The organism is Microbacterium sp. PI-SA-G, assembly GCF_057215335.1.
The window spans coordinates 2,310,729-2,425,151 of the sequence record NZ_CM170103.1; the positions used below are offsets into that span (position 1 = coordinate 2,310,729).

The 114,423-nt window shown below is 68.0% G+C and carries 105 protein-coding genes, 3 tRNA genes and 1 pseudogene (2 of these 109 running past the window's edge); 54 read left to right on the top strand and 55 right to left on the bottom strand.

The window, feature by feature from the left end:
• The 6 genes from AC2D10_RS11300 to AC2D10_RS11325 all read right to left on the bottom strand — a co-directional run.
• Nucleotides 1–1,519 carry the 5' portion of a RecQ family ATP-dependent DNA helicase gene (locus AC2D10_RS11300; RefSeq protein ID WP_484707772.1) on the bottom strand. It extends 143 nt beyond the left edge of the window, so 1,519 of the gene's 1,662 nt are visible here — the first part of the coding sequence; the start codon lies at nt 1,517–1,519; its stop codon lies off the left edge, out of view.
• A 110-nt stretch (nt 1,520–1,629) separates the two neighbouring features.
• Nucleotides 1,630–2,619 (bottom strand): aldo/keto reductase, encoded by a 990-nt coding sequence (locus tag AC2D10_RS11305; RefSeq protein ID WP_484707773.1) that lies wholly within the window; start codon nt 2,617–2,619, stop codon nt 1,630–1,632.
• A 64-nt stretch (nt 2,620–2,683) separates the two neighbouring features.
• Nucleotides 2,684–3,469, bottom strand: a complete 786-nt coding sequence (locus tag AC2D10_RS11310) for an SDR family NAD(P)-dependent oxidoreductase (protein WP_484707775.1) — start codon at nt 3,467–3,469, stop codon at nt 2,684–2,686.
• 590 nt (nt 3,470–4,059) lie between these two features.
• Nucleotides 4,060–4,860 (bottom strand): siderophore-interacting protein, encoded by an 801-nt coding sequence (locus AC2D10_RS11315; protein WP_484707776.1) that lies wholly within the window; start codon nt 4,858–4,860, stop codon nt 4,060–4,062.
• Between the two features lie 52 nt (nt 4,861–4,912).
• The gene (locus AC2D10_RS11320; protein ID WP_484707777.1) at nt 4,913–5,644 is read right to left on the bottom strand and encodes an alpha/beta fold hydrolase; all 732 of its coding nucleotides are present in this window, start codon (nt 5,642–5,644) and stop codon (nt 4,913–4,915) included.
• Nucleotides 5,645–5,724: 80 nt separating this feature from the next.
• A tRNA-Leu gene (locus tag AC2D10_RS11325) sits at nt 5,725–5,807 on the bottom strand.
• A gap of 144 nt (nt 5,808–5,951) precedes the next feature.
• Here AC2D10_RS11325 and AC2D10_RS11330 point away from each other — a divergent pair.
• Genes AC2D10_RS11330 through pknB form a run of 7 tightly spaced genes read left to right on the top strand, consistent with a single transcriptional unit; the run spans nt 5,952 to nt 14,859 of the window.
• Nucleotides 5,952–6,668: an FHA domain-containing protein gene (locus AC2D10_RS11330; RefSeq protein WP_484707778.1), complete on the top strand. Its 717-nt coding sequence runs from the start codon at nt 5,952–5,954 to the stop codon at nt 6,666–6,668.
• Nucleotides 6,665–7,204, top strand: coding sequence for an FHA domain-containing protein FhaB/FipA (locus AC2D10_RS11335; protein WP_484707779.1), 540 nt, complete (start codon nt 6,665–6,667; stop codon nt 7,202–7,204). The genes AC2D10_RS11330 and AC2D10_RS11335 overlap by 4 nt, the downstream gene beginning before the upstream one ends.
• A gap of 7 nt (nt 7,205–7,211) precedes the next feature.
• Entirely contained in the window at nt 7,212–8,534 is a 1,323-nt protein-coding gene (locus AC2D10_RS11340) for a PP2C family protein-serine/threonine phosphatase (protein WP_484707781.1), read from the top strand.
• Entirely contained in the window at nt 8,531–9,916 is a 1,386-nt protein-coding gene (locus tag AC2D10_RS11345; RefSeq protein ID WP_484707782.1) for an FtsW/RodA/SpoVE family cell cycle protein, read from the top strand. The genes AC2D10_RS11340 and AC2D10_RS11345 overlap by 4 nt, the downstream gene beginning before the upstream one ends.
• Nucleotides 9,913–11,367: a peptidoglycan D,D-transpeptidase FtsI family protein gene (locus tag AC2D10_RS11350; RefSeq protein ID WP_484707783.1), complete on the top strand. Its 1,455-nt coding sequence runs from the start codon at nt 9,913–9,915 to the stop codon at nt 11,365–11,367. Before AC2D10_RS11345 ends, AC2D10_RS11350 begins: the two co-directional genes overlap by 4 nt.
• Nucleotides 11,364–13,124, top strand: a complete 1,761-nt coding sequence (locus tag AC2D10_RS11355; RefSeq protein ID WP_484707784.1) for a protein kinase domain-containing protein — start codon at nt 11,364–11,366, stop codon at nt 13,122–13,124. The genes AC2D10_RS11350 and AC2D10_RS11355 overlap by 4 nt, the downstream gene beginning before the upstream one ends.
• Nucleotides 13,125–13,167: 43 nt before the next feature.
• Entirely contained in the window at nt 13,168–14,859 is a 1,692-nt protein-coding gene (gene pknB, locus AC2D10_RS11360; RefSeq protein ID WP_484707785.1) for a Stk1 family PASTA domain-containing Ser/Thr kinase, read from the top strand.
• Nucleotides 14,860–14,891: 32 nt separating this feature from the next.
• On the opposite strand, the gene AC2D10_RS11365 is transcribed toward pknB, so the two are convergent.
• From AC2D10_RS11365 to AC2D10_RS11375, 3 genes are all read right to left on the bottom strand, one after another.
• Entirely contained in the window at nt 14,892–15,524 is a 633-nt protein-coding gene (locus AC2D10_RS11365) for an anthranilate synthase component II (RefSeq protein ID WP_484707786.1), read from the bottom strand.
• A complete protein-coding gene (locus tag AC2D10_RS11370; RefSeq protein ID WP_484707788.1) occupies nt 15,521–15,676 on the bottom strand; it encodes a hypothetical protein in 156 nt (51 codons plus the stop codon). Before AC2D10_RS11370 ends, AC2D10_RS11365 begins: the two co-directional genes overlap by 4 nt.
• Nucleotides 15,677–15,737: 61 nt before the next feature.
• A complete protein-coding gene (locus AC2D10_RS11375) occupies nt 15,738–16,532 on the bottom strand; it encodes a class E sortase (RefSeq protein ID WP_484707790.1) in 795 nt (264 codons plus the stop codon).
• Nucleotides 16,533–16,621: 89 nt separating this feature from the next.
• Between AC2D10_RS11375 and AC2D10_RS11380 the strand changes: the two genes are divergently transcribed.
• Nucleotides 16,622–16,861: a cell division protein CrgA gene (locus AC2D10_RS11380; protein WP_484707792.1), complete on the top strand. Its 240-nt coding sequence runs from the start codon at nt 16,622–16,624 to the stop codon at nt 16,859–16,861.
• 147 nt (nt 16,862–17,008) lie between these two features.
• Here the strand turns inward: AC2D10_RS11380 and AC2D10_RS11385 are convergent, their stop codons facing one another.
• Nucleotides 17,009–17,896, bottom strand: a complete 888-nt coding sequence (locus tag AC2D10_RS11385; RefSeq protein ID WP_484707793.1) for a rhomboid family intramembrane serine protease — start codon at nt 17,894–17,896, stop codon at nt 17,009–17,011.
• A 21-nt stretch (nt 17,897–17,917) separates the two neighbouring features.
• Nucleotides 17,918–18,475 carry a peptidylprolyl isomerase gene (locus AC2D10_RS11390; RefSeq protein ID WP_484707796.1) on the bottom strand — a complete coding sequence of 186 codons (558 nt, stop codon included), beginning with the start codon at nt 18,473–18,475 and terminating at the stop codon, nt 17,918–17,920.
• Between the two features lie 145 nt (nt 18,476–18,620).
• Between AC2D10_RS11390 and AC2D10_RS11395 the strand changes: the two genes are divergently transcribed.
• A complete protein-coding gene (locus AC2D10_RS11395; protein WP_484707798.1) occupies nt 18,621–19,124 on the top strand; it encodes a DNA helicase in 504 nt (167 codons plus the stop codon).
• Nucleotides 19,125–19,135: 11 nt separating this feature from the next.
• A complete protein-coding gene (locus AC2D10_RS11400; RefSeq protein WP_484711847.1) occupies nt 19,136–19,618 on the top strand; it encodes an aminoacyl-tRNA deacylase in 483 nt (160 codons plus the stop codon).
• A gap of 22 nt (nt 19,619–19,640) precedes the next feature.
• Here the strand turns inward: AC2D10_RS11400 and AC2D10_RS11405 are convergent, their stop codons facing one another.
• Nucleotides 19,641–20,063, bottom strand: coding sequence for an NUDIX hydrolase (locus AC2D10_RS11405; RefSeq protein ID WP_484707799.1), 423 nt, complete (start codon nt 20,061–20,063; stop codon nt 19,641–19,643).
• A gap of 231 nt (nt 20,064–20,294) precedes the next feature.
• Between AC2D10_RS11405 and AC2D10_RS11410 the strand changes: the two genes are divergently transcribed.
• Together AC2D10_RS11410 and AC2D10_RS11415 are read left to right on the top strand one after the other, a co-directional pair.
• A complete protein-coding gene (locus AC2D10_RS11410) occupies nt 20,295–20,744 on the top strand; it encodes a hypothetical protein (protein WP_484707801.1) in 450 nt (149 codons plus the stop codon).
• Nucleotides 20,745–20,811: 67 nt separating this feature from the next.
• Nucleotides 20,812–21,717 carry a lytic polysaccharide monooxygenase gene (locus AC2D10_RS11415; protein ID WP_484707802.1) on the top strand — a complete coding sequence of 302 codons (906 nt, stop codon included), beginning with the start codon at nt 20,812–20,814 and terminating at the stop codon, nt 21,715–21,717.
• Between the two features lie 193 nt (nt 21,718–21,910).
• On the opposite strand, the gene AC2D10_RS11420 is transcribed toward AC2D10_RS11415, so the two are convergent.
• On the bottom strand, nt 21,911–27,943 hold the full coding sequence (locus AC2D10_RS11420; RefSeq protein WP_484707803.1) for a GH92 family glycosyl hydrolase: 6,033 nt from the start codon (nt 27,941–27,943) through the stop codon (nt 21,911–21,913).
• A gap of 198 nt (nt 27,944–28,141) precedes the next feature.
• Here AC2D10_RS11420 and AC2D10_RS11425 point away from each other — a divergent pair, with 198 nt between their 5' ends.
• On the top strand, nt 28,142–29,152 hold the full coding sequence (locus AC2D10_RS11425; RefSeq protein WP_484707804.1) for a LacI family DNA-binding transcriptional regulator: 1,011 nt from the start codon (nt 28,142–28,144) through the stop codon (nt 29,150–29,152).
• Between the two features lie 18 nt (nt 29,153–29,170).
• On the opposite strand, the gene ilvD is transcribed toward AC2D10_RS11425, so the two are convergent.
• Nucleotides 29,171–31,075, bottom strand: a complete 1,905-nt coding sequence (gene ilvD, locus AC2D10_RS11430) for a dihydroxy-acid dehydratase (RefSeq protein WP_484707806.1) — start codon at nt 31,073–31,075, stop codon at nt 29,171–29,173.
• Between the two features lie 77 nt (nt 31,076–31,152).
• Here ilvD and AC2D10_RS11435 point away from each other — a divergent pair, with 77 nt between their 5' ends.
• On the top strand, nt 31,153–31,980 hold the full coding sequence (locus AC2D10_RS11435; protein ID WP_484707807.1) for a helix-turn-helix transcriptional regulator: 828 nt from the start codon (nt 31,153–31,155) through the stop codon (nt 31,978–31,980).
• A gap of 13 nt (nt 31,981–31,993) precedes the next feature.
• Here the strand turns inward: AC2D10_RS11435 and AC2D10_RS11440 are convergent, their stop codons facing one another.
• From AC2D10_RS11440 to AC2D10_RS11525, 18 genes and pseudogenes are all read right to left on the bottom strand, one after another.
• The gene (locus AC2D10_RS11440) at nt 31,994–32,398 is read right to left on the bottom strand and encodes a PIN domain-containing protein (RefSeq protein ID WP_484707809.1); all 405 of its coding nucleotides are present in this window, start codon (nt 32,396–32,398) and stop codon (nt 31,994–31,996) included.
• On the bottom strand, nt 32,395–32,589 hold the full coding sequence (locus tag AC2D10_RS11445) for a type II toxin-antitoxin system VapB family antitoxin (RefSeq protein WP_484707811.1): 195 nt from the start codon (nt 32,587–32,589) through the stop codon (nt 32,395–32,397). Before AC2D10_RS11445 ends, AC2D10_RS11440 begins: the two co-directional genes overlap by 4 nt.
• Before the next feature lie 90 nt (nt 32,590–32,679).
• Nucleotides 32,680–32,853 carry a CsbD family protein gene (locus tag AC2D10_RS11450; protein ID WP_484707812.1) on the bottom strand — a complete coding sequence of 58 codons (174 nt, stop codon included), beginning with the start codon at nt 32,851–32,853 and terminating at the stop codon, nt 32,680–32,682.
• Between the two features lie 96 nt (nt 32,854–32,949).
• Complete coding sequence (locus tag AC2D10_RS11455; protein ID WP_484707813.1) at nt 32,950–33,162, bottom strand: hypothetical protein; 213 nt, start codon at nt 33,160–33,162, stop codon at nt 32,950–32,952.
• A 33-nt stretch (nt 33,163–33,195) separates the two neighbouring features.
• On the bottom strand, nt 33,196–33,810 hold the full coding sequence (locus AC2D10_RS11460; protein WP_484707815.1) for a hypothetical protein: 615 nt from the start codon (nt 33,808–33,810) through the stop codon (nt 33,196–33,198).
• On the bottom strand, nt 33,807–34,391 hold the full coding sequence (locus tag AC2D10_RS11465; RefSeq protein WP_484707817.1) for a DUF6286 domain-containing protein: 585 nt from the start codon (nt 34,389–34,391) through the stop codon (nt 33,807–33,809). Before AC2D10_RS11465 ends, AC2D10_RS11460 begins: the two co-directional genes overlap by 4 nt.
• Complete coding sequence (locus tag AC2D10_RS11470; protein ID WP_484707818.1) at nt 34,388–34,783, bottom strand: hypothetical protein; 396 nt, start codon at nt 34,781–34,783, stop codon at nt 34,388–34,390. Before AC2D10_RS11470 ends, AC2D10_RS11465 begins: the two co-directional genes overlap by 4 nt.
• Nucleotides 34,783–34,971 (bottom strand): DUF2273 domain-containing protein, encoded by a 189-nt coding sequence (locus tag AC2D10_RS11475; RefSeq protein ID WP_484707820.1) that lies wholly within the window; start codon nt 34,969–34,971, stop codon nt 34,783–34,785. The genes AC2D10_RS11470 and AC2D10_RS11475 overlap by 1 nt, the downstream gene beginning before the upstream one ends.
• Complete coding sequence (locus AC2D10_RS11480; RefSeq protein ID WP_484707821.1) at nt 34,968–35,492, bottom strand: Asp23/Gls24 family envelope stress response protein; 525 nt, start codon at nt 35,490–35,492, stop codon at nt 34,968–34,970. Before AC2D10_RS11480 ends, AC2D10_RS11475 begins: the two co-directional genes overlap by 4 nt.
• A gap of 173 nt (nt 35,493–35,665) precedes the next feature.
• The gene (locus AC2D10_RS11485) at nt 35,666–36,706 is read right to left on the bottom strand and encodes an L-idonate 5-dehydrogenase (RefSeq protein WP_484707824.1); all 1,041 of its coding nucleotides are present in this window, start codon (nt 36,704–36,706) and stop codon (nt 35,666–35,668) included.
• Nucleotides 36,706–37,471 (bottom strand): annotated as a pseudogene (locus AC2D10_RS11490) (glucose 1-dehydrogenase). Before AC2D10_RS11490 ends, AC2D10_RS11485 begins: the two are co-directional and overlap by 1 nt.
• Nucleotides 37,472–37,486: 15 nt before the next feature.
• Nucleotides 37,487–38,536 carry a D-2-hydroxyacid dehydrogenase gene (locus AC2D10_RS11495; RefSeq protein WP_484707825.1) on the bottom strand — a complete coding sequence of 350 codons (1,050 nt, stop codon included), beginning with the start codon at nt 38,534–38,536 and terminating at the stop codon, nt 37,487–37,489.
• Nucleotides 38,533–39,756, bottom strand: coding sequence for an aspartate transaminase (locus AC2D10_RS11500; protein WP_484707826.1), 1,224 nt, complete (start codon nt 39,754–39,756; stop codon nt 38,533–38,535). The genes AC2D10_RS11495 and AC2D10_RS11500 overlap by 4 nt, the downstream gene beginning before the upstream one ends.
• A complete protein-coding gene (locus tag AC2D10_RS11505) occupies nt 39,753–40,439 on the bottom strand; it encodes a 4-carboxy-4-hydroxy-2-oxoadipate aldolase/oxaloacetate decarboxylase (protein WP_484707828.1) in 687 nt (228 codons plus the stop codon). Before AC2D10_RS11505 ends, AC2D10_RS11500 begins: the two co-directional genes overlap by 4 nt.
• 10 nt (nt 40,440–40,449) lie before the next feature.
• Nucleotides 40,450–41,211 carry an SDR family oxidoreductase gene (locus AC2D10_RS11510; protein ID WP_484707829.1) on the bottom strand — a complete coding sequence of 254 codons (762 nt, stop codon included), beginning with the start codon at nt 41,209–41,211 and terminating at the stop codon, nt 40,450–40,452.
• Complete coding sequence (locus AC2D10_RS11515; RefSeq protein WP_484707830.1) at nt 41,208–42,206, bottom strand: 5-oxoprolinase subunit C family protein; 999 nt, start codon at nt 42,204–42,206, stop codon at nt 41,208–41,210. The genes AC2D10_RS11510 and AC2D10_RS11515 overlap by 4 nt, the downstream gene beginning before the upstream one ends.
• Nucleotides 42,203–42,916 (bottom strand): 5-oxoprolinase subunit B family protein, encoded by a 714-nt coding sequence (locus AC2D10_RS11520; RefSeq protein ID WP_484707832.1) that lies wholly within the window; start codon nt 42,914–42,916, stop codon nt 42,203–42,205. Before AC2D10_RS11520 ends, AC2D10_RS11515 begins: the two co-directional genes overlap by 4 nt.
• 6 nt (nt 42,917–42,922) lie before the next feature.
• Nucleotides 42,923–43,693 carry a LamB/YcsF family protein gene (locus AC2D10_RS11525; protein WP_484707833.1) on the bottom strand — a complete coding sequence of 257 codons (771 nt, stop codon included), beginning with the start codon at nt 43,691–43,693 and terminating at the stop codon, nt 42,923–42,925.
• Nucleotides 43,694–43,947: 254 nt separating this feature from the next.
• On the opposite strand from AC2D10_RS11525, the gene AC2D10_RS11530 reads away from it, so the two are divergent.
• Nucleotides 43,948–44,958 carry a LacI family DNA-binding transcriptional regulator gene (locus tag AC2D10_RS11530; protein WP_484707835.1) on the top strand — a complete coding sequence of 337 codons (1,011 nt, stop codon included), beginning with the start codon at nt 43,948–43,950 and terminating at the stop codon, nt 44,956–44,958.
• Between the two features lie 65 nt (nt 44,959–45,023).
• On the opposite strand, the gene AC2D10_RS11535 is transcribed toward AC2D10_RS11530, so the two are convergent.
• From AC2D10_RS11535 to dnaA, 13 genes are all read right to left on the bottom strand, one after another.
• Nucleotides 45,024–46,376: an MFS transporter gene (locus AC2D10_RS11535; protein WP_484707837.1), complete on the bottom strand. Its 1,353-nt coding sequence runs from the start codon at nt 46,374–46,376 to the stop codon at nt 45,024–45,026.
• Nucleotides 46,377–46,716: 340 nt separating this feature from the next.
• Nucleotides 46,717–46,789, bottom strand: a tRNA-Ala gene (locus AC2D10_RS11540).
• A gap of 25 nt (nt 46,790–46,814) precedes the next feature.
• Nucleotides 46,815–46,888 (bottom strand) — tRNA-Ile (locus AC2D10_RS11545).
• Nucleotides 46,889–46,972: 84 nt separating this feature from the next.
• The gene (locus AC2D10_RS11550) at nt 46,973–47,920 is read right to left on the bottom strand and encodes a DUF4097 family beta strand repeat-containing protein (RefSeq protein WP_484707838.1); all 948 of its coding nucleotides are present in this window, start codon (nt 47,918–47,920) and stop codon (nt 46,973–46,975) included.
• Nucleotides 47,917–48,606 carry a LuxR C-terminal-related transcriptional regulator gene (locus AC2D10_RS11555; RefSeq protein WP_484707839.1) on the bottom strand — a complete coding sequence of 230 codons (690 nt, stop codon included), beginning with the start codon at nt 48,604–48,606 and terminating at the stop codon, nt 47,917–47,919. Before AC2D10_RS11555 ends, AC2D10_RS11550 begins: the two co-directional genes overlap by 4 nt.
• A complete protein-coding gene (locus tag AC2D10_RS11560; RefSeq protein ID WP_484707841.1) occupies nt 48,594–49,883 on the bottom strand; it encodes a sensor histidine kinase in 1,290 nt (429 codons plus the stop codon). The genes AC2D10_RS11555 and AC2D10_RS11560 overlap by 13 nt, the downstream gene beginning before the upstream one ends.
• 118 nt (nt 49,884–50,001) lie before the next feature.
• Complete coding sequence (locus AC2D10_RS11565) at nt 50,002–50,406, bottom strand: DUF3566 domain-containing protein (protein ID WP_484707842.1); 405 nt, start codon at nt 50,404–50,406, stop codon at nt 50,002–50,004.
• Nucleotides 50,403–52,967: a DNA gyrase subunit A gene (gene gyrA, locus AC2D10_RS11570; RefSeq protein ID WP_484707843.1), complete on the bottom strand. Its 2,565-nt coding sequence runs from the start codon at nt 52,965–52,967 to the stop codon at nt 50,403–50,405. The genes AC2D10_RS11565 and gyrA overlap by 4 nt, the downstream gene beginning before the upstream one ends.
• A gap of 43 nt (nt 52,968–53,010) precedes the next feature.
• Entirely contained in the window at nt 53,011–55,101 is a 2,091-nt protein-coding gene (gyrB, locus tag AC2D10_RS11575; protein ID WP_484707844.1) for a DNA topoisomerase (ATP-hydrolyzing) subunit B, read from the bottom strand.
• 118 nt (nt 55,102–55,219) lie between these two features.
• On the bottom strand, nt 55,220–55,732 hold the full coding sequence (locus tag AC2D10_RS11580; RefSeq protein ID WP_484707845.1) for a DciA family protein: 513 nt from the start codon (nt 55,730–55,732) through the stop codon (nt 55,220–55,222).
• Nucleotides 55,725–56,888, bottom strand: coding sequence for a DNA replication/repair protein RecF (recF, locus tag AC2D10_RS11585; protein ID WP_484707846.1), 1,164 nt, complete (start codon nt 56,886–56,888; stop codon nt 55,725–55,727). Before recF ends, AC2D10_RS11580 begins: the two co-directional genes overlap by 8 nt.
• Before the next feature lie 49 nt (nt 56,889–56,937).
• Nucleotides 56,938–58,080 (bottom strand): DNA polymerase III subunit beta, encoded by a 1,143-nt coding sequence (gene dnaN / locus AC2D10_RS11590; RefSeq protein ID WP_484711848.1) that lies wholly within the window; start codon nt 58,078–58,080, stop codon nt 56,938–56,940.
• Nucleotides 58,081–58,563: 483 nt separating this feature from the next.
• The gene (gene dnaA / locus AC2D10_RS11595; RefSeq protein ID WP_484707848.1) at nt 58,564–60,165 is read right to left on the bottom strand and encodes a chromosomal replication initiator protein DnaA; all 1,602 of its coding nucleotides are present in this window, start codon (nt 60,163–60,165) and stop codon (nt 58,564–58,566) included.
• A 128-nt stretch (nt 60,166–60,293) separates the two neighbouring features.
• On the opposite strand from dnaA, the gene rpmH reads away from it, so the two are divergent.
• The 11 genes from rpmH (at nt 60,294) to AC2D10_RS11650 (ending at nt 69,527) form a co-directional block, all read left to right on the top strand.
• Nucleotides 60,294–60,431 carry a 50S ribosomal protein L34 gene (gene rpmH, locus AC2D10_RS11600; protein WP_045278552.1) on the top strand — a complete coding sequence of 46 codons (138 nt, stop codon included), beginning with the start codon at nt 60,294–60,296 and terminating at the stop codon, nt 60,429–60,431.
• A gap of 6 nt (nt 60,432–60,437) precedes the next feature.
• Complete coding sequence (gene rnpA, locus AC2D10_RS11605) at nt 60,438–60,794, top strand: ribonuclease P protein component (protein WP_484707851.1); 357 nt, start codon at nt 60,438–60,440, stop codon at nt 60,792–60,794.
• A complete protein-coding gene (gene yidD / locus AC2D10_RS11610; protein ID WP_484707852.1) occupies nt 60,791–61,141 on the top strand; it encodes a membrane protein insertion efficiency factor YidD in 351 nt (116 codons plus the stop codon). The genes rnpA and yidD overlap by 4 nt, the downstream gene beginning before the upstream one ends.
• Nucleotides 61,142–61,144: 3 nt before the next feature.
• Complete coding sequence (yidC, locus tag AC2D10_RS11615) at nt 61,145–62,212, top strand: membrane protein insertase YidC (RefSeq protein ID WP_484707854.1); 1,068 nt, start codon at nt 61,145–61,147, stop codon at nt 62,210–62,212.
• Nucleotides 62,212–62,706 (top strand): Jag family protein, encoded by a 495-nt coding sequence (locus tag AC2D10_RS11620; RefSeq protein ID WP_484707855.1) that lies wholly within the window; start codon nt 62,212–62,214, stop codon nt 62,704–62,706. The genes yidC and AC2D10_RS11620 overlap by 1 nt, the downstream gene beginning before the upstream one ends.
• A gap of 49 nt (nt 62,707–62,755) precedes the next feature.
• Entirely contained in the window at nt 62,756–63,385 is a 630-nt protein-coding gene (gene rsmG / locus AC2D10_RS11625; RefSeq protein ID WP_484707857.1) for a 16S rRNA (guanine(527)-N(7))-methyltransferase RsmG, read from the top strand.
• Nucleotides 63,386–65,289: 1,904 nt separating this feature from the next.
• Nucleotides 65,290–66,165 (top strand): ParA family protein, encoded by an 876-nt coding sequence (locus tag AC2D10_RS11630; protein WP_484707858.1) that lies wholly within the window; start codon nt 65,290–65,292, stop codon nt 66,163–66,165.
• Nucleotides 66,165–67,142 carry a ParB/RepB/Spo0J family partition protein gene (locus tag AC2D10_RS11635; protein ID WP_484707860.1) on the top strand — a complete coding sequence of 326 codons (978 nt, stop codon included), beginning with the start codon at nt 66,165–66,167 and terminating at the stop codon, nt 67,140–67,142. The genes AC2D10_RS11630 and AC2D10_RS11635 overlap by 1 nt, the downstream gene beginning before the upstream one ends.
• 57 nt (nt 67,143–67,199) lie before the next feature.
• Entirely contained in the window at nt 67,200–68,648 is a 1,449-nt protein-coding gene (locus AC2D10_RS11640; protein WP_484707861.1) for a sugar porter family MFS transporter, read from the top strand.
• Between the two features lie 9 nt (nt 68,649–68,657).
• Nucleotides 68,658–68,993: a tryptophan synthase subunit alpha gene (locus AC2D10_RS11645; RefSeq protein ID WP_484707862.1), complete on the top strand. Its 336-nt coding sequence runs from the start codon at nt 68,658–68,660 to the stop codon at nt 68,991–68,993.
• 6 nt (nt 68,994–68,999) lie between these two features.
• A complete protein-coding gene (locus AC2D10_RS11650; RefSeq protein ID WP_484707863.1) occupies nt 69,000–69,527 on the top strand; it encodes a GrpB family protein in 528 nt (175 codons plus the stop codon).
• A 58-nt stretch (nt 69,528–69,585) separates the two neighbouring features.
• Here AC2D10_RS11650 and trxA read toward each other — a convergent pair whose 3' ends face one another.
• From trxA to AC2D10_RS11670, 4 genes are all read right to left on the bottom strand, one after another.
• Nucleotides 69,586–69,909, bottom strand: a complete 324-nt coding sequence (gene trxA, locus AC2D10_RS11655) for a thioredoxin (RefSeq protein ID WP_484707864.1) — start codon at nt 69,907–69,909, stop codon at nt 69,586–69,588.
• Nucleotides 69,910–69,975: 66 nt separating this feature from the next.
• Complete coding sequence (gene trxB, locus AC2D10_RS11660) at nt 69,976–70,950, bottom strand: thioredoxin-disulfide reductase (protein ID WP_484707866.1); 975 nt, start codon at nt 70,948–70,950, stop codon at nt 69,976–69,978.
• A gap of 106 nt (nt 70,951–71,056) precedes the next feature.
• A complete protein-coding gene (gene murJ, locus AC2D10_RS11665; RefSeq protein WP_484707867.1) occupies nt 71,057–72,673 on the bottom strand; it encodes a murein biosynthesis integral membrane protein MurJ in 1,617 nt (538 codons plus the stop codon).
• A complete protein-coding gene (locus AC2D10_RS11670; protein ID WP_484707869.1) occupies nt 72,666–74,846 on the bottom strand; it encodes a DUF6049 family protein in 2,181 nt (726 codons plus the stop codon). The genes murJ and AC2D10_RS11670 overlap by 8 nt, the downstream gene beginning before the upstream one ends.
• Before the next feature lie 97 nt (nt 74,847–74,943).
• On the opposite strand from AC2D10_RS11670, the gene AC2D10_RS11675 reads away from it, so the two are divergent.
• From AC2D10_RS11675 to AC2D10_RS11710, 8 genes are all read left to right on the top strand, one after another.
• Entirely contained in the window at nt 74,944–76,449 is a 1,506-nt protein-coding gene (locus AC2D10_RS11675; RefSeq protein WP_484707870.1) for a DUF7059 domain-containing protein, read from the top strand.
• Nucleotides 76,450–76,669: 220 nt separating this feature from the next.
• Nucleotides 76,670–78,277, top strand: a complete 1,608-nt coding sequence (locus AC2D10_RS11680; RefSeq protein ID WP_484707871.1) for a peptide ABC transporter substrate-binding protein — start codon at nt 76,670–76,672, stop codon at nt 78,275–78,277.
• Nucleotides 78,278–78,302: 25 nt separating this feature from the next.
• Nucleotides 78,303–79,709, top strand: a complete 1,407-nt coding sequence (locus AC2D10_RS11685) for a M14 family zinc carboxypeptidase (protein WP_484707873.1) — start codon at nt 78,303–78,305, stop codon at nt 79,707–79,709.
• On the top strand, nt 79,694–80,626 hold the full coding sequence (locus AC2D10_RS11690) for an ABC transporter permease (RefSeq protein ID WP_484707874.1): 933 nt from the start codon (nt 79,694–79,696) through the stop codon (nt 80,624–80,626). The genes AC2D10_RS11685 and AC2D10_RS11690 overlap by 16 nt, the downstream gene beginning before the upstream one ends.
• A complete protein-coding gene (locus tag AC2D10_RS11695; protein WP_484707877.1) occupies nt 80,619–81,545 on the top strand; it encodes an ABC transporter permease in 927 nt (308 codons plus the stop codon). Before AC2D10_RS11690 ends, AC2D10_RS11695 begins: the two co-directional genes overlap by 8 nt.
• A gap of 40 nt (nt 81,546–81,585) precedes the next feature.
• The gene (locus tag AC2D10_RS11700; RefSeq protein ID WP_484707879.1) at nt 81,586–82,098 is read left to right on the top strand and encodes a GbsR/MarR family transcriptional regulator; all 513 of its coding nucleotides are present in this window, start codon (nt 81,586–81,588) and stop codon (nt 82,096–82,098) included.
• Between the two features lie 41 nt (nt 82,099–82,139).
• Nucleotides 82,140–83,777 carry a dipeptide ABC transporter ATP-binding protein gene (locus tag AC2D10_RS11705; RefSeq protein ID WP_484707880.1) on the top strand — a complete coding sequence of 546 codons (1,638 nt, stop codon included), beginning with the start codon at nt 82,140–82,142 and terminating at the stop codon, nt 83,775–83,777.
• 145 nt (nt 83,778–83,922) lie between these two features.
• Nucleotides 83,923–84,978 carry an LLM class flavin-dependent oxidoreductase gene (locus AC2D10_RS11710; RefSeq protein WP_484707881.1) on the top strand — a complete coding sequence of 352 codons (1,056 nt, stop codon included), beginning with the start codon at nt 83,923–83,925 and terminating at the stop codon, nt 84,976–84,978.
• Between the two features lie 38 nt (nt 84,979–85,016).
• On the opposite strand, the gene AC2D10_RS11715 is transcribed toward AC2D10_RS11710, so the two are convergent.
• On the bottom strand, nt 85,017–86,777 hold the full coding sequence (locus AC2D10_RS11715; RefSeq protein WP_484707883.1) for an alkaline phosphatase family protein: 1,761 nt from the start codon (nt 86,775–86,777) through the stop codon (nt 85,017–85,019).
• A 67-nt stretch (nt 86,778–86,844) separates the two neighbouring features.
• Between AC2D10_RS11715 and AC2D10_RS11720 the strand changes: the two genes are divergently transcribed.
• The 4 genes from AC2D10_RS11720 (at nt 86,845) to AC2D10_RS11735 (ending at nt 91,868) form a co-directional block, all read left to right on the top strand.
• On the top strand, nt 86,845–88,272 hold the full coding sequence (locus AC2D10_RS11720; protein ID WP_484707885.1) for a CCA tRNA nucleotidyltransferase: 1,428 nt from the start codon (nt 86,845–86,847) through the stop codon (nt 88,270–88,272).
• Between the two features lie 122 nt (nt 88,273–88,394).
• A complete protein-coding gene (locus tag AC2D10_RS11725; protein WP_484707886.1) occupies nt 88,395–89,717 on the top strand; it encodes a GAF domain-containing protein in 1,323 nt (440 codons plus the stop codon).
• A gap of 132 nt (nt 89,718–89,849) precedes the next feature.
• Nucleotides 89,850–91,400: an acetaldehyde dehydrogenase ExaC gene (gene exaC / locus AC2D10_RS11730; protein ID WP_484707887.1), complete on the top strand. Its 1,551-nt coding sequence runs from the start codon at nt 89,850–89,852 to the stop codon at nt 91,398–91,400.
• Between the two features lie 63 nt (nt 91,401–91,463).
• Complete coding sequence (locus AC2D10_RS11735) at nt 91,464–91,868, top strand: DUF779 domain-containing protein (protein WP_484707889.1); 405 nt, start codon at nt 91,464–91,466, stop codon at nt 91,866–91,868.
• 207 nt (nt 91,869–92,075) lie between these two features.
• On the opposite strand, the gene AC2D10_RS11740 is transcribed toward AC2D10_RS11735, so the two are convergent.
• Together AC2D10_RS11740 and AC2D10_RS11745 are read right to left on the bottom strand one after the other, a co-directional pair.
• Nucleotides 92,076–93,188, bottom strand: a complete 1,113-nt coding sequence (locus AC2D10_RS11740) for a hypothetical protein (protein WP_484707890.1) — start codon at nt 93,186–93,188, stop codon at nt 92,076–92,078.
• Nucleotides 93,185–94,156 carry a hypothetical protein gene (locus AC2D10_RS11745; protein ID WP_484707892.1) on the bottom strand — a complete coding sequence of 324 codons (972 nt, stop codon included), beginning with the start codon at nt 94,154–94,156 and terminating at the stop codon, nt 93,185–93,187. Before AC2D10_RS11745 ends, AC2D10_RS11740 begins: the two co-directional genes overlap by 4 nt.
• Before the next feature lie 71 nt (nt 94,157–94,227).
• Here AC2D10_RS11745 and AC2D10_RS11750 point away from each other — a divergent pair, with 71 nt between their 5' ends.
• Nucleotides 94,228–94,830 (top strand): GNAT family N-acetyltransferase, encoded by a 603-nt coding sequence (locus AC2D10_RS11750; protein ID WP_484707893.1) that lies wholly within the window; start codon nt 94,228–94,230, stop codon nt 94,828–94,830.
• 22 nt (nt 94,831–94,852) lie between these two features.
• Nucleotides 94,853–95,212 (top strand): avidin-fold protein, encoded by a 360-nt coding sequence (locus AC2D10_RS11755; protein WP_484707894.1) that lies wholly within the window; start codon nt 94,853–94,855, stop codon nt 95,210–95,212.
• A gap of 52 nt (nt 95,213–95,264) precedes the next feature.
• On the opposite strand, the gene AC2D10_RS11760 is transcribed toward AC2D10_RS11755, so the two are convergent.
• Nucleotides 95,265–99,047, bottom strand: a complete 3,783-nt coding sequence (locus AC2D10_RS11760) for a hypothetical protein (protein ID WP_484707896.1) — start codon at nt 99,045–99,047, stop codon at nt 95,265–95,267.
• 140 nt (nt 99,048–99,187) lie between these two features.
• The gene (locus AC2D10_RS11765) at nt 99,188–99,829 is read right to left on the bottom strand and encodes an Lrp/AsnC family transcriptional regulator (protein ID WP_484707898.1); all 642 of its coding nucleotides are present in this window, start codon (nt 99,827–99,829) and stop codon (nt 99,188–99,190) included.
• A gap of 100 nt (nt 99,830–99,929) precedes the next feature.
• On the opposite strand from AC2D10_RS11765, the gene AC2D10_RS11770 reads away from it, so the two are divergent.
• The 11 genes from AC2D10_RS11770 (at nt 99,930) to dnaB (ending at nt 110,379) form a co-directional block, all read left to right on the top strand.
• Nucleotides 99,930–101,516, top strand: coding sequence for an ABC transporter substrate-binding protein (locus tag AC2D10_RS11770; protein WP_484707900.1), 1,587 nt, complete (start codon nt 99,930–99,932; stop codon nt 101,514–101,516).
• A gap of 14 nt (nt 101,517–101,530) precedes the next feature.
• Entirely contained in the window at nt 101,531–102,592 is a 1,062-nt protein-coding gene (locus tag AC2D10_RS11775; RefSeq protein WP_484707902.1) for an ABC transporter permease, read from the top strand.
• The gene (locus AC2D10_RS11780) at nt 102,589–103,497 is read left to right on the top strand and encodes an ABC transporter permease (protein WP_484707904.1); all 909 of its coding nucleotides are present in this window, start codon (nt 102,589–102,591) and stop codon (nt 103,495–103,497) included. The genes AC2D10_RS11775 and AC2D10_RS11780 overlap by 4 nt, the downstream gene beginning before the upstream one ends.
• Entirely contained in the window at nt 103,494–104,333 is an 840-nt protein-coding gene (locus AC2D10_RS11785) for an ABC transporter ATP-binding protein (protein ID WP_484707906.1), read from the top strand. Before AC2D10_RS11780 ends, AC2D10_RS11785 begins: the two co-directional genes overlap by 4 nt.
• Nucleotides 104,326–105,165 carry an ABC transporter ATP-binding protein gene (locus tag AC2D10_RS11790; RefSeq protein ID WP_484707908.1) on the top strand — a complete coding sequence of 280 codons (840 nt, stop codon included), beginning with the start codon at nt 104,326–104,328 and terminating at the stop codon, nt 105,163–105,165. Before AC2D10_RS11785 ends, AC2D10_RS11790 begins: the two co-directional genes overlap by 8 nt.
• Before the next feature lie 100 nt (nt 105,166–105,265).
• Entirely contained in the window at nt 105,266–106,567 is a 1,302-nt protein-coding gene (locus AC2D10_RS11795; protein ID WP_484707910.1) for an MFS transporter, read from the top strand.
• 125 nt (nt 106,568–106,692) lie between these two features.
• Nucleotides 106,693–107,061 carry a 30S ribosomal protein S6 gene (gene rpsF, locus AC2D10_RS11800; protein WP_484707912.1) on the top strand — a complete coding sequence of 123 codons (369 nt, stop codon included), beginning with the start codon at nt 106,693–106,695 and terminating at the stop codon, nt 107,059–107,061.
• A gap of 5 nt (nt 107,062–107,066) precedes the next feature.
• A complete protein-coding gene (locus AC2D10_RS11805) occupies nt 107,067–107,591 on the top strand; it encodes a single-stranded DNA-binding protein (RefSeq protein WP_484707914.1) in 525 nt (174 codons plus the stop codon).
• A 62-nt stretch (nt 107,592–107,653) separates the two neighbouring features.
• On the top strand, nt 107,654–107,908 hold the full coding sequence (gene rpsR / locus AC2D10_RS11810) for a 30S ribosomal protein S18 (RefSeq protein WP_028501151.1): 255 nt from the start codon (nt 107,654–107,656) through the stop codon (nt 107,906–107,908).
• A gap of 11 nt (nt 107,909–107,919) precedes the next feature.
• The gene (gene rplI, locus AC2D10_RS11815; RefSeq protein ID WP_484707917.1) at nt 107,920–108,372 is read left to right on the top strand and encodes a 50S ribosomal protein L9; all 453 of its coding nucleotides are present in this window, start codon (nt 107,920–107,922) and stop codon (nt 108,370–108,372) included.
• A 633-nt stretch (nt 108,373–109,005) separates the two neighbouring features.
• The gene (dnaB, locus tag AC2D10_RS11820) at nt 109,006–110,379 is read left to right on the top strand and encodes a replicative DNA helicase (protein WP_484707920.1); all 1,374 of its coding nucleotides are present in this window, start codon (nt 109,006–109,008) and stop codon (nt 110,377–110,379) included.
• Between the two features lie 48 nt (nt 110,380–110,427).
• Here dnaB and AC2D10_RS11825 read toward each other — a convergent pair whose 3' ends face one another.
• Entirely contained in the window at nt 110,428–111,549 is a 1,122-nt protein-coding gene (locus tag AC2D10_RS11825) for an ROK family protein (protein ID WP_484707921.1), read from the bottom strand.
• 133 nt (nt 111,550–111,682) lie between these two features.
• Here AC2D10_RS11825 and AC2D10_RS11830 point away from each other — a divergent pair, with 133 nt between their 5' ends.
• The 3 genes in view from AC2D10_RS11830 to AC2D10_RS11840 are tightly spaced (each overlapping or abutting the next) and all read left to right on the top strand, a layout consistent with a single transcriptional unit that may run on beyond the window.
• A complete protein-coding gene (locus tag AC2D10_RS11830) occupies nt 111,683–112,993 on the top strand; it encodes an ABC transporter substrate-binding protein (protein ID WP_484707923.1) in 1,311 nt (436 codons plus the stop codon).
• A complete protein-coding gene (locus AC2D10_RS11835) occupies nt 112,980–113,945 on the top strand; it encodes a carbohydrate ABC transporter permease (protein WP_484707924.1) in 966 nt (321 codons plus the stop codon). Before AC2D10_RS11830 ends, AC2D10_RS11835 begins: the two co-directional genes overlap by 14 nt.
• Nucleotides 113,942–114,423, top strand: partial view of a carbohydrate ABC transporter permease gene (locus AC2D10_RS11840; RefSeq protein ID WP_484707925.1) — the 5' portion only. 337 nt of this gene lie beyond the right edge of the window; 482 of the gene's 819 nt are visible here — the first part of the coding sequence; its start codon is at nt 113,942–113,944; its stop codon lies off the right edge, out of view. Before AC2D10_RS11835 ends, AC2D10_RS11840 begins: the two co-directional genes overlap by 4 nt.

Consider the following 114,423-nt stretch of genomic DNA (forward strand, 5'->3'; position numbering starts at 1 on the left):
CGGGGCGCAGGTCGTCCGAACCCCCGTCAACCCCTCGCGACGCGACCTCTCGCGGCTCACCCTCCCGTCCGTCCGCGGCGAGCGCATCGCACCGATCGCACGCGCCACAGGCATCCGGCGCCTCCACACCGAAGTAGTCCAGCAGCGCGATGCGGCGGCACCGCACGGCTTCGGCGTACGCCCGCATGACCGCGATGCGCGATTCACGGATGCGGCGCTGCGCATCGTCTTCGGCCCGCACGGCGTCCACGACGTCGTCGCGGGTGCGACCGGCCACCGCGGCGAAGCCCTTCGCGGTCGACGTGGCCGCCCCCACGGCGACGAGCGCTCCGAGCACGCGGGAGGCCACGCGCACCGAAACGCCGCCGACCTCTGCGACCGCCGTCGCGCGCACCCGGCCCTCGGCATGGGTCAGCGCCGTCCACACCGCCGTGACGGCAGCGGGCTTGGCGCGCCCCCCGGCGAAGAACGAGCGCACCGAGAAGTCTTCCGGGCGGTAGTGCAGCACGGCCCGCGCCGGCTCACCGTCACGCGCCGCGCGCCCGATCTCCTGCGCGTACGCGTCGAGCGACTCGGTGACGTCGGCATGCGTGACGAGTCGCACGTCGGGCTTGTCGATCCCCATTCCGAACGCCGAGGTCGCGACCACGACATCGAGTCGCCCCGCCGACCAGTCCTCGTGCACCGCATCGCGCGCTTTCGCGCTCATGCCCCCGTGATACGCGGCCGCGCGGCGCCCGCGCTCAGAAAGTTCCGCTGCGTACTCCTCGGTCTCGCGCCGCGTGGCGACGTACAGCAGCGCCGCTCCCAGTTCGGCGGCCACCTCGTCGATCACGGCCCGGCGCTTCGTCGCGTCGTCTTCGTATCGGCGCACGGCGAGGTGGATCTCGGGGCGGTCCATCCCGCGCACTTCCAGGTGCGGGTCGCGCATGCCCAGGCGTTCGATGATGTCTGTCCGCACCGGCGACGACGCGGTGGCGGTGAGAGCGAGGATCGGCGGATGCCCCAGGGGCCCCACCGCGTCGCCGATCCGCGCGTAGTCGGGGCGGAAGTCGTGGCCCCACGCCGACACGCAGTGCGCTTCGTCGACGACCAGCAGCCGCACGTCGGCCGCGACGAGCCGACGCAGCACCTCGTCACGGGCGAGCTGCTCAGGCGCGAGGAAGACGTACACGGGCTCGCCGCTCTCGATCGCGGCCCAGGCCTCGCGCTCGGCTCGCGCCGACGAGCGGGAGTTCAGCGCGACCGCCGCCGGGGCGTCGGGGGCGGCGTCGATCGAGGCGACCTGGTCGCGCTGCAGCGCCAGCAGGGGCGAGATGACGAGGGTCACCCCCCCGAGTTCGAGCCCGGCGATCTGGTAGACGGCCGACTTGCCGGCGCCCGTCGGAAAGACCACGAGCGTGTCACGGCCGCGGACGACCGAGGTGATCGCCTCGGCCTGCCCCGGCAGCAACGTGTCCCATCCGAACGCCTCGCGAGCGGTGCGTCTGGCGTCGGCGAGGGTCGGGGTCGTGGTCACGCGGCAGCATCCTTCGAGTCGGGGGTGGAGCGTCCACTCAAGCCGAGCGCCCGGCCCAACGCGAGGACCTTGACCTCTCGGGGGTGCCGCGATAGGCGACGCCGTGTCGCTCAGAAGCCCTCCGGCTCCCGCGGGGTGTACGCACTCTCGAGCTGCGCGAGCTCGGCCGACTCCAGCCGGATGCCGGTCGACGCCACCGCATCGTCGATGTGCTCGGCCCGCGTGGCACCCACGATCGGCGCCGTCACCGCCGACTGCTGCGCGACCCAGGCGAGGGCGATCTGAGCCCGCGAGACCCCGCGTTCTGCGGCGACCCGAGCCACCGCGTCGACGATCGCGCGATTCGACTCCTCCTCTCGGCGATACAGCGTGGCGCCGAACTCGTCCGTCGCGGTCCGTGCCGTCGTCTCATCCCAGTCGCGTGTGAGTCTCCCGCGCGCCAGGGGCGACCACGGCAGCACGCCGACGCCCGCATCGAGGCAGAGCGGATGCATCTCGCGCTCCTCCTCCCGCTGCAGCAGGTTGTACTGATCCTGCATCGACACGAACGGGGTCCAGCCGTTCTGCGCAGCGACGTGCTGCGCCTTGGCGAACTGCCACGCCCACATCGACGACGCACCGATGTATCGCGCCTTGCCCGCGCGCACCACGTCGTGGAGGGCTTCCATCGTCTCCTCGATCGGGGTCTCGGGGTCCCAGCGGTGCGTCTGGTAGAGGTCCACGTGGTCGGTGCCGAGTCGGCGCAGGCTCGCGTCGATGCCCGAGAGGATGTGCGCGCGGCTGAGGCCCGCCTGGTTCGCGCCCGGTCCCATGCGTCCGTGCACCTTCGTGGCGATCACCACCTGGTCGCGCTGGGCGAAGTCGCCGAGCGCACGACCGACGAACTCCTCACTCGTGCCGTCGGAGTAGACGTCTGCCGTGTCGAAGGTCGTGATGCCCGCCTCGAGCGCCCGGCGGATGAGCGGTCGACTGGTCTCCTCGTCGAGCGACCAGCGATGCGTGCCGCGATCCGGCGCGCCGAAGCTCATGCATCCGAGGACGATCGGCGAGATCCGCAACCCCGTCTTTCCCAACCGCACACTGTCTGTCGCCTCGAGCATCGTCGATCCCCCTCGCTGATCCTTGTGCGTCCAGCCTGGCACGCGGGTCCGACATCCGGTCCGATCACAGCACAGTCGTCAGCACCCCACCGTCGGCCCGCAGTGCGGCACCGTTCGTCGCCGACGACAGCGGGCTCGCCAGATACGTCACGAGACTCGCGATCTCGCGCGGCTCGATGAACCGCTGCAGCAGAGAGGTGTCGCGCACGAGTTGCGACTTCAGCGCCTCGACGGGGACCGACTGGAGCGCCGCGATCTGCTCGACGGCCGCCGCGACACCGTCGGAGTAGGTGGGTCCGCCCAGCACGGTGTTCACCGTGACTCCCGTGCCGCGCGTGAGTTTGGCGAGGCCGTTGGCCACGGCGAGCGCGGCCGCTTTCGTCGCGCCGTAGTGGATCATGTTCGTCGGCACATCCACCGCCGACTCCGTCCCGATCACGATGATGCGCCCCCAACCGCGAGCGAGCATGCCGGGCAGCACTCCCCGCGCCAACCGCACCGTGCTCATCGTGTTCAGGGCGAAGTAGCGCGACCATTCGTCGTCGTCGATGTCGTCGAAGTCCGCGACATCGAAGACGCCGGCGTTGCTCACCACCACGTCCACCTCGCCGAGCTCGTCCAGCAGAGCGTTCACCTGCGACCCCTCGGCCAGGTCCGCGGCGATTCCCGTGACATCCGCTCCGGGTACTTCGGCTCGCAGCCGCGCCACGGCCTCGTCCAGCCGTTCCGCCGCACGACCGTTGAGGACGACGGCCGCCCCCTCCGCCGCACACGACGCCGCCACCGCGTACCCGATGCCCTGCGTCGACCCAGTGATGAAGACTCTTCTGCCTGCGAGATCGAGATCCATCGTCCGCCCACCTTCCGCCGTTGATTACTTGCTTGAGAAAGTAACCGTACGGGATAATCACTTTCCTGAGCAAGTCAGCCCTAGGCTGGAGCCATGACGGAACAGGACCCGCTGACCACGGACGAACTCGACACCTGGTCGGCCCTCGCCACCCTCCTGGAGTGGCTGCCCGCCGCGCTCGACGCCCAGTTGCAGCGCGACTCCGGCCTCAGCCACTTCGAGTACGGCATCCTGTTCGCCCTCGCCGAGGCCGACGAACGCACGCTGCGCATGAGCGAACTGGCCGGCTACGCCAACAGCACGCTCTCGCGCCTCTCGCGCCGTCGCTCGGCTCGAGGCCAAGGGCTGGGTGCGCAGGGCGCCCGATCCGCGCGACGGGCGCATCACCCTGGCCACGCTGACAGATGAAGGAACGGATGCTGCACGCGCCGCCGCACCCGGCCATACCGCCCTGGTGCGCCGACTCGTCTTCGATGCGCTCACGCCCGCGCAGGCGACGCAGCTGCGCACAATGAGCAGGCGCATCACCGGCGCGATCCGCGACGAGAAGGGGTGGATGCCCTCGGTGTGACCCGACGGCATCCGTTCGACTACTCGATCTGGCCGATCGGCTCCCGCTTCTCCGCCTGGAACTGATCCTCGGCCCGGCCGCGCGCCCAGTAGGCCGAGATTGACAGCGACTCGCGCGGCACCCCGTGCTGCTTCAGCAGCGCACGCACCTGCTTGATCGTGCCGCGTTCCCCATGCGCGAAGACGTGCGGGTCACCGTCGGCCCACGCAAGGTCGCCGAGCGCGGCCAGGAGCTCGTCGTCGGTCCGCATCCACCTCACGATCACGCCCGCGGGCGCCTCGGGCAGGATGCGGTCGGCGTCGTGGGCGACCGTGAGCAGCACATGCCCCTGCATCGATGCGTCCATCGCCTCGAGCGCCGACGAGATCGCGGGCAGGGCGGTGTGGTCTCCGATGAGCAGATGCCACGCCGCCTCCGGATCCGGCCGATAACCACCGCCGGCACCGCTGACGACGATCGTGTCACCGGGCTGCGCGACCCGCGCCCATGGTCCTGCGACGCCCTCGTCGCCGTGCACGACGAAGTCGATCACCAGGCGACGCTCCGCGGGGTCGGCCGCGCGGATCGTGTACGTGCGCGGCGTCGGCAGCTTCTCCGGGCTGTCCACGCGCAGCGCCGCAAGGTCGTACGGAGGAGTGAGTCCGTGGCGCGGATCCGCGAACAGGATCTTCACGTACTTGTCGGTGTAGACGTTGTCGTTGAACGCGTCGTAGCCGTCTCCGCCCGCCGTGATGCGGATCAGGTCGGGGCTGATCTGCTGCACCTGCTGCACGGTGAGGACCGCCTGGGAGGGGCCTTTACGAGGCTGTTCTGACGTCATCTCCCCAGTCTGCCCGGCCTCGCGGGGCGCGAGGCCCGATCAGGTCAGCGATCTACAGCACGTCCTCGATCAGCGCGAACGTCCGATCCGGGTCCTCCAGGTGCATGTCGTGCCGCATGCCGTCGAGGTGACGGATGCTCCACCCCTCCCGCTCGAGCTCAGCGGCCATGGCATCGGGCAGCACGGCAGGCGAGTCGTCGGAGAGCACGATGGTCGAGGGAACGGCCGGAGGCGCGATGGCGACCGGGTGGAAGGCGACCTCGCGGAACACGCCCGTCGCCATCTTCGCGTCGAACTGCTTCTGACTCTGCTTCATGGCCGCGCGGATGTCGGCGCTGAGAGCCTCACGCGCCGCGGCGCCCTTCCGCGCCTGCAGAAGCCCCATGACGCCGAGCGTGAGCGGCGGCACCGCCCAGAACGCCTTGCCCGCGAGGCCGGTCGTCGGCAGCGTGAGGCCGAATCCGGGGTCGAGGTAGATCGCGTGGTCCGGCTGCAGCCGCGCCACCGCACGCACGAGCACCGCCCCGCCGAGGGAGTGACCGACCACGCTGTGCAGCCCCTGCGGCAGGGCCTCGGCGACGTCATCCGCGAGGTCGGCCAGTGCATAGGAGGTCGCTCGGTCGCTGTCACCGTGTCCGCGCAGATCGACCGTCGTCACCGTGTAACGGCCCGTCGCCAGCATCCGTTCGATCAGGGGATGCCACGTCGACTCGGCGGCACCGAGTCCGTGGATCAGTCCCACGTGCAGTTCGCCGGTGCCGGTCGTCGTCGAGTGCAGTCGCATGCCGCCATTCTCCTCCGCGGCGCGGGCGCCGGGCACACGAAGAAGGCCCGGTCCACCGGACCGGGCCTTTCAACTCGCTGTGCGCGAGGGGGGACTTGAACCCCCACGTCCATAAGGACACTGGCACCTGAAGCCAGCGCGTCTACCATTCCGCCACTCGCGCGAGCGTCTCGTTCCGAAGAACTCAACTTTTCGAGGATATCACTAGATTTCGGCCTCGTTGCACACCCGAAACCGGGGGTCGGCGGCGTTCCCCCAGGTCACCTGGCTACGATGGGCCTACCGGTCGGCATGCCAGAGGAGCCCAGTGGGACTACTTGACAGCTTTGAGAAGGGTCTCGAGCGCGCTGTGAACAGCGCCTTCGCGAAGACCTTCCGCAGCGGCATCCAGCCTGTGGAGATCGCTTCGGCACTGCGGCGTGAAGCCGATACGAAGGCTGCCGTCGTGAGCCGTGATCGCATCATCACGCCCAACAGCTACGTGGTGCGTCTGAGCACCGACGACGCCGAGCGCATGCGCGGTCTCGGCAACGCGCTGACCGATGAGCTGCACACTCTTCTCACCAAGCACGCGAAGGCCCAGGGCTACAGCTTCTCGGGCGCGCTGTCGATCTCGCTTGAGGCCGACGAGAAGGTCAGCACCGGCACCGTGCAGGTGAGCTCGGGCACGGTCGAGAGCCGCGTCAGCTGGCAGGCCGTGGTCGACGTCGACGGTCGCCGCCACACGATCACCAAGGCACGCACGGTGATCGGTCGGGGAACGGATGCCGACATCACCATCGCGGATGCCGGTTCGAGCCGCAAGCACGCCGAGATCCTGTGGGACGGCGAGCGCGCCATGATGCGCGACATGGGGTCGACCAACGGCACCAAGGTCGACGGCCAGAAGCTCCGCGAGGCCGCACTGCCCACCGACACCACCATCACGATCGGTCGCACCGACCTCGTGTTCCGGATCGTCCCTGTCGCCGCACCGTCGCGGCCCTCGGACGACTCCACCCGCGCGTTCGGAACGATGCCGTGAGTGAACTCGTCCTTCTGCTGCTGCGGATCGGCTTCCTGCTGATCCTGTGGTTCTTCGTGTTCGGCGTGGTCTACTCGCTGCGCGCCGACCTGTTCGGCGTGAAGGTGCGCAAGCTCCCGGTCGAGGCCGCGGCATCCGTCGGCAACGGCAACACCGCCGCCCCAGCCCCGGCGACTCCCGCCGCCAAGCCCGCCGTGAAGCCGGCATCCGCCAAGGCGTCGACCGGCCCCGCGACCGTCGCGACCGCCAAGCGCCTCGTGATCACTTCGGGGCCCAAGGCCGGACTCGAACTGCCCCTCAGCGCGGATTCCCTCACGATCGGCCGCTCCAGCGAGTCCGCCCTCGTGATCCGCGATGACTACACGTCGAGCCACCACGCACGCCTGATGCTGCGCGGCGACGCGTGGGCGATCCAGGATCTCGACTCCACCAACGGCACGTTCGTGGCCGGCCAGCGCGTCACCGGTCCGCCCGTCTCCCTCGCTCTCGGCACGCCCATCAAGGTGGGCGCCACGACGTTCGAGCTGCGAGCCTGACGCCCGCATGGTCTTCGAAGGCTCGAGCGCCGCGATCTCCCACACCGGGAAGATCCGCTCCAACAACCAGGACTCCGGTTACTCCGGGGCGAACCTGTTCGCCGTCGCCGACGGCATGGGCGGCCACGCCGGTGGAGACGTCGCATCGACCATCGCGATCGAGCGTCTCGAGCCGCTGGACCAGGGCTACGCCACCACCGACGACGCGCAGGCCTCGCTGCAGGCCGCGGTCACGACGGCTGCCGGCGACCTGATCCGCGCCGCCAGGGAGCGCCCCGAGCTCGCGGGCCTGGGCACCACCGTCAGCGCGATCATCATGGTCGACGACTACGCCGTGATCGGCCACATCGGCGACTCGCGCATCTACCTGTACCGCGACGAGGCGCTGACGCAGATCACCGCCGACCACACGTTCGTGCAGCGACTGGTCGACTCGGGTCGCATCACTCCCGAAGAGGCGCGCTACCACCCGCGTCGTTCGGTGCTGATGCGCGTGCTGAGCGACATGGACTCCGATCCCGAGCTCGACATGTTCGTGATGCCGACGCAGCCGGGTGACCGCTGGCTGCTCTGCTCCGACGGACTCTCGGGCGTGGTCGACGAGACCCGCATGCTCAAGGTGATGCGCCTGGGCATGGCTCCGGGCCGAACGGCCGACAACCTCCTCAAGCAGGCCCTCGACGGCGGAGCCCCCGACAACGTCACGATCGTGCTCGTCGACGTGGGCGGGCATCACCCGCTCTCCTCGGGCACCGCGACGATCGTCGGCGCGGCGGCCACGCCGTCCGGCATCCTCGTTCCTTCTGCTCGCCCGCAGCGCTCGAACTGGCTGCACCCGGTGCGCCAGGCCGCGAACGAGCCCAGCCACTTCGAGCCCGCCGCCGAGTACCTCGAAGAGCTCATCGAAGAAGACCGCCGGCGCGCCAAGCGCCGCCGCCTCGGCTGGATCGCCAGCACGCTCGTCGTGCTCGCCGTGCTCGCGTTCGCCGCGTTCGCCGCCTACAGCTGGACGCAGACGCGCTACTTCATCGGCGCCGATGAAGACAGCGTGGTGATCTTCCAGGGCGTGCAGCAGAACATCGGCCCGATCACCCTGTCGACCGCGGTGGAGGACACCGACATCCTGCTGGCGAACCTTCCCGAGTACCAGCGCTCGTCGGTCGAGCGCACGATCTCGGCCCGGTCGCTGTCGGATGCGATGGCCATCGTCGACCGCTTGCGCGCGGGCGCCGACGCCAACGCGCTGCCCACTCCCCTGCCGACACCGATGCCGACGCCCGCACCGACCGAGCCGGTTCCCGTCGAGACCCCGAACGGCGGTGAAGGATGAGTACCGACGTCTCGGTCGACACCAGCGTCATCAAGGCGCTCAGGCGCATCCGCACCCCGCAGAAGCAGCGCAACCGCGAGTTCTGGCTGCTGCTGTTCGCCCTGGCGATCTGCGGCGCATCGCTGACACTGGTGCAGCTCGGCGCCCTCGGTTTGATCGATCCGGTGGTCCTCGCGATCGGCGGAGGGCTCGCAGTGTTGGCCTTCGCGCTGCACATCGTGCTGCGCATCGTCGCCTCCGACGCCGACCCGTTCGTGCTGCCGATCGCCACACTGCTCACCGGCCTGGGCATCGCGATGATCTACCGCATCGACATCGCCAAGGGCTTCACCGGGTGGGGCGCGTACTCCACCAAACAGCTCGCCTGGACGGGCATCTCGCTGGCCGGCGCCATCGCGGTCGTGATCCTGCTGCGCAACTACCGCGTGCTGTTCCGGTACACCTACATCTTCGGACTCGTCGGCATCGTGCTGCTGCTGCTGCCGTTCGTGCCGGGCCTGCGCATCGACGACGCCAACGCGGCGGTGTGGGTCTCGCTCGGCGGGGTCTTCGCGTTCCAGCCCGGCGAGCTCGCCAAGATCAGCCTCGCGATCTTCTTCGCCGGCTACCTGGTGCGCACGCGCGAGAGCCTGACCTCGGTCGGCACCCGGTTCCTCGGCATGACCTGGCCCCGTATGCGCGAGCTCGGTCCGGTGCTGGTCGTCTGGGTGATCTCACTCGGCATCATCGTGCTGCAGCGCGACCTCGGCACCGGAACCCTCATCTTCGGCATGTTCGTCGCGATGCTCTACGTCGCCACGGGCAAGACCAGCTGGGTCGTGATCGGTCTGACCCTGGTGGTGGCCGGTGTCGCCGTGGCGACGCAGATCCTCAGCTACGTGCGCGGTCGCTTCATCAACTGGCTGTTCCTCTTCGACCCCGAGCAGGTCGACCCCGACGGTGCCGGATATCAGCCGATGCAGGGGCTGTTCGGCCTCGCGCACGGTGGCCTGGTCGGCACCGGATGGGGCCAGGGGCGCCCTGACGTCACCCCCCTCGCCCACAGCGACTACATCATCACCAGCCTGGGTGAGGAGATCGGCCTGATCGGGCTGTTCGCGATCCTCTGCCTGTACATGGTGTTCGTCAGCCGCGGCGTGCGCATCGGCCTCGCCGGGCAGGACGACTTCGGCAAGCTGCTCGCGACGGGCCTGTCGTTCACGATCGCCCTGCAGGTGTTCATCATGGTCGGCGGCGTGACGCGGCTCATCCCGCTCACCGGCCTGACCACGCCGTTCCTCGCCGCGGGCGGATCGTCCCTGGTCGCCAACTGGCTGATCGTGGCGCTGCTGCTGCGCATCTCCGACGGCGTCCGCCGCCAGCCGAGGGTGGTGATCGGATGACCCGTGAACTACGCCGCCTGAGCATCGTGATCCTGTTCATGTTCATCGCGCTCTTCGCTGCCACGAGCTGGATCCAGGTCGTGGAGTCCGACGCGCTCGCGCAGAACAGCAACAACACCCGCACGCGCCTCGACAGCTACGAGATCCAGCGCGGTTCGATGATCGTCGACGGCGTGACGATCGCGACCTCCGTGCCCAGCGACGACCGCTACCAGTTCCAGCGTCAGTACACGGATGCCGCGATGTGGGCGCCGGTCACCGGCTACTACAACCCCGTCCTCGACTCGCGCACCGGCCTCGAGCAGGCCATGAACGCCGACCTCTCGGGCACCGGCTCCAACGCCTTCCTGGCCGAGATCGAGCGCATCATCTCGGGCCAGCCGCAGAGCGGCTTCAGCATCGAGCTGTCGCTGAACACCGCGGCGCAGCGCGCGGCCTACGAGGCGCTCGACGGCCTCGAGGGCGCGGTCGTCGCGATCGAGCCGAAGACCGGACGCATCCTGGCGATGGCCTCCACACCCGGGTTCGACACGAATCTGCTGGCGACGCACGATGCGGATGCCGCGAACGCGACCTACGACCAGCTGGTCGCCGACCCGGCGAAGCCGCTGTCGAACCGCGCGATCGCCGGCGACCTCAACCCACCCGGGTCGACGTTTAAGGTGCTCGTCGCCGCCGCCGCGTTCGCGAGCGGCGAGTTCACGCCGGACTCCGCTCTGCCGAATCCCGTGGCCTACACGCTGCCCGGGTCCTCGAACCGCGTATCGAACGCGTGGGGCGGCACGTGCGGCGAGGGCGAGACGGTCACGATCGCCGAAGCGATCCGCCTCAGCTGCAACATCCCGATGGCCGAGCTCGCCGTCGAGCTGGGTGACGACGCGATCCGCGAGATGGCCGAGAAGTTCGGCTTCAACCAGAGCTTCTCCACTCCGCTGGAGTCCACGCCCTCGAGCTACCCGCGGGCGCTCGATGACGCGCAGACCGCGCTCAGCGGTTTCGGTCAGGGGCAGGTCACCGCGACACCGCTGCAGATCGCCATGGTCGCGGCGGGGATCGCGAACGACGGAGCGGTGATGAACCCGCACATGGTCGACACGGTGATCGGCGAGGACCTGTCGGTGATCCGTTCGTTCGAGAACAGCGAGTTCAGCCGGGCAATGGAGCCCGACGTGGCCGACGAGGTGACCGCGGCCATGGTCGCGAGCGTCTCAACGGGTGCGGCACAGGGTGCAAGAATAGACGGGGTCGACGTGGCCGGGAAAACCGGTACCGCTGAGAACGGCAACAGGCCGCATACATTGTGGTTCACCGGTTTCGCACCGGCGAACGACCCCACGGTTGCAGTAGCAGTCGTCGTCGAAGACGGCGGCGGTCAGGGACAATCAGGATCCGGCGACACCATCGCCGCTCCGATTGCGAAGAAGGTCATTGAGGCGGTGCTAGGCAGATGAGGCCGACGCAGGGTGTGTCGTTCGGTGGTCGCTACGAGCTGCTGTCGCGTATTGCGATCGGCGGCATGGGCGAGGTGTGGGAGGCGACGGATCACGTCATCGGACGAACCGTCGCGATCAAGATCCTCAAGGACGAATACATGGGGGACCCCGGGTTCCTCGAGCGATTCCGTGCGGAGGCGCGCCATGCGGCGCTGGTCAACCACGAGGGCATCGCCAGTGTCTTCGACTACGGCGAGGAGAACGGCAGCGCCTACCTCGTCATGGAACTCGTTCCCGGCGAGGCCCTGTCGACCGTGCTCGAGCGCGACGGCGCGCTGAGCGCCGACAAGACGCTCGACATCGTCGCCCAGACGGCATCCGCTCTGCAGGCCGCGCACGCCGCCGGCCTGGTGCACCGTGACATCAAGCCGGGAAACCTGCTGATCACGCCCGACGGACGCGTCAAGATCACCGACTTCGGCATCGCACGCATCGCCGACCAGGTGCCGCTGACCGCGACCGGACAGGTCATGGGCACCGTGCAGTACCTCTCGCCGGAGCAGGCGTCGGGCCACCCGGCCTCGCCCGCGACCGACACCTACTCGCTCGGCATCGTGGCGTACGAGTCGCTGGCCGGCCGCCGTCCGTTCACGGGCGAGTCGCAGGTCGCGATCGCGATGGCGCAGATCAACGAGCAGCCCCCGCCGCTGCCGCCGACTGTGCCGATCCCGGTGCAGAACCTCGTCATGGCGATGATCGCCAAGAAGCCGTCCGATCGGCCGTCGTCCTCGGCGACCGTCGCCCGTGCGGCCCAGGCCCTGCGTCGCGGCGACCTCAACTCCGCCGCCATCGCGGTGCCGGCCATCGCCACCGGTGGAATCGGCTCCGACGACGACGCGACGCGTCTGCTCACGTCGAGCAACACGCAGGGCGCCACCCGCATCCTGCCGACCACCGCGCAGCTGCCGACCGATGCCGACGCGGCAGGCGACGGCGCTGCGGCACAGAAGACCAAGAAGAAGCGCAGCCCCTGGACGTGGCCCCTGATCGCGCTGATCGCGCTGCTGGTGATCGTCCTGGCCGGAGCCGTGTTCGCGCTGCTGAACCCGGGCGACGACCAGACGGCCCCGCCGCCGACTTCCAGCGCGCCGGTCGAGACCACGCCGGTCGAGACGCCCACTCCCACGCCGGAGCCCGAGCCCGAGAAGATCGACATCGACGGACTCGGACTCGTCGGCCTCACGTGCGACGCCGCTCTGCAGTCCGCGCGTGACGCGGGGCTCGAGCCCGCCTGCGTCACCGGAACGACCACGGCGCCGTCGGCCGACCTCGTCGGAGCCGTCGAGCGCGTCGAGCCCCGCGGCTCGGCCGATCCCGGCGACGAGATCACCCTGTACCTCTACGCCGACCAGGTTGCCGTCGGCAAGCCGCAGAACCCGCCGACGTTCTCCGGAACGTTCACCGAGGGCGCCACGGCGACCCTCAACTGGACGGCGTTCTCGTGTCCCTCGGGCACCGGCAACCTCAGTGCGTACGAGGTCACGATCACCAACGCGACCTTCCCGAACGGGCAGACGGTGTCGAACTTCGACCCGAACACCCGCACGAGCCCGATCAAGGTCGACGCCGGCAAGGTCGGTCAGGTCGTCACCGCGACCTACCGCGCGTTCTGCGGCGACCGCCCGTCGGAGATGTCGAACCAGGGCCAGTCGGGTGCGATCACGGCTGATCCGAAGACCGACCCCGAGGACGGCGGCGAAGACACCCAAGGGTAGCCTTGTTCCATCGCAGTTGTCAGTCGTTCCAGGGGGGTAGTACGTGTCCGAAGAGCCGCGCATTCTCGCGGGTAGGTACCGCGTCGGCGAACTCATCGGGCACGGCGGCATGGCCAAGGTCTACCGCGGCCAGGACCTGACGCTGGGCCGCGAGGTCGCGATCAAGATCCTCGATCCCGAGCTCGCCCGCGACACCGCGTTCCGCACGCGTTTCCGCCTCGAAGCGCAGGCCGCGTCGCGCATGTCGCACCCGTCGATCGTGCGCGTCTATGACGCCGGAGACCCGTCCACGCCCGACAACCCCTCGGACGACCCGCCCTACATCGTGATGGAGCTCATCAGCGGGCGGCTGCTGAAAGACATCATCTCGGCCGGTCCGGTTCCGCTCGACGAGGCCGTGCGCTACGTCGACGGCATCCTCGAAGCACTCGACTACTCGCACCGCGCGGGCGTCGTGCACCGCGACATCAAGCCCGGCAACGTCATGGTCACCGAGAAGGGCCAGGTCAAGGTCATGGACTTCGGCATCGCGCGCGCGGTGTCCGACTCGTCGTCGACCGTGGCCGAGACGACCCAGATCATCGGCACGGCCGCCTACTTCTCGCCCGAGCAGGCCAAGGGCGAGCCCGTCGACTCGCGCGCCGACCTGTACTCCACCGGCGTCGTGCTCTACGAGCTGCTCACGGGACGCCAGCCGTTCCGCGGCGAATCGCCCGTGGCCGTGGCCTATCAGCACGTCAGCGAGACGCCGCTGCCGCCGACCGAGGTCAACGAAGACGCCCCGGGCGCGCTCGACCCGATCGTGCTGCGCGCCCTCGCCAAGGACCCGTACCAGCGGTATCCGGATGCGGCGTCCTTCCGCGCGGCACTCGACACGGCCGTCACGGGCAGCGCGCCGAGTCGCAAGCAGCTGGGCGCACTCACGAGCGAGCTCTACGGACCGAGCCCGCGTCAGGCGCAGGAGACCGCCCGGTCCCTGCGTCAGCTCAGCAGCGACAACACGATGACGCGCACGCAGTCGGGGCCTCCCGTCGCGTGGGTCTGGGCCGGAGTGGCCCTGCTCGCGGTGCTGCTGGTCTCGGTGACGTTCTGGGTCGTGACGATCAGCATGCGTCCGCCCGAGGTTCCCGTCACCTCGCGTATCGTGCCCGACCTCGTGAACGTGTCGTCGGAGCGCGCGCAGAACGATCTCGCCGAACTCGACCTCACGGCGAACCTGGTGATCGAGTCGAGTACGTCGATCACGAAGGGCAACGTCATCCGCACCGACCCCGAGCCGGGTGTGGTGCTGAACGAGGGCGAGGCCGTCACGGTCTACGTCTCGTCGGGCGTCGAGACGGTGGTGGTTCCCGCCCTGGAGGGCATGTCGCTGGCCGATGCCCGAAGAGCGCTCACGGCGGCCGGTCTCGAGCTGGGCACCGTGATGCAACGCAACGACAACGGCCTGCAGGCCGACACCGTGATCTCGGCGAGCGAAGAGGCCGAGGCCGAGGTGGCCCCCAAGACCGTCGTCAACCTGGTCGTCGCCAGTGGCAAGGTGACGCTGACGGACGTCGTCGGATGGACCGTCGAGGCCGCCACCGAGAACCTCACCGAGCTGGGTCTCGTGGCCACGCCCGTCGAATCCGCCGACTGCCCGGCCACGACCCCGCCGACGGTCTCGTCGATGTCGGTCGCGCCGGGCGACGTGCCCGTCGGGGCGACGGTCGAACTGCGGTACTGCACCGGCGGCTGACGAGTCAGCAGCCAGGCAGTCCAGCCATGGGGTCAGACCGACAGCGGATGCAGGTCAGCTGATCGCGCGACCGCCGCGGTGTCGCCGACCGAGTCGAGCCAGTTCGCGAGCAGGCGATAGCCGCCCTCGGTGAGCACGCTCTCGGGATGGAACTGCACCCCGACGATCGGCAGGCTCCGATGCGCGATGCCCATCACCGTGCCGCTCGACGTGCGGCCTGTCACGACCAGCTCCGACGGCAGGTCGCTCTCGGCCAGCGCCAGCGAGTGGTACCGGCCGACGGAGACCGGGGACGGCAGCCCCGCGAAGAGCCCTCGACCGTCGTGCGTCACGGCCGACACCATCCCGTGCATCAGCTCCGGGGCCTCGGTCACCTCCGCGCCGAAGGCCGCGCCGATCACCTGATGCCCCAGGCACACGCCGAGCGTCGGCATCCCTCCCTCCGCCGCGAGGCGCACCGCGTCGAGCGAGACGCCCGCATCGGCCGGGGCTCCCGGTCCGGGCGAGAGCAGCAGCGCGTCGAAGGTCGGCAGCATCGCGGCGAGGGCGTCGGCATCGACCGCATCCGACTCGATCAGGGTGACGACGGCGCCGAGTTCTTCGAGATACCCGACCAGCGTGTGCACGAAGCTGTCGTGGTTGTCGACCACGAGCACGCGGGTCATTCGAGATCAACCTCGCCGGGTGTGATCAGCGGGCTCACCCAGGGGAAGACGTAGAAGAACAGGCCGTACAGCACGGCGGTCACCAGGACGAGCACGAGGAACAACCGCACCCACCAGGGTCCGGGCAGCAGGCGCCAGAGTGCGGCGTACATCAGCGTTCTCCCTCTTCGCGGATCACAAGCAAGTCACTGTCCACACGCATGGCGTCCGCCCCTACACCGAGGGCGCGGCCGGCGGCGGCGGCGGTTCGGTCAGTGCCTTCGGGGGTCCCTCGGCGCGCGGCTGGAAGCTCTCGAAGACGCCGTAGGCCACGATGCGCTCGGCGAGCGAGTACAGCGGCGAGCAGGCGGTGAGCGTGATGTAGCTTTCGCCCGTCTCGACGCCGGGCAGCTGCGGCACGTCGGCCAGCACCTCGGTCTGCGAGGGCTTGACGTACTCGAGCGTGCGGAACCGGTAGGTGAACCACCCGTCGGGCGTCTCGACCACGATCGCGTCGTTCAGCTGCAGCTTGTCGAGCTGGTTGAACGGCTTGCCCCAGGTCGTGCGGTGTCCGGCCATCGAGAAGTTGCCGGGCTCGCCGGGCATCTTCGAGTTCGTGTAGACGCCGATGCCCAGGTCGTCGAGTGTGCGCGCGCGGGTCGTGCCGCCGTAGATGCCGAAGTTGTAGTCGGCGCCGAAGCGCGGGATGCGCATCTGGCCGAGGTTCTCGGTGTCGGCGGGCACTTTCGGGACGACCGGCGCGTAGATGACCTCGCCGTCGTTCGTGGCGACCACCGGTGGCAGCTCGGGAGGCGGGGCCTGCGCCCACTGCTCCGAGACCGCCGCACCCTCTTCGTTCTTCTGCGCGGCGATGATGATGTCGCCGATCCACATCTGCCAGGCCACGAACAGGAGCACGAGGACGCCGACGGTGAGCAGCAGTTCGCCGAGCACGCTCGCGAACGTCGCACGGGTGCGAGGCCGAGCACGGTGCGAGCGTCGCTCCCCCGGGGCGACGGATGCAGTCATGGCGCGATCCTACCGCGCGGTGCTGGACACAGGCCTTCTGCCGGCATCCGGCATCGAGTTCGGAAGGGTGTCGTGGGTAGACTGTCGGCATGGCCCGAGAACCCAAGAGCGAAGACCCTGCCGTCCAGCGCGCAGAAGGCGAAGCCGCACCCAACGCGGTGTGGTTCAAGCCTGTGATGATCGGCTTCATGCTGCTGGGGCTGATCTGGATCCTGGTGTTCTACATCTCGGGAAGCACCATCCCGATCCCCGGCCTCGGCAACTGGAACCTGGCGATCGGTCTCGGCATCGCCCTCATCGGGTTCCTGATGACCACGCGCTGGCGCTGACGCTCGCCCCCGACATTCGAAAGGCCCCTCGCATCGCGAGGGGCCTTTCTGCGTTCGTCCAAAAGTTATCCACAGTTCTCTCCACAGCCTGGGGAGAATTACACCGGTGTTATTCACAGGGGGGATAACCCTGTTAACAACCCTCGATCAGGACAAAATGATCAGCGGTGGCACGAAGGCGACGATGACGATCAACAGGACGACCGTCAGAGCGAGCAGGACGATCTGCCAGATCCGCTGCTCCGGGCGCTTCGTGCGGGTGAGGATCAGCGCGACGAGCGCACCGACGATCGCTCCGCCCAGGTGCGCCTGCCAGGCGATGCCGCCGACGAACAAGCCGAAGGCGAAGTTCACCCCGAGGATCACCAGCAGCCCGGTGACGTTGGCGCCGATGTGGCGGCCGATGATCAGCAGCGACGCCATGAGGCCGAAGATGGCGCCCGAGGCGCCCACCGTCGCGGTCGTCGGATCGAGCACGGCGACCATCACCGAGCCGCCGAGACCGCTGATGAGGTACAGCGCGAGGAAGCGCGCGCGGCCGAGAAGCGGCTCGAGGCTCTGCCCCAGCATCCACAGGGCGAGCATGTTCAGCGCGAGATGGATGAACCCGCCGTGCACGAACACGGCCGTGAGCAGACGCCACGGCTCGAACGGGTACAGCGACAGGCTCGGGTAGAGATACGGCGCCGCGAAGAGCAGCGCCTGCGTGATCTGGTCACCGATGCCGGGGATCAGCTGCAGCAGACCGATGAACGATGTGATCGCGAGCAGCGCATACGTGACGACCGGCTTGCCGCTGCGTGAGGCGACGAGGGTCGAACCGCTCCCCCAACGCCGCGCGGCGCGCTTCTGCGCGGGCGTGCGGTTCTGGCGATCCGCCTTCATGCACTCCGGGCAGATCACGCCGACGGCGGCCGGCGTCTGGCATTCACCGCAGATGGTGCGCCCGCAGCGCTGACAGAGAGCGAAGCTCTGCCGATCCGGATGCCGGTAACAGAAGTTGTCGCGGTTGCTCGCGAACTCAGGCGTCGTCATCCGGATCGGCGAAGACGGGTGTCAGGCCGCGACGATGTCGATCGAGTGCAGCACGACCGGCTCGACCGGACGGTCGCCCGCACCGGTCTTGACGGCGCCCAGCGCGTCGACGACAGCGCGCGACGCGTCGTCGGCGACCTCGCCGAAGATCGTGTGCTTGCCCTGCAGCCACGGGGTCGGGTCGGTCGTGATGAAGAACTGCGAGCCGTTGGTGCCCTCGGCCTTGCCGGTGATGGCGTTGCGACGCAGGCCGGCGTTGGCCATCGCGAGGATGTACGGCGCGTTGAAGTTGAGCTCCGGGTGGATCTCGTCGTCGAAGTTGTAGCCGGGGCCGCCGACGCCCTGTCCGAGCGGGTCGCCGCCCTGGATCATGAAGTTCGGGATGATGCGGTGGAACACGACGTCCGTGTAAAGGGGACCCTCGCCGGGCTTGCCCGTGGCGGGATCGGTCCACTCCTGGGTGCCGTCGGCGAGGCCGACGAAGTTCTTGACCGTCTTCGGGGCGTGGTCGCCGAAGAGGTTGATGACGATGTCACCGTGGTTGGTGTGCATGGTAGCGACGTGAGAAGCGTGAGGCATGGATCCATTCTCGCAGAGCCTGCGTGTGTGCGCCCTGCATCTCATGCATCTGGCAGGAGAAGTCAAGGGGTCAGCGATTCCCGCCCGTCATCCAGCCTCGTCTGGCAAGATGGGGAACCCGTACTCCAATCGACAGGAGAGCATCGTGAGCCTCAGCCGTAAGCGGAAGAAGCAACTGCGTCGTCTTCAGAAGGACGCGAACCAGCTCTGGGAGGCCCAGCAGGTGCTGGTCGGCAATGCCGCAGACGTCGCCCGAGAGGCCGGACGCCAGCTCGGCAGCTATGGCCGCGAGCAGGTCGTGCCCGTTGTTCAGCACGCCTATGACCACCGTGTCGCCCCGGTCGTCGACCGCGGCGTCAAGCTCGGCAAGCACGTCGTGGATGACAAGGTCGTCCCGATCGTCGGCGGAGTCGTCGGCACCGCGCTGACCGCGTGGGACGTCGCGAACACCAAGCGTCACCAGATCGCCTCCAAGGCGCGCAAGGCGGTCGCCCCGCCCAAGAAGACGGGCCCCGGCCTCGGCTCCATCGTCGCCATCGTGCTCGGTGCTGCCGCTGCTGTCGGCGTGCTCTACGCCGCATGGCAGACGCTGCGCGCCGACGACGAGCTCTGGGTCGCGGACGACCCGCTCAACGCACCCGACGCGTGAGCGTCGACCCCATCGATGACCCGCATGCGCGGGTGAAGACTGCCGCCGCGGAACGTAACCTCTCGATCGAGATCAGAGAGCGTCCCGAGGCCGGCAGTCTTTTCGATGCGGCGAAGCTGCTGGGCATCGACCCGTCGAGCATCGTGAAGACGCTCGTGGTGAAGCGGGCAGACGACACCTACCTGTTCGCGTTGGTGCCCGGGGGTCGCTCGATCTCCTGGCCCAAACTGCGGGCGGTCGTCGGCGTGAACAAGCTGCGGCTGCCCGAAGCAGAGCTCGCCCTCGCGGCGACCGGATACGAACGCGGCACCATCGTGCCGATCGGCAGCACCACGGACTGGCCGGTCTACGCCGACGAGACGATCGTCGGGCAGCGGATCGCCTTGGGCGCCGGAGCGCACGGGTACAGCCTGTTCGTCGATGCCGACGATCTCATCGCGGCGTACGGGGCGACTGTGGCGGACATCTCCGTGCCGGAGCAGGCGCGAGACTGACCCGCGTCCCCTGCACCGACGGTCAGAGCAGTCCGGCCATCCGCAGCGAGATGTCGACGAGCTTGACGCGCTGGAGGCCGGCGACGGAAGGCAGCGTGAACCACTCCGCCATATCGGTCGACCCGTCGGTCTCGAACTGCAGCTTCCCCCCGGTCACGGTGGCGCGGTAGACGATGCGCAGCGTGTGCAGGGGCTCCGCCGCCTTCTGCACGCGTCGGGTCGCCGGGATCACCCGCGAGTGGATGCCGAGGAGCTCGCCGACCTTGACCGTGTATCCGGTCTCTTCCCGGAGCTCGCGGCGCACAGCATCCTCCGGGGACTCCCCCGGCTCGAGCCCGCCGCCGGGCATCGTCCACGCCACGCGACGGCCCTCGGTCCAGCGCGCGAGCAGCAGCCGGTCGTCGTCATCGGTGACGACCGCGTATGCCGCGACACGCAGGTCCATGCACCACACACTATCCGCCTGGTGGCGCGGATCTGGCCGCATGTCGGCGGTGTGGGCGGGCGGGGTTTTGCTGCTCGCGGCAGGGGACGCGAACGGCCGCATCAGCGCGCGGGATGCGGCCATATGTGACACCTGCCGCGCGGGTGGCGGCGGTCGATCACGAATCGAGAAGCACCGCGCGGCCTCGGCTCCGTACGCTGGCCACAGAGCACACGATCGAGAGGAGCCGTCATGGCCGAGGACACCAAGAACTTCACCGCCGAGGAGCGCGAGGCCATGCAGGCCGCGGCGAAAGAGGCGAAGGCCAAGCGCTCACGGGCGAAGAAGACCCCCGAGGAGCAGCGCGCGGCAGGCGAGGCCGACCTCAAGGAAGCGATCGCCAAGCTGCCGGACGAGGGCGACCGCGCACTGGCCACCAGCCTGCACGAGCTGGTCATGGAGGTCGCCCCCGAGCTCATGCCGCGCACCTACTACGGGATGCCCGGATGGGGAAAGGACGGCAAAGTGCTCTGCTTCTTCCAGCCCGCGAGCAAGTTCAAGGTCCGCTACGGCACGTTCGGGTTCGAGCCGATCGCAAACCTTGACGAGGGCACGATGTGGCCGACGTCGTACGCCGTGCTGGAGCTCACGGCCGCGAACCGCAAGACCCTGACCGAACGGATTCGGCTCGCAACCAGCTGAAAGCGGAGGATGCTGTATATCGGGTCGCTCGACGCGGGAGGATGACCCGGCCGCTATCTCTGGGGGCATGACAACTCTCCCCAGAATCGGATTCGCGTCTTTCGCGGTGGCCAGCATCGCCGCCGTCGGCCTCCTGGCCGCCCCCGCACCCTCCGCCTCGGCACACGGCTTCGTCGGCGGGTCGGCGTCGTCTCTCATCTCGCGCGCGGCGTGGGCCGCCAACACCGATCGCGGGGCCGTGCAGTTCGAGCCACAGAGTCTCGAGGCGCCGAAGGGATTCCCCGCCACCGGTCCCGGCGACGGGAAGCTGGCATCGGCCGGTGGACTCTTCGGCGGCACGCTCGACGAGCAGTCGTCGACCCGGTGGGCGAAGAATCCCGTGCAGCACGGGCCCGTGCAGGTGGCCTGGTCGCTCACGGCGGCGCATCGCACCGCGAAGTGGAGCTACTACATCACCACGCAGGGATGGGATCAGAACGACGGCCTCGACCGCGCGGACTTCGAACCGCTGGCGAGCTTCGACGCCGGCGGGGGAGTTCCGCTGAAGTCGACCGTGCACACGCTGAACATCCCGGCGGATCACACCGGGTATCACGTGATCTACGCCGTGTGGGATGTCGCCGACACCGCGAATGCGTTCTACAACACGATCGACATCGACATCCAGGGGTCCGGGGGCGTGGCTCCGGTGGCTCCCGTCACGCCAGTCAGCCCGGTGGCTCCGGTCACGGCTCCGACGCCGACCCCGACCCCGACCCCGACGCCAACGCCAACGCCGACGACGTCGACCACCCCCGCTGCGGGCATCACCGCTTGGTCGCCGACCGCGAGCTACAGCCGCGGTGACCAGGTGCAGCACGACGGAGTGACCTATCGCGCGGTGCAGGCCCACCGGGGCTGGGGCGATCCGACGTGGATCACCGCCCGCTCACTGTGGGAGCCCGTCGCCGCCGAACCTGCGCACAGGCACTGACCGCGCAGCATCCACCCTCGCGTTTCGGAGGAGATCTGCCCTGCGGAGGACGGATGCCGCGAATCGGCCCTCCGCAGTGTGAATCTCCTCCGCACCGCGCACGCCGCCGCCGCCGGCACACACACCCCGAACCGACGCGAACCGCCCTCCCCGCGTGAACGGAGAGGGCGGTTCGTGTGCGGATGACCCGGGGTCAGGACTCCACGCGGCGTCGGCGGACGACCAGCACTCCACCGGCGGCGAGCAGCAGGAGCAGCAGCGCGATCAGCGCGACGGGCACGGCGGCACCGGTTCCTGCGAGGCCGTCACCCCCGCCTCCGCCGTTCGCGGCCGTCACCGTCAGCGCCGCCTCGGCACTGAGACCGGAGTCGGTGCCATCGGCGATCACCGTGTGCGCGCCGACCGAAGCCGAGGTCGGCACGGTGACCGTGGTGCGGAACCCGCCTGAGCCGTCGGCCGTGATCTCGCCCAGGCGGATCGGGTCGGAGTGCAGCGTGATCGTGACGACCTCGCCCGCACCGAATCCGCGCCCGGTGACCTCCAGCGAGCCACCCTGCACCACGGTGCCGGCATCGAGAACCAACTCAGCCTCGAGCACCGGGGTTCCGCGGACGTCGAGGGTGAGCGGCGCCGACTCCGAGGCGGTGAACTCCGCCGCATCCGCCGGCACGAACCGTGCGACGAAGGTGTGCGCGCCCGACGTGGCGATCAGCACCTCGGCGGTCGCGGTCCCGGCGGTGACCGTGGCCGATCCGACCACCGTCTCGCCCTCGACGAACTCGACCTTGCCCGCCGCATCTGCCGGCTTCACCGTGGCGGTGAGGGCGACGGTCTCGCCGGCCACCGGGTCTTCGGTGCCCGCGCTGATCGTGACCGAGGTGCTCTGCGGCGCCGTGGTCTCGGCGGTCACCCGGAGTGACGCCCGTGCCTCGACGTTCGAGACGTCGCCGAGCGCCACCACGGGGTGATCGCCGTCGACCGCATCGTTCGGCACGACGATGTCGCCCCGGATCGCGCCGCCCGCATCGGACGTCACGGTCACCGGCTCCTCATCGTCGATGCGGATCGAGACCTTCTCTTTCGGAGCGAACCCGGTGCCGGTGATCTCGACCGTGTCGCCCGGTCGTGCCTCGGCAGGAGCCACGATCGTCGGCTCGTACTCGGGCATGGGGTTTTCGACCGCGATCTGCAGTGCGGCATCGGCCGACTGCACACCGTCGTCTGCCGTGACCGTCACCGTGAAGGTGCCGGCCGTGGCGTACGTGTGACCCGCCGTGACCCGACCGTCGGTGACGTCGACGGAGGAGACGGGCGAGCCGTCACCCCAGTTGATGACCGCGGTGGCATCGCCGGCGCCGCCAGTGACCGTCGCGAGCGTGGCCTCGAAGGCCTCACCCGTGATCTGTCCGTCGACGGTGCCCGCCTCGACGCTCAGCGGCGTCGTGGCCGAGCGGTCGCCGTCCGAGGCGATCGCGAACAGGTGCACGCGTCCGTCGCCGAGCGATCCCTGCTCGGTCGGCATGGTCAGCGACTCGACGATCTTCGCCGCGCCGCTCTCGTCGACGTCGAGGGTGATCGGGGCCGTGGAGTAGATCGCGGTGTTCTTCGCTCCGCCGCTCTCGGCGCCCGTGCCGGAGAGCCGGCCCTCCGAGATCGTCAGCACCGTGTTGCCCTTGTAGGGGTTGCCGGATGCCCCGACCCAGTCGCCCAGGCTGATCGTCACCGTCTGCGTGCTGCCGTCGGTGAAGTGCAGCACGGCCTCCGAGTCGCGGTTGCTCTCGGTCGCTGTGCCGATGAACGCCAGCTGCGTCGCGCCGTCTCCGAGCGAGAAGCGCACGGTCTGACCTTCCCCGGTGATGTTGTCGGGCGCACCCGGTGCCACCGCCGGCAGATCGTACGTGAGCTCCGAACCCGGGATCGTGAGGGTCTCGCCCTGCACGAATCCGTCGGCGGCGAGCTTGTCGCGGTAGTAGCCGTGGCCCTGCGAGTCGCAGTTCGCCGCGGTCACTCCGAGGTCGCCGATGCAGACGTTGTTGAACGCGCCCACCAGCGTCTCGTCGCGGAAGACCGTGACCGTGGCCGTGGTCTGCGCCACCGCGCCACTCGAGTCGCGCGCCGTGACGACCGCGGAGTAGGTGCCCGGAGCCGTGAAGGTGTGCGGAGCGCTCACCTGCCATCCGCCCAGGTCGTCCTTCGCGAGCACGACGTCGGTCTGTTCGGTGCCGTCGCCGTAGTCGACCGTGACGGTGTAGCCCGCGGCATCCGTCTCGGTCCCGACGATGGTGGCGAGCTGACCGGTGAACTCGGTGTCGACCTGCACGCGCTGCGCCGGTCCTGCCGAGATCGAGAGTCCCGCAGCCGTCGATGCCGAGGCGAACAGCTCGACCTCTGACAGCGACAGCGTCTCGCTGGCCGACGTCAGCGTGAGCTTGACGCTCGTGTAGCCGTCGCTGCTCGCCGAGGTGAACGGCCGCGTCTGGGAATCCCAGGCGAAGGTCTCGCCGTCGCGGCTGTCGATCTCGGTCCACGTGGCGCCGTCGATCGATCCCTCCAGGGTCCAGCTCGACGGGGCATCCGCCTTCGCCGCACTGGTCAGTGTGTACTGGCCGATCGAGACGGGTCCGGACTGCGAGGTCCACACCAGCTCGGCCGTCTTGCCCGGGAACGAGACCGTCGAGTTCATGTTGTCGTCGACCAGCGAGCCGACGGGGGTGCCGTCGGTCGCCGCGAGCGCGCCGCGGCCGGGCTTCGTGGCATCCACCAGCGTGGTGGGCACCTCGAGCTGCTCACCGAGATCCTTTGCGCCCCAGGTCGAGGGGGTGTCGCTCATCGTGAAGTCGAGCGTTCCGCCCTCGCGCACGAGGTCGCCGGCGAAGGTGGTCTCGGTGATGGCTTCGCCGTTGATGCTGACGCCGGCGACGTAGTCCTTGCCCGCCGAAGCGCCGGGCGCGTTGATGACCAGGTCGCGGTCACCGATCGAGAGCGTCGCGCTGTCGAACAGCGGCGTGCCGATCGTGTAGTCGCCTGACCCGACCTCGAGCGGGTAGAAGCCCAGAGCCGAGAACAGGTACCAGGCCGAGAACTCGCCGTTGTCCTCATCGCCCGGGTAGCCCTGGCCGATGTCGGAGCCCACGAACAGCCGGTCCTGGATGTCTCGGATCAATTCCTGCGCACCCGAGGGGTCACCGGCCTCGGCGAGCACGTATGGGATGTGGTGCGCGATCTGGTTCGACATCCCGAGCATCCCGAGCCGCACGTCGCGTGCCTCACGGGCCTCGTGGATGCCGGAGTAGTCGGCCTTCTCGCGCACGGTGAGGAACTCGTGCATCTCGTCGATGAGTCCCTGACGCCCGCCGTAGAGCGCGGCCAGTCCGTCGACGTCGTGCGGGGCGTGGAACGCGAACGTCCAGGCCGATGCCTCGGTGAAGGCGCCGCCCCAGGCCTTGCGGTCGAACTCAGCGCCCGAAGTCCAGGTGCCGTCGGCGTTGCGCGAGGTGAACGTGCCCGCCTCGGGGTTGTACATCTCGACGTAGTGCTCGGCACGTGCCTCGAAGTAGGTCGCCTCCTCCTGCAGCTGCGCGACCCGCTCGGCCGGGACGTTCGGGTCCTCGGCCAGCGCCTTCGCCATCTCGGCGATGCCGAAGTCGTTGATGTAGCCCTCGAGACCCCACGACGCGCTCTCGTGCGTCGTCGCCTCGGTGTACCCGAGGAAGATCGACTGCCCGAGACCCTTGCGGCCGACGGCGTTGGATGCCGGGAGCACGGTGGCGTTCTTGACCGCCGCGTCGTAGGCCTCCAGTGCCGTCTCGGTGCTGAGCGAGCCGGCAAGGTACGCCTCGGCGAACGCCACGTCGGAGCTCGTGCCGGTCATCAGGTCGGCATAGCCGGGCGAGGACCAGCGGGCGATCCACCCGCCGTCGCGGTACTGCTGCACGAATCCGTCGACGAGCTCCTCGGTCACCTCGGGGTAGAGCAGGGAGTACAGCGGCCAGGCCGTGCGATAGGTGTCCCAGAACCCGTTGTTGACGTAGATCTTGCCGTCGACGATCGCCGCGTTGGTCTGCGTGTCGCTCGCGGCTCCGCTGGTCGCCGACACGGGGCTGGCGTACTTGTACTCGGGGTCGGCCTCGGTGCCCGTGTTCTCGAACTGCGAGTTCGGGTACAGGTTCAGGCGGTACAGGCTCGAGTACAGCGTGGTGAGCTGCGTGTCGGTCGCGCCCTTCACGTCGTGCACGACGCTGAGGCGGTCGTTCCACGCGTCGCGGACGGCGGCATGGGCCTCGTCGAACGAGACGCCGTCGAGTTCGAAACCGTGGTTCGCCTTGGCCTGGTCCTGCGAGATGAACGACGACGACAGGCGCAGCTCGACCGTGCGGTCGGTGCTGGTGTCGAAAGCCGCGTAGCGCGCGGAGTCGTTGCGGTCGCCCTCGGTCGTGGCGCCGGCCGTGGTCGGCTGACGGTCGAAGGTGCCGTGCACGAACATGCGCGTGCGGCCCGGCCAGCCGGACCCACCGTCGACCCAGCCCGAGACGGTGTCGCCCGAGATGGTGAGCTTGGAGTCGTCGACGAGCTGGTCGATCAGCACGGAGCTGTCGTCGCCTGTGAACTCGAAGCGGTATATCGCGCCGTGATCGGTCGCCGTCACCTCGGTGTTGATGCCGTTGTCGAACTCCACCGCGTAGATGTCGGGACGCGCGGTCTCGTTCTCGTGGTGGAACGTGAGCCGGCGGTCGTTCAGCGACGACGTCGGGTTCGCGTTCGCGGCGGGGAGCACCGCGATCTGGTTGCGGTCCCCCATCCAGATGCTGGGCTGGTGCGAGAAGCCGATGCCGTTCAGCGCCGGGAGGTTCTGCGCTGTGTTCGCCCGCTGGTACTGGTAGATCGTGCCGACGTTGTCGGCGTTGGTCATCGGGGTGATGAAGTTGAAGCCGTTCGGCCACGCGGTCGCCGGCAGGTTGTTACCGCGCGAGAAGCCGCCGGTCGAGTTGGTGCCGCGACGGGTGTCGACGTACGACACGAGTCCGTCAGAGGTGTCGAGCTGCTCGGCGGTGCCGATCTCGACGTCGTCGAGCCATCCGCCGAATGCGGTCTGGCCGGTGGGCACCTCGACGCCCTTCACCTCAGAGCCGGGGTGGTCGTAGGCGAGTCGGATGTCGCTGACAGTGCGCCCGGCGAACGCGCCGAGGTCGACCGTGACCTTGTTCCACTGGTTGGGCCACAGCACGTTGGCCTGACCCTGCTGGCGGGCGTTCGCGCCGTAGCCGTAGGAGTCGACGGCCCCACTGGTCGACAGCGCCGTGCCGTCGTCGAAGGTCAGATCGACGGCCACGAAGGTCGCCGCGTACGTCTGCTCGCCGTCGAGCTCGGGGAACACGAGATACGACAGCTCGCTGTCCTCCGCGACCGCGATGTCGACGCCGTCGTACAGCACGCTCGTCGACGAGGCGGGCCCGGCGTCGAGGTGACGACCGTTGTACTGCAGCGCCTGGGTGCCTGTGAAGCCGACGCCCGTCTTGGCGGTGTCGGAGCTCGTCGGCCCGTTGCCGATCTTCAGCAGGAGGTCAGCCGGCTCCGGTGTGGCGCCGTCGACCGCAATCGGCTCCCAGCCGGCGAGCTGCACGATGTTCGCCGTCGGAGTCTTCGTCGCCAGAACGTCGAGTCGGTAGTACAGGTGGGGCTCGCTGGGCGTCTCGAGCTCGAACGTGCGGGTCTCGCCGCGGCCCGAGAACTGCTCGCCGGAGCGCTCGTCGATCGTGATCCAGTCCGTGCCGTTGTCGGACGCCTGCACGCGGAAGTCAGCAGGGTCGCGTTCGGAGGCGTCGTTCGCCGAGGTCAGGGTGTACCGCACCATGGGCTGCGCCTCATCGAGCTGGTACTGCACCCACGCGGCGTTGGTGAAGGCGAGCCACTTCGACGACGCGTTGCCGTCGGCCACGGAGGCGGCGACCTCATTCGGGGAGTTCTCGGCGGATGCGGTGACCGCCGTCACGTCGCCGAGGATGCTGCCCGGGGTGAAGCGGCTGCCGGTCACGTTGACGGCCTCTCCCGTGCCGGTGAGCACGGGAGCTGCGTCGGCGGACTCGAACGACGACGCGAAGGTCCCCGCTGCCGGGGCGGCCGTGGCCGAGATCGGCGTCAGCATCGCCAGGCCCACGGTCGCGGCGACGCCGGCGGCGACCCAGGATCGGCGGGCGGATCGAACGGTGGTGGGGCTGGGGACCCTCATGCTTGCTCCTTGAACTCCACTGCAGTGTGTCGTCGGTCTGCGTGATTCTTAGGGCATCGCGCAGATTTATGACATCGCTGTCATATGCTGAGGACGCTATCACAGCGAACCGCGGAGACGGAAGAGTCACCGCTGCATCGCGGCGAGCGCGAGCCGACATAATGAGCTATCCGATCCGGATGGCGATCAGGGGAACGCATGAATCGACCAGAGGACTCCGCGATGCCGCGGCCCACTCTCGCGCAGGTGGCCGCACGCGCCGGCGTGAGCCTCAAGACCGCCTCCCGCGCGCTCGGCGGCGAGTCGTACGTGAGTGAGAAGACGCTCGCGAGCGTGCTCGCCGCGGCCGCCGCTCTCGACTATCAGCGCAACGCCGCCGCGAGCCTGCTGGCCAGCGGTCGCCTGGCCGACTCGATCGGACTGATCACCGGAGACTTCACCAACCCGTTCTACTCGGCGCTCGCGCAGGCGATCGAGGACGAGATCCGCACACGCGGCATGCACCTCTCGGTCGCGAACTCCCGCGAGTCCGCCGAACAGGAGCAGCGCGTGGCGCGTGACCTCGCCGATCGTCAGACCACCGCCGTGATCACGGTGTCGGCGATGACCGATCATGCCGACTACGCGCAGCTGCAGGCCCGCGGCATCCCGGTGATCTTCGTCGACCGTCCGCCCGAGCATCTCGCGGCCGACTCCGTGGTGTTCGACAACCGCGAGGGTGGCCGCCTGGCCGCGCGGCACCTGATCGACGCGGGGCACCAGCGCATCGCCTTCATCGGCGACTACGCGTGGCTGCCCACGTATCGGCAGCGCCTGGCCGGCATGGGCGACGTGCTCGACGACGCCGACGTGCGCTGGCGCGACCTGCTGCGCACCGACGCGCACGATGTGGCGTCGTCGCGGGCCTGCACCCGCGAACTGTTGGCGCTCGACGATCCGCCCACCGCGGTCGTGGCCGGGAACAACCGCATCCTGCTGGGTGTCATGGAGGAGATCGCCGACGCCGGCACTCCCCCGCCCGCGGTGATCGGCTTCGACGAGGCCGAGTGGGCGCAGGTGCTGGGCGTGAGCGTCGTCGCTGGCGACGTCGAAGCACTCGGACGCCAGGCCGCCCGGCTCGCGGTGGCGCGGCTCGGAGACCGCACCCGTGCCTACGAGAGCGTCGTCATCCCGATGCAGCTGATCGCACGGCGGTCGACCGCGCGCTGAGCCGGTCTACCGACCGGCTCAGACGAGCGCCGCCGCCTGACGGTGCTCCTGCTCGCGCAGCGCGTGCTCCACGGCCTCGACGTCACGCACCGCGCCCCGGTCGGCCGACGTGGCCATGGCGGCGTACGCGCGGAGCGCGAGAGAGACCTGTCGCTCCCGGTTCTTCGGGCGGTAGCCGCCCGCCTCGAGCAGGCGCGCACGACGTTCGGCGAGCACCGACTCATCGACCCGCAGCGTCATGCCGCGCGAGGGGATGTCGATGTCGATGATGTCACCGTCTTCGACCAGGGCGATCACGCCGCCGCCCGCCGCCTCCGGCGACACGTGCCCGATCGACAGTCCCGACGTGCCGCCCGAGAAGCGACCGTCGGTGATCAGCGCGCACACCTTGCCGAGCCCGCGTCCTTTGAGGAACGACGTCGGGTGCAGCATCTCCTGCATGCCGGGGCCGCCCTTGGGGCCTTCGTACCGGATCACGACCACGTCGCCCGGCTGCACCTTCTTGCCGAGGATCTTCGCGACCGCCTCCTCCTGCGATTCGCAGACCACGGCGGGACCGGAAAACACCAGGATCGACGGGTCGACGCCGGCCGTCTTCACGACCGCTCCGTCGACGGCGAGGTTGCCGCGCAACACGGCGAGGCCGCCGTCGACCGAGTAGGCGTGCTCGACCGAGCGGATGCATCCGCCCTCGGAATCGGTGTCGAGAGCCGCCCAGCGCTCGGACTGCGAGAACGCGCTCGACGAGCGCACGCCGCCGGGCGCCGCGTACCAGAGCTCGTGTGCTGCGTCAGATGCCCGGCCGCCGCGGATGTCCCAGTCGTCGAGCCAGTCGGCGAAGGATGCGGAGTGAATCGTCGAGACGTTCTCGTCGAGCAGGTTCGCACGCCGCAGCTCGCCCAGCACCGCCGGGATGCCGCCCGCGCGATGCACGTCCTCCATGTAGTACATGCGGCCGGACGCCGGGTTCGGCGCGATCTTCGCGAGACACGGCACGCGGCGCGACACCGCGTCGATCTCATCGAGACCGAACTCGATGCCGGCCTCGTGCGCCGCCGCCAGCAGGTGCAGGATCGTGTTCGTCGAGCCACCCATGGCGATGTCGAGAGCCATCGCGTTCTCGAAGGCCGCGAAGCTCGCCACCGCGCGCGGCAGCACCGACGCGTCGTCCTCGTCGTAGAAGCGGCGGGTGATGTCGACCGCCACCTCACCCGCCCGCTCATACAGGGCCCGGCGGGCGGTGTGCGTGGCGAGCACCGAGCCGTTGCCCGGAAGCGCGAGACCGAGCGCCTCGACCAGGCAGTTCATGGAGTTCGCGGTGAACATGCCCGAGCACGACCCGCACGTGGGGCACGCGTTCTCCTCGATGCGCTTCATGTCGGCGTCCGAGACCGTGTCGTTCGCGGCTTCGGAGATCGCGTCGACCAGATCGAGCGTGCGCACGGTGCCGTCGACGAGGGTCGCGCGCCCAGCTTCCATCGGCCCGCCCGAGACGAAGACGGTCGGGATGTTCAGCCGGAGCGCGGCCATGAGCATTCCCGGGGTGATCTTGTCGCAGTTCGAGATGCAGACGAGGGCGTCGGCCTGGTGCGCGTTGGCCATGTATTCGACCGAGTCGGCGATCAGATCGCGCGAGGGCAGCGAATACAGCATCCCGCCGTGGCCCATCGCGATGCCGTCGTCGACGGCGATGGTGTTGAACTCGCGCGGGATGCCGCCGGCCGCCGAGATCGCGTCTGACACGATGCGTCCGACCGGTTGCAGGTGCGTGTGGCCGGGCACGAACTCGGTGAAGCTGTTGGCGACCGCGATGATCGGCTTGCCGAAGTCGGCGGCGTTCACCCCGGCGGCGCGCAGCAGTGCGCGGGCTCCGGCGGCGTTGCGGCCATGAGTGACGGTACGTGAGCGAAGAGGGGTGGGCATCGTCCCACTCTGACGGCGGCGAGCGCGGGGCGGAAGACGGCGCTGATACTAGTACTGAGAGCACTAGGTTTGTTCCTATGGCGAGCGACGACGAACAGCGCAAGGAGCTCGGTGCGTTCTTACGAGCGCGGCGCGAGCATCTCGACCGTGCGGCGTTCGGTCTGCCGCCGGCGGGCCGTGGTCGCACCGTCGGGCTGCGCCGTGAGGAGATCTCGTACCTCTCGGGCGTCAGCGTCACCTGGTACACCTGGCTGGAGCAGGGGCGAGACATCAATCCGTCGCGGCAAGTGCTCGATGCCGTGGCCACCGCCCTGCATCTGACACTGGCCGAGCACGACTATCTGCTCACGCTCGCGGGGTTCGCGCCCTCGCGCCCCGGTTCCGTCGCGGCGGTGGAAACCGCACCTGCGCACGTGCAGCGCTTCCTTGACGCGCTCGAGGAGCACCCGGCCTACGCGCTGGCCCCGGACTGGGGCGTGACGGGATGGAACTCCGCGTACGAGGCGCTGTATCCGAACGTGGCGCAGACCCCGCCCGAGCAGCGCAACCTGCTGTGGCTGATCTTCACCGACGCGTCGGTGCGCACGCTGCTCGACGACTGGGATGTGACGAGCCGCCGCTTCCTCGCCGAGTTCCGCGCCGAGGTCGGTCCGCGACTGGGTGATCCGCGGTATCGGGACCTGGTCGAGCGACTGATCGCCGCGAGCCCGGACTTCCGTGAGAGGTGGGAGAGCCACGACATCCGCGGTTTCGAGTCGCGCGAGCGAGTGTTCCAGCATCCGGAGCTCGGCCGTCTGGTGTTCGAGCACCATCAGCTGCGCCCGTCGGACCAGCCCGACATCCAGCTCGTCGTGTACACGCCCGACGCGCAGACCCGGTCCCGGTTCGCTCAGCGCGACCGCTGAGCGCGCCGAGGGCTCAGGCGGCGATGAACTCCTGACGCACGGCTCCCTGCGTGGCCGACGCGATGTCGGCGAAGTCGGGGTCGCAGTTGAGGATGACCGCGTCGTTCTCGACCGCGTAGGCCGCGATCAGGCAGTCGAGGGCCGAGGCCGTCCGGGGCAGGTCGCTCACCCACAGGGCCTGCTGAATGTCGAGGGCCTGCGCGAGAGCGGGCCGCTGCCACGCGGGAAGCAGGTCGTCCATGTCATCCCGCAGCGCCCGATACTCCTCGGGCGTCCGCGCGGAACGGCAGTACTCGATGACCTGCGGCGGACAGGTGATCAGCAGATCGTGTATCGAGATCTCGCGGAGCCGCCGCGCGATCGCGGCGCTGCTGCCGGCCTGCCGCCAGACGCTGTTGTCGACCAGGTACGTGGTCATGCGACGGACTCCGTCGTCTTATGGGTCTGCGGCCGACGGGAGATGATCCGCTCGACCGTCGCGGGCTGGCGGCGAACGGCGACCAGAGTGCGCAGGGCCAGGTCGACGGTCGCCCGGTTCGAGGTCGTGCCAGCGGCCTCCTTGGCCCTGCGGAGCTCGTCCGGGTCGATGTCGATGGATGTGACGGTCATGAGGTTCTCTCCTCTCGGTGCACGAGGACGTGGCGACGCGAAGACGGGCGGGTGGAGACGCGGATCGCGTCGTCCACCCACCCGAGAGGATTACTTCTTGAAAGCGTCCTTGACGTTCTCGCCGGCCTTCTTGACGTCGGCCTTGCTCTGGTCAGCCTTGCCTTCGGCGGCGAGCTTGTCGTTGTCGGTCGCGTTGCCGATCGCTTCCTTCGCCTTGCCGGCGATGTCCTGAGCGGCGTTCTTGATCTTGTCGTCGAGTCCCATGATGGGCTCCTTTCGTTGCGGTGGGGGTGACGGCGGGGGTTCCCGCCGCCTTATCGTCGTGTGCGTTCGCGACCGACGATAAGTGGGTGTCGCTGGTCAGCGACGAGCCTTGTCGATCGCCTTCTTGGCCGCCTTCGCGGCCTTCTCGGCGTTCTTGTGTCGTTCCTTCTTGGCCTTGGGGTCGTTCCACATCCGCACCAGTTGGTGCCGCACGGACTCGCCCTTGTTGATCTGCACTCGGCCCGCGTTGCTGCCCACGATGTAGGCGACGAAGGCGATGGCTCCGATGACGAGGATCTTGTTGCGCATGATGCTTCTTTCCGGCTCAGTGTGCGGTCGAGGTCAGGACAGGCGTCGCTGGTCGTGTGCCAGGCGAGCACGCAGACCGGTGTGGATCGAGATGTAGGTCTCGGAGTCGCGGCCCGTGAGGGTGGCGAGGTTCGCGAGCAGCAGGTCGACATGGTCGATGAGCACGCGCGGGTCGGTGTTCTGACGCGGCGTGATCGACACGTGCAGCACCGGCGTGCGGCGGATGTCGTTCGCTGTGACGCTCGTCGACAGGATCTCGTCGCGTCCGGAGAGGGAGTTCTTCAGCGCATCCGACACGAACGACTCCGTGACGGTGACGCGACCGATCGGGTTCTGTGCGCCCGAGGAGCGCAGGACCGTCTTCGAGCGGTGGCCCGCGACGCTGGCGAGCGCGAGGATCAGCAGGATGATGACGATCACGATGGCAGCGACTGCGCCGACACCGATCCAGGTGGCCTGGCTGCCCGCGATCTGAGTCGACCCGAAGGCCTGGTCGAACCAGGACTCCGAGTTCGCCCCGGCCTCCTTCCAGATCTGAGTGGCCGTGGGCCAGCTCGTGATGGCGACACCGACAGCACCGAGTGCGAGGAAGATGATCCCGATGACCAGCAGCAGGGTGCGGTTCAGTGCACGATTCGTGTTGTTCACAGCTCGTCGTCCTTCTCTGTCGGGCGTTCGACGCGCACGCGGGTGCGCACGCTGCGGGTCAGCCGGTAGGTTCCGAGCTCCGCGTCGACGACCGACTGCACACTGCTCTTGTCGAGCGGGATGCCGGCGCCGGGCCGCACGGTGACGTCGACGCTGCGGTGACCCACACCCACGGTGATGTTCTCCCGAGCGATGCCGGTCTCATCCGACAGGTGCTGGGCGAGTGCGCTGGCGATCACGCCGTTGTCGACGACGACGGCCCGGTCACCCGCTTCGAGGGTGTGCTTCGACAGTCGACCGGGGGTGACCGCGAGCACGATGAACACGAGTCCGATCAGCGCGAGCACGATGCTCCCTGCGATCACGAGGCCAGCGGGCTGCGCGGTCGGGAGTCCGACGAGCCAGCCCCATCCGGCCACGGGGCCGGCGAGTAGCGCCGGCTGTGCCGCGAGGTACAGCACGACCTCCAGGCCGATGTAGGCCAGGGCGAGGATGAGGAGGATCACGGCGACGAACACCGCGACGGTGCGGGGTGAGTGCGTCTCGCGACGTACGACGCGACGCAGAACGGGAGTACTCATCGCACTCGTCTCCTTTCCGGGGTGGTGGCACCGGTGATGGTGAGGGTGATCCGGGTGACGTCCCGGCCGAGGATTCCGCTGAGACGCGTCTGCAGCTGCTGCTGCAGCTGACTCGCGCGCTCCAGCACCGGAACGGTCTGGGCGATGGCCGCGGAGTCATCGAGGTTCGGGACGGGGATGGGGGTGGCGATCCGGACGGCGATGCCACCCGGGTGCTCGGTGACATCGACCTTCACGACACCGCGGGGCACGCCGATCACGGTGGCGGACGTCTGCTCGGTGACCGTGCGGTACACGCGCTCTCTCACGTCGATGCGACCGGGGACGGTGGCCCCACTGGTGGCGACCCGCGAGGGGCCGCCACCGGCGGCGAGGTGCTGGTCGGCGCGCATCAGGAGGTTCGCCGCCCGGTGAAGGCGTCAGCGAGCCCGCGGACGTCGAGCTTGCCCGACACGACACGACCGATGAGTGCACCGATCCCTGCGAACAGAGCCATGAGGAGAAATCCCCAGAAACCGAACAGCAGCGCCGCGAGAGCGAGGAGGGCGCCGATCAGGGCGCCGGTGATGGTCGGGCTCATGAGACGCGAGCCTCGTCCTGGTCATCGTTCTCCGCGCCGGGGACGTGCACGTCGTTGACCTCGACGTTGACCTCGACGACCTCGAGGCCGACCAGACGGCTGATGGCACCCGCGACGGCGGCGCGCACGTTGCCGGCGACCTCCTGGATGGGGGCCGGGTACTCGACCACGATGGTCAGGTCGGCCGCGGCCTGGGTCTCGCCGACCTCGACCTTGACACCCTGTGCCAGGTCGGTGGCGTTGATCACGTCGCGGATGGCACCGAAGGCACGAGCGCCGCCGCCACCGAGGGCGTAGACACCGGGGACCTCACGGGCGGCGATACCGGCGACCTTGGCGACCACACCGTCGGCGATCACGGTCTTGCCCGCGGCGTGCTCATCAGCGGGAACGCGCGATGCCGAGAACGACGAGGAGCGGTCGACGCGCGAGCCGGTGCCGGCTGCCTGGGGCTGCTTCGGCGTGGCCTGCGCGAGCTCGGATGCGGCGGGGGTGGCGGTGTTCTGGTCCTGGTTGGCCATGACGTGTCCTATCTCAACTGGTGGGCCAGCCGAGCCCCTCAGGGGTTCGAGCCGGGAGCGTGTGTCGCGCTCATGAGTAAGACGTGCGTCGGCACGGATTCGTCACAAAATCGTTGGAGTCTTCCTTTCCCGCGTGATGACAGACGCGAGCAGCGGTCGCGGCGCCGTCACGCTCAGCGAGCACGCCCGAACTGCAGGAGGACCTTGCTGGAGAGCGTCGGATCGGCCGCCAGGGCGAATGCCGTCGCCGCCGATCGCCACGGCTTGACGTGGCTCACCACGGGCGCCACGGTGAGGGTCTTCTGCGCGAGCGCCTCGATGACCTCGTCGATCTCGTGGTTGAACCGGAAGGACCCGAGCAGGTCGAGCTCCTTCGCGATCGCGAGGGCGACCTGCACCGGCTGCGGACCGCTGGGCAGCAGACCGACCATCCCGACCACGCCGCCGCGGGCCGCCGCCCGGATCGCGGTGTCGAGACCGCGATGGCTGCCCGACGACTCGACCACGACATCCGCGTCGATCGCCGCCACATCGCTCTCGTCCGGCTGTTTCAGCGTCAGGTCGGCTCCCAGCTCCTTGGCGACCTCGAGGGGGCGGTCGTGCAGGTCGATCGCTGTGATGTGTCGAGCGCCACGCGCCTTCAGCACCGCGATGGTGAGCAGACCGATCGGACCGCATCCGACGACGAGAGCCGACAGATCGGTGACATCACCCACCCGGTTCACGGCATGCCAGGCCACGCTGGCGGGCTCGATGAGGGCGGCCTCCCGCAGATCGACCGCGTCGGGGAGGACACGGAGCATGCGCGTCGGCAGCGCGACACGGTGCGCGAACGCTCCGTCGCGATGCGGAAAGCGTGCGGCCGACCCGAGGTAGCCGCCCCCGGAGATGTTCGGCCGCGCGGCGGGGTGTCGGATGTACTCTTTCGCCGGAGTCGCGGGATGCACGGCGACGTGCGTCCCCTCCCCGGGCCCGCTGCCGTCGGCTGCGACACGACGGATCACGCCGACGACCTCGTGCCCGAGCACCATCGGCGCACGGAGCACCGACTCGCCGGCCGCGCCGTGCTGCCAGTAGTGCAGGTCAGAGCCGCAGATCCCGCCGTAGATGACGTCGATGACGGCCTCTTCGGGGGCGGGCACCGGCTCCGGGATCTCGTCGATACGGAGATCGTCAGCGCCATGGATCACGATGGCGCGCAGTGACGACGACATCACATCACCGCCGTCATCCCGCCGTCGACGAAGACGACCTGTCCGGTGACGAAACGCGAGGCCTTCGAAGCCAGCCAGACCACGGCACCGCCGATGTCCTCCGGCTCACCCCACCGGCCGATCGGCGTGCGCCCGAGCACCCAGGCGTTGAACGCGGGATCCTCGACGAGCGCCTGGGTGAGCTCGGTCCGGATGTAACCGGGGGCCACACCGTTCACGCACGCCGCTTCCGGCCCACTCAGCTGTCATGGCCTTGGTCAGGTTGCGCAGACCCCCCTTCGCTGCCGTGTAGGCCCCGATCGTCGGCCGCGCCAGATCGGTCTGCACGGAGCAGATGTTGACGATCGCGCCTCTCCCCCGCTCGACCATCGCTCGCGCCGCGGTTCGCCCCACGAGGAATGCGCTGGTGAGGTCGGTGCGGATCACGCGCTCCCAGTTCTCCAGACTCACGTCGAGAAGTGGCTCGCGGTGCTGGAGGCCCGCGTTGTTCACCAGGATGTCGAGCGGGCCGTCGGCCTCGATCCGCTGGATGCCGTCGATCACCGCATGCTCGTCGGTGATGTCGAACGCGGCCGTCGAGACGGCATCCGCGCCGAAGTCCTGCGCGAGCGATGCGGCCGTCGCGCGCACCACGGCGGTGTCGCGTCCGTGCACGACGACGTGTGCGCCCGCGGCGAGCAGCGACCCGGCAATCGCGCGACCGATGCCGCGACTGGAGCCGGTCACCAGGGCGCGCGTTCCCGTGAGGTCGAAGGGGTTGGACATGTGTCTCCGATCGGATCAGTAGAACTCGACGGTGTCGACGACGTTCTGCAGAGGAAGCCCGTCGAGGAACCGGGTGGCGTTGTCGGCGAACAGCTCCGCGATGCGGCGATCCTCGCGGGCGTCGAGCGCCGCCGTGTGCGGGCTGACGAGGACTCGGGGATGCGACCAGAGCGGGCTGTCGGCAGGGAGCGGCTCGACCTCGAAGACGTCGAGCGCGGCAAAGCCGACCACGCCGGCCTCCAGCGCGTCGAGCAGTGCGGACTCGTCGACGACGGTGCCGCGGCCGACGTTGACGAGGGTGGCCCCCGGGCGCAGCGCGGCGAAGAACCGCGATCCGACGAAGTGATGCGTCGCATCGGTTCCCGGCAGCGTGCTCACGACAGCCGAGACCTCGGGGAGCACGCTCGCGATGTCGTCCGGGTGCACCGTGCGCGAGACACCGGGGACGGATGCTCCGCTGCGCGAGGTGCCGATGACCGTGGCACCGAGCGCCGCCAGCTTCGCCGCCACGCGCTGCCCGATGCCGCCGAGTCCGAGGACGAGTACCGTCTGCTCGGACACCTGCGACATCAGCCACCGACCGCTCCATTCCCGGTCGCGCCTCTGCTGCGCCAGCCGGGGCAGATGCTTCGCCCCGGCGAACACACCGAACACCGCGAACTCGGCCAGCGCGTCGCCGTGCACCCCCGCTGAGGTCGTGAACACGACGCGGGCGAGAGCGTCCGCAGAGAGCCCGGCGGCTCGCACCTGACCGCCGCCGCCGGCCGCCATCGTGTGCACCCACCGCAGCGACGGGTTCGCGCGCACTGTGCGGGCGAGCGCCGCCGGGTCAACGTCGGGAATGCCGTACAGCGCGTCAGCCGAGTCGACCATCTCCTCATATGCGGTCTGCTGTGCCGGAGTCCGGCGGAACGACGGGTCACCCGAGAAGTCGGCGGGGTGCCGCATCGGCGGCAGCAGCGACGGATCGACGATCAGGTCGATGCGCGGCTCCCGCGCGGTCAGGAGATCGCGCAGGTCGGCGGCGAGCGGCGCGGCGACGGCGACCCGGAGACGCGCGCTCATCGAAGCTCACCCACGGCCACCGCGATGGCCCGGATCGCGCGATCGATGGTGTCGATGTGGGTCGCGAACGAGATCCGGAAAAACGGCGAACGGCCGTACGCGGAGCCTTGGATGACGGCGACGCCCGCGTGATCCAGCAGGTACAGCGTCACATCCTGATCATCTGCGAGCACCGGCCCGTCGCCCGTGCGCCGGCCGATCAGTCCGGAGCAGTCCACGGACAGGTAGAACGCTCCGTCGGGCACCAGCGGTGTCAGCCCCGCGATCGCGTCGAGACCTGCGACGGCGGCGTCGCGACGCGCGCGGTACACGGGCACGGTCTCGGCGATGAAGTCCTGCGGACCCGAGAGCGCGGCGGCCGCCGCGGCCTGGCTGATCGACGACGGGCACGAGGAGGTCTGCGACTGCAGTGTGTTGATCGCGCTGACGAGTGCGGGATCGCCGGCCGCGTAGCCGAGTCGCCATCCGGTCATCGCGTACGACTTCGAGACGCCCGACACGACGAGCACGCGGTGGCGCAGGTCCGGGGCGACGGCGGCGAGGCTCGGTGCCGGGGCGCCGGTGAACGTGATCTCGCTGTAGATCTCGTCGGACAGCACCGAGACGGCGGGATGCCGGCGCAGCACCCCGGCGAGCGCGGCGAGCTCCTCCTCGGTGTAGATCACGCCGCTGGGGTTGCCGGGACTGTTGAGGATCAGCCACGTGGTGCGCTCGGTGATGGCGGCTTCCAGCTCGGCGGCGGTGAGCTTGTACCCGGCATCCGCCGAGGTCTCGACGACCACGGGGGTGCCATCGTTGGCCCGCACCATGTCGGGGTACGACACCCAGTACGGAGCCGGGATGAGAACCTCGTCACCCGCATCGACGGTCGCCATCAACGCGAGGAAGATCACCTGCTTTCCGCCGCCGCCGACCGTGACCTCGGCATCTGCGTACTCGATCCCGTGCGTGCGCCGCAGCGCGCCGCGGATCGCCTCCCGCAGACGCGGGGTGCCGTTGACGGGCGTGTACTTCGTCTCCCCCGCCTGGATCGCGTCGATCGCGGCCTGCTTGATGTGCTCCGGGGTGTCGAAGTCCGGCTCACCGACGGTGAGGTCGAGGATGCTCCGGCCCTGGGCCTTGAGCTCTCGCACGCGTGCCGCGGCGGCCGTGCTGGGTGAGGGGTTGATGCGTCCGAGACGCGCTGCAGGCCGGAATGACGACGCAGCGGGGTCGCTCACGAGGACTCCTCGATGTCGGTGGTGAGGCCCTTCGCCTTCAGCACCTCGGTGAGGTTGCACAGCTCGATGGTCGTGCCGCCGGCCCAGTACTTCGTGATGAGGTCTGCTTCGTGGGCGTCGCGCGCCGCCGACAGCTCGGCTGCCTCGCGCACCTCTTCGCGGCGGACGACGACCACGCCGTCCGCGTCGCCCTTGACCACGTCGCCGGGGCGGATCAGCTCGCCGCCGAAGACGACGGGCTGGTTGAGCGCACCGAGGGTCTCCTTCACCGTGCCCTTGATCGAGACGCTGCCCGAGAACACCGGCAGCCCGAGCGCACGCAGCTCCTGCGTGTCGCGAACCCCGGCGTCCGTCACGAGTGCCGCGATCCCCTTCGCCTTGCAGGCGTTGCCGAGAACGTCGCCGAACATGCCCGCCTCGGCGAACTCGCCCGCCGACACGATCAGCACATCGCCGGGCTGGGCGTAGTGGATGGCGACCTGGAGCATCAGGTTGTCGCGCGGCGCGCACACGACGGTGAAAGCGGACCCGACGAACGAGGTGTCGCGGTCGATCGGCGTGATGTTCGACGCCAGCGCTCCCCGGCGACCCTGCGCCTCATGGATGGTCGCGGCTGTGAACTCGCCGAGGCGGGCGATGTCAGACGCGTCGGCACGCTCGATGCGGGTGGTGACATGAACCATGGTGTTGTCCTTACTCTGCGTCCTGCTGGCGGCGGTCGAAGGTGAGACCCCCGGGAACCTGGAAGGTGGGCATCAGCTCGATGAGACCGATGTTGACGTGCGAAGGGGCGTCGACCGCGAACTCGATCGCCGAGACGACGTCATCGACGGTGAGCGACTCGAAGCCTTCGTAATAGGTGGCCCAGGCCTCGGCGTCGGTCTCCGGCGTGCCCCCGAGATTGCGCGAGAAGATTTCGGTCTCGATGCGCCCCGGACTGAGTTCCGTGACGCGCACGCGCTTGCCGAGCGCATCGTTGCGGAGCTGCCGCGACAGCTGGTGCACCGCGGCCTTGGTCGCGTGGTACGCCGTGTGCCCGAAGAAGTTGTAGTGACCGGCGATGGACGAGATGTTCAGCACGTGCCCGCGGTCTCGCTCCACCATGCCCGGATAGAGCAGGCGCAGGATCTGCATGACCGCGGTCAGGTTCACCTCGATCAGGTCGTCGAGGTCCTCGGCGGAGGAATCGAGGATGTTGCCCGCCCGACTGACCCCGGCACTGTTCAACACGATGTCGGCTTCGATGCCCGTGAGTTGGCGGGTTAGCGCCTCGGTGTCGCGCACGTCGAGCGCGTGCGGGATGGCACCCTTCTCGGCGAGGGCGGCGAGACGCGTCTCGTCTCGCGCGATCGCGTGGACCGTGATGCCCTTCGCGAGGAACAGGTCGATCGCTCCGCGGCCGACGCCGCTCGTCGCGCCGGTGACGACGGCGACTCGGTAGTCGGAGAATGTCATAGCAGGGTCCTTCCGGTGGTTGAGGTGGCAAGAGCGTTCAAAGCCGTGAAGACGGATCGGACGCGACGACGGAGGTTCTCGAGGTCGACGAGCTCGGCGCGGGCACGAGCCGCGGCCTCGGGTGCCGACACCCGTCGGAAACGGAGTCGCTGCCCTGGGCGGATCTGGGCGAGCACGTCGAGCGATCCCGAGGTCACGACGGCGAGCACGGGGTAGCCGGCGGTGACGCCGCGGCCCCGGTGCAGGACCAGCAGTTCGTCTCCCGGCGGGACTTCGACGGCGCCCACAGGCACCCCCCGTGAGAGGACCTCGCCCGTCGACCGCCGTTCGGGCAGCGGTCCGCTCATGCGCAGCCCGATGTGGTTGCTCGTGGGCGTGACGAGGTAGGGCTGCTCGAACAGGCGGCCGGCGGTGTCCGCGAAGTCGTCGAGGTCAGGACCGTCGGTCACGTCCACGACGAATCCGGCAGCAAGCTGTGGCACGTCGAGACTGTAGAGCTCGGCTGAGAACGTGTCGTTGAAGATCGGCGGCGTCGATCGACGCAGCGCGATCGTGGATCCGCTGATGAACCGGCCGCCGAATCCCAGCACGGAGTCCGGCGCGCAGCTGCCGAGCAGGAGGGGCACATCGAAGGATCCGCGTACAGCGAGGTAGGCGCGCAGCCCGCCCTGGATCTGCCGCAGGGCGATCGTCTGTCCTGCGCGCACCGACACAGGCTGATTCGACGGCCTTCCGACACCGCCGATGGTGAGGTGCCCGTCGGCCCCGGTGACCGCGATGAGGATGTCGATGTCGGGGGTGAACTCGGCGTCGAGGGCCGTGATCTCCAGGAGCGGCGCTTCTTCGGGGTTGTCGACGAGGATGTTGGCGATGCGTGCGGACCGCTGGTCGAGCGCGCCGTTGACCGGCACACCGTAGCGCGGACCACGACGGCGTCCGAGGTCGGTCACCTGGGTCGATCCCGCTTCGAGGACCGTGAGCGATCCGGCGTTCATCGCGCCACCATCCGCGTGCCGAGCAGTCCCTCATAGGTGTCGCGGGCGATCGGGACGAAGCGGATGAGATCCCCCGGCTCGTAAGGCACGAAGGGTTCGGCGTCGAGATCGAGCACGCTGAGCGGGGTGCGCCCGATCAAGGGCCACCCGCCCGGCGCCGCCGCGGGCGTGATGGTCGCCTGCCGTCCCGCGACCGAGACGACACCCTGCGGCACGTGGGCGCGTGGACTCGCCAGGCGCGGGACGGGATGCGGGAACGGCGGTCCGTCGAGCATCGGGGACCCGCCGGGCGCGCCGAGGCAGCGCACGACGTAGGTCGGCTCGTGGTGGAGGCGCACGATGCGCTCCACACTGAGACCCTGTGCGTCGGCGACCATTCGCAGGTCGAGCTCGTCCTCGAGGTCGTACATCACGGGCACGTCGAAGGTGCGCGGCGTCTCGGTGAGCGGGCGCTCGTGGTCGATTCCCTCGACGACGTGGGTCAGATACTCGCCGAGTCGGTCGAGCGACACCGCCGCCGGATCGATCTCGATCAGTGCGGCGTCGTAGGTGGGGATCACACATTCGACGCCGGGAACGTGCGCGGCATCGACGAATCGAGCGAGGTGATGGACGAGCCTCCAGCCTGCCTCGCGATCAGGCAACGTGCTGACGACGCGCAGCGCGGAGTTCCCGCTGGGCGAGATCACGACAGATGCAGGTGCCATCATGCTCACTCACTCCAGCCAGTCCGCGAGGGGGGCGATCCGGACCCCGGCCGCTTCGAGGCCCTCACGGATCCGACGGGCGAGGTCGACGGCTCCGGCGGTGTCGCCGTGCACGAGCACCGTGTCGCAGGCGACGGGGATCAGCACGCCATTGCGGCTCTCGATGACGCCGTCGACGACCATCCGCACGGTGCGACGGCGGATCTCATCGCCGTCGTGGATGACCGCGCCCGGCTCGGTGCGCCGCACGAGAGAGCCGTCGTCCTCGTAGGCCCGGTCGGCGATGCCGACGATGCCGACGCGGAGTCCGACTGCCCGGGCGGCGTCGGCCAGCATGCCGTCCTGCGCGAGCACGATCAGCTCGGGGTTCACGCGGTGGGCGGCGGTGGCGACGGCATCCGCGTAATCCTCGCGGACCGCGACCAGATTGCCGAGGCGACCGTGCGGGGCGATGTGGCCGACCTCCGCGCTGTGGAAAGTGGCGATGGCCTGGAGTGCGCCCAGCTGGTACAGCACGTCCGTACGCACCTCGTCGGCGGTCAGCCCCATGTCGCGTCGTCCGAACCCCTTCAGGTCAGGAAACGAGGGGTGCGCGCCGATGCCGACGCCGCGCTGCACGCAGGCACGCACGGTGTCGTCCATGATCTGCGAATCGCCGGCGTGAAAGCCGCAGGCGATGTTCGCCGACGTGAGGGTGTCGAGCAGGGCCGCGTCGTCACCCATGCGCCAGGGGCCGAAGCCCTCACCGAGGTCTGCGACCAGGTCGATCGTGCGCGTCATCGTCCGCTCCTCTCCTCGTCGGTTCCGCCGTCCGGATCAGGCTAGGTCGACTGGCATGGACCAGTGCATTGTCGTGCCGTTTATGTGCCATGTACCGACCAATAGCCGCGAAATTGCAGTGCCTGACACCTTCTCCCGGCACAATGCATGCCAGATTCTCGCCGGTCCACGAGGCTTTCGAGCTACGATCGGCGCAGAAGCCCAGGTATCACCCGAGCAGCCCTGACGAGGTCCGTCGAAGAAGGAGCACACCCATGGTCGTTCCCGCACGACGCGTGCAGCGTCGCGTCACTCTCACAGAGATCGCCGAGGCCTGCGGGGTCGCGCCGTCGACCGTCTCGCGCGCGCTGTCGAACCCGAACCGGGTCAGCGCCGAGATGTACGAGCGGATCACGAGCAAGGCCCAGGAGATGGGCTATACCTCGGCACTGCTGCCCGCCGCGCAGAATCGAGTCGCCCGCGGCACGATCGCCCTCGTGCTCCCGAATCTCACCAACCCCTTCAACCTCGATGTGATCCGCGGCGCGCAGGCACAGATCCGTGCGGCGAGCTACCTGCACCTGCTCGTCAGCACCGAGGAATCGCTTCCGATGGAAGAGCAGTGGCTGCGCGAGATGGCCCGTACCGTCGACGGCATCGTCGTGTCGTCCCCCCGCGTCGACGATGAGACCCTGAGATCCGTCGGCCAGATCGCACCGACCGTGATGATCAACCGTGAAGCGCCCGGGCTGTCCGGCATCGTGATCGACACCCCCGCGGGGCTCGGGCAGGCGGTGCACTATCTCAACTCGCTCGGGCACACACGCATCGCCTACGTGCGCGGGCCGCACGGGTCGTGGACCGATCGCACACGCTTCGACGCGATCACGGCGGCGGCGGACGAGCGTGAGGTCGACCTCGTCGCGGTCGGACGCTACCAGCCCACTCTCGCCAACGGCGCGGCGGCCGCCGATGCGGTCGTGCTGACGCGCGCGACCGCGTGCATCTTCTTCAACGATGTCCTGGCCATCGGTGCGTTGGACCGGTTCCGTCAGCTGGGCGTCACGATCCCGAGTGATCTGAGCGTGGTCGGCTGCGATGACATCTTCGGCTCATCGTTCTGCCATCCCCCACTGACGACGGTCACGTCACCCGGCGAGAGCGCCGGCCGTGCGGCCGTCGACATGCTCATCGGACGGTTCTCGACCCGTGATCGCTCCGACCGCATCGACCACATCTCGGCGCACCTGACGGTGCGCTCCTCCACCGGACCCCTCACGCGCTGACCCTCGTCGACACGGCGAAGGCCCCGGGAGCGCGACACGCTCTCGGGGCCCTCGTGTGTTGAGACCTACGGGATGAGGATCGAGGCTGTGACCGCGTCCTTCTCCTTCTGCGTCTGCTGCACGTCGTCGATCTCGTCGAGCGTGTAACGCCGGGTCTCCTTCGAAGACAGCGCACACACGACTGCGATCACCATGAGGCCGAGGGCGAGCAGCGACGGACCGAACCAGTTCTTGAGGTCCTCGCCCGCCAGCGCCGTCGACGCCACCGGACCGATCGCGCCGGCGATCGCGAAGCCGATCTGCGTACCCATCGCGAGTCCCGACACCCGGATGCGGTTGGGGAACATCTCGGCGAAGAAGGCGGGCCACGCGGCGTTGGCCGTCGAGTAGAACAGGCCGTTGCAGAGGATGCCCAGGGTGAAGATCAGTGCCCAGTCGCCCTGGGTGATCGCCCACAGGTAGGGGCCGGTCGTGACTCCGGCGCCGACGGCGCCGATGATGAACACGGTGCGGCGTCCGATCAGGTCCGCCACATACCCCGCGACCGGGGTGTACAACAGGGCGAGCAGGCTGGCCAGCACCGGAACCCAGAGCATCATCGACCGATCCAGCTCGTACCCCGTGGTGGCGAACGCGATCGAGAATGTCGCGAACAGGTAGCTGACTCCGGCGATCATGGCGCAGCCGGCGACCCGGATGATCGTGAGCCAGTGGAATCGCGTGGCCTGCTTGATCGGTGCGAGCTGCACCTTGATCGCCTGGGTCTCGAGGAAGGCGGGCGGCTCTTCAAGCTTGCGGCGGATGACGTAGGCAACGACCACCACGATGGCGGAGAGCCAGAACGGGATGCGCCAGGCCCAGCCGAGCAGCTGCTCCTGCGGAAGCGCGGCGAACGGGATGAAGACCGCGGTCGCGAGTAGACCGCCAGATGCGGATCCGCTGGTCGTGAAGCTCGTGGCGAAGGCCCGGCGGTGGTCCGGTGCGTGCTCGAGGCTCATGGTGATCGCGCTCGCCTGCTCCCCCGACACCGACAGTCCCTGAAGGATGCGGATGAGGACCAGGAGCACCGGTGCGGCGATGCCGATCTGCTCGTACGTCGGGAGGCAGCCGATGAGGAACGTGCAGATGCCGATGCCGAACAGTGTGAGCATCATCACGAACTTGCGTCCGAAGCGGTCGCCGATCGGTCCGAGGATCATGGCGCCGATCGGGCGCACGACGTAGCCGACGGCGAAGGTCGCGAGGCTGAGCAGAACGCGGATGCCCTCCGGCAGCTCCGGAGGGAAGAAGAGCTGGTTGAAGACCAGAGCGGATGCCGTGCCGTAGACCGCGAAGTCGTAGTACTCGAGGGTCGTGCCGACCCAGGACGCGAGCGCGGCCTTGACCGGCGTCTTCTTGGGTGTCGAAGTTGTCGTCATTTCGTCTCCACTGGCAGATTCCCAGCACATCGACGTTCGGGGATCTCGTCGATGACCGCGAGGCGGTCGTGCTGGTCAGTTCTCATGGGCGGCGGAGTCGCTCGCTTGCATCGAACTGTAGGAATCTGCTGACGATCACAGCAAGCGTTGTGCCAGAGATTTGCCGTGAAGGCCAGACGTCGCGCCGTACTTCCGGGGGTTTCACCCGTGGCCCACCCGTTGCGTGCCACGGTCCGTGCCAACATTTTTGCCAAGCATCATCGAAGACACAGGGGTATCAGCCCAAAGAAGAAGGCCCGCGGCAGAGCCGGGGCCTTCGTCATACTGTCTCAACACAGTGTGGAGCCTAGGAGATTCGAACTCCTGACATCCTGCTTGCAAAGCAGGCGCTCTACCAACTGAGCTAAGGCCCCGTGAGGGATTTTCTTGAGTTAAGGGTGGGGCTACCAGGATTTGAACCTGGGACCTCTTCATTATCAGTGAAGCGCTCTAACCACCTGAGCTATAGCCCCGTCAACCTCCGAAACTTTACCGGAAGATCACGGATTTACCCAATCGGGGGCGGGTGCCCGGGCGGGTCCCGCCCCCGATGAGGATCACCGGCCGGGGCGGATGGTCACACTGCCCGCGGCGAGCGACACGTCGATCGTGCGACTCGACCCCGCGGACTGGTCGATCTTCGCGTCGAGGGATCCCGCACTGATGTCCTGCGTGATCCTGTACGACTCGTCCGGAACGGTGAGGTCGACCGACCCGGCGCTCACGTCGATCCGCGTCTGCTCGGGCGCCGTCCCCGTGAACTCCACGGCCAGATCGCCCGCCGAGACACCGAGTCCGACCTCGTTCACGCCGTCCAGCACGACGTCGGCGCGACCCGCGCTCATGTCGACGTCGAGACCGGCGGCTGACCCCTCGACATCCAGGGCTCCGGCACTCACGTCGATGTCGAGCCTGCCGAAGTCGCCGATCACATCCAGGCTGCCGGCGTCGAGGGTGAGCTTCGCGTCGAGCGCCTCGTCCTGCAGCTCCTGAGGAAGCGTCAGCACCGCCGACTCCTCGTCGTCGAACCCTCCGCCGAACCACCAGCCGAAGATCGACTCCGGGCTGCGAACGACAAGTTCGGCTCCCTCACGCTCAAGCCTCCACTCCGGACCGCGTCCGTTGGTGACCGCCAGTCGGGCCTCGTCGACGTCGCCGAACTCGATGCGCATGTTGCCCGCGTCGACGTCGAGGTCGATGCTGTCGATGCCGTCGACGTCGACGCTCTGCACCGAGTCGCCGCGCTCGCTGGAGTTCAGGATCGTCCCGGCGGCCGCAGCCGCGGCCGCACCCCCGGAGCCGAGCAGCGCGATGCCGCCGACAATGGCCGTGATGATCGTGATCGCCTTCGCACCCGAGGAGCGACGCACGTCTCCGGTCGGATGGGCCTGCGGGGTAGCGGGCGGCGGCGTCGTCGGCTGGTGAGGACTGCCGGCACCGGCGGCGGGCGGCGGCGGAGTGAGCGGAGAGTGTCCGCCCGCGAAGTCGTTCTGCTCGGTGGTCATCGTGCCGTTCCTGTCTGTCCGGTGGAGGGCGCGGTGCCTCCGGTGTTCTCGATGTGGGCCAGGGCGGCGAGGACGCGACGGTTGCCCGACTCCCCCTGCTCGAAGCCCAGCTTCTGGAAGATCGCGGTGATGTGCTTCTCGACGCTGGCCTCCGAGAGGAAGAGCAGCGCGGCGATCGCCTGATTCGACTTCCCCTCGGCGATCAGTGCGAGCACCGTGCGTTCGCGCTCGGTGAGGCGCAGCATCCGATCATCACGATTGCGACGGGTCAGCAGCTGCGCGACCACCTCCGGGTCGAGCACCGTGGCGCCCTCCGAGATGCGCTGCACTGAGGCGAGGAACTCCGATACATCGGCGACCCGGTCCTTCAGCAGGTAGCCGAGCGGTCCGCCCGGGGCGGCGATGAGGTCTGAGGCGTAGCGCTCCTCGACGTACTGCGAGAGCACGAGGATGGCGAGCGACGGATGCAGCGACCGCAGCTGCAGGGCGGCGCGGATCCCCTCATCCGTGAAGGTCGGCGGAAGCCGCACATCGAGGATGCAGAGCTCAGGGTCCCCATCGGTGACGGCCTCGGTGAGTCCGTTCGTGTCGGGGAGCGCCGCGACCACGGTGTGTCCGGCATCCTCGAGCAGGCGCACGAGTCCTTCGCGCAGCAGGACCGAGTCCTCGCAGATCAGGATGCGCATGGCACGTTCACCTCCAGGCTGGTCGGTCCGCCCTGCGGGCTGTCGAGGCGGAAGGTGCCGCCGGCGGCGAGGATGCGGTTGGCGATGCCGTCGAGGCCGCCACCGGGCTGCACCTGTGCGCCGCCCATGCCGTTGTCCTCGACGCGGGCCCACAGGGTGTTGCCCTCGCGCAGTCGTACGCTGACCCTGGCCTCGCTGGCACGGGAGTGCTTGGCGGCGTTGGTGAGCGATTCGGCGATGGAGAAGTACACGGCGGCTTCCGCCTCCCTCCCCGGCCTCACGCTCCCTGAGCCCGACGAAGGGTCCATCCGCACATCGAGGTGCACGGGGATGTGCGAGCGCCCGGCGAGAGCCGACAGCGCAGCGTCGAGCCCCCGGTCGTCGAGCACAGAAGCATGAATTCCGCGGGCGAGCTGCCGCAGCTCCGTGATGGCGGCCTTGGTGGAGGTGTGTGCTTCGGCGATGAGTTCCTTCGCGGCATCGGGATCGTTGTCGATCTTCTGCTGCGCCAGGCCCAGCGTCATGCCGACCGAGACGAGTCGCGGCTGCACGCCGTCGTGCAGGTCGCGTTCGATGCGGGTGCGCTCCACGTCGGCGGCTCGCACGGCCCCTTCGCGCTGCGCACTGGTGGTGCGCACGCGTTCGGTGAGCTCGGCCTCACGGCTGCGGATCACGATCGCGAGCGACAGCACCCGGTGCAGCAGGGCCAGGCCGACCATGCCGGCGAGCGACGCCGCGATCCCGAGGATGCCGATGACCGGAGCCCACGCGACCGGGATGCCACCGCCGCCGAACGGCCCGATGACGGCATCCGAACCGGTGAGAGGCGCGAACGAGATGATGACCGACCACACCAGCGCCCAGGCGAGGCGCAGCACGATGAATCCGAGCACCGCGACGATGGCGAAGTTCGCCAGAGCCCGCCACATGCGTCCGTCGATCGCCTGGCGTCCGAGCGAGCGCAGCCAGCCGACGAAGCCGGGGCGGTCACGCGGCCGCCAGCGCAGCGGAGCGATCGGTGCACGGTAAAGAGCGCCCACCCGCGCGACCTCGAACCAGCCGACACCGAACAGCGCGTAGACGAACGCGACGAGCAGGATCACACCGATACCGGCGACGAGAAGGAGCCCGAGTCCGGTGCTCAGCATCCCGGTGAGAGCGGTGAAGATGATGCCGCCGATGACCCCGATGCCGGCGAGGTGCAGGATCGTGAGGACGATGCGCAGGGGCGGCTTCTCGGCGGTCGCCGGTGGAGGCGTGGCGGTCTGAGTGGTCATGCTTCCAAGGTACGGCGGCGCCTGTCGCCCCGACACCGAGGAACCCCGACACTCGTCTTCGGGTCCCTACCTCTGAGCAGTGCGGGGTCTCAGCGAGACCCCGCAGCCACAGAACAAGCTAGTTCGACATGAAGCCGACGAGCAGGCCGCCCGTCACCTTCACCGCGAGGTTGTAGATGCCGGCGATCACGGCGCCGAGCACCGTGAACACGATCAGGTTGAGGATCGCGACGACCGCCGCGAACGCCATGACCTGCGGCAGACCCACGAGCTCCGACAGAGCGATCGATCCGTCGGAGAAGCTCCGCACGAACTCATCGGCCGTCGTCATGATCCCGGTCGCCTCGAGCACGAGGTAGATCAGGAAGAACGAGACCATCGTGACCACCGCGAGCGCGACGGCCCCGAGGAACGAGAGCTTCACAGCCGACCAGAAGTCGACGTACACCAGGCGCAGGCGAACCTGCTTGCCCCCGGTCTTGCGTGTGGACTTCTTCGCCAGCTTGTCCGCTACTGTGCTCATTCGTCTGCTTCCTCAGAGATCTCGGTCGGCTCGAAGACGGCCGCTGCGGGCTCCGACTCCCCCTCGCCCGATTCATCGTCCTCGGTGAGGCCCCGCTCACCGTTGCGGGCGATGGCGAGGATGCGGTCGGCTTCTGTCGTCCGTGCGAACACCACTCCCATGGTGTCGCGACCCTTGGCGGGCACCTCGGCCACGGCAGAGCGTACCACCTTGCCGCTGGACAGAACCACAAGGACCTCGTCGTCATCCGAGACGATCAGACCGCCCGCGAGAGTGCCCCGATCGTCGTGGAGTTTGGCGACCTTGATGCCGTATCCGCCGCGTCCCTGCACGCGATACTCCTCGACCGCGGTGCGCTTGGCGTAGCCGCCGTCGGTGACGACGAACACGAATCGACCGAGCGCGGCGACCGATGCCGAGAGCAGTGCGTCGCCCTCGCGGAACTTCATGCCCTTCACTCCGGCGGTCGGACGCCCCATCGGACGCAGGGCCTCATCGGTCGCGCTGAAACGCACCGACATGCCGCGGCGGCTGATCAGCAGGATGTCATCCGTGGCGTCGACGAGCAGCGCGCTGACCAGTTCGTCCTCGTCGTTCAGACGGATCGCGATGACGCCGCCCTGACGGTTGGTGTCGTACTGCTCGAGACGCGTCTTCTTGACCAGGCCGTCGCGCGTGGCGAGCACCAGGTAGTCGGCGACCTTGTAGTCGCGGATGTCGAGGACCTGCGCGATGTTCTCGTCGGGCTGCAGCGCGAGCAGGTTCGCCACGTGCGTGCCCTTCGCGTCGCGACCGGCCTCAGGCACCTCGTAGGTCTTCGCGCGGTAGACGCGTCCCTTGTCGGTGAAGAACAGCAGCCAGTGGTGCGTCGTCGTCACGAAGAAGTGCTCGACGATGTCATCCGCCCGCAGCTGCGCGCCCTTGATGCCCTTGCCGCCGCGGTGCTGCGAGCGGTAGTTGTCGCTGCGTGTGCGCTTGATGTAGCCCTCGCGCGTGACGGTGACGACCATCTCCTCTTCGGCGATGAGGTCTTCCATCGAGACGTCGCCGTCGAAGCCGTGCAGGATGTGCGTGCGACGCTCGTCGCCAAAGCGGTCGACGATCGCGGTGAGCTCCTCGCGGATGATCCCGCGCTGCAGCATCTCGTCGGCGAGGATCGCCTTGAACTGGGTGATCTGCGCCTCGAGCTCGGTGGCCTCGTCGAGGATCTTCTGTCGTTCCAGGGCCGCGATCCGGCGCAGCTGCATCGCGAGGATCGCCTCGGCCTGCTCCTCGTCGATGTCGAGCAGACGCTGCAGACCCTCGTTCGCCTCCTGCGTGGTCTGCGACCGGCGGATGAGTGCGATGACCTCGTCGAGCGCGTCGAGCGCCTTCAGATATCCGCGCAGGATATGCATGCGCCTCTCGGCCTTGGCCAGACGGAACGTCGTGCGACGCACGATCACTTCGATCTGATGCGTGATCCAGTGCGTGATGAAGCCGTCGATCGCGAGCGTGCGCGGCACGCCGTCGACGATCGCGAGCATGTTCGCGCCGAAGTTCTCCTGCAGCTGCGTGTGCTTGTACAGGTTGTTCAGCACGACCTTGGCGACCGCGTCGCGCTTGAGCACTACGACGAGACGCTGACCCGTGCGGTCCGAGGACTCGTCACGGATGTCGGCGATGCCGCTGATCTTGCCATCGCGGACGAGGTCGCCGATCTTCACGGCGACGTTGTCGGGGTTGACCTGGTACGGCAGCTCGGTGATCACGAGGCACGTGCGGCCCTGGATCTCCTCGACGTTGACGACGGCGCGCATCGTGATCGATCCGCGACCGGTGCGGTATGCCTCGTGGATGCCCTTGGTGCCGAGGATCTGCGCGCCGGTCGGGAAGTCCGGGCCGGGAACGCGCTGGATCAGCCCGTCGAGCAGCTCTTCGCGCGTGACCTCGGGGTGATCGAGCGCCCAGAGTGCTGCGTCTGAGATCTCGCGCAGGTTGTGCGGAGGGATGTTGGTGGCCATGCCGACCGCGATGCCGACCGAGCCGTTGACGAGCAGGTTCGGGAAGCGGGCCGGGAGGACCGTCGGCTCCTGGGTCTGACCGTCGTAGTTGTCCTGGAAGTCAACGGTGTCTTCTTCGATGTCGCGCACCATCTCGAGCGCGAGCGGGGCCATCTTCGTCTCGGTGTAACGCGGGGCCGCGGCGCCCATGTTGCCGGGCGAGCCGAAGTTGCCCTGCCCGAGCGCGAGCGGATAGCGCAGAGCCCACGGCTGCACGAGACGCACCAGGGCGTCGTAGATCGCGGTGTCGCCGTGGGGGTGGTACTGCCCCATGACCTCGCCGACCACACGGGCGCACTTCGAGAACGACTTGTCGGGGCGGAACCCGCCGTCGTACATGCCGTAGATCACGCGGCGGTGCACCGGCTTGAGTCCATCGCGCACGTCGGGCAGGGCGCGACCCACGATCACGGCCATGGCGTAGTCGAGGTAGCTGCGCTGCATCTCGGACTGCAGGTCGACCTGGTCGATCTTGCCGTGGTCGTGCGCCGGGGGCTCGGGGCGTTCTTCGTCAGTCATGTGTCAATCTCTCTGGGTCGCGACCTGGTCTGAGCGGGGAGGCTCAGATGTCGAGGAAGCGGACGTCCTTGGCGTTGCGCTGGATGAAGCTGCGGCGGGATTCGACGTCCTCGCCCATCAGCACACTGAAGATCTCGTCGGCGGCCGCGGCGTCCTCGATGGTCACCTGGCGGAGCGTCCGCGTGGAGTGGTCCATCGTGGTCTCCCACAGCTCCTTGGCGTTCATCTCGCCGAGACCCTTGTAGCGCTGGATGCCGGCGTCCTTCGGGATGCGCTTGCCGTTGTCGAGGCCGAACTTCAGCAGGGCGTCGCGCTCGGCGTCGCTGAACACGTACTCGTGGGCGGAGTTCGACCACTTGAGGCGGTAGAGCGGCGGCATCGCGAGGTACACGAAGCCGGCTTCGATGAGTCCACGCATGTAGCGGAACAGCAACGTCAGCAGCAGCGTGGTGATGTGCTGGCCGTCGACGTCGGCATCGGCCATCAGCACGATCTTGTGATAGCGGGCCTTCTCGATGTCGAAGTCCTCGCCGATGCCCGTGCCGAAGGCCTGGATCATCGCCTGGACCTCGCGGTTGCCGAGCGCCTTGTCGAGGCGCGCGCGCTCGACGTTCAGGATCTTGCCGCGGAGCGCGAGGATCGCCTGCGTGTGCGGGTCACGGCCCTGCACGGCCGAGCCGCCGGCCGAGTCACCCTCCACGAGGAAGATCTCGCTGATCGAGGGGTCCTTGCTGGTGCAGTCCTTGAGCTTGTCGGGCATTGCCGCAGACTCGAACACGCTCTTGCGACGTGCGGTCTCGCGCGCCTTGCGGGCGGCGAGACGGGCGGTCGCGGCGTCGAGCGCCTTGCGGATGATGTTCTTCGCCTGCGCCGGGTTGCGGTCGAACCAATCGCCGAGCTGATCGCCGACCACCTTCTGCACGAACGCCTTCGCCTCGGTGTTGCCGAGCTTGGTCTTCGTCTGACCCTCGAACTGGGGCTCGCCCAGCTTGATGGAGATCACGGCGGTCAGTCCCTCGCGCACGTCGTCGCCGGAGAGGTTGTCGTCCTTCTCCTTGAGGATGCCGTTGGCGCGAGCGTACTTGTTCACCAGTGTGGTGAGCGCGGCGCGGAAGCCCTCTTCGTGGGTGCCGCCCTCGTGCGTGTTGATGGTGTTCGCGTAGGTGAACACGTTCTCGGTGTACGAGGTCGTCCACTGCATCGCGACCTCGAGCGAGATCTTGCGCGCGGTGTCCTCGGACTCGAACGCGATGATCTCGTCGTTCACGACCTCGGCGTGACGCACCTTGTTCAGGTACTCGACGTAGTCGACCAGACCGCGCTCGTAGAAGAAGACGTCGCCGGGCTGCTTCGTCTTCGCCAGGCCCTCCTCCTCGACCTCGTAGGCCGATGCCGCGCGCTCGTCGAGCAGCTCGATGCGGAGTCCCTTGTTCAGGAACGCCATCTGCTGGAAGCGGGTGCGCAGGGTGTCGTAGTCGAAGTCGATCGTCTCGGTGAAGATCGAGGAGTCCGGCCAGAACGTGATGCTGGTTCCAGTCTCGTCGGTCTCCTCCCCCTTGATGAGCTTCTGCTGCGGAAGGCCACCATCGGCGAAGCTGTGCCGCCAGACGAAGCCCTTCTGCTTGACCTCGACGTCGAAGCGGGTCGACAGCGCGTTCACGACCGAGGAGCCCACGCCGTGCAGACCGCCCGAGACCGCGTACGCGCCGCCGCCGAACTTTCCGCCGGCGTGCAGGATCGTGAGCACGACCTCGACGGTCGACTTCGACGGGTCGGAGGAGTGCGGGTCGACGGGGATGCCGCGGCCGTTGTCGATGACGCGCACGCCGCCGTCTTCCAGCAGCGTGACGAAGATGGTGTCGGCGTAGCCGGCGAGCGCCTCATCGACGGAGTTGTCGACGATCTCGTAGACCAGGTGGTGCAGACCCCGGGGACCCGTGGATCCGATGTACATGCCGGGGCGCTTGCGCACCGCTTCCAGTCCTTCGAGGATCTGGATGGAGTCGGCACCGTACTCGCCGGGCTGCTTGATCTTGGGGGAGATCGACGTGGACCGGGTCTCCGACTCGGCTTCCGGGTTGGGGGTTCCCCCGTTGGTCGATTCCGTCTCGTCAGCAGGGGATTCAGGCGTCATCAGAGGGCATTCTCCACATCGATATCACGAACTCCCATTCTAGCGGGATTCGGAAGCAAAATCCCGCTGAACGGCCGTGTGTGGCCCTCTGAGCCTCTCGAACCCCCCAGATGGTGCCCTACCCGTAGGTATCGCGCGGACCCCGCCCTGGGACGACTCTGGGGCCCCATTTCCACGAGGGAACGTCCGGCCCGATGAAGCGCAGGTTCTCGACGCCCGCATCCGGATACCGCCGGCCGATCTCCGTGATGATGGTCGCGCGCATGTACTGGAGGTTCTTCGCCCAGGCCGTGGAGTCGCACTTCACCGTCAGCAGACCGCGCTCCAGCGACACCGGCTCGGAGTGCTTGGCGGTGTCGGCGCCGGCGAGATCGGCCCACTGTCGCACGAGGTCCTCGCGAGCGAGCGGCGCCGACCAGCCGGCGTCACGCGTCAGCTTGTCGAGCACCGCGCCGAGAGCACCAGGATCGCGTCCCGGTGTGAACGGGGCGTTGTCGTCGTCGGCGACGATGCGTCGCTTGCGCTTCCACGACGTGGAACTCGGCTTGAGTCCGCGCAGCCGCAGGTAGGTCGCCACTGTCTCGGGAACATCGGATGCCGCGGGCGCGGCGTTCACCGCAGGATCAGTCATTCGACACCTCCGCCCGCTCGTCGCTGATCGTGCCCGCCGTGATCCGCACGACATGGGCGTGCAGCACTGCGGGGATATCCTCCTCCACGGCCGCCGTCACCACCACCTGCTCATAGCCTGCGGTCAGGTCAGCGAGACGCCGGCGTCGATCGGAGTCGAGCTCGGCGAACACGTCGTCGAGGATCAGCACCGGATCCCCCGCGGGTGACTCGCTGCGCAGCAGCTCGGCCGAGGCCAGACGCAGCGCGAGTGCCATCGACCAGGACTCTCCGTGCGAGGCATAGCCCTTGACGGGCAGAGCGCGCACCCGCAGGATCAGGTCGTCGCGGTGGGGTCCCGTGAGCGTGAGGCCGCGCTCGAGCTCGTTCGGACGCTTCGCCAGGAGCGCGGCGCGGAACATCTCGGCGATGTCGCCGGAGGTCTCGTCCGCTGCCTCCACCCCGTCCTCGGGATCGGCGCCGCGCACCGACAGCGCCCAGTCGAGCTGAGGTCGATGGTCTTCACCGGCGATCGCGGCATACGCCTCGGCGACCGGGGTCTGCAGATCGGTCGCGAGCCGTTGGCGGGCGATGATGATCTCGGATCCGAGCGAGACGAGCTTGTCATCCCACACGTCGAGCGTGCTGAGCCCCTCGCCCTTGACCCCCCGCGCGCGCGCCGACTTGAGCAGAGCGTTGCGCTGCTTGAGCACGCGGTCGTAGTCGGCGAGGACCGATGCCAGCCGGGGTGTCCGCTGGATGAGCAGCTGATCCATGAACCGACGTCGCGCCGACGGGTCGCCCCGCACGATCTGCAGGTCTTCGGGGGCGAAGAGCACGACGTGCGCGTAGCGCGGCAGTTCGTTCGGCTTCGACGGCGACCCGTTGATGCGGGCCTTGTTCGATCCCTGCTTGTTGAGCTGCACCTCGATCAGCACACGGCGCTCCCCGTGTGCCAGGCGGGCGCGGATGATGGCGAACTCCTGCCCGTCACGCACCATGGGCGCGTCCGACGAAACCCGATGGGAGCCCAACGTGGCGAGGAAGACGACGGCCTCGGCCAGATTCGTCTTGCCCTGACCGTTACGACCCACGAGCACGTTCGGACCACGGTGGAGGGCGAGGTCGGCGGTCGCGTAATTGCGAAAATCCACCAGACTCAAGTGCTCCACGATCACCTGGTCAGCCTACCTTCGGGGTCGGACACTGCGTTCCGACCCGGAGCGATCAGCGCAGCAGCAGGTTCGGCTGCAGGAGGTACTTGAACGAGTCGAGGCCGGCCTGGTCGACCGAGGTCTGGCTCGTGATCAGTACCGGGCTGAGCTTGTTGGCGTTGTCGCTCGAGGTGAACGTCACACGGACGAACTGGCTCTTGACCGCACCGAGTGCCTCGATCAGGTACTGGGGGTTCAGGCCGAGAGTGACATCCTCGCCACCGTTGAGGATCGCGTCGACCGACTCGGATGCGCGTGCGTGCTCGCTGCCCGAGGCATCCATCGTGACGCTGTCGTTCGTGAACGTGAACCGCAGCGGGGCGGCACGATCGAGCACCAGGGCCACACGACGGACCGCTTCGACCAGGTCGGCGGTGTTGACGACCGCGTAGTGGTCGGTCTGCTCGGGGAACAGTCGACGAACCGGCGGGAAGTTGCCCTTGATCAGCAGCGACGTGACCGTCTTGTTGCCCGAGGTGAAGGCGATGATCTCGCGGTCGCCGGCTCCCGAGAACGCGATCTGGATCTGCCCGGCGTGCCCGAAGGTCTTGCCGACCTCGAGGAGCGTGCGTGCCGGGACGAGAGCGGACTGCTCGACAGCCTCGCCGTCCCACGGCACGTCGCGCAGCGAAACGCGGTAACGGTCGGTGGCCACGAGGCTCAGGCTCTGCCCCGAGACCGCGAGCTGCACGCCCGTGAGCACCGGAGTCACGTCATCGCGTGATGCGGCGAAGCCGACCTGCGAGATCGCGGTGCCGAAGTCGTCGGCCGGAACCACACCAGACGACCCGGAGACCTCGGGGATCGACGGGTATTCCTCGACCGGCATGGCCGCGAGGGTGAAGCGCGCCGAGCCACAGGTGACCGTGATTCCGCCGTCGTCTTCGACAGCGATCTCGATCGGAGCGTTGGGCAGGCGGTTGGCGATGTCGGAGAGCAGACGGCCGTGGACGAGGATCGTGCCCGGGGTCTCTACCGTCGCCTCGATCGTCGTGCGAGCGGAAGCCTCGTAGTCGAATGCCGAAAGCGTGAGGCCTGAGGCGTCTGCCTCGATCAGTACTCCGGCGAGGATCGGCTGGGGGTTCCGCTGCGGCAGAAGCTTGACGACGAACGAGACTGCCTCGCTGAAGACATCGCGGTTGACCTGAAACCTCACGGGTGCTCCCTTGTCGTCGTTCTGCGACGTGTTCGTCGTCTGTCCCTGTGCAGGGCTTCCCATGCTAGCCCCACAGTCCTGCCGTTCCCTACGCCTCGAACATTTGAGATTCGGATCGGCTCCCCGGCACTGTGAGGTGATCGGATCGCGCTTCTTCAGGGTTAACTCCTAACGGTGTTAACCGCTGTGGAATCTGTGGATAAGTCGGTGGATAGTAGTCGCCAGTAAGGAACTACACGGCTGTCACTTGTGGAATCCCTGAGGAATACGCGGGTGGAGGGGGATCCGGTCGACTCGGTCTCCCCCGGAGTTATCCACAGGTTTCCGAGTTTCCCCCACATCCGTCCCGATCGGCGGGTGCTTCATCCACAAGTTATCCACATGTGCATAGAGGCATCTATCCGGCGTCCGTCTGCGCGTGTCGGAGACGAGAAAGGGGCACTGCACCCGTTCGGATGTCGTGCCCCCATCGTGTGCGCTGCGTCAGCGTCGTCCGAGCTGCGTGGTGATCTCGGTGACCTGGTTGTAGATGGAGCGGCGCTCCTTCATCAGTTCGCTGATCTTCTTGTACGCGTACATCACCGTGGTGTGGTCGCGGTTGCCGAACAGCTGACCGATCTTCGGCAGCGACAGGCTCGTGCGCTCACGGCACAGGTACATCGCGATCTGCCGCGACGTGGCGATCTGCTGTGACCTGCTCGAGCCGTAGAGGTCGTCGACCGTGAGCTTGAAGTACGCCGCGGTGGCGGTGATGATGTCGGTCGGCGAGATGATGTTGTCCTCTGCCGTGTCGACGATGTCGCGCAGCACCGTCTGCGCGAGCGAGATGTCGAGGGCGGAGCGGTTCAGGCTCGCGAACGCCGACACGCGGATCAGGGCGCCCTCGAGCTCACGGATGTTCGAGGAGACCACGGTGGCGATGTACTCGAGCACCTCGTCGGGGATGTGCATCGCCTCGCTCTGCGCCTTCTTACGCAGGATCGCGATACGCGTCTCGAGGTCAGGAGCCTGCACGTCGGTGATGAGGCCCCATTCGAAGCGGCTCCGCATGCGATCCTCGAAGCCGGTCAGATGCTTGGGGGCCACGTCGCTGGTGATCACCACCTGCTTGTTGTGATCGTGCAGCGTGTTGAAGGTGTGGAAGAACGCCTCCTGCGTCTCGGCGCGACCCTGCAGGAACTGGATGTCGTCGATGAGGAGGATGTCGACCTCGCGGTAGCGCGCCTGGAACGCGGCACCGCGGTTGTTCGCGATCGAGTTGATGAAGTCGTTCGTGAATTCCTCGCTCGAGACGTACCGCACCTTCACACCCGGATAGAGGGACTGCGCGTAGTCACCGATGGCGTGGAGGAGGTGGGTCTTGCCGAGCCCGGAATCGCCGTAGATGAAGAGAGGGTTGTAGGCCTTGGCCGGAGCCTCGGCCACGGCGACCGCCGCCGCATGGGCGAAGCGGTTGGACTGGCCGATCACGAAGTTGTCGAACGTGTACTTCGGGTTCAGCCGTGACTCATGACGCATCTGCGTCGGCTGCTCCATGGGCGACTCGACGCGGATGTGATCCTGGTGCCGGGCGAAGTCGCCGTCCTGCCGGCCGAACTCGCCGACCGAGATGGGAGCGGTCGGCTGCTCCGCCAGCTCGTGGTTCACCACCACGCGGTAGGAGGTGACCTCTTCGCCGATGTGCGAGAGCGCCTCCATGATCGGCAGTCGGAGCCGCTTGTTGATCTGAGCGGCCGTGAGATCGTTCGGCACGTCGAGGTACAGGGTGGCCGCCATCACGCCGGCGGGGACCGCGAGGCTCAGGAACCCCTGGAGCTGCGGGGTGACGCGGTCGTCATCGGCCAGCAGCTCCTGCACCGTGGTCCAGATGGGGACGTCGGGCTGGGCTGGTGAGGACATGGCGCTCCGGACGAGTCGGTGAGGGCCCGTTCGTACGCGAGAGCCCTGTGGATAACTTCGGTTGCCACGGTAGTCACCGTTGCTCGGAACGGCAACCTGCCCCCGAAAACACGCGCGCGTGTCATGCGCATCGCGCGCACCGGGGTTGTGGATAATGGCTGTGCGGTTCTCACCGGAGGGCGACATCGGCGCGCAGATTTGCTCTGCGCGCCGTCAAGACGTACCCTTACTTGGTTGACTTATGCCAATTTTTTGGCAGTTCCCCATGTCTCCGGTCGCAGTGAACCCGGTGGCAGTATTCCCGGAGTGATTCCATGACTAAGCGCACTTTCCAGCCGAACAACCGTCGTCGCGCCAAGAAGCACGGCTTCCGCGCCCGCATGCGCACCCGCGCCGGCCGTGGCATCCTCGCCGCACGCCGCGCGAAGGGTCGCACCGAGCTCTCCGCGTAAGCCGCTGTGCTCGCCCGCCCGTATCGACTGACCCGCGGGAGCGACTATCGACTGGTCGTTCGCCGCGGATCGCGTTGTGGCGGGGCGCGCGTCGTCACCTCGATGTTGTCGACGGGCGAGAGCAGAGCCGTGAGGTTCGGTTTCATCATCAGCAAGCAGGTGGGCAACGCGGTGGTGCGTAACTCTGTGCGTCGACGGCTCAAGGCTGTCTGTGCAGAAGCGCTTCCCGGCGTACCCGAGGGCACGGATGTCGTCATCCGTGCCCTTCCTGCGTCCGCGACCGCGACGTATGACGAGTTGACGGCGGATGTCACTCGATGCCTGGGTCGTCTGCAGCGTCAGACGCTCGAGGTCTCGGCATGACCGCGTTGCCGGCGTCATCCATCGGCACGGCTGATCTGAAGGGCCGCGGCCTCTGGCGCAGCATCCCTCTGGTGCCCAGGAATCTCGTTCTCGGGTTCCTGACCGGGTACCGCAAGGTCATCTCCCCGATGTATGGGGATGTATGCGCCTATTACCCATCCTGCTCCGCTTACGCTGTAGGTGCGGTGCAGCAGCACGGCGCCGCTCGGGGAACCGCGCTGTCGCTATGGCGCATCCTCCGCTGCAATCCCTGGACTCGCGGTGGCGTCGATGACGTACAGCCGAGTAAGCACTTCCATTACGACCTGACTGCACTCGGTTTCGTCGTCCCTTCCCGAAAGGACTGATCGGTGGGTCTTGATTCCCTGCTCGCCAGCGCCACACAGTCGCCGGCCCCTTCCTCCGGTGGTTTCGATCTGATCGGGACCATCCTCTGGCCGCTGAAGTGGGTCGTCGAGCTCGTGCTCGTCGCCTGGCACTGGCTGCTCACGACGGTGGGGCTCCCCGCTGCGTCCGGTCTGACCTGGGTTCTGTCGATCGTCGGCCTGGTGATCGTCGTTCGCGCGGCGCTGATCCCGCTCTTCGTGAAGCAGATCAAGAGCCAGCGAAAGATGATGGAAATCGCCCCTGAACTGCGAAAAGTTCAGGAGAAGTACCGCGGTAAGAAAGACCAGCTCTCTCGTGAGGCGATGAGTCGCGAGACTATGGGCCTCTATAAGAAGCACGGCACGACGCCGATGTCGAGTTGCCTGCCACTGCTGGTGCAGATGCCGATCTTCTTCTCGCTGTTCAGCGTGCTGAGCGATGTGACCAAGCACCACGCCGCCGGAATCGGCGGTGTCGGTCTGCTGAACGCCGAGCTCACCGAGCAGTTCTACGATGCGAAGCTCTTCGGTGTCGCGTCTCTGCACGAGACCCTCGGCAACGCCGTGGATGCCGGCAACACCACCGCCATCATCATCCTCGTCACGCTCGTCGTGCTGATGATCGGCTCGCAGTTCTTCACCCAGCTGCAGATCATCTCGAAGAACTTGTCGCCCGAGGCCAAGACCGGCCAGGCGTACCAGATGCAGAAGATCATGCTCTACGTGCTGCCGCTGGGCTTCATCTTCTCGGGTGTCTTCTTCCCGCTCGGCGTGGTCGTCTACTGGTTCATCTCGAACCTGTGGACCATGGGCCAGCAGTTCCTCGTCATCCGCGAGATGCCGACCCCCGGATCCGAAGCCGCGAAGGCTCGCGAAGAGCGTCTGGCCAAGAAGGGCAAGGCCATCGATTCGTCGGGCAAGGTCATTCCGATGGCTGCGTATGAGGCCGAGCAGCAGCGCCTGCTGGCCGAGGCCGAGAAGGCCAAGGCCGAAGCCCCCAAACGTCAGCAGCCGGTGGGCAAGAAGCGCGCCAAGAAGAAGGGGAGTGCGTGATGACCGACAGCATCACCACCACGAACGTCGAGCCCACTGCGGCTCAGCTCGAGAACGAGGGCGATGTCGCCGCAGACTACCTCGAGGAGCTGCTTGACATCGCTGACATCGATGGCGACCTGAACCTCGATGTTCGGCAGGGACGTGCCTACGTCTCGGTCGAGGCCGAGGATGATGGTCTGGCTCTTCTTTCGGCACCCGACACGGTGCAGGCTCTGCAGGAGTTGACGCGTCTTGCCGTGCAGAACAAGACCGGTGCGTTCTCTCGCCTGATCCTCGACATCGGGGGATCACGCGATACGCGCCGTCGTCAGCTGGAGACCCTCGTCGAGGCCGCTGCCGTGAAGCTGGACGAGGGTGCATCGCAGGCGTCGCTCCCCGCCATGTCGAGTTACGAGCGCAAGCTGGTCCATGACATCGCGTCGGATCGCGGGCTCGTTTCGGAGTCGTATGGCGAGGGTGCTGACCGTCACACGGTCCTCCGTCGTCGTTGATGTTTCACGTGAAACATCCCGCGTTGGATGTTGATGCACGGTGCCGGTCGTGAGTAATGATGCTCTTGAGGCGGAGCCGGCAGTTGCTGCACAGCTTTTCGGCGATCGAATCGACCTCGCGCGCGCATTCACCGAAGCTCTCGCTCGTGAAGGAGAGACGCGCGGTCTGATCGGGCCGCTGGAGTTGCCGCGTCTGTGGACTCGTCATATCCTGAACAGCGCGATCGCAGCACCCGTATTTCAGGGGTCTGTCGCCGACATCGGCTCCGGTGCAGGGCTACCCGGAATCGTGCTCGCGATCGCTCGACCCGACGTGCACTGGACGCTGATCGAACCGATGGAACGCCGAGTGACGTGGTTGACCGAGCAGGTCGATGCGCTGCAGTTGAACAACGTCGAGGTTCTGCGGGCCCGTGCCGAAGATGTGGACCGCCCGAGGAGCTTCGACGTGGTCACTGCCCGCGCGGTGAGTGCACTCAGGACACTGATTCCCCTTACCGCACCTTTGGTTCGTGACGGGGGAGAGCTCGCCGTCCTCAAGGGGATGAACGCAGTCAACGAGATCGACGCTGCGGAGAAGCAGATCCGCAAGTTCGAGCTGTCCGACGTGCGCATCGAGGTGCTCGGTGAGGGAGTGCTCACGGAGACGACGCGGGTCGTGCGGGCGCGGGTTCGGTAGTTTCTCTGCTTTGGTCCTCTGCGTCTCTGGGGTTGTGAGCTTGTGGGGGCGGGTGCAGGGGTGTTCCCTCCGCTCGCAGAGCGGGGACCCTCCCACTTCGTGGGCCCCTCCCGATGCTCGCGCCGGGAACACCCCTGCACCCTCGTGCTCTGCGGGATGGATCGCGCGTGCGGTCGACGGCGCTGTAGCGGTTGTGCATGGTCCTAGCGGTGGCGCTCGGTGTCGATGTTTCACGTGAAACATCGACGCTCCGTAAGTTGTTACCGACGTTCGGGGCCCTGACGAGGAGTACATGATACCGGGCACGTGACGGTCGTGCGGAAACAAGGGGGGTGTGCTCTGGGCGGGGAGCGGAGTAGCTGCAGTGAGGTCTGTCGTGGCGGGCCTGCGTGCGTGGCATGTTTCAGGTGAAACATAGGTCCGACGTCGGTCGTCGGGCCGAGTTCCTGCTCGGCTACGGGGCTATCGCTGGTGCAGGTGCCTCTCCGCAGAGGGCTGGCCCCGTCGTTATGCGGTACGGGATCGGTAGATTGCTGTTGAGCCCGGTTTCTCACCGCCGAGACTCCGGCGACCGATGACGTGGTTCCGTGCGTCAATAAGGTGCGGCAACGCGTCACACCAGTGAACTCACTCTGAGCATCCGGTGCTTTGGAAGGCGCGGTGCCGGCATCACAACCTGCATCAGGCCTGGCCACCCAGAACGCCGCCGCTGACCGTTCTCTGTCGCGGTGCGCCCTCGACCAACGGCGCGGACGGGCATGTCGGTGTTTCACGTGAAACAACAGGCCCGTCCTCGGTCACAGCCAACCCGCGATCGCCGAACCAGGGCGTCTCAGCATCGAGCCCGGCGGAAGACCGTCACCCGCAGCATCGTCACGCAGCTCGCTGGCCCAGCACCCCCGATCCATCCGCCATGTTTCACGTGAAACATGCCCCACCGGTTGACCGTCGGTTCTCCGCCCCGCCGCGTGGTCGATCAGTCTGGTGCTGCGGGTCGGCGGTGCCGGCGGTGTCGGTGGCGCAGATGGAGACGTTGGTAGGCAGCCGCATGTGCGGTGCACGGGTCCGATGCTGGTCGGACGGTCAGGGCAGCGCTTGGGTGTGTGCGATCTCTGGGTACCGGCACCATCCAGCTTGGCTCCTCCGAAGGCACCGAGCGTGGTTTGCGTACGCACGGCGTCGCTTGATGAGACATCCGGGTGGATGTGAGTGACTCCCGCGATAGTGCTGCGTGCGTTGCCGCCGATCGCGGTGCGGGGATCTTGGATGGTCGTCGAGTTGTTGGGTAAGCGCAGGGTACCGGCAGTAGGGGAGCGGAGTGCGTCACCGGGTTGCGCTTTGGGTTGCCCAGTGGTCGATGAGTCCGGGCAGACGGGTAACCGATTGGCGGACAGGCTTCCGGAAGGGATCGAGACGCGCGCTACGGTCTGGCACCGTAACAGTGTTGCCGGGTTGCCGGGCGACCGGATGCGTCACCTCTCTTAAGGGGGGCGTAACGGGGCCACGCCCTCACTGCGTCGAGCTGATGGTGATGTCCAAGTCGGCGCAGCGGAAGCCTCGAGTGGTGAGCGGCGACGGCGTCAGTTCGCTGGGCCGATGTGTCCGACGCGCGCGGTGGACCTGGCGAAGCCTCGATCCGGATCCACAAAGCTCAGGGTCCGAGGTTCTTATCCGTCCCGTCGGAGGATACTGACTGAGTTCCGGGTGCCGCTGGGCTCTCGCCTGGTTCTCCGGTGCGGACTGTTTCACGTGAAACACTCACTCGGAGGCCTAGCAATCCGGGCATCCCGGCCCTGCAGGCGGTGAACGTCTGCGGTAGCGATTAGAGTGGAATGCGGCCCCGGAAGGAGTGGATGTTTCACGTGAAACAGTCCGAAAAGGCATCCTCGAACGAATCGTTCGGCATGGATACACCGCTCGCGCGGGAACTCGCAGACCTCTCGGCTCGCCGACGCAACCTCGAGTCCACGAAGGTGGAATTCTCGGGGGAAACCCGCGTCTTGACGGTGTCGAATCAGAAGGGTGGCGTGGGGAAGACCACGACCGCCGTGAACATCGCTGCAGCGCTGGCCGGGCTCGGCGCGAAGGCCCTGGTGATCGATCTCGATCCGCAGGGCAACGCGTCCACCGCCCTCGGGGTGCCGCACAGCGCTGACACTCCGAGCGTCTACGACGTTCTGATCGATGACACGCCGCTGGCGGATGTCGTGCAGCAGAGCCCCGAGAACCCGAACCTCTTCTGTGCGCCGAGTACCATCCATCTCGCTGGCGCAGAGATCGAGCTGGTGTCGCAGGTTGCGCGCGAGCACCGTCTCCGGCGGGCGCTCGAGGTGTACCTGGCTGAAAGCCCGGTGAACTTCGTGATCATCGACTGCCCTCCGTCGCTGGGGCTGCTGACGATCAACGCCTTCACCGCGGCATCTGAGGTGTTCATCCCGATCCAGTGCGAGTACTACGCGTTGGAGGGACTGAGCCAGCTACTCGGCAGCATCCAGATGATCCAGAAGCACCTCAATCCCGCCCTGCATCTCTCGACAATCCTGTTGACGATGTTCGATGGGCGCACGCGGCTTGCGCAGCAGGTCGCGGACGAGGTGCGCACACACTTCCCGACACAGGTGCTGAAGACCGTGATCCCGCGGTCGGTTCGCGTGTCGGAGGCACCGAGTTTCGGGCAGACCGTGATCGCCTACGATGGGCAATCCGCCGGCGCGATCGCGTATCGCGAGGCCGCTGTCGAGATCGCGTCGCGTCACGCGGCGCAGAGCAAGGAGAAATGATGGCGAAGCGCACTGGATTGGGCCGTGGAATCGGCGCTCTCATCCCGACGGCGGATCAGTCTGCTCGTCCCGTCGACGTGTTCTTCCCGGGGGCCAGCCTCCGAGCGGAATTAGAGTCGACCGCACCCGAGGCCGGCGTAAGTGAGCCTACTCCGGACCTCGCCGTGGTGCCGGGCATCCACCTGGTTCAGATCGCTCCGGACTCGATCGTGCCGAACCCCCGCCAGCCGCGCACGCACTTCAACGTCGAGGATCTCGCCGAGCTGGTGCACAGCGTCCGGGAGTTCGGGGTCCTGCAGCCCGTCGTCGTTCGTCAGAACAGTGACGGCGACTACGAGCTGATCATGGGGGAGCGTCGTACGCGCGCTGCTCGGGAAGCCGGCCTGGAGACGATTCCCGCGATCGTCCGCGAGACGGCCGACGAGGATCTGCTTCGCGACGCCCTCCTCGAGAATCTGCACCGCTCCGAGCTGAACCCGCTCGAAGAGGCGTCGGCCTACCAGCAGCTGCTCGAGGACTTTGGGATCACACAGGAGGAGCTCGCCACACGCATCGGTCGCTCGCGCCCCCAGATCAGCAACACGATCCGCCTGCTCAAGCTGCCCGTCCCGGTGCAGCAGCGCGTGGCCGCCGGTGTGCTGACGGCGGGCCACGCTCGTGCGATCCTCAGCCTCGAGAACCCCGAGGCCATGCAGCGCCTCGCCGACAAGGTCGTCAACGAGGACCTCTCAGTTCGCGCGACCGAAGAGGCCGCGAAGAACCTGTCAGCGGGCGCGACAAAGCCGACCAAAGCCACGCCGGGAGCGCGTCGTGCGTACCTCGACGAGGTGGCGGGCAAGCTCGGAGACCGCCTCAACACCCGGGTCAAGATCGCGCTCGGAGCGCGCAAAGGCCAGGTCACCATCGATTTCGCGTCTATTCAGGATCTGAACCGCATCCTGCAGGAGATCGGCGAAGAAAGCTACGGCAACAACTAGTCAGTTCCGCGCCTCCGTCCAGAGGCCTAGACTCACCGCAACGACGGGGGAGGCAACATGTCGGCAACACCCACAGGATCCGCTCTGCGAGGACGCGTCATTGCGGTCAGTATCGCCGCAGCACTCGGCGGGTTCCTTTTCGGATTCGATACCGCAGTCATCAACGGTGCGGTCGACGCGCTCGCGGGTGACGTCTCGGGCTTCGACCTCGGTGTCGGACTCAAGGGCTTCGCCGTCTCGTCGGCCCTGATCGGGTGCGCGATCGGTGCCTGGTTCGCCGGCCCGTTGGCGAACCGCTACGGACGAATCCCTGTCATGGTCGCGGCGGCCGTCCTGTTCCTGCTGTCGTCGATCGGTTCGGGTCTGGCGTTCGGCGTGATCGATCTCATCATCTGGCGTATCGTCGGTGGACTCGGAGTCGGAGCTGCCTCGGTGATCGCCCCGGCCTACATCGCCGAAGTGTCGCCGGCGAAGATGCGCGGCCGCCTCGGATCGCTGCAGCAGCTGGCGATCGTGACCGGTATCTTCACCGCCCTGCTCTCCGACGCGATGCTCGCGAATGTCGCCGGGGGCGCGGCAGAACCGCTCTGGGGCCTGGATGCGTGGCGCTGGATGTTCATCGCCGAGGCGATCCCCGCCGTCGTCTACGGAATCCTCGCGCTGAGACTGCCGGAGTCGCCACGGTACCTCGTGGCGAAGGGACAGCTCGACAAGGCATCCGAGGTCCTCACCGCCGTCACCGGCACGCTGGATGTGAAGGCGAAGATCGCCGAGATCACCGGGACGCTGAACACCGAGAGAGGGGAATCGCTCCGTGATCTGCGCGGAAACCGCCTCGGTCTCAAGCCCATCGTGTGGGTCGGAATCCTGCTGTCGGTGTTCCAGCAGTTCGTCGGTATCAACGTCATCTTCTACTACTCGACCACGCTCTGGCAGTCGGTCGGGTTCGGCGAATCGCAGGCGTTGACCATCACCGTCATCACGTCGGTGACGAACATCGTCGTCACGATCATCGCCATCCTGCTCGTCGACAAGGTCGGTCGACGCATCATGCTGCTCGTCGGCTCGGTCGGCATGACGGTGTCGCTCGGCCTGATGGCTCTGGCGTTCTCGTTCGGCACGCTCGACGCCGCCGGTACCGTAACGCTGCCGGACCCGTGGGCGACCGTCGCGCTGATCTGCGCCAACGCGTTCGTCGTGTTCTTCGGAGCCACGTGGGGCCCCCTGGTGTGGGTGCTGCTGGGAGAGATGTTCCCGAACTCGATCCGCGCCGGCGCTCTCGCCGTGGCTGCGGCGGCGCAGTGGGTGGCGAACTTCTTCATCTCGACGACGTTCCCCGCGTTCTCGGCCATCGGCCTGCCCTTCGCCTACGGCTTCTACGCGTTCTTCGCGCTGCTGTCGTTCTTCTTCGTCTACTTCAAGGTCGCAGAGACCAAGGGCAAGGAGCTCGAGGACATGCGCGAAGACACCAAGGTCGAGCGCCGGAGGCGTCCGAGTCGGACGTAGGCTTGGAGCATGACCGAGTCCGTTCCCCGCCGCGCCAGCCTGGAAGTGCTGCGTGCAGAGGCGTCGGACGAACTCGCGGTGCTCGTGCAGGAACGACTGCTCGGCGGGGAAGACCCGTGGGAGTTCATGGAAGAACTGCCGAGCGTCGACGAGCTCGTCGTCTACCTTCTGCGTGCTGACAGCATCAACGCCAATGACGGGGTGCGCCCCAACGCGGCCCGTCACTACCGCGTGCTTCGTCAGATCGCCCTCGAGTATCCAGAGCTCACTCCCGCGGTCTGGGGGTTGCTCGATGAGAAGCAGCGCCATCGTCGCTGGGATCCGACCGTCGCCGACGCGTCCTGAGTCGCCGTGCCTCGCGTTCTCGTCACCTACGACCCCACGTGGCCGCAGCAGTTCGAGGCTCTCGCGGCGCTGCTCCGGGAGGCCGGCGACTCATCATGGACGATCGAGCACATCGGGTCCACGGCTGTGCCAGGGATGCGCGCGAAGCCGATCATCGATCTTGCCATCAGGATCCGCGATCTGAAGGATCTGGAGCGACACCAGCCGGCCTTGGAGCAGGCCGGTTGGCGAAGCAGCAGCGGTGTGCGCACCCATCCGGTGCTGGTGCGCGAGGACGACGGCATTCGCACGGCGATCGTGCACTTCTTTCTCGCCGATGAATGGGAATCGGTGAATCAGCGACTGATGCGCGACTGGCTGCGTGAGCATCCCGACGATGTCGAGCTCTACAGCCATGCGAAGTGCGATGCCGTGGCCGCTGCCGCTCGCGGAACATCGACCTACAACACCGCGAAGACGCCGGTCATTCAGGAGATCGTCGATCGGGCTCGCGCCTCTCGAGGAATGCCGCAGGTCCCTGTCTCAGACAAGTGAGATGACACGAGAAAGGCCGCCGCCTCCCGAGGGAGACGACGGCCTGTGTCAGGGGGGATCAGCCGATGAACGCGGCGAGATCCTTCTCGAGAGCGAACTTCGGCTTGGCGCCGATGATCGTCGTCTTGACCTCGCCGCCGTGGAAGACCTTCATCGCCGGGATCGACGTGATCTGGTACTTCATGGCGAGCTCAGGGTTCTCGTCGACGTTCAGCTTGAGAATGGTGATCTTCTCGGGGTTGTCAGCCTGGATCTCGTCCAGCACCGGAGCGACCATGCGACACGGGCCGCACCATTCCGCCCAGAAGTCCACCAGCACGGGACCGTCGGCCTGCAGTACGTCCTGCTCCCAGGTCGCCTGGCTCGTAGCCTTTGCACTCATCAGGGTTCTCCTTCTTCGAGGTTCGTGTTCTACAACAGCAGACGGGCGGAAACTGTTCCCGGCCGCTCAGGCGGTGAGGACTTCGGCGGCTTCCGCAGCCGGGACCTCGACCGAGATGTCTTCGAGATCCGCGAGGAAGTGCTCCGCGTCGAGGGCGGCGACCGTGCCGGAACCGGCGGCGGTGATGGCCTGGCGGTAGCTCGGGTCGATCACGTCGCCCGCAGCGAAGACACCGGGGATCGAGGTGACCGACGAGCGACCGTCGACCCAGATCGTGCCCTCGGCGGTCAGCGTGAGCTTGTCGTGCACGAGGTGGGTGCGCGGGTCGTTGCCGATCGCGACGAACAGACCGTCGAGAGCGAGCTCGCGCTCCGAGCCGTCTTCGGTGGAACGAAGCTTCACGCCACTGACCGCGGTCTCGCCGATGATCTCGGCGACCTCGCTGTTCCAGATGAACTCGATCTTCGGGTTCGCGAACGCGCGCTCCTGCATGATCTTCGAGGCGCGCAGCGTGTCCTTGCGGTGGATGACGTAGACCTTCTCCGCGAAGCGCGTGAGGAAGGTGGCCTCCTCCATCGCGGAGTCGCCGCCGCCCACGACCGCGATGGTCTTTTCACGGAAGAAGAAGCCGTCGCACGTGGCGCACCACGAGACGCCGTAGCCGGACAGTCGTTCTTCGCCCTCGATGTTGAGCTTGCGGTACGCCGAGCCCGTCGCGTAGATCAGCGTCTGCGCCTCGTGCACCGCTCCGCTGCCCAGCGTGACCCGCTTCACGGTGCCCGCGAGATCGAGCTCGGTGACGTCGTCGTAGAGAACCTCGGTACCGAACTTCTCGGCCTGCTCCTGGAACTTGGCCATGAGCTCGGGGCCCTGGATGCCGTCGGGGAAGCCCGGGTAGTTCTCGACCTCGGTGGTGTTCATCAGCTCGCCGCCGACCTCGACCGAGCTCGCGATGAGCAGCGGCTTGAGGTTCGCTCGGGCCGCGTAGATGGCAGCCGTGAATCCGGCGGGGCCGGAGCCGATGATGATGACCTGACGCATGTGCTCTCCGTCTTAGAAACTGCAGTCGAATGACCTTCGACTGCTTCAACCCATGGTAACCGCGCGGCATTCCCTCGTCGGGGTCGCCTCGCAGGTCAGGTGCGGGTCAGCGCCCCGGCAGGAATCGGCGAACGAGCGTACCCGCTGCCTTGAGCTCGGGAGCCCGCAGCAGGGCGAGGATGCCGAGGTACACGACGACCACGGCGAGGCCGATGATCGCGGTTCCGATCGCGCCCTGGAAGCGATCGGAGGTGGTCCATCCGTCCACGCCGCCGAGGAGGAGGAAGACTCCCCAGCCGGCGAAACCGGCGGGGACTCCGGCGAGGGCGAAGCGGGCGATCGCGGCCATCCACGAGCCGACTCGCAGGCCGCCGATCTTGCGGTGCAGCAGCCACGTCGCCACGATGGTCTGCACGATGCTGGCGATCGACTGCCCGAGAGCGACGGCGGCGGCCAGAGAGGTGAGCGGGATGATGCCTGCCTCGCGCAGTCCCAGTGCCCCGAGTGCGGTGCCGACGATCAGCACGCACTGGAAGATCGTGAACCAGAACGGCGTGCGGGTGTCGTCATAGGCGTAGAAGGTCCGCTGCACGATGAACAGGATCGTCAACGGGATCAACCCGAAGAGGTAGGCGATCAGCACGAGAGCGGCCGCCTGCGCGTCGTCGGCAGACTCTGTGAACACGCGTGAGGCCGGAATCGCGGCGGCGGCGACCGCAGCGGTGGCCGCGACGATGAAGAACAGCAGTGTGCGGATGCTCTGCCCGATGTCGGCACGCACGTCGTCGTGCCTGCCCGCGGCGGCGTGAGCGCTGATCTGTGTGAAGTACGGCGTACCGATCGAGAGCACGATGACCGAGTACGGGAGCATGAAGATCAGCCAGGCGTTCGCCGTGACCGTCGCCGAAGCACCGAATCCGGCGACCTCACTGACGATGAATCCCTGAAGGAAGCCGGCGGCCAGGCTCGCGAACGCCATCAGGAAGGTCCATCCCGCGAGACGACCGACGTTGCCGAGCCCGACACCGCGCCAGCGGAAGTCCGGCTTCAGGGCAAGCCCCGTACGTCGCCAGAACACCAGCAACACGACGGCCTGCAGGGCGATGCCCAGCGTGGCGGTACCGCCGAGGACCGTGATCATCTCGGGTGTCCAGTCCGCAGCCTCCTGCGACACGGGGGCGAAGACGGCACCGAGGACGAGGAAGCCGACGATCGAGACGACGTTGTTGACGACCGGGGCCCAGGTGAACGGACCGAAGATCTTGCGAGCGTTGAGCGCCTCGCCGAGCATCGCGTACAGGCCGTAGAGCAGGATCTGAGGCAGGCACCAGTAGGCGAGGGCGGTGGCGAGGGCGAGGGTCGTCTCGGTCGCTCTGCCGGCCGCGAGGTGCACCAGCCAGGGTGCCGCCGCGGTCGCGACGGCCGTCACGACCGCCAGCACCACGGTGCCGAGGGTGAAGAGCTTCGAGATGAAGGCATTGCCGCCGTCGGCATCTGCCGTGGCTTTCACGATCTGCGGAACGATCACGGCGGTCAGGATGCCGACAGAGATCAGCGAGAACACGCTGTTCGGCAGCTGGTTCGCATAGGTGAACGCGTCTGCCGCCTCTGAGGCCACCGATCCGAGAACACCCACGAGCACGATGCTGCGCAGCAGCCCGGTGATGCGGGAGACGAGGGTTCCGGCGCCGATGACGGCGCTGGCGCGGCCGAGACTACTCACGTCCGTCCTTGCTTTCGGGAGGGAACGGGGTGGCGATGCCGGCATCCTCGGGGGCCAGACCCTCGATCGCCTCACGCCGACGGCGTCGCACAGTTCGAACGACGCCGAGTGTGATGAGCAGGGCGATCAGCCCGCCGAGGAGACCGAGGCCGATGCCCTCCCACTCGGCGCGCACCGCGACACGGACGTTCTCGGTGTCAGCCAGGGGCACGCCGCTCGGGCTGGACAGGCTGAGACGCAGAGTGAGCTCTCCGCTGCCGACACGGGCAGACACGGGGACCTTGACCCGCATGCTGGTGTTCGGCTGCACGACGGCATCGGTGACCGACTGCACTTCGAGGCGGGGATCGGACGGTGCGACCGTCAGGCGGATGTTCACCGGCCACGGCAGGTCGTTGCGCACCCCGAACGGCAGGTCTGCGGCGGCCGTGAGGAGCTGGATCGTGCTCGAGGGCGGGATGCTGACGGCGCCGAGCATCGTCTGCGTCGCGGCGCGGTGGCGGGCGAGCGCCTCGTCGAAGGAATCGGCCGGAATGCTGACCGCGAGGGTGCGAAGGATGCGGATGCGCTCGGGGCTCAGCATCAGCTGCGGGTCGGTGAGGATCGACGAGAACGCGGTGAGGGTCTGCTCGTCGGTGAGGAGCTCCTGCACGGCGGGGACCAGCGCGGGATCGACCTCGCCGGCCACGGTGACGGGAGTCGCGGGAAGGGCGCGCAGCGCGGCGAGGGAGAACCCCGCGGAGTCGGCGGTCGAGATCGCCTCGCGCAGCGCGGCGGGAGTGCGCGTCTCGCCCCGGTCGAGGCCGACCAGCAGCGGAGCGCCGGGCATGCTCTGTGCCGCGAGGAAGAGGTGGGCGCCGGCAGCAGCGAGCTGACGCTGCCGGGCGTCGGCGTCGGGTTCGGCGGCCGCGAGCGACAGCGCGCGCGACGCGGCTGCTTCGGTGATGAGCACCTCGGCATCGCCCGACATCCCGTGTGACGAGGTGCGACCCGTGGTGACGGACGACGGAAGGATCGTGGTGGCCGTGCCCCCGAGATAGGCGGCGAACGTGCCGAGGTCTGTCTGAGTGACTCCGCTGCGCGGCCAGAGGATGCCCGGCGTCGCGCCGTCGACCTCCATCAGCGCCTCATCGTCGGGGAGGTTCGGTGAACCCGTCGCGTCGGGCGCGGGCGTGGGGCTGCCGTTGTCGTCGCCGTCGGGGTCCGCGTCGCCCGCAGGGGTGGGTGCGGTGCTCGGGAAGTTCGCCGGGTCGAGGGAGGACTGGAGCGTGGTGGGCTGCAGCAGGGCGGGAAGCTGCGCCTGGGCTTGCGCCGTGGCATCCGCATCGCCGAACTGGAGCGCGAAGCGCGCGTTCGGGAGTTCGTCGAGCCGGGTGAGCCAGTCGGTGGCCGAGGCCGGTGCGGCGGTTCCGAGCACGCGGATCGCCGCCGGGATCGCGGGATCGATCGCGAGGATGGCGGCGGTGCCGGTGACGCCGTCGAGCTGTGCGGTGAGTGCGCCGTCGTCGGCGGTGAGTGTGGACAGCTCGTTGGCCGTGAGCAGTGCGCCGCCGGTGGGTGTAGCCGTGATCGGCACCACCACGCCGACCTGCGCGGCGGCCTCGCCCGTGGTCACCACGAGCACGCTGGTCGCCGGATCGAGGTCGGACAGCAGATCATCGGTGTCTTCGTTACCGGTGGAGGCGCCGGTGAGGGAGGCCCGGAGGGGGTAAACGCCGGGCGCGAGGTCGGCGATCGCCTCGGCGGGCACCGAGACCGTCGTGGTACCTGTGGCGTCTCCGTTCACGGGTGTGGTCGACTCGGAGGCCAGGGTCGCGAAGGTGCCGGTGGCATCGCCGTCGTCGATCCACGAGGTGACGGACGCGTCGTCGGCCAGCGGAGTGCGGTTGAGCTCGACATTCACGCGCGCGGCCGAGATCGTGTCGCCCGTCTCGTTCTGGAGGGTGACGACCGCCGAGGTGGCGCCGCCGGCGATCACGGCGCCGCGTGCTCCCGCCGACACGAACAGTTCGATGCCCTCGTCGGCATCGGCCGGGGCATCTGTCGCGGCCGTGGCACCGGCGGGTGCGAACAGGCCGGTGGCTCCGAGAGCGATCGCGAAGACAGCGGTCCTGCGGGCGAGCCTGCGGAGGCGCGCACGGAGGCCGGCGTCATCGGGGGTGGTCACGGTCATCCAGGTCTTCCTCGAACGCCCAGGACAGGGCTGTTCGTGAGTACTGACCCTGTGATTCTAGGAGGCCGGACAAAGGAGAACGCTGAAGACGCGTAGAGTGACGGCCGTGTCCGCCACCGCAGCCCCCGTTCCCGACGCCCGACGATGCGCTGATCTCGCCGCCGATCTCGATGCCGCGGATCTGCGTTCCGAGCCGCTCCGGCGTCTGTGGGGGGAGGAAGCGGATGACGCGCTGGCCCGTGGCATGCGCGAGCCGATCCTGCGGGCGATCGCCGGCGACGAGGGCGTTCTTGCGACTCTGGGCCGACTGTTCGTGCTCGGGATGCCGCAGCCGCGCGCCCGCGTGGCGGCCTCTCTGCCGCGCCTCGGCGTCGACGGACTCCTCGCGCTCGGGCTGGCCACGGCCGACGCAGATGAGGTGACGCCGACGGCCCTGCTGCGTCCCCAGTCGTTCGTCGACGCCGACGGCGTGGGGGAGTGGTGGATCACCAGCGATCTCGACGAGGTGGCCCTCGACGGCGTGCTTCCGGCCGACCACGTCCTCGGCGTGGGCGGCGCCTCGCGCACGCTCGCTGAGATCGTCGTCCCGCTGCCCGTCGAACGGGCTCTCGACCTGGGCACCGGCTGCGGCATCCAAGCTCTTCTGGTGGCACGGCGTGCCCAAGAAGTGGTGGCGACCGACATCTCGGCGCGCGCTCTCGCCTATGCCGAACTCAACGCGCTGGTGAACGGGGTGTCGAACATCACGTTCCGCCAGGGCAGCATGTTCGAACCTGTCGCGGGCGACACGTTCGACCTGATCGTGTCGAATCCCCCGTTCGTGATCACGCCGCGCGGTGAAGGCGTGCCGGAGTACGAGTACCGCGACGGCGGACTGATCGGCGACGCACTCGTGGAGCAGTTCGTGCGCACCGCCCCCGCGTTCCTCACGCCCGGCGGCATCGCCCAGCTGCTCGGCAACTGGGAGTCGCACGCCGGCGTCACCGGCCTCGCCCGTCTGGAGGCGTGGACGCCGGCCGAACTCGACCTCTGGGTGATCGAGCGCGAGCAGCTGTCGCCCCTGGCCTACGCCGAACTGTGGATCCGCGACGGGGGCACGACGCCGCGCGACCCGGCCTTCACGCCGCTGCTCACCGCCTGGCTCGACGACTTCGCCGCGCGCGGGGTCACGTCGATCGGCTTCGGCTACGTGCTGCTGCGGCGGGGGAGTGGCACGCCGCTGCGCCGGGCCGAGCGCCTCACGCAGCAGGTATCGGGTGTCGGCGCGGCACTGGCCACCGGCATCCTGGCGCACGATGTGCTCGCTCAGGGCCTGCCGCAGATGCTGCTCACCGCACCCGATGTCACCGAGGCGCGGCACCTGCTGCCCGGCAACGACGACCCGAGCGTGATCGAGCTGCGGCAGGGCGGCGGCTTCGCGCGCACCGTGAACGTCGACCCGGCGCTCGCCGCCTTCGTCGGCGCCTGCGACGGCGATCTGACCGTCGGCCAGATCGCGTCGGCCCTGTCGGACCTGTTCGATGTGCCATACGCCGACCTCTGGGCCGACCTCGAGCCGCGCATCCGGGCACTCGTATTCGACGGGTTCCTCCTCACCGACTGAGCGGCACTCCGGGTCACGTTTGGGTAACGGAGACGACCGGGTATTGCGCGCATGATTCCCCGCTGTTTCACTCCTATTACAACTTTCAATTTCTACTGAAGTTTCATTGATTGTTGAATCGCCGCGTTCTAGCGTGCTGGAAAGCCCCCTGCGAAATCCCGCAGGAATGAGCCAGTCCACACTCGAAGCGGCACCGTCAGGTGTGGCTCAAGGAGGAGTTATGCACAGCACTGCAAGACTGATGATCGCCGCTTCGGCGGTCCTGGCTCTGTCGCTCGCGGGATGTTCCGCGTCGACGCCGGACGGAGATGACGCAGGCGACGTCGACCCCATTCGCTTCGCCGTCGAGCAGCCGGACAGCCTCGTCCCCGCCAACCAGTTCACGGCGTACAACATCGTCATCGCGATGTTCTCGCCGTTGACGGACGTCGACGATGCGGGGGAGATCACCTACGTCGCCGCCGAGTCGGTCGAGTCCGATGACGCGAAGCTCTGGACCATCACCCTGCGCGAGGGGTGGACGTTCCACGACGGCACGCCCGTCACCGCGCAGAACTACGTCGACACCTGGAACCACGCCGCCTACGGCCCGAACGCGTGGGTGAACGGGGCGCAGCTGGCGGGTGTCGTCGGATACGCCGATCTCAACCCCGCCGAGGGTGCCGAGCCGACCGCGACCGAACTCGCCGGACTCGCCGTCGTCGACGACCTCACCTTCACGGTCGAGCTCAATGCCCCGGACCGCCAGTTCCCGCTGCAGCTCACCGCCGGTCAGACCGGTCTCTACCCGCTGCCGTCCGACGCACTCGCCGACATCGCCGCCTGGGAAGAGGCGCCGGTCGGCAACGGACCGTTCGCACTGGTGGACGGGTGGTCGCCGACCGATCCGATCGACGCCGTCGCCTACGAGGACTACGCGGGCACCGAGCCGAACATCGGCGCCGTCACGTTCGTGCCGTACCTGGACACGGCGACCGCCTACACCGACGCCCTGGCCGACGAGGTCGACATCGTGGCGATCGCCGGCGCGCAGGTCGCTCAGGCCCGCACCGACTTCGGAGAGCACGTGCACGAGCTCGACGCCCCCGGCGTCGACTTCCTCGGATTCGACCTCACCGACCCGCGGTTCGCTGACCCCCGCATCCGTCAGGCGATCTCGATGGCGATCGACCGCGAGGCCATCAACGACGCCATCTTCGGCGGCTCCCAGGTGCCTGCGACCTCGCTCACCGCGCCCAGCATGCCGGGCGATCCCGAGGGCGTCTGCGGCGAATACTGCGAGTTCGACCCCGAGGCCGCTCAGGCGCTGCTCGAGGAGGCTGGAGGCTTCGAGGGCGAGCTCGCGGTGCACTACATCGCGAACTGGGGCCAGGAGGACCTGTTCGAGGCGATCGCCAACCAGCTGCGCCAGAATCTCGGCATCGAGAGTGTCGTCGCGACTCCGTCGGTCGACTTCGCCGCCTTCGTCGACAGCGTCGGCGCGCACCAGGTGAACGGTCCGTTCCGCGCCCGATGGGGTGCGCTGTACCCCAGCCAGCAGAACACCCTGACCGCGGTGTACACGGCGACCGGCGAAGGCAACTTCGGCGCCGGCGGGTACTCGAACCCCGAGGTCGACGCCCTGCTGCAGGAGGCGAACTCCGCCGCGACATTCGAGGAGTCGTCGGAGGGATACGTGAAGGTGCAGGAGCGCATCCTGGAGGACTTCCCCACGGTGCCGCTGTTCGGCAACCGCTACCTCTACGTCACCTCTGAGCGCATCTCCGAGCTGTCCACGGTGTCGGGGAGCGTCGACCTGAGCTCGGTCGTCACCTCCGCGGCATCCTGATCCGACCCAGAGAGAACGACACCTCGTGCACGAATCCCCCGCGGCACCGACCGCCGGCACGACGGAGGACATCCTCCGCCGTGCCGGCGCGGCGCCGAGCCACACCGCCTTCCCGACCGTCGATGCGCTGAACGCCGAGATGGAAGAGCTGCGGTCGCGGCATCCCGACCTCATCCGGATGCAGCGGATCGGCACCAGCCGGCTGGGGGAGCCCCTCTCGCTCTACACGGTGGGGTCGGGCACACGGTCGGCGCTCATCGTCGGCGGGGTGCACCCGAACGAGCCGATCGGCTCGCTCACGATCCTGCACCTGACCGAGCAGCTGACCTCGGACGCGGGTTTCCGCGAGCGGCTCGACACGACCTGGCACATCGTGCCCTGTGCCGACCCCGACGGGATGCGGCTGAACGAGGGCTGGTTCGCTGATCCGTCGGACCGCGAGCGATACGCGCGGGAGTTCTACCGCCCCGCGCCCGACGAGCAGGTCGAATGGACCTTCCCCTTCTCGTACAAGAAGGCGTACTTCGACGCCATGATGCCCGAGACGCAGGCGCTGGCGCGGGCCATCGACACCGCGCGCCCCGACCTCTACGTGCCGCTGCACAACAGCGAGGGCGGCGGCGCCTACTTCTACCTCTCCCGTGCGGTGCCTGAGCTGTATCCGCTGCTGCACGCCCTGCCCGCATCTCTCGGGGTTCCGCTGCACACCGGAGAGGCCGAGGGAGCGCACTTCCGCGTACTCGCACCGGCCGTGTACGAGATGGGCACGCTGCAGGACGCCTACGACTGGACCGAGGCGTACGGCCTCGACCCCTACCCGCCCGGATCGGCGGGCGACGCGTCGACGTCGTACGCACAGAAGTACGGCACGCTGTCGCTGATCGCCGAGCTGCCGCAGTTCAGTGACCCGTCGGCCGACGACACCACGATCACCGATGTCCGGTACCGCGACGCCCTGCGCGAGTCCGGCGAACGCCTGCAGGACGCCGGCGCGCGGCTCACCGCACTGATCGCCCACGTGGAGCCGCACCTGCGACTCGACACCCCGCTGCTGCGCGCCGCCCGCGTGTTCGCCCCGGCCGCGATCGCCGCAGGAGAGGAGAACGTCGCTCGGGCCGACCAGGAGACCGACCGGCTCGCCACGGTGTCAGAGGTCGAGGCACTGTCGGGCCTGGTGCGCCTGCACCGCCTGCGCTGGGGCGGGATGCTGGTGCGCGCGCTGCGCGCCGAGGTCGACGCCGGCACCGCCGCCCCCGAGCTGCGTCGAGTCGCCGTCGAGGCGCAGGAGCTGTTCGACGGCTGGCTGACGGAGGCACTCGGGCAGGTCTCATCGACACCGTTGCCGCTGAGCTCCGTCGTGGGCGTGCAGTACGGAGCGATCCTGGCCGCGCACGCGCAGCTCGAAGGGGCCGGCCGGTGGGACTCGGACTGAAGCTGCTGCAGCGCCTGGCGGGATTCGCGATCGTCTTCTTCGGAGTGACGTTCATCATCTACTTCACGGTCTTCAGCATGCCGGGCGACCCGATCCGCGCGCTCGCCGGAGACCGGCAGCTGCCGCAGTCGGTGATCGATGCGCTGAACGCCCGCTACCTGCTCGATCAGCCGCTGTGGGTCCAGTACACGAACTACATCGGCAATCTGCTCACCGGCGACCTCGGCGTCGATCTGCGCGGTCGGGCGGTGGCGGATCAGCTGGCGTCGCGCTGGCCGGTGACGATCACGCTCGCCCTCACCGCATGGACGATCCAGATCATCCTGGGCCTGGCGGTCGGCATCGTCTCAGCGCTCAAGCGCGGCACGATCATCGACCGCGGACTGCTCGTGCTCGCGATCGGCCTCAGCTGCATTCCGGTGTTCGTGCTGGGCATCACCGCGCAGATCGTGTTCGGCGTGCGGCTGGACTGGCTTCCCGTCGCCGGCATCCGCGAGGGCTGGCCGCTCGCCTATCTGCTGCCGTCGCTCGTGATCGCGCTGTTCGGGCTGGCGTCGGTCTCGCGGCTGGTGCGTGGGTCGATGATCGAGAACCTCGACGCCGACTACGTGCGCACGGCGCGCGCCAAGGGCATCAGCGAGTCCCGCGTGATCGGCCTGCACGTCATGCGCAACTCGCTCATCCCCACCGCGACGTTCCTCGCCACCGACCTCGGCTTCCTGCTCGGGGGGGCCGTGGTGATCGAGGGCATCTTCAACCTGCCCGGCGTGGGCAACCTGCTCTTCCTCGCGATCCGCGATCACGAGGCCACGATGGTCGTCGGCATCTCGACCGCGCTGATCGTCATCTTCCTGCTCACCTCGCTGATCGTGGACGCCCTCCACGCGCTGCTCGACCCGAGGATCCGTCGTGCCTGAACCGCTGAATCCGACACCGGGCACCGCGAAGATCACGGTGCCGAAGACCACGGCCATCCCGCTCGTCACCCGCCGCGAGGGCGCTTTCCGCCTGCTGGTGCGCCGACCGCTGTTCTGGATCGCCGGCGTGGTGCTCCTGGTCATGGGCGCGTTCGCGGTCGCCCCCGCACCGTTCGCGGCGATGTTCGGCAACGGCGATCCGCGCGCCTGCGACCTCGCCGACAGCGCGGGCACGGCGAGTGCGGGGCACCCGTTCGGCTTCGACGTGCAGGGGTGCGACATCTGGGCGAACGCCGTGCACGGCGCGCAGAGCTCGCTGGCGGTCGGGTTCCTGGCCACCGGAATCGCGCTGGCCATCGCGCTCGTGCTCGGAACACTCGCCGGGATGGGAGGGGCGATCGCCGACTGGATTATCTCGCGGCTGACCGAGGTGTTCCTCGGCTTCCCGTTCCTGCTGGCCGCCATCGTCGTGCTCAATGTGCTCGGCGCCCGCAACGTGCTCACCGTCGGGCTCGTGCTGGGCGTGTTCGGGTGGCCGATGATGGCCCGACTGATGCGCGGATCGGTGCGGTCGGTGGCGAAGGCCGATCACGTGCTCGCCGCCCGCACGATGGGGCTGAGCACCGGACGCATCGTCTCGCGATACGTGCTGCCGAACGCCGTGCAACCCGTGCTGCTGCTCGCCACCCTCACCATCGGTGCCGTGATCGTCGCCGAGAGCACGCTTACCTACCTCGGCGTCGGCCTGTCGTCGCCCGCGATCTCGTGGGGGCTGCAGATCGCGGCCGGCTCACGCGTGTTCCAGTCGGCCCCGCACGTGCTCGTGCTGCCGAGCGTGATGTTGGCGCTGACGGTGCTGGCGATCGTCGCGATCGGCGAGGAGCTGCGCAGCGTCTTCGATCCCCGGGAGCGACGGTGAGTGGCATGCTGATCGGTACGCCGCCGGAAGGGGAGAACGCATGACCGAGGATCGCACCGCAGCCGACGAGCGCGAGCACTACCGCCGACAGTTCGCCGAGGACATCTCGCTCATCTGGGAGATGGCCGGCACCTCGCGCATGGACGGCCGAGTGCTGGGCTACCTGATGATCATGGATCGCCCGTACATCTCGTCGGCCGACCTCGCCGCGGCGCTCGGCGCCAGCACGGGCGCGGTGTCGATGGCCACGCGTCGCCTGATCGACACCAACTTCATCCGCCGCCACTCGCTCGCCGGCGACCGCAACCACTACTTCATGGCGGAGGAGGACCCGTGGGGGAGCTTCCTCGCCAACGAGCGCCGCTACTTCGACCGGGAGATCCGCTCGCTCGACACGGCCCTGCGCTGGCTCAGCCCCACCGAGACCGATGCGGCCGTGCGACTGCGCAACGGCCGCGACTACCTGGAGTGGGTGCAGGACTACCACCACAAGATGCTCGCCGACTGGCACGAGCACAAGCGCGCTCGCGATGCGGGCGAGGACGAGGTGTGACGAATGAACGACAGTGTGACGAATGAACGACAGTGTGACGAATGAACGACACTGAACCCGTCCTGCGCGTGCGCGACCTGCGTGTGTCGTTCGGCACGCGCACTCCCGTCGAGGTCGTACACGGTCTCGACCTCGACGTGGCGCCGGGCGAGGTCGTCGCGGTCGTGGGCGAGTCGGGGTCGGGGAAGTCGGTGACCGCGCTGTCGGTGATCGGTCTGCTGCCCGATGGCGCGACGGCGACGGGTTCGGTCGAACTGCACGGCCGCGAGCTCCTGGGCCTGTCGCCGCGCGAGCTGCGCCAGGTGCGCGGCGCCGAGATCGCCCTGATCTCGCAGGACCCGGTCGCCTCGCTCAACCCCGTCTTCACGATCGGCTTTCAGGTCGTCGAGGCGGTGCGCTCGCATGATCGGTCGCTGAGCACGAGTGCCGCGCGGCGGCGGGCGATCGAGCTGCTCGAGCTCGTGGACATCCCCGAGCCCGCCCGCCGCATGAAGCAGTATCCGCATGAGCTCTCGGGCGGACAGTGCCAGCGGGTCGGCATCGCGATGGCACTGGCCTCCGATCCGCAGCTGCTCATCGCCGACGAACCCACCACCGCGCTCGACGTGACCGTGCAGGCCGAGGTGCTCGACGTGCTCGCCCGGCTCGGACGCCGCGATGGCCGCGCCATCCTGCTCATCACGCATGACATGGGAGTGGTCGCCGAGCTCGCCGACCGCGTGGTCGTCATGCGGCACGGGGCGCTGGTCGAAGAGGGCACTGCACGCAACGTGCTGCTGACGCCATCGGCCGGATACACCCGGCAGCTGCTCGACGCCGTGCCGCGGATCGGCTCGCGCGGGTCGGCCGCCGCGCTCGATGAGGCGGCTCCGGTGCTCGAGATCGACGGCCTCGTCGTCAGCTACGGCAACCGCCTGCGCGGCACCTTCCGCGCCGTCGACGGCGTCAGCATGCGGGTGCAGAAGGGCGAGATCCTCGGACTCGTCGGCGAATCCGGCAGCGGGAAGTCGACGATCGGTCGGGCCGTGATCGGTGCGGCACCCGTGAGCGCGGGGACCATCGTGGTGGAGGGCGTCGACATGCGCACCGCCTCGCACGCGGAGCGTCGACGCACTCGGCGACGCGTCGGCGTGGTCTTCCAGAACCCCGCGCTCTCGCTGAACCCGCGCTACACCGCGCGGCAGAGCATCGAGGAGCCGCTGCACAGCATCCGCGGACTGCGCGGCCGCGAGCTGAGCGACCGGGTCGAGGAACTCCTCGAATCGGTCGGGCTCGAGGACCGCGCCGACCGGTACCCGCATGAGCTGTCCGGCGGGCAGAAGCAGCGCGTGGCGATCGCGCGGGCGGTCTCGCTCGACCCCGCGCTGCTCATCGCCGACGAGCCGACCAGTGCCCTCGACGTGTCGGTGCAGGCGCAGGTGCTCGAGGTGTTCCGAGAACTGCAGTCGCGCCTGCACTTCGCATGTGTGTTCATCAGCCACGATCTCGCGGTGATCGACGAGCTGTGCGACAGCGTGATGGTGCTCAACACCGGGCGCGTCGTCGAAGCGGGGTCGCGCACGCAGGTGCTCGAACACCCGCAGGACCCGTACACGCGCCGGCTTCTCGCCGCGGCGCCGGTGCCGGACCCGGATGTGCAGCAGGAGCGGCGGGCCGCGCGGTTGGCGGCGGTCGGGTAGGCGGGGGTTCGCGGGCGGGGGTCGCAGATGGTCGGTTCCGCGGGGGCGTTGCGGCGTGTTGTGACACCTCCCGGATGCCGGCGCGGATGCCAGAGCGGATGCCGCGGGCGGAATAGCCCACGGCATCCATGCGTTCGAATACACCATGAAGGCTTTCGGATTCCTCTCGTTCGGGCACTACGGCGATGTGCAGGGCTCAGCGACCCGCACCGCGGGCGACATGCTGAAGCAGACCATCGAGATCGCCGAGGGTGCCGACGAGATCGGCGTGAACGGCGCCTCGGTGCGCGTGCACCACTGGGCGCGGCAGGCCGCATCGCCGATGCCGCTGCTGTCAGCCATGGCGGCGCGCACCCAGCGCATCGAGGTGGGCACGGGCGTGATCGACATGCGGTACGAGAACCCCCTGCAGTTCGCCGAAGAGGCCGCGGCCCTCGACTGGATCGCCGACGGCCGAGTCGCGCTCGGCGTGAGCCGTGGGTCACCCGAGACGGCGCTGCGCGGGTACGAGGCGTTCGGCTTCCGTGATGAGGAGGACCCCGAGCGGGGCAGCGTGCTCGCCCGCGAGAAGTTCGACATCTTCCTGCGCGCGATCGACGGCGAACGTCTCGCGGCGGGCGACCCGCGGATGGTCGGACCGGGGCAGTACCTCGCGATCGAGCCGCAGTCGCCGACCCTGCGCGACCACATCTGGTGGGGTTCCGGTTCGCGTGCGACGGCCGAGGAGACCGGGCGCAAGGGCCTGAACCTGATGAGCTCGACGCTGATCACCGAGGCCACCGGGCAGCCGTTCGACCAGCTGCAGCGCGAGCAGATCGACCTGTTCCGCGCCGCGTACAAGGAGGCCGGTCACACGGGCACACCGCGTGTGTCGGTGAGCCGCAGCGTCTTCCCGCTGATCAGCGACATGGACCGCGCCTACTTCGGTATGCGCAGCGCCGACTCGGGCGATCAGATCGGTGTGATCGACGGCTTCCGCTCCACCTTCGGCAAGACGTACGCAGCTGAGCCGGACGTGCTGATCGAGCAGCTGAAGCAGGACGAGGCCGTCATGTCCGCCGACACGCTGCTCCTCACCATCCCGAACCAGCTCGGCCCCGAGTACAACCTGCACGTGCTGCAGGCCTTCGCCGAGCACGTCGCTCCGGCGCTCGGCTGGAAGCCCAACACCGAAGGCCCCGTGCAGGGCGATCCGGTCTAGCCCTGCCCTTCGGGGGCCGGGCCTGGGCCCCGCTCACCCTACGAACTCGGCGGACCGAACAGCTCCTCGCCGTGCTCGTGCAGCAGCCGGTACGCGTCGGCGAAGGTCTCGGGCTCCTTCTCGCCCGGCCTCCCGTAGCGTGCGATGAGCAGACCCAGCAGTCCTCGGGCGGGCGGCGTGAGCGGTTTCAGATGGTCGGCGACGCCCGGATGCGGCGTCGACTGCTCCGGGTTCGGCGGGGTGTAGGCGGGCGTGGTGATGGGCCAGTCTGCCGGATGCCGCGGCTGATCAAGATTCACGACGCTGAACAGTGTGTTCGCCGTCGCATCGCGCTCGTTCAGCGGCTCGAGCCCGTGCAGACGCGACAGCGTGGCCGTGACGGATCCGTGGTGCATCTCGTCGTGCACGATCGTGCCGCGCTTCGTGTACGCCGAGACGGCGATCGCCGGCACGCGGCATCCGAGCCGATCGAAGGAGAAGCCCATCTCGCCGGCTCCGGCGTCAGAGGTGGGCGGGGTGGCGGCGGGCGGCGGCACGTGGTCGTAGCATCCGCCGTGCTCGTCGAACGTGATCAGCAGCAGGGTGTTTACGGCGTTCGACCCGGTCGCTGAGGCGCTCGTGCGCACAGCCTCGTAGATGTCATGGATGAGCCGATCGCCAGCGCGCACATCTGAGATCGCGCTGTCGAACACCGGTTCACCCCCGACCTCGCTCTCACGCGGCGACCCGAACGGCGGGTGGAAGTCGTTGTGGTCGTAGACCATGCGCGGCTCGATGAAGGCGTAGGCGGGCAGCGTGCCCGCCTTCGCGTCGGCGTAGAAGTCCTCCATGGTGCCGAAGTGCTCGGTGCGCCAGTACTTCTCGAGCACGGGCGCGTGCAGCATGCCGGTGAACGACACGAGCTGCAGCTTGTCGATGTAGATCTTCCAGCTGAGCTTCTCGTCTTCGAGCCGATTGAACACGGTGGGGGCCGCGGGCGCGTCGATCCACTTGTCGTACCCGCCGCCCGCCTGGTTCGTCACGAAGCCGTGCGAGGTCGACGCGTGGAAGAACGACCGGTTGCAGAACGTCTGCGAGGGGACCGCCGCGTACCAGTTGTCGAAGACGGCGAACTCGGCGGCCAGCGTCGACAGCACCGGGAGCATCGCGGGGGAGAAGGAGCCCATGATGTGGCGAGCCTCATCCGCGCTGGGCTCCTTGCCCTTGCGCAGTCGCCGGAAGTTGATGATGTAGTCCTCGAGGAACCCCGACATCGTCGCCTTCGTGCCGGCGGTCGGCGCGTTGAACGGCGCTTCCATCTGATCGACGAAGAGCTCGGCGTTGCTCTTCGGGTCGACGGTGCCGAAGATCTGCGTGTTGACGTGCGGGTACTCCTCTCCCGGGTCTGGGTCGGGGTGGCTCATGATGCGGTCGGTCTCACCGACGTACACGTGCGCGTCGACGACCGTGCCGTCGGGTGCGGTGTTGCTGTGGGTGCCGAACGCGAGACCCTCGAACGTCTCGCCCGCTGGCAGGTCGTCGGGGGAGTAGAGGAAACCGAGCAGGTTGTCGAAGGAGCGGTTCTCGCCCATCACCACGACGATGTGCTCGAAGCCGGGTTCGCTGCGCGGGGTCAGCGCGGCGAAGTGGTCGGGGTCGGCCGCGAAACCGTCTCGGCTGTTCGCCGCCACGGTCGCTGCGATCGCCGCTGTTCCCGCGCCGCCGACCACGGCTCCGGCCAGCGCCGCACCGCCCATCTTGAAGAAGCCGCGACGCGACGTGTCGGGTGACGGGCGTGGGGTGGGTTCGTCGGCGCTCACGAGGCGATCCTACGACCGGGCTGTTCTGACGCGGGCACCGTCACACGCCCCCGGTACGCTGGAACCCATGCTCCACATGGCTGACGGCCTCGCTCGTCTCGCAGCGCTCGCTGAGGATCCGGTCGTCCGCACCCTGTCCACGGTCTTCGCCGACGCCGGCTTCGATCTCGCCGTCGTGGGGGGACCGGTGCGCGACGCGCTGCTGGGTCGCACGACGCACGATCTCGACTTCACGACGAACGCCTCGCCCGATCAGATCCTCGCGATCGTGAAGCCGGTCGCGACCGCGCACTGGGACATCGGCCGCGCGTTCGGCACGATCGGTGCCCGGGTGCAGGGTGAGCAGGTCGAGATCACGACCTACCGCGCCGACAGCTACGACGGCGTGACCCGCAAGCCCACGGTGGAGTTCGGCGACTCGATCGAGGGCGACCTGGTGCGCCGCGACTTCACGGTCAACGCGATGGCGCTGCAGGTGCCGTCGGTGAAGCTGGTCGACCCCACCGGCGGCGTGGAGGACCTCGTCGCCGGCATCCTGCGCACCCCCGCTGATCCGGCCGTCTCGTTCGGCGACGATCCGTTGCGGATGCTGCGCGCGGCACGCTTCAGCGCCCAGCTGGGGTTCCGCGTCGAGGACACGACGTTCGACGCCATCGCCCAGCTGCGCGAGACGCTGTCGATCGTGAGCCCCGAGCGCATCCAGTCCGAACTCGTGCGGCTGATGCAGACCGACGATCCGGTGCGCGGGGTCCGCGTGCTGGTCGAGAGCGGACTGATCGAGGAGTTCCTGCCCGAGGTCAGTGCGCTACGCCTCGAGGTCGACGAGCACCACCACCACAAGGACGTGTACGAGCACTCGCTGACGGTGCTCACCCAGGCGATCTCGCTCGAGCACACGCGGCATCCCGGCGCCGAGCCCGATGTGGCCCTGCGCATCGCGGCCCTGCTGCACGACATCGGCAAGCCGCGCACGCGCAAGCTCGAGGACGGCGGTGCGGTCACGTTCCACCACCACGACATCGTCGGCGCCCGCATGGCGCGCAAGCGGCTGCAGTCGCTGCGCTTCGACACGGCCACGACCGAGGCCGTCGCGACGCTGATCGAGCTGCACCTGCGCTTCTTCGGCTACGCGGAGGGCGCCTGGACCGATGCTGCGGTGCGCCGCTACGTGCGCGACGCGGGCGATCTGCTCGAACGCCTGCACATCCTCACCCGGGCTGACGTGACCACGCGCAACAAGCGCAAGGCCGGGCGCCTGGCCGCCGCGTACGACGACATCGAGTCGCGGATCGCGGCCCTGCGTGAGCAGGAGGAGCTCGACTCGATGCGGCCCGAGATCGACGGCAACCGCATCCAGAAGATCCTCGGCATCGCGCCCGGGCGTGAGGTCGGTGAGGCGTATCGCTTCCTGCTCGACCTCCGTCTCGACGAGGGTGTGCTGGGTGAAGACGTGGCCGAGCAGCGCCTCCGCGCATGGTGGGCGTCGCGCAGCTAGCCTCCGCTCGATCGACACCGATGCCCCGCGTCGTCGCGGCGACACCCGAGATAGGGGGTGACTCGCGACCGGGCTGCCTCATACACTGAGGGCACGCTCCACCGTCGACGAACGGAGACGGCATGACTGCACTGTGGCAGGATTCGCGGGATGCGGCGATCGGCGCCTCGCGGCTGATCATCGAGCGTGCGCATGAGGAGCTCCTCGCGGGGAATCTCGACGATCGCCGGCTGGCGCAGGTGCGTCCGCTCGTGCGGGAGTCGTGGGAGCGATCGTGGCGTCGACGCGTCGCGCCGGAAGAGGCGCCGACGCTCGAGATCCCGAGTGACGAGATCGAGGCGTATCGCCTGGCGCATCCGCTCGCGTCAGCGATGGACATGATCCGCGCCCTGCTGCTGCCCGGCAGCTCGGAGGATTCCGGGGTCATCGTCGCCGTCGGAGATCAGGCCGGACGACTGCTGTGGATCGAGGGCGATCCGCACGTGCGTTCCATCACCGACGACATGGGCTTCGTCATCGGGGCGAACTGGGCGGAGGATGCCGTGGGCACCACCGCACCCGGCACCGCGCTGGCTCTCGCGCAGCCCGTGCAGATCCGCGGCGCGGAGCACTACAACCGGCTCGTGCACCCGTGGTCGTGCACCGCGGCTCCCGTGCGCGACCCCGAGACGCAGCGGGTGCTCGGCGTCATCGACATCACCGGCGGCGCCGAGGTGGTCAGCACCCAGGCGCGACTGCTCGTGGATGCCACGGTGCGCGCCGTCGAGTCCGAGATGCTGGTGGCGCGCCTGCGCTCGCGGAGCACGACGCCCCGCCGGACGCATCAGCCGCCCGCCCGCACGCGGGCAACGAAACGAGCGGTGCTGCACGTGCTCGGCCGGGATCGCGCGCGGCTCGAGACCGAGTCGCCGCACGAGGAGTCGATGACCGAGCTCAGCGCGCGGCATGCGGCGATACTGCTGATGCTCGCCGTACACCGACAAGGTCTCTCGGCGGAGCGTCTGTGCGAACTCGTCTACGGCCCCGGGGTCTCGCCCGACACCCTGCGGCCCGAGATGGTGCGGCTGCGCAAGGTGCTCGAGCGCAGCGCCCCCGATCTCGTGCCGGAGTCACGCCCGTACCGTCTGCCGATGCCGCTCGAGACCGATGCGCACGACGTGCTGTCGCTGCTCGACCGAGGCGCACACCGGGTGGCGCTCACCGCGTATCGCGGGCCTGTCCTCCCGGAATCGACGTCGCCCGGTGTACAGGAGTTCCGCGAGTCGGTGCGCGGCGCGCTGCGCGAGGCGATGCGGTCCGAAGCCAGCCTCGACGTGCTCCTCGAGTACGCCGAGATCCCCGAGGGCCAGGCCGATGCCGAGAGCCTGCGTCTTGCGCTCGAGATGCTGCCGGCGCGCTCGCCGAAGAGGGCCGGTCTCGTCGCTCGCATCGAACGGCTCGAATAGCGCCGCCCCGCCCACGCAGAGGGCCCGGAGCGCGCAATATATTGCAACGTTGCGCACCGGGCTGCAACCCTTCGAGGCCTACCGTCGGAGCACAGCCGCTGCACCGACGCGCGGCCCGTCGAAGGAGTCACGATGACCATCGTCGAAGAAGACGTGTCCACCGCCTACGCCGCTCCGGGTCAGTCCGGCGCCCTGGCGACCTACCGCCCGCGCTACGGCCACTACATCGGCGGAGAGTTCGTCGATCCGGTCAAGGGCCAGTACTTCGAGAACGTCAGCCCCGTCAACGGCAAGCCCTTCACCGAGGTCGGCCGCGGCACGAGCGAAGACATCGACCGCGCGGTCGATGTGGCATGGAAGGCTTTCGCGAGCTGGGGCAAGACCAGCCCCGCAGAGCGCTCCGTCGTGCTCAACAGGATCGCCGACCGCATCGAGCAGCACCTCGAAGAGATTGCGGTCGCCGAGACCTGGGAGAACGGCAAGCCCGTCCGCGAGACGCTCGCCGCCGACATCCCGCTCGCGATCGACCACTTCCGCTACTTCGCCGGCGTGCTGCGCGCTCAGGAGGGCGGCATCAGCCAGCTCGACGAGAACACCGTGGCGTACCACTTCCACGAGCCGCTGGGTGTGGTGGGGCAGATCATCCCGTGGAACTTCCCGATCCTGATGGCGGTGTGGAAGCTCGCTCCGGCGCTCGCCGCGGGCAACTGCGTGGTCATCAAACCGGCGGAGCAGACCCCGGCATCCCTGCTCTTCCTGTTCGAGATCATCGGCGACCTGCTTCCCGCCGGAGTGGTGAACATCGTCAACGGCTTCGGCATCGAGGCGGGCGCTCCGCTGGCGCAGCACAAGCGCATCCGCAAGATCGCGTTCACCGGAGAGACCACCACCGGGCGCCTGATCATGCAGTACGCGTCGCAGAACCTGATCCCGGTGACGCTCGAACTCGGGGGCAAGAGCCCGAACGTGTTCTTCGAGGACGTGGCCCGCGACACCGCCGACCCGTTCTACGACAAGGCGCTCGAGGGTTTCACGATGTTCGCGTTGAACCAGGGCGAGGTCTGCACCTGCCCGTCGCGCGCGCTGATCCAGCGCTCTATCTACGACGGCTTCCTCGCCGACGGACTCGAGCGGGTGAAGAAGGTCGTGCAGGGCAACCCGCTCGACCCGGCCACGATGATCGGTGCGCAGGCGTCGAACGACCAGCTGGAGAAGATCCTCAGCTACATCGACATCGGCACGCAGGGCGGCGCGCGGCTGCTCACCGGCGGGGAGCGGGTCGACCTCGGCGGTGACCTCAGCGAGGGCTACTACGTCGCCCCGACGGTGTTCGAAGGCACCAACGACATGCGCATCTTCCAGGAGGAGATCTTCGGTCCGGTGCTGTCGGTGACCTCGTTCGAGGGGTTCGACGACGCCATCTCGATCGCGAACGACACCCTGTACGGCCTGGGTGCCGGGGTCTGGAGCCGCAGCGGTGACACCGCGTACCGCGCGGGCCGGGCGATCGAGGCCGGCCGCGTGTGGACGAACACGTACCACCAGTACCCGGCGCACGCGGCGTTCGGCGGGTACAAGCAGTCGGGCGTCGGGCGCGAGAACCACAAGATGATGCTCGATCACTACCAGCAGACGAAGAACCTCCTCGTCTCGTACGCAGAAGGCCCGATGGGCTTCTTCTGAGTCGTCACTCCGGGCGGGCGTCTTCCCGCGCCCGCCCGGCTCCCTCGTCAGGAAGGCAGGACCATGGTCAGCATCGGCAGCCATCAGCGGGTAGACGTGACCGATGCCGCGGCATCTCTCGTGCGCGACCTGACCCTGCAGCACGGGCCCCTGATGTTCCATCAGTCCGGTGGATGCTGCGACGGATCATCGCCCATGTGCTACCCCGTGGGCATGTTCATCACCGGTCCGGGCGATGTGCTCCTCGGCGCGCTGGACGTGGGGTTGGAGGCCCCGGTCGAGGTGTTCATGTCGGAGTCGCAGTTCGAGTACTGGAAGTACACCCACCTCACCATCGACGTGGTGCCCGGCCGCGGTGCGGGGTTCAGCGTGGAGGGGCCGACGGGGATGCGGTTCCTGATCCGGTCGCGCATGCTGAATGCGGTCGAACTGGAGTACTTCGGACTCGCGTCGACCCCATCCATCTGAATGAGTGCAACGTGTTGCAACCTTGCGCGGCATACCATTCACTCAACGCTCCGCTGCGTCAGTCCCCAGCTGACCGCGAGCGAGACGGCTCAGCCGTCCTGCAGAGGAAGAATGAGATCATCCTCTGATCCCGAGGGGGGATGGGGTGGATGTCGGTCCCCAAACGACACCCACCCCCACAAACCCTCCCGGGATCCCTGCGCCCCGTCAGTTCAGTCGGCTCCAGAACCACAGCGTGCCGAACACAATCAGGAAGACGATCGGCACCCACGTGCCCGTGCGCTTCAGCCGTCGGCCCTGCTGGGCGACGCCGGGCGGGGGAGTGAGCAGTCCGGCGGGAGGCGCGAACGGCAGCTCCGCCGACGCGCTTCCGCTCGCGATGAAGCCGGCGGTCGGATGATTCGCGTGCAGCCGGTCGTCGCGCCAGCGGGCCCACTGGTCGAACTTGGTCATCAACGCGCCCACCGCGCCGAAGAGCCACGCCCAGGTGGCGGCATCGAGCGTCGAGGCCTTGCGCGGCGTGTACAGGAACATCCAGTCATCGACGATCTCGACGTCGAGCTGCGCGGCGTTGTCGATGAAGCGGGCCATGATGTCGGGCGTGAAGAGATACAGCGCGTCCTGCTCGTAACCGGCGGGGCAGTACAGCGTGAAGTGCTGATCGAAGTCGCCCTCGAGCGAGAGCCGCTGCTCCTTCTGGAACGACGCCGGCAGGTTGGAGCCGAATCCGTTGTTGCCCACGGCGTCGAGCACGATGTTCGGCAGGGGCACATCCAGCTTCACGGCGACGTATCCCCAGCGGTGAGTGACGGAGTTCTTGCCCGAGCGGACCGTGTACTGGTAGTTGCCGAACTCGACGAAGCGCGGGGTCGTGCCCCGCAGCACGTCGGTCGATGCGCGTGAGTGACCGAGGCTGAAGATCATGCCCGGCAGCGCGGGAGCGGCGATCCTCGGCTCGTACGTCAGTCCGTTGGCCTGCGCGAACCGGTGCAGGCGATAGCGGGTCTCGCGGCCACGCCGCCAGGCGAGCAGCGCGATGACGGCCGCGGCGGTCAGGCCCAGCCCGATCAGAGCGACCGGAACGAGCGAGCCGCCCGGACTCTGGCCGATCGACGCGAACCCGACCACCACCATCACGAAGACCGGCACCACGATCACGACGGCGGCGACGGAGATGATGATCCCGACGATGAGACCGGCGGTCGGCGCAGAGCTGCGGCGGGCACGCGTCTCGGCCGCGAACGCGCGCACGGCGGCGGGGTCGGTGGGGTTCGTCAGCGCCCCGGCATCGAAGGCGATCGGATGCTGCGGCACGCTCATGCGCCGTTCACCAGGTCGCCCTGCCATCCGAGGTCCGCGCCCTCGGGGATCGGCAGCGCCTCGATTCGGTCGTCGGCGCAGATCGCCCGGATGAGTTCGGCGGAGCCCGCGACGACCGTCGAGTCGAAGTCGATCTCGCTCACCATCACCCACGCCCGGTCCTCGGGCCAGAGGATGTTCGGGGCCTGCGCCGAGGGCGCGAAGCCGTGTTGCTCTCCCGGAATATCGCGCCAGGGAGCGTCGAGGACCCACGCAGGATCGATGAATGCCCGCGGCGACCCGGAGAACAGCACGTACGCGCGGTTCGGAAGCGAGAGCCGCGGGCCCTGGGAGATCTCCTTCGACAGGATGCCCTCCTGCCACGTCGGCTTGCGGAAGACGTTGTTGAACGGATCGTGCGTGCTGCGGTTCAGCATGGCCTGATGGTTCGGGTCGTCGCTGACCTCCACGAACGCACGAGACGGTGCGTGACCGAGGTGTCCGAGCAGCCCGCCGAAACCCTCCCAGAGCGCGACGACACCGGCGTCGGGAGTCTCGGTGTGGGCGGCCAGATGATCGGCCACCGCAGCGAGCTGCTCCGGCGCGAGCTCGCCCTCAAGGGGAGCCGGGAACTCGCGTCCGTCCGGCGCGCTCCGCACGCGCCAGTCCGTCTCGGGCGGCGTGCGCACGATCCGGTTCCATTGGGCGAGGGGATGCATCGTGGTGCCGAAGGCCGCGGCGGTCTCCGCCCAGGTGGCGGGCGCGTCGACGAGGCGGTCGAACAGGGCGGACCGCTCCTGCTCCGGCATCCGCTCCCACTCGGCCGACGTCGGAACGGGGCGATCGGGGAGGGAGCGCACCGACGCCGTGTGGAACACGCGGGCATAGGCGGCATAGCCGCGCGGCACCACGCACTGCATCGACGAGAAGTCGTCGTCGAGACGTTCGCGCAGCCAGTCGCCGACGCTCGGGTTCTCGATCCACTCCATGACCCCACGGTACCGGGCAGGCATGTCCTATGATCCGAGCGACGGGATCGACGCGTGTCCGAGGAGGCAGCATGGCGGAGAACGAGAAGAACCGCGCCATCCGACTCGCACCGGACTATCCGCTCATGACGGAACGCCTGCTCCTGCGGCCCATCACCATCGACGATGCTGCGGCGATGCACGCGTACAAGTCCGATCCCGACGCCGTGCGCTACGTGCCCTACGGACCCCTCGACCGTGCGGAGGTCGAGCGCCGCATCGCGACCACCTGGTCGACCACGCGCTTCACGCAGCAGGGCGACGCGGTGTGCCTGGCCGTCGAGGAACGAGCGACCGGGCGGCTGCTCGGCGATGTGGTGCTGTTCTGGCGCAGCGAGCTCGACCGCTCGGGCGAAGTGGGCTACATCTTCGACCCCGCGGCGGCGGGGCAGGGGTTCGCCACGGAGGCCGTCGGGGCGCTGCTCGCGCTCGGCTTCGACGGGCTCGGCCTGCACCGGATCGCCACGCGCATCGATGAGCGCAACACCGCGTCGGTGCGGGTCGTCGAGCGCCTGGGCTTCCGACACGAAGCGCGTCTGGTCGAGAGCGAGTGGTTCAAGGACGGGTGGGTGACGATGCTGATCCACGCCCTCCTCGCGGCCGAGTGGCGTGACCGCGACGCCGCCGAGGGCTGACGGCATCCCCCATAATCGAGGGGTGACTGTCACTGCAACGCTCCCTTCCCTCGACGGCCGCCGCTTCGCGATGGTCTCCTCGACCACCTCGGCGGTCGACCCTGACGCCCCCAGCGTCTTCCAGTACTGGGAGCGGGACGGCGCGATCTGGGGCGACTACGTCGGCGACACCGTCACTTTCGGCCGCTTCGTCGGCACCCGCACGGGCGACACGATCTGGGTGTCGTTCGTGCATGTGCTCGTCGCCGACGGCACCGTGGTCACGGGCGACGGCGAGAGCGAGATCGAGCTCACCGATGACGGGCGCATGCGCCTGGTCGAGCACTACGAGATGCACGGGCTGCCGCAGCTCAGCGTGTGCGAGGAGATCCCCGCGGTCTGACGCGTTCGCTTCGCACCGCTATCCGAACGAGCTCTTGCGGTCTGGGCGGTCCTCAGCCCCAGCCTTCGGTGATGATGCCCGATCGTGACGTCAAGATGGTGGATGTGCCGGCTTTGTCGGTCATGACGGTGCGCACAGTGTGAGGACATGCTCCCTCGAGTCCGCTGATGATCATCTCGTACCTTGTGTACGAGTCGCCGATCGTGGACGGTTTTCCCGAGCCGTTCAGCGGGTAGTACGTGGCGGTCGTGGCTTTTCCGAATCCGTCGCCGTCCCCGACGTGCTGGCCCTTGTCGCGGATATTCAGTATCGTCATCGGCACTGAATAAAGGGGGAAGTCCGGCTGCAATTCCACCGACCATTCTTTGCCGTCGGTGACGGTTGCGATCACCTCGGCGGGGACCGTGACCGTCACAGCGAAGTCTCTTGTGTCAGGCCGATACTTGACGGTGGGCGGCGCGGTCGATGCGGATTTCTCCTCCGCGTCCGGCGACGTGGAGGGTATCTCGGCAGCGGGAGTGTCGCTGGGAACCGCAGTCACGACGATCGTCTGCGATGAGCAGTCGTCGCTGCCCTCGTAGCACACGGTGAGTTCGTGCGACGCTCCGGCGTCCAGCGTCGTCGGGCGAGGGGTGATCTCCACTCGTCCATGGAACGCGCCCAACTGGGTGGTGATGACGCGAGGCCCTCGCTTCATCACTTGGCCGGCGGCGTCGAGGAACAAGAACGTCATCGGCTTCCCGTCGAAGGCGAACGACAACCCTGCCCCGGCACTCCAGCCCGTACCGCTGATATCGATCGGGCCGACCGCATCGGCGCGCAGCGTTGACGCCACGGTCACCTTCGGTTCCGTGTGCGCGGTGGGGTAGTTCACCGTCGACAAAAGTGTCGTGGTCGTCGTCCCCTCCTGGTACGCATGAAGCTCCAACGTGACATCCACGCCAGCGGGGACGGGATGCAAGTCCGGCACACACGCCCAATATCCGTATGCAGAGACCGTTGAGAAGCACAGGTCGAGGAACGCCGGCTGGCCCTTGATCCCCACTCCGACGATCGTTCCCGGGATGCCTGTTCCGCGGATCTCGGCAGCTCGATCCACCCGCACCGGGGCGCTGCCACCGGGCAGAGGAATGGCACCGGGCAGAGGAATGCCACCGGGCAGGCCGCCGCCACCGGGCAGGCCGCCGCCACCGAGCAGGCTGCCGCCGCCGAGCAGATCGCCGTCCCCGAGGTGACGAGATTCCCAGGTACCGGGCCCTCCGATTTCGGAAACCTCGTCGGGCGGCGTCTGTGGAATGGTCGTCACCGGCGACAGGAATGACCACGGCAGCACTCTCCCGGTCGGCGGCACACTGGCGGGAACACTCGCGACGGCGAACGACCCCAACTTCTCGAACGTCTGCAAAATCGTTCCTGTCAACGCCAGCGGGTGCGGATTGGTCTTTCCCGTCACCTGATTCACGCGTCCGGCAAGCTCGGATTCGAACAGCTCAGCGTCGATCCGGTTGAATCTGGTGCCCGCGCGAGCGGCGCGCTCGCGCGCCTTCCTCTCCGCAATGATCGGCAGCACGTGGTTGACCAGATACGACCGCGCGAACGCTTCATAGCGTGCGTTGCTTGCCGCGATCACCTTCTCGACCGCGGCCTTCGCGCCGGCCATGAAACCCGTCCGCAGCGCGGCCAGGTTCTCCTGAGCGGCCGTCACGACCGATGCCTTGTTCTTGGCTGACGATTCGGCCGAATCCCCCAGCCGAGCAGTGGACTCGTCGATCGCGGACTGCGCCACCAGCGCATTCCAGATCACCCGCTTCTGCGCTCGACCGTATGCGCCCTGCAGCGTCTTCATGATCTGAGGGATCGCCTTGTCGACCAGCTGATTGGTCGCCGCAGAGGTGAACGCCCCTGCGATGTCGGTGGCCCAGCTCCCCGCCAGAAGCGCGCGCTCGGAAAACTTGTCGGGCGCGACGATCGCCGAGACGGCACCTGTCAGATCCGCCACTGCACCCAGGATCATCGCCGGAATCCCCAACTCCGGCGAAGCGATCGACCCGATGCCCAGCACGTCGGCAATCAGATGCATCGTCGAGACTGCGATATCCGTCCTGCTCCCCGCCTGCGCAGAGGACACGAAGCCCATCACGTCCGCCGCCCCCGGAACCGCCTCGAGCAACTCCAAGGGACCGTTGAGATCTTTCGAGCCGGCCTGGAACGCCAAGGCGACCCAGCCGAGCAGCTGCAGCTCGTCCTCATTGTCGAGAGAAGCATCGACGACCTTGCTCAGATGAGTCTCGATACCCGCGTCGAATTCAGGGAGACCTCGAAGGCCCGGGATTTCACCCATCTCACCGGCTGCCCCAGCACCTTCACGGACAAGACTCTCGATGCGCGGAACCACCTGCCCAGCCACCGTCGATCGGGCGAACTCCGTCATCTGCTCCGTGTCCAGAGCCGACAGGAACCCATCGAATGCGCCGAGCGCACCCGCCGACTGCGTCTTGGCCTTCGCTCGGAAAGCGTCCGCTTCGGCCTGGGAAGCGGGAACCGAATGGCCCGGAGTGCACGTGGACAGGCAGAGTCCGGTGGATGGGGTTCTCGGGGCCTTCGGGTCGATGATCAGGTGTCTCGACTCGAACGGTGACCTGAAGTCATCCGGCGTCAACTCATCGAACGTCACCGCCGGTGCCAGATCGAAATGGGTCACGATCTCGACCTGACCGCCAGGTGGCCGGTATCCGTTCGAAAGGTAAGACGGTCGCAAGGCTTCCCCGAGCTCCTTCTGAATGGCATTCTCTGTGACCGAGCTCCAGGCCAGTGATGTGCGAGCCGTCACGGTCTCGGCGCGAACCGACGACGCATTCTCGTAGGCCCAGCGTGCAGACGCGATCTCGAACGGGTTCATATTTAGCGTCGGATACTGCTCGGACGTGAAGACACCCTGCGCGAGCAGAGTGGCCTGCGCGTTCGCAAGATCCCTCGGCGACCCCACCGTCAAGAGCTCCTCCGTCATGATGTCCATGTGGTAGTCGGCGGGTTGTGTGCTCGGCAGCTGTCCTGGTCTGTACGCCTGCGGCCATACCTCGTGGAAGCTGGGCGCCAGGTGATCCGAGCCGCCGAGCGCGCCCATGAGCGCGTGCGCCGAATGCAGCAGCTCATGCCCGAAAGCCGTCGCATCGCTGAGCATCTGCATGTTGCCCGCATCGTCGTAGTAGCCGTTGACGTCGTCGGTGAAGGTGATGTACGACGACGATCCCCGTGCGGGGTCCAGGCTGGCGTCATCTGACAGCGGCGCACTGGATTTTCCCGGTGCTGTCGGGAAGATCACAACCTTCACATCAGAGGGTTTCGGGGCTGCCGATTTGTCCGTCCATATCGTGCCCTTCTCGGTGCCGACCTGAAGGTCCGGGATGGCGGAGAGCAGCGTCCGTCCCGCTTCGCTGTGATTGAGCCGAGCGACGATCGTGGCGAAGCGGTTCAGCGAACGCTGCATCGAATCGCGGTCTTCCCGAGCGGGCCAGGCGCCCGGGAGCATCCAGTGACCGGGAACCTGCGGGAATCGATCCGCCACGGCGATCCCCGGTGACACGACCCACGCATCCAGCGTCCCGGCCAGCATGCCGGGACCGTTGTCGATGCCCAGAGACACGTGCTGCGGACTGGAATCCGACGCGATCGGTGCGCCCGGCACCGCACTCACCGGGGCGGCATCAGCTCGATCCCCCGGAATGATGGTTCCGGCGACGACGGCCATGATCGCCACGATCGCGTACGCCCACCGTGTCGACCGGCGCGGACGCGCCCCCGCACCCTGTCGATCTGCCAGCCCGTTGATAGTCATGGCACCAAGCTAGAGTCGCCACCGCAGCGCGTTGATATATAGCGCGCCCCGCGCACGCTACATATCGGAGCCCGACTCCACGCCGCGGATGGACGAGAGGTAGACCCACGGTCAGGCGCGTCTCACGCTCTCCTGAGCGCTCAGCGCGGGGGCAGGGTGTCGCGCCCCGGTGAGGCCGGCGTCCAGCGGGTCATGCCCAGCGGTGCGATCTCGCTGCGGCGTTCGGGAAGGTCGCCGGGGAGCAGGTAGGGCCGGCGGATGACCTCGTCGAGCACGACGACGCTGACCACCGTGCGCACCTCGGGCAGCTGCGCGATGACCCCGGTCGAGAACTCGTGCACGCCACTCACGTCGACGGCGCGAATCAGCAGCATCGCGTCGTGCTCTCCGGTCGTGATGGCGCACCACTCGACGTCAGGCATCTCGAGCACGCGTTCGCGAAACGACGCCCAGGCCTGGGGCATGACGGTGACGAACACCAGGGCGCCGATGGAGAGTCCGGCCTTGGCCTGGTCCACGCGGGCGCTGAACCCCGTGATGACCCCGTCGTGCACGAGCGACTCGACGCGCGTGTAGGCGTTGGCACGCGAAATCCCGACACGATCGGCCAGAGCGGCGATCGAGATACGACCGTTATCGCGCAGGACTTCGAGAATTCTGTACGCGATCTCGTCCAAGGGGGCAGCAGTTCGTCCAGTATGCTGCGACGGTTCCGCATCCTTGCTGGACATATTGCTCCTCTGGTCAAAGCGATCTGGACAGACCTTGTCGGTGATGTGCATCCTTGCTGGACACATCGTCGCATATGATGCGAATCTGTTCACCGGTCGTCCACTTTCGAGCCGACCACACCCGAATGTACTCCTCGCCTCTGGAGGCCCCATGTCGTCACGTCGCAGCACGTCAGTCATCGCGTTCGGAGCGGTCGCGCTCTTCGCGCTCGCCGGTTGCTCCGGGGGCAACTCCGCGAACAACGGCGGAGAGTCGTCGGGTTCGGAGTCGCTCGTCATCGACACCGCCTTCTCGATCGAGACGGCCGACCCCGGCCACACGTACGACCCGACCGGCAACATGATCGCCAAGGCGCTCTACGAGACGCTCGTCGACTTCGAGGGCTCCGACGTCTCGACCCCCGTCCCGGGCCTGGCCTCGTGGGAGCAGAACGAGGGCGCGACCGAGTTCACCTTCACGCTCGAAGGCGACCGCACCTTTTCCGACGGCACGCCGATCGAGGCGAAGGACGTCGTCTTCACGCTGCAGCGCATCCAGGGCATGACCGATGCGAAGCCCAACTTCCTTCTCGGCGGCCTCACGATCACCGAGGTCGACGAGAAGACCATCACCATCACGTCCGAGACCCCGATCCTGCAGCTGCCCGCGATCCTCGCGAACCCGGCACTGGGCATCGTCAACTCTGACGTCGTGATCGAGAACGGCGGCTCGATCGACGGCGCCGACTCGGCGCAGGCCTTCCTCGACGGCGAATCCGCCGGCTCCGGTCCGTTCGTGCTCGACACGCTCGACCTCAGCTCGCAGGTCGTGCTGACCAAGAACGACGAGTACAACGGCGACGAGGAGTCGGCGTACTCCCGCGTCGTCGTGCGCAACGTCTCGGAGAGCGCCACGCAGCTCGCCAACCTCAAGGGCAGCGACTCGATGGTCGCGATGGACCTCAACGGCGACCAGGTCTCGGGCCTCGGCGACGGCCTGACGGTCGAGTCGGTCCCCTCGGGTCAGACGATCTTCCTGCTGCTCAACCAGTCCGATGCAGTCGCGGGTGAGCTCGCGAACACCAAGATCGCCGAGGCGATCCGCTACGCCCTCGACTACGACGCACTGCTCGAGCTCGCGGGCGCGGGCGCCGAGCAGGCGACCGGCGTCATCCCTCCCGGATTCGAGGGTGCGCTCGACAGCGGCATCGAGCAGGACCTCGACAAGTCGAAGGCGGCGCTCGCCGAGGCCGGCTACACCGGTCAGACGCTGAAGCTGCAGTTCCCGAACGACTACCCGGTCGGCGGCGTGGAGTTCACCCCGCTCGCCGAGCGCGTGCAGGCCCAGCTCGAAGACGCCGGCATCGCGGTCGAACTCGCCCCGGCGCCGTTCGCGACCGAGCTCGACGCCTACGTCAACGGCACCGAGGGCTTCGGCCTGTGGTTCTGGGGTCCGGACTACGCGGACTCCGCCAACTTCCTCCCCTTCGGACCCGGTCTCAAGGTCGGACTCCGCTCGGGCTGGGAGGCCACCGCTGACCCGGCCATCGCCGCCATCGCCGCGGATGCCGCGAGCAGCACCGATGCCGATGCCCGCACCGCGGCATTCACCGCGTTCGCCGAGGCCCTGCAGGCCGAGGGTCCGTTCGTGCCGCTGATCGTGCCGGGACGCAACATCGCGACGTCCGACACCGTCTCGGGCGCCGTGTACAACTCGGTGTGGGAGATGGACATCGCCGAGATCACCCCGGCCGGCTGAGCGGTACCCCTCTCATGACGACAGTGGCGGTGCAGAGGCAGGCGCAACGGCGCCGGTCCCCTCTGGTCAGATACCTGCTGCGGCGGGCCGGCACCTCCCTGCTCCTGCTGGTGGGCGTGACGATCGTCACGTTCGCGCTCACCAACCTGGTGCCGGGAGACCCGGTCTCGGCCGCGCTCGGCGAGGGCGCGTCGCAGAACCCGGAGACGCGTGAGGCGTTCATCCGGGCGCAGGGTCTGGATCAGCCGCTGTTCGTCCAGTACTTCATCTATATGGGGAATCTGCTGCGCGGGGACCTCGGCACGTCGCTGGTGACCGGTCGCGCGGTCACCAGCGACCTCGCCACGGCGGTGCCCGCCACCATCGAGATCGCGATGGGCGCGATCATCCTCAGCCTCGTCGTCAGCATCGTCCTCGGCACGCTCGCCGCGTACCGTCGCGGCCTCGTCACAGACCAGGTGATCCGTGTGGTGACGCTGGTCGGACTCAGCGTGCCGACGTTCTGGCTCGCGCTCGTCAGCTTCTACGTCTTCTTCCTCGAACTGCGCATCGCGCCGGGCTCCGGTCGCATCTCGCCCGCGATCACTCCGCCGCCGCGGGTGACCGGCCTCTACACGATCGACTATCTGCTGAACGGCGACGCGGTCGGCTTCTTCGACGCGCTCGCGCACCTGGCCCTGCCGGTGATGGTGCTCTCGCTCGTCACGATCGGTCTGCTCACCCGCTTCATCCGCACCTCGGTGCTCGAGGTGCTGGGCAGCGACTACGTGCGCGCCGCCCGCGCCAAGGGGCTCCCCGCGATGCGCGTGATCCTCGGTTACGTGCTGCGCGGTGCCTCGCTGCCCATCCTCACCGTCGTCGGCGTCGCATTCGGGGCCCTGCTCTCGGGCACGGTGCTCGTCGAGTCGGTCTTCGCGTGGCCCGGGCTCGGCACCTACGCCTACAACTCCGCCGCGAACCTCGATCTGCCCGGCATCATGGGCGTCGGTCTCGTGGTCGGCGTCATCTACCTCCTCATCAACTTCGTCGTCGATCTGCTCTACGGCGTCCTCGACCCGAGAGTGAGGATCGCATGAGCCGTATCGACGCCGTCTCCGGACGCGGCCGCTTCCGCTTCCGCTGGCCCCGCGCCTGGCGCACGCCGCTGGGCATCATCGGCACCGTCATCGCCGGCGCCTGGGTGATCATCGCCTTCACCGCGCAGTGGTGGGTGCCGTTCGGCCCCAACGCGCAGGTGCTCCCTCGACTGCAGCCGCCCGGGATCGACTCGCTGCTCGGCACCGACGGCAACGGGCGCGACATCTTCTCGCGCCTGATGACCGGCGCCACCGTGAGCCTCCCGCTCGCGCTGATGCTCGTGATCGCCGCCATGGTCATCGGCACCGTGGTCGGTGCGCTCGCCGGGTACTTCGGCGGATGGCTCGACGAGACGCTCATGCGCATCACCGACCTCTTCATGGCGTTCCCGACCGTGATCCTCGCGATGGTGGTCGCCGCCTCGCTCGGCCCGTCGCTGTTCAACGCCGTGATCGCCGCGATCGTCGTGTCGTGGCCGCAGTACTCGCGCGTCACCCGCAGCATCGTGCTCGGCCTGCGCGGACAGAACTACGTCATCGCCGGGCGCCTTCTCGGGCACTCACCGGTGCGCACGCTGTTCATCGACATCCTGCCGAACATCGCCGGCCCCGTGCTGGTGCTCGCGACGCTCGACATCGGCGCGGCCATCCTGCTCCTCTCCGGACTCTCCTTCCTCGGGCTCGGCGCACAGCCGCCGACAGCCGAGTGGGGATCGATGATCTCGGGTGCGATGCAGAACTTCGACGCCTGGTGGCTCGGCGTCTTCCCCGGACTCGCGATCCTGACCGTGGTGCTCGCGTTCAACTTCCTCGGTGACGCGATGCGCGACGTCCTCGACCCCACGGCCGAGATCGCGCACGAGAAGCAGGCCGACCACAAGGCATCGGCGGGGGTACCCGCATGAGCGCGCACGGCGGCACGCCGCGGACCGGGGCGACCCTCAGCATCCGCGATCTGACCATCGACATCGGCCGCCCGCTCGTGACGGGGGTGTCACTCGAACTCGAAGCCGGGCGCATCCACGGTCTCGCCGGAGAATCGGGCTCGGGTAAGACGCTCACTTCGTTGGCCGTGCTCGGACTGCTGCCGCGCCAGGCGCGGACCGGCGGATCGATCTCGCTCGGCGGCGAAGAGCTGCTCGGACTCGGTCGGCGCTCGCTCAACCGCATCCGCGGCAAGCGCATCGCGATGATCTTCCAGGACCCCTCGGCGTCGCTGCATCCGCAGCTGCCCGTGGGTCGTCAGCTCACCGACCACATGCGCGTGCACCTCGGACTCAAGGGCGCCGCGGCCCGTGCGCGGGCCGTCGAGCTGCTCGAGACCGTGCAGGTGCCGAACCCGACCGAGGCGTTGAAGCGCTATCCGCACCAGTTCTCGGGGGGCCAGCGCCAGCGCATCGCGATCGCGTGCGCCCTCGCCTGCGATCCCGAGGTGCTGCTGGCCGACGAGCCGACGACCGCGCTCGACGTGACCGTGCAGGCCGGCATCCTGCAGCTGCTGCGCGATCTCGCGATCGAGCGGAACCTCGCGGTGCTGCTGGTGACGCACGACCTCGGAGTGATGAGCGCGATCGCCGATGAGGTGGCCGTCATGAAGGACGGGAAGATCGTGGAGCGCGCCGACCGCGCGACCCTGTTCCGCTCGCCGCAGCACGAGTACACGCGCACGCTGCTCGCGGCGCTGCCCGGCTCGCGCCTCGAAGGAACGATGGATGCCGATGGAGAGGACCCCCATGAGTGAGGTCGCCGTCCTCGACGCGCAGGACATCGTGGTGCGCTACCCCGGGAACCCTCCCGTGGTGGCCGTCGATCGCGTCTCGATCCGCGTCGCCCCCGGAGAGACCGTCGCGCTCGTCGGCGAGTCCGGCAGCGGCAAGTCTTCCCTGGCGCGCGCGGTCGTCGGCATCGAGAAGACCGCCGCCGGCACGGTGCTCTTCCGCGACGCTCCGGTGTCGCCCCTCGGCATCCGCCGCCGCTCGATCGCCCTGACCGGGATCCAGATGGTGTTCCAGGACCCGTCCACCTCACTCAACCCGCGCCGTCGCGTGGGTGACCAGATCGCCGACGGCATCGCCACCGCGAAAGCGCGCGGTGCCGCCGGCTCCACCGTCGACGACTGGCTCGAGCGTGTGGGGCTGCCCACGCAGGTCGCGTCGCGCTACCCGCACCAGTTCTCGGGCGGACAGAAGCAGCGCATCGCCATCGCGCGGGCTCTCGCCGCCCGGCCGTCGCTGCTCGTGGCCGACGAGCCCATCTCGGCGCTCGACGCCTCGACGCAGACGAGTGTCGCGGGCCTGATGCGCGATCTCGTCGCCGAGGCGGGAGCGGGCATGCTGTTCATCTCGCACGACCTCGCCGTGGTGCAGCGCATCGCCGACCGCACGTTCGTGATGTTCGGCGGGCGCGTGCTCGAGTCGGGTTCGACTGATCGCGTATGGGCCGATCCGCAGCATCCGTACACCCGTGCGCTGCTCGCGGCGATCCCCGAGCCCGACGGCGAAGGTCGCATCCCGGTGGCGCCGACCACCGAGGAGCGCATCATCTGGTCCGAGATCCCGCCCGTCCTGAACTGACGCGGGCGTCGGGTGCGGCGCGGACCTGACGAACGCGCTGTATATCGGCTGGCAGACGTTGTATATCGGGTGAGTTCACTCGCGCGGGTACCGTGGCATCGTGAGGCCGTCGAGCTGCTTTTCGTTCACCTTGCTGCTACGAGTGCAGCAGAAACGGGCAGCGAACCGGTGGGCGATCTTCTCCGTCGGCATCGTGTCTCAGATCGTCTTCAGTGCGACATTCTTGGGCCTTCCCGCTGCGTCGCTGTTCGTTCAAGGCTCTCTCAAGCTTTCGACCGGCGGACTCGCGTTGGTGTTGGGCGCGGCCAGTATTGCTGTGGTCATTTCCGAGTTTCCCTGGGGTATTGCGGCGGATCGTTGGGGTGAACGCCGCATTCTGCTCACCGGAGTGATGATGGCGATGGTCACACTCGTGGCGGTCGCTGTCACGTCGTCGATGCCACGACCCTCCGTGTGGGCGCTCACTGTCCTACTGTTCGTCGCAGCGGGAGCTGGCGGCGCGGTCACGGGTCCTAGCGGTAGCGCGATCCTCGGCTGGTTTGCGGAAAGCCGTCACGGAACGCTTGTGTCCTTGCGCGTCGCGGCCGTCCCGGCTGGCGGGGCGATCGGAGCGCTTGCATACTCCGGACTGCTTTCGCGTTGGGGGGCGCCCATCGCCTTCGGCACGTTCGGCGCAACCTGCGCCATCTGCGCCGTACTCATCTGGGTCTTCGTCTTCGACCCCCCGAAGCGCCCGCAGCGTGTCGCCGCTTTTGACGAGGCCCTCACCAGCTCTGCGCCTGCACTGCGCCGAATCGGAGTGTGGCGTGTTGCCACAAGTGGGCTGCTTCTCGACATCGCACAGTTCCTCATCCTGACTTTCGCTGCGGCGATCCTCGCAGAGCAATACGGCTATTCGCCGTCCGCGGGTGTAGCGGCCGTCGCCATCATGCAGCTCGTCGGCGGGGCGCTCCGAGTCGCGGCAGGTGTCGGCACCGACCTCATTCGATGGCTGAACCGCGCGGTCGTGGTGCGAGGATTGGCGCTCGTGCAGGCGTTAGCCCTGACGGTCGTCGCGCTCGGCCCACAGGTGCCACTTTCGATCACTCTCATCGCGATGATGATCGCCGGCATCGCCAGTTGCGCGTGGCAGGGCGCACACTTCACGCACATCGCCGCGCTTGCTGGACGCGGGCAGGCCGGAACGGCGCTCGGGCTGAACAACGCCGCCACATCGCTGGGCGCCTTCATCCCACAAGTCGTCGCCGGAACGCTCGCTCTCGCCATGGGATGGAGCAACACCGTACTCCTCCTCGGAATCATCCCGGCGATCATTGCCGCCTTTGTCTTCCCCCGTGACTCCCGCGCCGGTCGCGCCGGTCGCGCCGGGCGCGGCGCCGACGAGTTCGCGACACGCCCGTGAGTCCGCTACACTGGGCAGGTTGTCTGCCCTGAGCCCCTGCGCTCATCACAGGGCCGGCGCATTCACACACCCTCCTGTTTCCGCGAGATACGCGGAAACCGTTCTAGTCCGAAGGAGGTGGGTAAGTGACGCACCAGTACGAACTCATGGTCATTCTGACCCCCGAGATCGACGAGCGCCAGGTCGCTCCCACGCTCGACAAGTTCCTGAAGGTCATCACCAACGATGGTGGCTCGATTGACAAGGTCGACATCTGGGGTAAGCGCCGTCTGGCCTACGAGATCCAGAAGAAGAACGAGGGCATCTACGCCGTCGTCAACTTCACCGCTACCAGCGAGGCCACGCAGGAGCTCGACCGTCAGCTCAAGCTGAACGAGCAGATCATGCGCACCAAGGTCCTTCGTTCGGAAGAGGCTCAGGCGATGGCAGCATTCGAGGCCAAGCGCACCGAAGAGAAGGCAGCCCGCAAGGCCGCCAAGGCTGCGAAGGCCTAAGCACCATGGCCGGCGAAACCGTCATCACCGTTGTGGGAAACCTCACGGCCGACCCCGAGCTGCGCTACACGCAGAACGGGCTGCCGGTGGCGAACTTCACCATCGCATCGACGCCGCGCAACTTCGACCGTGCCGCGAATGAGTGGAAGGACGGCGACGCGCTGTTCCTCCGCGCATCCGTCTGGCGCGAGTTCGCCGAGCACGTGGCAGGTTCGCTGACGAAGGGCATGCGCGTCATGGCGCAGGGCCGTCTGCGTCAGCGCTCCTACCAGGACCGCGAGGGCAACCAGCGCACCGCGATCGAGCTGGAGGTCGACGAGATCGGCCCCTCGCTTCGGTACGCGACCGCGCAGGTCACCCGTGCGGCATCGACAGGTGGCGCCGGCGGTGCCGGTGGTGCCGGCGGCGGACAGTCCCGTCCCGCGCAGCAGCAGCAGGTCTCCGAAGAGCCGTGGTCTACCCCCGGCTCCTCGACCAGCGCAGATGCGTGGAGCACTCCGGGCAGCTTCGGCGACGACACCCCGTTCTGAACAACTTCTGGATCCGATTCCCGTTCGCGGGAACGGCATCCGCTCATCATTAAGGAAAAACAATGGCTGGAAAGTCGAGCGGCGACCGCCGCAAGCCGCGGAAGGGTGGCAAGCCCACCGCTCCCGCGAAGTCCATCCGGGTCGGTCTCATCGATTACAAAGATGTCGCCACCCTTCGCAAGTTCGTCTCGGAGCGTGGCAAGATCCGCGCCCGTCGTATCACCGGTGTCTCGGTGCAGGAGCAGCGTCTGATCGCCACGGCGGTCAAGAACGCGCGCGAAATGGCGCTCCTGCCCTACGCTGGCGCCGGCCGCTAAGGGGTATTGAGATGGCAAAGCTGATTCTCACGAACGAGGTCGCCGGGCTGGGTAGTGCCGGTGACGTGGTCGAGGTCAAGAACGGGTTCGCTCGTAACTTCCTCATCCCCCAGGGCTACGCCACGGCGTGGACCCGCGGTGGCGAAAAGCAGGTCGCATCGATCCAGGCCGCGCGTCAGGCACGCGCGATCCACGATCGTGACGACGCTGTCGCACTGAAGGACGCCCTCGAGGGCACCAAGGTGCGTCTCGCCGTCAAGGCCGGCGCTGCCGGTCGTCTCTTCGGATCGGTCAAGACCGATCACGTCGCAGACGCTGTCGCCGCATCGGGCCTCGGCTCGATCGACAAGCGCAAGGTGCACATCACCTCGCCGATCAAGGTGACCGGTGACCACGAGGCCACCGTTCGTCTGCACGACGACGTGACCGCAGTCATCACGCTGCAGGTCGTCGCCGCCAAGTAATTCGGTTCGTTCGAACGCCCTCTGTCCTTCGGGACAGGGGGCGTTCGGCGTCTCCGGGATCGACAGAGCTGCCGTTCCTCCCGGGAGGGGTCACAGAGGCGGCGGATGCGGAGTGGCGCCCGCCCTGCACCGGTGTTCACCGCGTTCGCCTGAGGCCCCCTGGAGGGCCGCTCCTGGGTCTCGCCGAGATGCGGCGACGGCCTCTCGATCGTGGGGGCGAGAACGCGGCTCCGCGTGACGCGCCCGGCGAAAACTGAGCTTGACTTTCCCCAAGTTCTACACATGTCTCATCCGGTGAGGAAACCTTCAATGAAGGATTGAAGTTGATTTTCATCCACAGGCTGGGGAAAGGATAAACACCAGTTCAGCGTTCATAAAAAAGATCGCCTCCGGAATCATCCACCGGGTTATCCACATGGGTTGTACACAGACTCTCCGACTTTGTTCGCACGCTCTCCACAGAGTTATCCACAGGCCGTGTTGCATGTGGAAAGCGTCGCTCGTAGCTTGGTCCAGCGACCCAATGTCGGGGGCGTCTGGTTCGCTGTGTTGAGGGCGGCCCGGAGTCCAACACCGATACCGCACCGCCTGTCGCGGCGGGGCACGAGCATGAGTCGCATCGAAGGGAGCAGAGTGTCGATCGCAGACATCTCAGACGAGCGCCTCGGTGGCAAGCGAGGTCCGGAACGCACCCCTCCGCACGACCTCCTCGCCGAGCAGAGCGCCCTCGGCGGCATGCTCCTGTCGAAGGATGCCGTCGCCGATGTGATCGAGACGCTCCGGGGCGCCGACTTCTACATCCCCAAGCACGAGCTCATCTTCGAGGCGATCCTGTCGCTGTACTCGCACGGTGAGCCGACCGACGTCGTCGCCGTCACCGACGAACTCATCAAGACCGGCGAGCTCGGTCGCGCGGGCGGCGCCGACTACCTGCACTCGCTCACCTCGATCGTCCCGACCGCAGCCAACGCCGGCTACTACGCGGGCATCGTGTCGGAGCGCGCCATCCTGCGCCGGCTCGTCGACGCCGGCACGCGCATCGTGCAGCTCGGCTACGCGGGCGAGGGCGACGCCACCGACATCGTCAACACCGCCCAGGCCGAGATCTACTCGATCACCGGTTCAGAGACGGCCGAGGACTACGTTCCGCTGCAGATCGCCGTCGACGCCGCGCTCGAGGAGATCGAGGCCGCGAGCGGCCGCGACGGTTCGATGACCGGTGTCCCCACGGGGTTCAAGGAGCTCGACGAGCTCACCAACGGTCTGCATGGTGGACAGATGATCGTCGTCGCCGCCCGACCCGCGATGGGTAAGTCCACGCTCGCGCTCGACTTCGCGCGCTCGGCGTCGATCGGTCACAACATCCCCTCCGTCTTCTTCTCGCTCGAGATGGGCAAGAGCGAGATCGCGATGCGTCTGCTCAGCGCCGAAGGCCAGATTCCCCTGCAGAACATGCGCAAGGGAAACCTCGACCCCCGCGACTGGACCACAGTCGCCGCCACCCGCGGGCGCATCAACGACGCACCGCTCTACATCGACGACAGCCCCAATATGACGCTGGTCGAGATCCGCGCGAAATGCCGTCGGCTCAAGCAGCGCGAGGGGCTGCGCATGGTCATCATCGACTACCTGCAGCTCATGACGTCGGGTAAGCGTGTCGAGTCCCGTCAGCAGGAGGTCTCGGAGTTCTCGCGAAGCCTCAAGCTGATCGCCAAGGAGCTCCAGGTTCCGGTCATCGCACTGTCGCAACTGAACCGTGGTCCCGAGCAGCGCACCGACAAGAAGCCCGCGATCAGCGACCTGCGTGAGTCCGGCTCGATCGAGCAGGACGCCGACATGGTCATCCTGCTGCACCGCGACTCGGTCTACGACAAGGACGTGCGTCCGGGCGAAGCCGACCTCATCGTCGCCAAGCACCGCAACGGCCCCACCGCGACCATCACCGTCGCGTTCCAGGGCCACTACTCCCGCTTCAAGGACATGGCCCCGGGCGGGGACTTCAACTGAGGCGTCGGGCTGGCACCACCGGTCTTGCGGCGATGATGAATGGGACGTTCAGCCCCGCAGCGGATCGGAGAGCCGGAATCTCGCAATCGACTGCTCCACAGCTCCGCGCGCCGACGGCTCGGCGTCGACGATCGCGAAGTCGAGCGCCGGCGGATGCTGGGTGGCCCGGCTCAAGGCTGCGCGGATGGGCCCGGCCAGTGCTTCGCCGGCCTGCGCCCCAGGACCGGCCAGCACGATGACCTCCGGGTCGACTGCCAGAGCCAGGAGGGTCACTCCCTCAGCGATCGACTGCCCGATGCCCTGTGCGACCTCGCGAGCAGCGGCGTCTCCGTCGCGCGCCGCCTGTACCAGTTCGCGCAGAGTGCGCGTCTGACTGCTCAATGCTTCGTCGATCGACCTGCCCCAGGCGATGGCGGGGGAGGCGCCGAGCTCGCCGGCCGCGCCGGTCGCGCCCAGCTGAACGGTTCCTCCCATCACGATTCCGGCCGAGATGCGTCGTCCGATCGAGAGGTAGAGGAAGTTGCCGACCGCAGAGGCATCGCGCGCCGACAGTTCGGCGACCGCCGCGAGCTTGACGTCGTTGCCGAGTGAGACGTCGGCCTGCGGGAACCGGCGCGCGATCTCGGTGTCGAGACCGGCATCGACCCACCGAGGCACCACGACGGATTCGCGGAGTCCGCCGCCCGGCGCGACGATGCCCGGCACGGCCACCGAGATCGCGAAGACCGGCGGAGAGCCGGGAAGACGCCCGACGGCGTCGCGGACGGTCTGTTCGATGGCGTCGACGGCGGTGCGAGGATCGCCGAGGTCGTCGAACTCCAGGCGAGCGCGGGTGATGATGTCGTTCGCCAGATCCGCCACCAGGACGGCGACCGAATGGGGGCCGGCGTCGACGCCGACGCAGACACCCGCATCGCGAGCGAAGCGGAAGTGACGCGCCGGGCGGCCTGCTCGACCCAGGGTGCTGTCGCCCTCCGACGTTCTCACCCAGCCATGGTCGACCAGCCCGCTGAGGGTGTTGGAGACGGTCGGCCGCGACAGCTGGGTGGCGGCGGCGAGCTCACTGACGGTGAACTCGTGATCGGGCTGTTCGGTGAGATACCCGAGCACGCTCCGGGTGTTCAAGCGACGCAGCGTGGCGACATCGCTTCCGGGTACGTCCTCAGACACGGCGCTTCCTTCCTCGGGCAGTGGTCGACAGCCTCGATCGTCCGATGGTTGACAGTCACCGAGTCTATATGTAATGTACTTTCGAAACAGCCATTCATAACCTGGTCCTGCACCCGATCGCGAAACGAGAGTCATGCAACGCCGCACCCTCCGCCCCCTCATCCTTCTCTCCGCCACGACGTTCATCCTCGCGGGCTGCGCTCCTGGCGCTGCCGCGCCGGGCGGTGACACCGAGCGCGAATCACCGAGTCTCGAGATCGGCACGGATGACATCACGCTGCGGCTGATCTCGACCCCTGAGTCAGGTGCATCGACCGAGGCCACGATCGAGGCATTCGAGGCCGCATACCCCAACATCACCGTCGAGTACCAGCAGACGAACTACGAGGACTACAACAAGAGCGTCAACCTGGAGCTGAACTCGGACTCGGCTCCTGACATCGTGCTGCTGAACAGCGTCAACAACACGGTCAAGAACGATCTGGTGTTGGACCTCGACCCCTACGCCGACCTCTACGACTGGGCAGACCGCTACCCCGCGAACCAGCTGAACCAGTGGCGCGTCGCCGAGAACGGCACGACGCTCGGCGACGGTGCGCTGTACGCGGCGCCGGCCGGCTTCTCGGAAGTCGGCTTGTACTACAACAAGGCGGCGCTGAGCGATCTCGGATTCGACGCGCCGACCACCCTCGACGAGCTCGAGGAGCAGATGGCCGCGGCCGCGGATGCCGGGATGCTGCCCCTGCAGCTGGGAAACGCTGAGGGCCACGCGAGCTTCATCGTGCAGAGTATCGGGCAGTCGACGGACGGCGCCGGGCCGTACGCGGAATGGGCATTCGGACAGGAGGGCTCCTCCTTCGACACCGACGGCAACCGCGCGGGCGCCGAGGCTCTCGTGGACTGGACCGAGAAGGGCTGGATCACCGGCGAGGCGAACGGCACCGACCTGCAGGGCGCGGTCGATGCGTTCATCGCGGGTGAAGGCGTGTTCCTCGTCGACGGCAACTGGGACGCGTCGAAGATCGCCGACGGCCTCGGCGAGGATGCGGGCTTCGTTCCGTTCCCGGGCGCCGAGGTGACGGCCATCGGCACGTCGGTCGCCTACGCGATCTCGTCCGCCTCGCAGTATCCGAACGCCGCGGCGGCCTTCCTCGACTTCCTCGGATCCGAAGAGGCCTCGGCCAACCAGTTCGCGCAGGGCTTCATGCCTGTCGACCCGTCTGCGGCGACGCCGGAGGAGGACACGCTCCAGGCCGAGCTCGTAGCCGCATGGACGGCCATCTCCGAGGCGGACGGACTCGTCGGGTTCAACAACAACGCGACCTCCACGATGAACGACACCCTCACCGCCACCACGCAGGAGCTCCTGGCCGGCCGCACCTCCGCAGCCGACTTCATCGCCACAGTGCAGGCGGACTGGGAAGAGACGCATGGCACTGATTGATCGGTCGCCGACCACACGGTCGTCTCACGGCGGGCTCGATAATATCGTCGAGCCCGCCGCGGGCGCCCGTCGGCCACCGTCGTCGCGGCGCACGCGTGACCTTCGCGCCGTCATTCTGTTCATCGGTCCGGCCTTCGTGGCGTACGCCCTCTTCATCGCCGCGCCCTGGGCCCACAGCGTCTGGATCTCCCTCTTCGAATGGGACGGTGTCGGTGCCTCGACCTGGGTCGGTCTCGACAACTACGTGCGGGTGCTCACCGATCCCGAACTGCTCGCCGCCCTGCGCAACGGCGTCGGTCTGATCTTCTTCTACACCGTCGTGCCGATCGGGCTGGGTCTCGTGATCGCTGCGCTCTTCGCGTCGCGGCGCGGGCGAGGGGACGGGTGGGTGCGGACGATCCTGTTCCTCCCGCAGATCCTCCCTCTGGTCGCGGTGGGCGTCATCTGGCGCTACCTCTACTCCGGCGACGGGCCGATCAACCAGCTTCTGGAGGCACTGGGCCTCGAGAGCCTCACCCGCGCCTGGCTGGGCGACTTCGACACCGCCTTCGTGGCCGTCGGCATCGTCGGCACCTGGGTGACGACCGGTCTGTGCACACTGCTGCTCTTCACGGGCATGCAGAAGATCGACTCGACGCTCTACGAGGCGGCGCAGTTGGATCGCTGCGGTCCCATCCGACAGTTCTTCCACGTGACGGTGCCGGGCGTGCGTGCAGAGATCGTCGTGGCCTGCACCGTCACGATGATCGCCGCCCTGGCGAGTTTCGACGTCATCTTCGTGACGACCGGCGGGGGTCCCGGATCCGCCACCACCGTGCCAGGAGTGCTGATCTACCGCCTCGTGTTCACCTCGAACCAGGTCGGCCTCGCCTGCGCGCTCGCAACCGTTCTCAGCATCATCATCCTCGTCATCGTCGGGCTCATCGGCCGCGCCGGAAGGGAGCGGTCATGACGACCACTGCGTCCCGCATCTCTTCTCGCATCTTCCTGATCGTCGCTGTCGCGACCGTGATCGTGCCGTTCCTGGCGATCCTGAGCGCGGCTCTCCAGCCGACATCCATCCTGGTGCCCCGCCTGGAATGGCCCACCGATCCGCAGTGGGGGAACTTCGCCGAGGCGTGGACCACGGCGGGATTCGCCGACCTGCTGCGCTCGAGCCTCATCATCGCGGCGACCGTCGTGCCGATCACCCTTGTTCTCGCCACCCTCGCCGGATACGGCATGGCCGTGCTGCGATTCCGGGGACGCGCGCTCCTGTTCGCGTTCTTCATCGCGGGGCTCGCACTGCCGTACGAGGCGATCGTCATCCCGCTCTACTTCGATCTGCGCAGCATCGGTCTCATCGACACGTACTGGGCGGTGATCCTTCCTCTGATCGGTGCTTTCATGCCCTTCGGCATCTTCTGGATGCGCTCGCATTTCGAGTCGAT

Coding starts and splice junctions, on each gene's coding strand:
- AC2D10_RS11515 (WP_484707830.1), bottom strand. CDS start 42,206: ATGAACGCCGGATCGCTCACGGTCCTCGAAGCGGGATCGACCCAGGTG.
- AC2D10_RS11640 (WP_484707861.1), top strand. CDS start 67,200: ATGTCGGCAACACCCACAGGATCCGCTCTGCGAGGACGCGTCATTGCG.
- AC2D10_RS11680 (WP_484707871.1), top strand. CDS start 76,670: ATGCACAGCACTGCAAGACTGATGATCGCCGCTTCGGCGGTCCTGGCT.
- AC2D10_RS11580 (WP_484707845.1), bottom strand. CDS start 55,732: ATGACTGATCCTGCGGTGAACGCCGCGCCCGCGGCATCCGATGTTCCC.
- AC2D10_RS11530 (WP_484707835.1), top strand. CDS start 43,948: ATGGTCGTTCCCGCACGACGCGTGCAGCGTCGCGTCACTCTCACAGAG.
- AC2D10_RS11735 (WP_484707889.1), top strand. CDS start 91,464: ATGGTCAGCATCGGCAGCCATCAGCGGGTAGACGTGACCGATGCCGCG.
- rpsR (WP_028501151.1), top strand. CDS start 107,654: ATGGCTGGAAAGTCGAGCGGCGACCGCCGCAAGCCGCGGAAGGGTGGC.
- AC2D10_RS11775 (WP_484707902.1), top strand. CDS start 101,531: ATGACGACAGTGGCGGTGCAGAGGCAGGCGCAACGGCGCCGGTCCCCT.
- yidD (WP_484707852.1), top strand. CDS start 60,791: ATGACCGCGTTGCCGGCGTCATCCATCGGCACGGCTGATCTGAAGGGC.
- AC2D10_RS11450 (WP_484707812.1), bottom strand. CDS start 32,853: ATGGGACTCGACGACAAGATCAAGAACGCCGCTCAGGACATCGCCGGC.
- AC2D10_RS11470 (WP_484707818.1), bottom strand. CDS start 34,783: ATGCGCGCCGACCAGCACCTCGCCGCCGGTGGCGGCCCCTCGCGGGTC.
- AC2D10_RS11370 (WP_484707788.1), bottom strand. CDS start 15,676: ATGTACGCCGCACTCTGGCGCCTGCTGCCCGGACCCTGGTGGGTGCGG.
- AC2D10_RS11315 (WP_484707776.1), bottom strand. CDS start 4,860: ATGACGTCAGAACAGCCTCGTAAAGGCCCCTCCCAGGCGGTCCTCACC.
- AC2D10_RS11560 (WP_484707841.1), bottom strand. CDS start 49,883: ATGACCACTCAGACCGCCACGCCTCCACCGGCGACCGCCGAGAAGCCG.
- AC2D10_RS11740 (WP_484707890.1), bottom strand. CDS start 93,188: ATGAGCGTGCCGCAGCATCCGATCGCCTTCGATGCCGGGGCGCTGACG.
- AC2D10_RS11725 (WP_484707886.1), top strand. CDS start 88,395: ATGACTGCACTGTGGCAGGATTCGCGGGATGCGGCGATCGGCGCCTCG.
- AC2D10_RS11565 (WP_484707842.1), bottom strand. CDS start 50,406: ATGAGCACAGTAGCGGACAAGCTGGCGAAGAAGTCCACACGCAAGACC.
- AC2D10_RS11440 (WP_484707809.1), bottom strand. CDS start 32,398: ATGACCACGTACCTGGTCGACAACAGCGTCTGGCGGCAGGCCGGCAGC.
- AC2D10_RS11420 (WP_484707803.1), bottom strand. CDS start 27,943: ATGAGGGTCCCCAGCCCCACCACCGTTCGATCCGCCCGCCGATCCTGG.
- AC2D10_RS11550 (WP_484707838.1), bottom strand. CDS start 47,920: ATGACCACCGAGCAGAACGACTTCGCGGGCGGACACTCTCCGCTCACT.
- AC2D10_RS11455 (WP_484707813.1), bottom strand. CDS start 33,162: ATGCGCAACAAGATCCTCGTCATCGGAGCCATCGCCTTCGTCGCCTAC.
- AC2D10_RS11830 (WP_484707923.1), top strand. CDS start 111,683: ATGCAACGCCGCACCCTCCGCCCCCTCATCCTTCTCTCCGCCACGACG.
- AC2D10_RS11445 (WP_484707811.1), bottom strand. CDS start 32,589: ATGACCGTCACATCCATCGACATCGACCCGGACGAGCTCCGCAGGGCC.
- AC2D10_RS11310 (WP_484707775.1), bottom strand. CDS start 3,469: ATGGATCTCGATCTCGCAGGCAGAAGAGTCTTCATCACTGGGTCGACG.
- AC2D10_RS11480 (WP_484707821.1), bottom strand. CDS start 35,492: ATGGCCAACCAGGACCAGAACACCGCCACCCCCGCCGCATCCGAGCTC.
- AC2D10_RS11805 (WP_484707914.1), top strand. CDS start 107,067: ATGGCCGGCGAAACCGTCATCACCGTTGTGGGAAACCTCACGGCCGAC.
- AC2D10_RS11510 (WP_484707829.1), bottom strand. CDS start 41,211: ATGACATTCTCCGACTACCGAGTCGCCGTCGTCACCGGCGCGACGAGC.
- AC2D10_RS11760 (WP_484707896.1), bottom strand. CDS start 99,047: ATGACTATCAACGGGCTGGCAGATCGACAGGGTGCGGGGGCGCGTCCG.
- AC2D10_RS11415 (WP_484707802.1), top strand. CDS start 20,812: ATGACAACTCTCCCCAGAATCGGATTCGCGTCTTTCGCGGTGGCCAGC.
- AC2D10_RS11620 (WP_484707855.1), top strand. CDS start 62,212: ATGACCGACAGCATCACCACCACGAACGTCGAGCCCACTGCGGCTCAG.
- AC2D10_RS11375 (WP_484707790.1), bottom strand. CDS start 16,532: ATGACTGCATCCGTCGCCCCGGGGGAGCGACGCTCGCACCGTGCTCGG.
- trxA (WP_484707864.1), bottom strand. CDS start 69,909: ATGAGTGCAAAGGCTACGAGCCAGGCGACCTGGGAGCAGGACGTACTG.
- AC2D10_RS11745 (WP_484707892.1), bottom strand. CDS start 94,156: ATGGAGTGGATCGAGAACCCGAGCGTCGGCGACTGGCTGCGCGAACGT.
- AC2D10_RS11720 (WP_484707885.1), top strand. CDS start 86,845: ATGCTCCACATGGCTGACGGCCTCGCTCGTCTCGCAGCGCTCGCTGAG.
- AC2D10_RS11305 (WP_484707773.1), bottom strand. CDS start 2,619: ATGCTCGAGGCGACAGACAGTGTGCGGTTGGGAAAGACGGGGTTGCGG.
- AC2D10_RS11320 (WP_484707777.1), bottom strand. CDS start 5,644: ATGCGACTGCACTCGACGACGACCGGCACCGGCGAACTGCACGTGGGA.
- AC2D10_RS11340 (WP_484707781.1), top strand. CDS start 7,212: ATGGTCTTCGAAGGCTCGAGCGCCGCGATCTCCCACACCGGGAAGATC.
- gyrA (WP_484707843.1), bottom strand. CDS start 52,967: ATGACTGACGAAGAACGCCCCGAGCCCCCGGCGCACGACCACGGCAAG.
- dnaA (WP_484707848.1), bottom strand. CDS start 60,165: ATGTCGCCCTCCGGTGAGAACCGCACAGCCATTATCCACAACCCCGGT.
- AC2D10_RS11405 (WP_484707799.1), bottom strand. CDS start 20,063: ATGGACCTGCGTGTCGCGGCATACGCGGTCGTCACCGATGACGACGAC.
- exaC (WP_484707887.1), top strand. CDS start 89,850: ATGACCATCGTCGAAGAAGACGTGTCCACCGCCTACGCCGCTCCGGGT.
- AC2D10_RS11705 (WP_484707880.1), top strand. CDS start 82,140: ATGAACGACACTGAACCCGTCCTGCGCGTGCGCGACCTGCGTGTGTCG.
- gyrB (WP_484707844.1), bottom strand. CDS start 55,101: ATGACGCCTGAATCCCCTGCTGACGAGACGGAATCGACCAACGGGGGA.
- AC2D10_RS11635 (WP_484707860.1), top strand. CDS start 66,165: ATGGCGAAGCGCACTGGATTGGGCCGTGGAATCGGCGCTCTCATCCCG.
- AC2D10_RS11780 (WP_484707904.1), top strand. CDS start 102,589: ATGAGCCGTATCGACGCCGTCTCCGGACGCGGCCGCTTCCGCTTCCGC.
- AC2D10_RS11485 (WP_484707824.1), bottom strand. CDS start 36,706: ATGTCGTCGTCACTGCGCGCCATCGTGATCCATGGCGCTGACGATCTC.
- AC2D10_RS11495 (WP_484707825.1), bottom strand. CDS start 38,536: ATGAGCGCGCGTCTCCGGGTCGCCGTCGCCGCGCCGCTCGCCGCCGAC.
- AC2D10_RS11525 (WP_484707833.1), bottom strand. CDS start 43,693: ATGACGCGCACGATCGACCTGGTCGCAGACCTCGGTGAGGGCTTCGGC.
- AC2D10_RS11365 (WP_484707786.1), bottom strand. CDS start 15,524: ATGACCCGCGTGCTCGTGGTCGACAACCACGACAGCTTCGTGCACACG.
- AC2D10_RS11700 (WP_484707879.1), top strand. CDS start 81,586: ATGACCGAGGATCGCACCGCAGCCGACGAGCGCGAGCACTACCGCCGA.
- AC2D10_RS11520 (WP_484707832.1), bottom strand. CDS start 42,916: ATGATGGCACCTGCATCTGTCGTGATCTCGCCCAGCGGGAACTCCGCG.
- AC2D10_RS11790 (WP_484707908.1), top strand. CDS start 104,326: ATGAGTGAGGTCGCCGTCCTCGACGCGCAGGACATCGTGGTGCGCTAC.
- AC2D10_RS11385 (WP_484707793.1), bottom strand. CDS start 17,896: ATGACGACGCCTGAGTTCGCGAGCAACCGCGACAACTTCTGTTACCGG.
- rpmH (WP_045278552.1), top strand. CDS start 60,294: ATGACTAAGCGCACTTTCCAGCCGAACAACCGTCGTCGCGCCAAGAAG.
- AC2D10_RS11380 (WP_484707792.1), top strand. CDS start 16,622: ATGGCCCGAGAACCCAAGAGCGAAGACCCTGCCGTCCAGCGCGCAGAA.
- AC2D10_RS11475 (WP_484707820.1), bottom strand. CDS start 34,971: ATGAGCCCGACCATCACCGGCGCCCTGATCGGCGCCCTCCTCGCTCTC.
- rplI (WP_484707917.1), top strand. CDS start 107,920: ATGGCAAAGCTGATTCTCACGAACGAGGTCGCCGGGCTGGGTAGTGCC.
- AC2D10_RS11710 (WP_484707881.1), top strand. CDS start 83,923: ATGAAGGCTTTCGGATTCCTCTCGTTCGGGCACTACGGCGATGTGCAG.
- AC2D10_RS11355 (WP_484707784.1), top strand. CDS start 11,364: ATGAGGCCGACGCAGGGTGTGTCGTTCGGTGGTCGCTACGAGCTGCTG.
- AC2D10_RS11785 (WP_484707906.1), top strand. CDS start 103,494: ATGAGCGCGCACGGCGGCACGCCGCGGACCGGGGCGACCCTCAGCATC.
- AC2D10_RS11670 (WP_484707869.1), bottom strand. CDS start 74,846: ATGACCGTGACCACCCCCGATGACGCCGGCCTCCGTGCGCGCCTCCGC.
- AC2D10_RS11435 (WP_484707807.1), top strand. CDS start 31,153: ATGGCGAGCGACGACGAACAGCGCAAGGAGCTCGGTGCGTTCTTACGA.
- AC2D10_RS11555 (WP_484707839.1), bottom strand. CDS start 48,606: ATGCGCATCCTGATCTGCGAGGACTCGGTCCTGCTGCGCGAAGGACTC.
- AC2D10_RS11535 (WP_484707837.1), bottom strand. CDS start 46,376: ATGACGACAACTTCGACACCCAAGAAGACGCCGGTCAAGGCCGCGCTC.
- AC2D10_RS11765 (WP_484707898.1), bottom strand. CDS start 99,829: ATGCACATCACCGACAAGGTCTGTCCAGATCGCTTTGACCAGAGGAGC.
- AC2D10_RS11750 (WP_484707893.1), top strand. CDS start 94,228: ATGGCGGAGAACGAGAAGAACCGCGCCATCCGACTCGCACCGGACTAT.
- AC2D10_RS11835 (WP_484707924.1), top strand. CDS start 112,980: ATGGCACTGATTGATCGGTCGCCGACCACACGGTCGTCTCACGGCGGG.
- AC2D10_RS11345 (WP_484707782.1), top strand. CDS start 8,531: ATGAGTACCGACGTCTCGGTCGACACCAGCGTCATCAAGGCGCTCAGG.
- AC2D10_RS11425 (WP_484707804.1), top strand. CDS start 28,142: ATGAATCGACCAGAGGACTCCGCGATGCCGCGGCCCACTCTCGCGCAG.
- AC2D10_RS11770 (WP_484707900.1), top strand. CDS start 99,930: ATGTCGTCACGTCGCAGCACGTCAGTCATCGCGTTCGGAGCGGTCGCG.
- AC2D10_RS11465 (WP_484707817.1), bottom strand. CDS start 34,391: ATGAGTACTCCCGTTCTGCGTCGCGTCGTACGTCGCGAGACGCACTCA.
- AC2D10_RS11410 (WP_484707801.1), top strand. CDS start 20,295: ATGGCCGAGGACACCAAGAACTTCACCGCCGAGGAGCGCGAGGCCATG.
- ilvD (WP_484707806.1), bottom strand. CDS start 31,075: ATGCCCACCCCTCTTCGCTCACGTACCGTCACTCATGGCCGCAACGCC.
- AC2D10_RS11350 (WP_484707783.1), top strand. CDS start 9,913: ATGACCCGTGAACTACGCCGCCTGAGCATCGTGATCCTGTTCATGTTC.
- AC2D10_RS11630 (WP_484707858.1), top strand. CDS start 65,290: ATGGATACACCGCTCGCGCGGGAACTCGCAGACCTCTCGGCTCGCCGA.
- trxB (WP_484707866.1), bottom strand. CDS start 70,950: ATGCGTCAGGTCATCATCATCGGCTCCGGCCCCGCCGGATTCACGGCT.
- AC2D10_RS11505 (WP_484707828.1), bottom strand. CDS start 40,439: ATGGTTCATGTCACCACCCGCATCGAGCGTGCCGACGCGTCTGACATC.
- AC2D10_RS11645 (WP_484707862.1), top strand. CDS start 68,658: ATGACCGAGTCCGTTCCCCGCCGCGCCAGCCTGGAAGTGCTGCGTGCA.
- AC2D10_RS11390 (WP_484707796.1), bottom strand. CDS start 18,475: ATGCCTCACGCTTCTCACGTCGCTACCATGCACACCAACCACGGTGAC.